The 115343-nt window shown below is 45.8% G+C and carries 98 protein-coding genes, 3 tRNA genes, 1 rRNA gene and 1 pseudogene (1 of these 103 running past the window's edge); 53 read left to right on the forward strand and 50 right to left on the reverse strand.

The features are described 5' to 3' along the window. Positions 1-3: 3 nt before the first annotated feature. From rrf to CWE08_RS08380, 5 genes are all read left to right on the forward strand, one after another. Positions 4-119, forward strand: a 5S ribosomal RNA gene (rrf, locus tag CWE08_RS08360). A gap of 148 nt (positions 120-267) precedes the next feature. Next, positions 268-810 carry a YaeQ family protein gene (locus CWE08_RS08365; protein WP_126767477.1) on the forward strand — a complete coding sequence of 181 codons (543 nt, stop codon included), beginning with the start codon at positions 268-270 and terminating at the stop codon, positions 808-810. Positions 811-939: 129 nt separating this feature from the next. Further along, entirely contained in the window at positions 940-1935 is a 996-nt protein-coding gene (gene murB / locus CWE08_RS08370; protein ID WP_126767478.1) for a UDP-N-acetylmuramate dehydrogenase, read from the forward strand. Continuing rightward, a complete protein-coding gene (gene birA / locus CWE08_RS08375; protein WP_126767480.1) occupies positions 1932-2939 on the forward strand; it encodes a bifunctional biotin--[acetyl-CoA-carboxylase] ligase/biotin operon repressor BirA in 1008 nt (335 codons plus the stop codon). The genes murB and birA overlap by 4 nt, the downstream gene beginning before the upstream one ends. Continuing rightward, the gene (locus CWE08_RS08380; RefSeq protein ID WP_157981243.1) at positions 2917-3714 is read left to right on the forward strand and encodes a type III pantothenate kinase; all 798 of its coding nucleotides are present in this window, start codon (positions 2917-2919) and stop codon (positions 3712-3714) included. The genes birA and CWE08_RS08380 overlap by 23 nt, the downstream gene beginning before the upstream one ends. A gap of 112 nt (positions 3715-3826) precedes the next feature. Here the strand turns inward: CWE08_RS08380 and nspC are convergent, their stop codons facing one another. The 8 genes from nspC to CWE08_RS08420 form a co-directional block, all read right to left on the reverse strand. After that, entirely contained in the window at positions 3827-4963 is a 1137-nt protein-coding gene (gene nspC / locus CWE08_RS08385; RefSeq protein ID WP_126767483.1) for a carboxynorspermidine decarboxylase, read from the reverse strand. 65 nt (positions 4964-5028) lie between these two features. Next, positions 5029-6231 (reverse strand): saccharopine dehydrogenase family protein, encoded by a 1203-nt coding sequence (locus tag CWE08_RS08390; protein WP_126767484.1) that lies wholly within the window; start codon positions 6229-6231, stop codon positions 5029-5031. An 81-nt stretch (positions 6232-6312) separates the two neighbouring features. After that, positions 6313-8478: a prolyl oligopeptidase family serine peptidase gene (locus CWE08_RS08395; protein ID WP_126767486.1), complete on the reverse strand. Its 2166-nt coding sequence runs from the start codon at positions 8476-8478 to the stop codon at positions 6313-6315. Between the two features lie 50 nt (positions 8479-8528). Continuing rightward, positions 8529-10499, reverse strand: a complete 1971-nt coding sequence (locus CWE08_RS08400) for a tRNA(Met) cytidine acetyltransferase TmcA domain-containing protein (RefSeq protein WP_126767488.1) — start codon at positions 10497-10499, stop codon at positions 8529-8531. Positions 10500-10605: 106 nt separating this feature from the next. Next, positions 10606-12024, reverse strand: a complete 1419-nt coding sequence (locus CWE08_RS08405) for a sodium-dependent transporter (protein WP_126767489.1) — start codon at positions 12022-12024, stop codon at positions 10606-10608. 153 nt (positions 12025-12177) lie between these two features. After that, positions 12178-12645, reverse strand: coding sequence for a hotdog fold domain-containing protein (locus CWE08_RS08410; RefSeq protein ID WP_126767491.1), 468 nt, complete (start codon positions 12643-12645; stop codon positions 12178-12180). Between the two features lie 120 nt (positions 12646-12765). Then, positions 12766-14175, reverse strand: a complete 1410-nt coding sequence (locus CWE08_RS08415; protein ID WP_126767492.1) for a flavin-containing monooxygenase — start codon at positions 14173-14175, stop codon at positions 12766-12768. 2 nt (positions 14176-14177) lie between these two features. Next, a complete protein-coding gene (locus CWE08_RS08420) occupies positions 14178-14516 on the reverse strand; it encodes a zinc ribbon domain-containing protein YjdM (protein WP_126767494.1) in 339 nt (112 codons plus the stop codon). 73 nt (positions 14517-14589) lie between these two features. Between CWE08_RS08420 and CWE08_RS08425 the strand changes: the two genes are divergently transcribed. After that, positions 14590-15780, forward strand: a complete 1191-nt coding sequence (locus CWE08_RS08425; protein ID WP_157981244.1) for a multidrug effflux MFS transporter — start codon at positions 14590-14592, stop codon at positions 15778-15780. Between the two features lie 162 nt (positions 15781-15942). After that, positions 15943-18120 (forward strand): M3 family metallopeptidase, encoded by a 2178-nt coding sequence (locus CWE08_RS08430; RefSeq protein WP_126767497.1) that lies wholly within the window; start codon positions 15943-15945, stop codon positions 18118-18120. A gap of 85 nt (positions 18121-18205) precedes the next feature. Here CWE08_RS08430 and CWE08_RS08435 read toward each other — a convergent pair whose 3' ends face one another. Both CWE08_RS08435 and CWE08_RS08440 read right to left on the reverse strand, forming a co-directional pair. Beyond that, the gene (locus tag CWE08_RS08435; RefSeq protein WP_241973866.1) at positions 18206-19504 is read right to left on the reverse strand and encodes a PQQ-dependent sugar dehydrogenase; all 1299 of its coding nucleotides are present in this window, start codon (positions 19502-19504) and stop codon (positions 18206-18208) included. Continuing rightward, positions 19501-20058, reverse strand: coding sequence for a hypothetical protein (locus CWE08_RS08440; RefSeq protein ID WP_126767498.1), 558 nt, complete (start codon positions 20056-20058; stop codon positions 19501-19503). Before CWE08_RS08440 ends, CWE08_RS08435 begins: the two co-directional genes overlap by 4 nt. A 187-nt stretch (positions 20059-20245) precedes the next feature. Here CWE08_RS08440 and CWE08_RS08445 point away from each other — a divergent pair, with 187 nt between their 5' ends. Together CWE08_RS08445 and CWE08_RS08450 are read left to right on the forward strand one after the other, a co-directional pair. Beyond that, positions 20246-22267, forward strand: coding sequence for an NADPH-dependent 2,4-dienoyl-CoA reductase (locus CWE08_RS08445; RefSeq protein ID WP_126767500.1), 2022 nt, complete (start codon positions 20246-20248; stop codon positions 22265-22267). A 48-nt stretch (positions 22268-22315) separates the two neighbouring features. Beyond that, positions 22316-23623, forward strand: a complete 1308-nt coding sequence (locus CWE08_RS08450) for a Glu/Leu/Phe/Val family dehydrogenase (protein WP_126767501.1) — start codon at positions 22316-22318, stop codon at positions 23621-23623. 195 nt (positions 23624-23818) lie between these two features. Here CWE08_RS08450 and CWE08_RS08455 read toward each other — a convergent pair whose 3' ends face one another. Both CWE08_RS08455 and CWE08_RS08460 read right to left on the reverse strand, forming a co-directional pair. Continuing rightward, the gene (locus CWE08_RS08455) at positions 23819-24715 is read right to left on the reverse strand and encodes a nucleotidyl transferase AbiEii/AbiGii toxin family protein (protein WP_126767503.1); all 897 of its coding nucleotides are present in this window, start codon (positions 24713-24715) and stop codon (positions 23819-23821) included. Next, positions 24712-25482 carry a type IV toxin-antitoxin system AbiEi family antitoxin gene (locus CWE08_RS08460; protein ID WP_126767504.1) on the reverse strand — a complete coding sequence of 257 codons (771 nt, stop codon included), beginning with the start codon at positions 25480-25482 and terminating at the stop codon, positions 24712-24714. The genes CWE08_RS08455 and CWE08_RS08460 overlap by 4 nt, the downstream gene beginning before the upstream one ends. Positions 25483-25945: 463 nt before the next feature. On the opposite strand from CWE08_RS08460, the gene CWE08_RS08465 reads away from it, so the two are divergent. After that, positions 25946-26022, forward strand: a tRNA-Arg gene (locus CWE08_RS08465). 190 nt (positions 26023-26212) lie between these two features. Here CWE08_RS08465 and CWE08_RS08470 read toward each other — a convergent pair. Both CWE08_RS08470 and CWE08_RS08475 read right to left on the reverse strand, forming a co-directional pair. Continuing rightward, entirely contained in the window at positions 26213-26722 is a 510-nt protein-coding gene (locus CWE08_RS08470; RefSeq protein WP_126767506.1) for a hypothetical protein, read from the reverse strand. Between the two features lie 426 nt (positions 26723-27148). Continuing rightward, the gene (locus tag CWE08_RS08475; protein ID WP_126767507.1) at positions 27149-28288 is read right to left on the reverse strand and encodes a serine hydrolase domain-containing protein; all 1140 of its coding nucleotides are present in this window, start codon (positions 28286-28288) and stop codon (positions 27149-27151) included. A gap of 356 nt (positions 28289-28644) precedes the next feature. Here CWE08_RS08475 and CWE08_RS08480 point away from each other — a divergent pair. After that, positions 28645-29798, forward strand: a protein-coding gene (locus CWE08_RS08480; RefSeq protein WP_126767509.1) for an IS3 family transposase whose coding sequence is annotated in 2 segments (ribosomal slippage) — positions 28645-28894 and positions 28894-29798 — 1155 coding nt in all. Because the reading frame shifts where the segments join, the coding sequence is not laid out codon by codon here. A 21-nt stretch (positions 29799-29819) separates the two neighbouring features. Here the strand turns inward: CWE08_RS08480 and CWE08_RS08485 are convergent. The 3 genes from CWE08_RS08485 to CWE08_RS08495 form a co-directional block, all read right to left on the reverse strand. After that, positions 29820-30314: a hypothetical protein gene (locus CWE08_RS08485; protein ID WP_126767510.1), complete on the reverse strand. Its 495-nt coding sequence runs from the start codon at positions 30312-30314 to the stop codon at positions 29820-29822. Positions 30315-30369: 55 nt separating this feature from the next. Continuing rightward, positions 30370-30909 (reverse strand): lipocalin family protein, encoded by a 540-nt coding sequence (locus CWE08_RS08490; protein WP_198677136.1) that lies wholly within the window; start codon positions 30907-30909, stop codon positions 30370-30372. 154 nt (positions 30910-31063) lie between these two features. Next, positions 31064-32641 (reverse strand): cryptochrome/photolyase family protein, encoded by a 1578-nt coding sequence (locus CWE08_RS08495; RefSeq protein WP_126767513.1) that lies wholly within the window; start codon positions 32639-32641, stop codon positions 31064-31066. 172 nt (positions 32642-32813) lie between these two features. On the opposite strand from CWE08_RS08495, the gene CWE08_RS08500 reads away from it, so the two are divergent. Continuing rightward, positions 32814-33500, forward strand: a complete 687-nt coding sequence (locus CWE08_RS08500) for a pseudouridine synthase (protein ID WP_126767515.1) — start codon at positions 32814-32816, stop codon at positions 33498-33500. Positions 33501-33672: 172 nt separating this feature from the next. Then, entirely contained in the window at positions 33673-36195 is a 2523-nt protein-coding gene (locus tag CWE08_RS08505) for a DUF305 domain-containing protein (protein WP_126767516.1), read from the forward strand. Between the two features lie 90 nt (positions 36196-36285). Here the strand turns inward: CWE08_RS08505 and CWE08_RS08510 are convergent, their stop codons facing one another. Genes CWE08_RS08510 through CWE08_RS08525 form a run of 4 tightly spaced genes read right to left on the reverse strand, consistent with a single transcriptional unit; the run spans position 36286 to position 39339 of the window. Next, complete coding sequence (locus tag CWE08_RS08510) at positions 36286-37569, reverse strand: anti-phage deoxyguanosine triphosphatase (protein WP_126767518.1); 1284 nt, start codon at positions 37567-37569, stop codon at positions 36286-36288. A 42-nt stretch (positions 37570-37611) separates the two neighbouring features. Then, positions 37612-38079, reverse strand: a complete 468-nt coding sequence (locus tag CWE08_RS08515) for a GNAT family N-acetyltransferase (protein WP_126767520.1) — start codon at positions 38077-38079, stop codon at positions 37612-37614. Positions 38080-38095: 16 nt separating this feature from the next. Continuing rightward, a complete protein-coding gene (locus CWE08_RS08520) occupies positions 38096-38686 on the reverse strand; it encodes a YceI family protein (RefSeq protein ID WP_126767521.1) in 591 nt (196 codons plus the stop codon). A gap of 59 nt (positions 38687-38745) precedes the next feature. Beyond that, a complete protein-coding gene (locus tag CWE08_RS08525) occupies positions 38746-39339 on the reverse strand; it encodes a cytochrome b (RefSeq protein ID WP_126767523.1) in 594 nt (197 codons plus the stop codon). 157 nt (positions 39340-39496) lie between these two features. On the opposite strand from CWE08_RS08525, the gene CWE08_RS08530 reads away from it, so the two are divergent. Together CWE08_RS08530 and CWE08_RS08535 are read left to right on the forward strand one after the other, a co-directional pair. Next, positions 39497-40411, forward strand: a complete 915-nt coding sequence (locus CWE08_RS08530; RefSeq protein ID WP_126767524.1) for a LysR family transcriptional regulator — start codon at positions 39497-39499, stop codon at positions 40409-40411. Positions 40412-40518: 107 nt separating this feature from the next. After that, a complete protein-coding gene (locus tag CWE08_RS08535; RefSeq protein WP_126767526.1) occupies positions 40519-41529 on the forward strand; it encodes a helix-turn-helix transcriptional regulator in 1011 nt (336 codons plus the stop codon). Positions 41530-41693: 164 nt separating this feature from the next. Here the strand turns inward: CWE08_RS08535 and CWE08_RS08540 are convergent, their stop codons facing one another. Both CWE08_RS08540 and CWE08_RS08545 read right to left on the reverse strand, forming a co-directional pair. Beyond that, positions 41694-43424 carry a thiamine pyrophosphate-binding protein gene (locus CWE08_RS08540; protein WP_126767527.1) on the reverse strand — a complete coding sequence of 577 codons (1731 nt, stop codon included), beginning with the start codon at positions 43422-43424 and terminating at the stop codon, positions 41694-41696. Beyond that, positions 43421-45070 carry an FAD-binding dehydrogenase gene (locus tag CWE08_RS08545; protein ID WP_126767529.1) on the reverse strand — a complete coding sequence of 550 codons (1650 nt, stop codon included), beginning with the start codon at positions 45068-45070 and terminating at the stop codon, positions 43421-43423. The genes CWE08_RS08540 and CWE08_RS08545 overlap by 4 nt, the downstream gene beginning before the upstream one ends. Positions 45071-45266: 196 nt before the next feature. Between CWE08_RS08545 and CWE08_RS08550 the strand changes: the two genes are divergently transcribed. Then, complete coding sequence (locus CWE08_RS08550; RefSeq protein WP_126767531.1) at positions 45267-45983, forward strand: SGNH/GDSL hydrolase family protein; 717 nt, start codon at positions 45267-45269, stop codon at positions 45981-45983. Then, positions 45976-46398 (forward strand): VOC family protein, encoded by a 423-nt coding sequence (locus CWE08_RS08555; protein ID WP_126767532.1) that lies wholly within the window; start codon positions 45976-45978, stop codon positions 46396-46398. The genes CWE08_RS08550 and CWE08_RS08555 overlap by 8 nt, the downstream gene beginning before the upstream one ends. 166 nt (positions 46399-46564) lie before the next feature. Here CWE08_RS08555 and CWE08_RS08560 read toward each other — a convergent pair whose 3' ends face one another. Next, a complete protein-coding gene (locus tag CWE08_RS08560; RefSeq protein WP_126767534.1) occupies positions 46565-49030 on the reverse strand; it encodes a heavy metal translocating P-type ATPase in 2466 nt (821 codons plus the stop codon). Between the two features lie 124 nt (positions 49031-49154). Here CWE08_RS08560 and CWE08_RS08565 point away from each other — a divergent pair, with 124 nt between their 5' ends. The 4 genes from CWE08_RS08565 to CWE08_RS08580 all read left to right on the forward strand — a co-directional run bounded on the left by CWE08_RS08565 (position 49155) and on the right by CWE08_RS08580 (position 51063). Further along, positions 49155-49625 (forward strand): methyltransferase family protein, encoded by a 471-nt coding sequence (locus CWE08_RS08565; RefSeq protein ID WP_126767535.1) that lies wholly within the window; start codon positions 49155-49157, stop codon positions 49623-49625. Positions 49626-49645: 20 nt separating this feature from the next. Beyond that, positions 49646-50101, forward strand: coding sequence for a VOC family protein (locus tag CWE08_RS08570; RefSeq protein WP_241973867.1), 456 nt, complete (start codon positions 49646-49648; stop codon positions 50099-50101). 34 nt (positions 50102-50135) lie between these two features. Next, positions 50136-50546 (forward strand): YciI family protein, encoded by a 411-nt coding sequence (locus CWE08_RS08575; protein ID WP_126767537.1) that lies wholly within the window; start codon positions 50136-50138, stop codon positions 50544-50546. Between the two features lie 85 nt (positions 50547-50631). Further along, the gene (locus tag CWE08_RS08580; RefSeq protein WP_126767538.1) at positions 50632-51063 is read left to right on the forward strand and encodes a hypothetical protein; all 432 of its coding nucleotides are present in this window, start codon (positions 50632-50634) and stop codon (positions 51061-51063) included. 497 nt (positions 51064-51560) lie between these two features. Here the strand turns inward: CWE08_RS08580 and CWE08_RS12195 are convergent, their stop codons facing one another. After that, a complete protein-coding gene (locus CWE08_RS12195; protein ID WP_198677137.1) occupies positions 51561-52049 on the reverse strand; it encodes a hypothetical protein in 489 nt (162 codons plus the stop codon). Between the two features lie 199 nt (positions 52050-52248). Here CWE08_RS12195 and CWE08_RS08585 point away from each other — a divergent pair, with 199 nt between their 5' ends. The 4 genes and pseudogenes from CWE08_RS08585 to CWE08_RS12465 all read left to right on the forward strand — a co-directional run. Then, complete coding sequence (locus CWE08_RS08585; protein ID WP_126767540.1) at positions 52249-53055, forward strand: hypothetical protein; 807 nt, start codon at positions 52249-52251, stop codon at positions 53053-53055. Between the two features lie 58 nt (positions 53056-53113). After that, a complete protein-coding gene (locus CWE08_RS08590; protein WP_126767542.1) occupies positions 53114-54373 on the forward strand; it encodes a hypothetical protein in 1260 nt (419 codons plus the stop codon). A 6-nt stretch (positions 54374-54379) separates the two neighbouring features. Then, a complete protein-coding gene (locus CWE08_RS12315; RefSeq protein ID WP_126767543.1) occupies positions 54380-54712 on the forward strand; it encodes a helix-turn-helix domain-containing protein in 333 nt (110 codons plus the stop codon). A gap of 269 nt (positions 54713-54981) precedes the next feature. Continuing rightward, a pseudogene (locus tag CWE08_RS12465) lies at positions 54982-55521 on the forward strand (site-specific integrase); the annotation flags it as partial. A 118-nt stretch (positions 55522-55639) separates the two neighbouring features. Here CWE08_RS12465 and CWE08_RS08605 read toward each other — a convergent pair. From CWE08_RS08605 to mutY, 5 genes are all read right to left on the reverse strand, one after another. Beyond that, positions 55640-55715, reverse strand: a tRNA-Phe gene (locus CWE08_RS08605). A 177-nt stretch (positions 55716-55892) separates the two neighbouring features. Beyond that, positions 55893-57161, reverse strand: coding sequence for a glutamate-5-semialdehyde dehydrogenase (locus CWE08_RS08610; RefSeq protein WP_126767545.1), 1269 nt, complete (start codon positions 57159-57161; stop codon positions 55893-55895). Continuing rightward, positions 57154-58272, reverse strand: coding sequence for a glutamate 5-kinase (gene proB / locus CWE08_RS08615; protein ID WP_126767546.1), 1119 nt, complete (start codon positions 58270-58272; stop codon positions 57154-57156). The genes CWE08_RS08610 and proB overlap by 8 nt, the downstream gene beginning before the upstream one ends. A gap of 280 nt (positions 58273-58552) precedes the next feature. After that, the gene (locus CWE08_RS08620; protein ID WP_126767548.1) at positions 58553-58828 is read right to left on the reverse strand and encodes an oxidative damage protection protein; all 276 of its coding nucleotides are present in this window, start codon (positions 58826-58828) and stop codon (positions 58553-58555) included. Between the two features lie 108 nt (positions 58829-58936). After that, a complete protein-coding gene (mutY, locus tag CWE08_RS08625) occupies positions 58937-60022 on the reverse strand; it encodes an A/G-specific adenine glycosylase (protein ID WP_126767549.1) in 1086 nt (361 codons plus the stop codon). A gap of 205 nt (positions 60023-60227) precedes the next feature. Here mutY and trmB point away from each other — a divergent pair, with 205 nt between their 5' ends. Next, a complete protein-coding gene (gene trmB, locus CWE08_RS08630) occupies positions 60228-60896 on the forward strand; it encodes a tRNA (guanosine(46)-N7)-methyltransferase TrmB (RefSeq protein ID WP_241973875.1) in 669 nt (222 codons plus the stop codon). On the opposite strand, the gene hemW is transcribed toward trmB, so the two are convergent. Then, positions 60893-62056, reverse strand: a complete 1164-nt coding sequence (gene hemW / locus CWE08_RS08635) for a radical SAM family heme chaperone HemW (protein ID WP_126767553.1) — start codon at positions 62054-62056, stop codon at positions 60893-60895. The genes trmB and hemW overlap by 4 nt on opposite strands. Positions 62057-62163: 107 nt before the next feature. Then, positions 62164-62766: an RdgB/HAM1 family non-canonical purine NTP pyrophosphatase gene (gene rdgB, locus CWE08_RS08640; protein WP_126767554.1), complete on the reverse strand. Its 603-nt coding sequence runs from the start codon at positions 62764-62766 to the stop codon at positions 62164-62166. A gap of 125 nt (positions 62767-62891) precedes the next feature. Here rdgB and CWE08_RS08645 point away from each other — a divergent pair, with 125 nt between their 5' ends. After that, positions 62892-64622: a potassium/proton antiporter gene (locus CWE08_RS08645; RefSeq protein ID WP_126767556.1), complete on the forward strand. Its 1731-nt coding sequence runs from the start codon at positions 62892-62894 to the stop codon at positions 64620-64622. A gap of 20 nt (positions 64623-64642) precedes the next feature. Here CWE08_RS08645 and CWE08_RS08650 read toward each other — a convergent pair whose 3' ends face one another. The 4 genes from CWE08_RS08650 to CWE08_RS08665 all read right to left on the reverse strand — a co-directional run bounded on the left by CWE08_RS08650 (position 64643) and on the right by CWE08_RS08665 (position 67351). Then, positions 64643-65131 (reverse strand): DUF4426 domain-containing protein, encoded by a 489-nt coding sequence (locus CWE08_RS08650; protein WP_126767558.1) that lies wholly within the window; start codon positions 65129-65131, stop codon positions 64643-64645. 79 nt (positions 65132-65210) lie between these two features. After that, positions 65211-65741, reverse strand: a complete 531-nt coding sequence (locus tag CWE08_RS08655; protein WP_126767559.1) for a YggT family protein — start codon at positions 65739-65741, stop codon at positions 65211-65213. Between the two features lie 32 nt (positions 65742-65773). Next, positions 65774-66601 (reverse strand): pyrroline-5-carboxylate reductase, encoded by an 828-nt coding sequence (proC, locus tag CWE08_RS08660; RefSeq protein ID WP_126767561.1) that lies wholly within the window; start codon positions 66599-66601, stop codon positions 65774-65776. A gap of 33 nt (positions 66602-66634) precedes the next feature. Beyond that, the gene (locus CWE08_RS08665; RefSeq protein ID WP_420837082.1) at positions 66635-67351 is read right to left on the reverse strand and encodes a YggS family pyridoxal phosphate-dependent enzyme; all 717 of its coding nucleotides are present in this window, start codon (positions 67349-67351) and stop codon (positions 66635-66637) included. Between the two features lie 42 nt (positions 67352-67393). On the opposite strand from CWE08_RS08665, the gene CWE08_RS08670 reads away from it, so the two are divergent. Further along, positions 67394-68422 (forward strand): type IV pilus twitching motility protein PilT, encoded by a 1029-nt coding sequence (locus CWE08_RS08670; RefSeq protein WP_126767564.1) that lies wholly within the window; start codon positions 67394-67396, stop codon positions 68420-68422. A 143-nt stretch (positions 68423-68565) separates the two neighbouring features. Then, entirely contained in the window at positions 68566-69579 is a 1014-nt protein-coding gene (gene tsaD / locus CWE08_RS08675) for a tRNA (adenosine(37)-N6)-threonylcarbamoyltransferase complex transferase subunit TsaD (RefSeq protein ID WP_126767565.1), read from the forward strand. A 13-nt stretch (positions 69580-69592) separates the two neighbouring features. On the opposite strand, the gene plsY is transcribed toward tsaD, so the two are convergent. After that, positions 69593-70219 (reverse strand): glycerol-3-phosphate 1-O-acyltransferase PlsY, encoded by a 627-nt coding sequence (gene plsY / locus CWE08_RS08680; protein ID WP_126767567.1) that lies wholly within the window; start codon positions 70217-70219, stop codon positions 69593-69595. A gap of 184 nt (positions 70220-70403) precedes the next feature. On the opposite strand from plsY, the gene folB reads away from it, so the two are divergent. Next, complete coding sequence (gene folB / locus CWE08_RS08685; RefSeq protein ID WP_126767568.1) at positions 70404-70763, forward strand: dihydroneopterin aldolase; 360 nt, start codon at positions 70404-70406, stop codon at positions 70761-70763. A 77-nt stretch (positions 70764-70840) separates the two neighbouring features. Continuing rightward, entirely contained in the window at positions 70841-71386 is a 546-nt protein-coding gene (gene folK, locus CWE08_RS08690) for a 2-amino-4-hydroxy-6-hydroxymethyldihydropteridine diphosphokinase (protein WP_241973868.1), read from the forward strand. 1 nt (position 71387) lies between these two features. Here folK and CWE08_RS08695 read toward each other — a convergent pair whose 3' ends face one another. After that, positions 71388-72599, reverse strand: a complete 1212-nt coding sequence (locus CWE08_RS08695; protein ID WP_126767570.1) for a tRNA nucleotidyltransferase/poly(A) polymerase-related protein — start codon at positions 72597-72599, stop codon at positions 71388-71390. Positions 72600-72745: 146 nt separating this feature from the next. Between CWE08_RS08695 and CWE08_RS08700 the strand changes: the two genes are divergently transcribed. The 5 genes from CWE08_RS08700 (at position 72746) to CWE08_RS08720 (ending at position 80836) form a co-directional block, all read left to right on the forward strand. After that, positions 72746-75049 (forward strand): AAA family ATPase, encoded by a 2304-nt coding sequence (locus tag CWE08_RS08700; RefSeq protein ID WP_126767572.1) that lies wholly within the window; start codon positions 72746-72748, stop codon positions 75047-75049. Positions 75050-75202: 153 nt separating this feature from the next. Further along, a complete protein-coding gene (locus CWE08_RS08705) occupies positions 75203-76981 on the forward strand; it encodes an acyl-CoA dehydrogenase C-terminal domain-containing protein (protein ID WP_126767573.1) in 1779 nt (592 codons plus the stop codon). A 240-nt stretch (positions 76982-77221) separates the two neighbouring features. Then, positions 77222-78673, forward strand: coding sequence for a sensor domain-containing diguanylate cyclase (locus CWE08_RS08710; protein WP_198677138.1), 1452 nt, complete (start codon positions 77222-77224; stop codon positions 78671-78673). 36 nt (positions 78674-78709) lie between these two features. After that, complete coding sequence (locus CWE08_RS08715; protein ID WP_126767577.1) at positions 78710-80389, forward strand: S1 family peptidase; 1680 nt, start codon at positions 78710-78712, stop codon at positions 80387-80389. Continuing rightward, on the forward strand, positions 80390-80836 hold the full coding sequence (locus CWE08_RS08720) for a YaiI/YqxD family protein (protein ID WP_126767578.1): 447 nt from the start codon (positions 80390-80392) through the stop codon (positions 80834-80836). Positions 80837-80871: 35 nt separating this feature from the next. Here the strand turns inward: CWE08_RS08720 and rlmD are convergent, their stop codons facing one another. After that, positions 80872-82362 carry a 23S rRNA (uracil(1939)-C(5))-methyltransferase RlmD gene (gene rlmD, locus CWE08_RS08725; protein WP_126767580.1) on the reverse strand — a complete coding sequence of 497 codons (1491 nt, stop codon included), beginning with the start codon at positions 82360-82362 and terminating at the stop codon, positions 80872-80874. A 152-nt stretch (positions 82363-82514) separates the two neighbouring features. Here rlmD and CWE08_RS08730 point away from each other — a divergent pair, with 152 nt between their 5' ends. Further along, positions 82515-82682, forward strand: a complete 168-nt coding sequence (locus CWE08_RS08730) for a PLD nuclease N-terminal domain-containing protein (protein ID WP_241973869.1) — start codon at positions 82515-82517, stop codon at positions 82680-82682. A gap of 102 nt (positions 82683-82784) precedes the next feature. Here CWE08_RS08730 and putA read toward each other — a convergent pair whose 3' ends face one another. Then, positions 82785-85949: a bifunctional proline dehydrogenase/L-glutamate gamma-semialdehyde dehydrogenase PutA gene (putA, locus tag CWE08_RS08735; RefSeq protein WP_126767583.1), complete on the reverse strand. Its 3165-nt coding sequence runs from the start codon at positions 85947-85949 to the stop codon at positions 82785-82787. A gap of 229 nt (positions 85950-86178) precedes the next feature. Between putA and CWE08_RS08740 the strand changes: the two genes are divergently transcribed. Together CWE08_RS08740 and glnE are read left to right on the forward strand one after the other, a co-directional pair. Further along, the gene (locus tag CWE08_RS08740; RefSeq protein ID WP_126767584.1) at positions 86179-86817 is read left to right on the forward strand and encodes a CYTH domain-containing protein; all 639 of its coding nucleotides are present in this window, start codon (positions 86179-86181) and stop codon (positions 86815-86817) included. A 34-nt stretch (positions 86818-86851) separates the two neighbouring features. Then, the gene (gene glnE / locus CWE08_RS08745; RefSeq protein ID WP_126767586.1) at positions 86852-89734 is read left to right on the forward strand and encodes a bifunctional [glutamate--ammonia ligase]-adenylyl-L-tyrosine phosphorylase/[glutamate--ammonia-ligase] adenylyltransferase; all 2883 of its coding nucleotides are present in this window, start codon (positions 86852-86854) and stop codon (positions 89732-89734) included. 72 nt (positions 89735-89806) lie between these two features. Here the strand turns inward: glnE and lpxL are convergent, their stop codons facing one another. Next, positions 89807-90775, reverse strand: a complete 969-nt coding sequence (gene lpxL / locus CWE08_RS08750) for an LpxL/LpxP family Kdo(2)-lipid IV(A) lauroyl/palmitoleoyl acyltransferase (RefSeq protein WP_241973870.1) — start codon at positions 90773-90775, stop codon at positions 89807-89809. 163 nt (positions 90776-90938) lie between these two features. Further along, positions 90939-92294: an outer membrane channel protein TolC gene (gene tolC / locus CWE08_RS08755; RefSeq protein ID WP_126767589.1), complete on the reverse strand. Its 1356-nt coding sequence runs from the start codon at positions 92292-92294 to the stop codon at positions 90939-90941. Positions 92295-92533: 239 nt separating this feature from the next. On the opposite strand from tolC, the gene CWE08_RS08760 reads away from it, so the two are divergent. The 6 genes from CWE08_RS08760 (at position 92534) to rraB (ending at position 99458) form a co-directional block, all read left to right on the forward strand. Further along, positions 92534-93163, forward strand: coding sequence for an NUDIX domain-containing protein (locus CWE08_RS08760; protein WP_126767590.1), 630 nt, complete (start codon positions 92534-92536; stop codon positions 93161-93163). Beyond that, complete coding sequence (locus CWE08_RS08765; protein WP_126767592.1) at positions 93160-93615, forward strand: DUF1249 domain-containing protein; 456 nt, start codon at positions 93160-93162, stop codon at positions 93613-93615. The genes CWE08_RS08760 and CWE08_RS08765 overlap by 4 nt, the downstream gene beginning before the upstream one ends. A 270-nt stretch (positions 93616-93885) precedes the next feature. After that, positions 93886-95772: a DNA topoisomerase IV subunit B gene (gene parE, locus CWE08_RS08770; protein WP_126767594.1), complete on the forward strand. Its 1887-nt coding sequence runs from the start codon at positions 93886-93888 to the stop codon at positions 95770-95772. A 50-nt stretch (positions 95773-95822) separates the two neighbouring features. Continuing rightward, on the forward strand, positions 95823-98120 hold the full coding sequence (gene parC / locus CWE08_RS08775) for a DNA topoisomerase IV subunit A (protein WP_126767595.1): 2298 nt from the start codon (positions 95823-95825) through the stop codon (positions 98118-98120). Between the two features lie 121 nt (positions 98121-98241). Then, positions 98242-98967: a 1-acylglycerol-3-phosphate O-acyltransferase gene (locus CWE08_RS08780; RefSeq protein ID WP_126767597.1), complete on the forward strand. Its 726-nt coding sequence runs from the start codon at positions 98242-98244 to the stop codon at positions 98965-98967. Between the two features lie 68 nt (positions 98968-99035). Beyond that, positions 99036-99458, forward strand: a complete 423-nt coding sequence (gene rraB / locus CWE08_RS08785) for a ribonuclease E inhibitor RraB (protein ID WP_126767598.1) — start codon at positions 99036-99038, stop codon at positions 99456-99458. A 100-nt stretch (positions 99459-99558) separates the two neighbouring features. Here rraB and CWE08_RS08790 read toward each other — a convergent pair whose 3' ends face one another. Genes CWE08_RS08790 through pepA form a run of 3 tightly spaced genes read right to left on the reverse strand, consistent with a single transcriptional unit; the run spans position 99559 to position 104391 of the window. Continuing rightward, positions 99559-102429 (reverse strand): valine--tRNA ligase, encoded by a 2871-nt coding sequence (locus CWE08_RS08790; RefSeq protein WP_126767600.1) that lies wholly within the window; start codon positions 102427-102429, stop codon positions 99559-99561. A gap of 12 nt (positions 102430-102441) precedes the next feature. Further along, positions 102442-102882: a DNA polymerase III subunit chi gene (locus CWE08_RS08795; protein ID WP_126767601.1), complete on the reverse strand. Its 441-nt coding sequence runs from the start codon at positions 102880-102882 to the stop codon at positions 102442-102444. Between the two features lie 3 nt (positions 102883-102885). Then, on the reverse strand, positions 102886-104391 hold the full coding sequence (pepA, locus tag CWE08_RS08800) for a leucyl aminopeptidase (RefSeq protein ID WP_126767603.1): 1506 nt from the start codon (positions 104389-104391) through the stop codon (positions 102886-102888). A gap of 247 nt (positions 104392-104638) precedes the next feature. Here pepA and lptF point away from each other — a divergent pair, with 247 nt between their 5' ends. Both lptF and lptG read left to right on the forward strand, forming a co-directional pair. After that, on the forward strand, positions 104639-105751 hold the full coding sequence (lptF, locus tag CWE08_RS08805; protein ID WP_126767607.1) for an LPS export ABC transporter permease LptF: 1113 nt from the start codon (positions 104639-104641) through the stop codon (positions 105749-105751). After that, positions 105751-106818: an LPS export ABC transporter permease LptG gene (lptG, locus tag CWE08_RS08810; RefSeq protein ID WP_126767609.1), complete on the forward strand. Its 1068-nt coding sequence runs from the start codon at positions 105751-105753 to the stop codon at positions 106816-106818. Before lptF ends, lptG begins: the two co-directional genes overlap by 1 nt. Here the strand turns inward: lptG and CWE08_RS08815 are convergent, their stop codons facing one another. Then, positions 106819-107358 (reverse strand): RDD family protein, encoded by a 540-nt coding sequence (locus CWE08_RS08815; protein ID WP_126767610.1) that lies wholly within the window; start codon positions 107356-107358, stop codon positions 106819-106821. A gap of 137 nt (positions 107359-107495) precedes the next feature. Between CWE08_RS08815 and CWE08_RS08820 the strand changes: the two genes are divergently transcribed. Beyond that, a tRNA-Leu gene (locus CWE08_RS08820) sits at positions 107496-107582 on the forward strand. Between the two features lie 170 nt (positions 107583-107752). On the opposite strand, the gene CWE08_RS08825 is transcribed toward CWE08_RS08820, so the two are convergent. Together CWE08_RS08825 and CWE08_RS08830 are read right to left on the reverse strand one after the other, a co-directional pair. Beyond that, the gene (locus CWE08_RS08825; RefSeq protein ID WP_126767612.1) at positions 107753-108586 is read right to left on the reverse strand and encodes a DUF3047 domain-containing protein; all 834 of its coding nucleotides are present in this window, start codon (positions 108584-108586) and stop codon (positions 107753-107755) included. Positions 108587-108663: 77 nt separating this feature from the next. Next, positions 108664-109668, reverse strand: a complete 1005-nt coding sequence (locus CWE08_RS08830) for a branched-chain amino acid aminotransferase (protein ID WP_126767613.1) — start codon at positions 109666-109668, stop codon at positions 108664-108666. 195 nt (positions 109669-109863) lie between these two features. On the opposite strand from CWE08_RS08830, the gene ectA reads away from it, so the two are divergent. From ectA to CWE08_RS08850, 4 genes are all read left to right on the forward strand, one after another. Next, a complete protein-coding gene (gene ectA, locus CWE08_RS08835; RefSeq protein ID WP_126767615.1) occupies positions 109864-110370 on the forward strand; it encodes a diaminobutyrate acetyltransferase in 507 nt (168 codons plus the stop codon). Between the two features lie 46 nt (positions 110371-110416). After that, positions 110417-111691 (forward strand): diaminobutyrate--2-oxoglutarate transaminase, encoded by a 1275-nt coding sequence (gene ectB, locus CWE08_RS08840; protein ID WP_126767616.1) that lies wholly within the window; start codon positions 110417-110419, stop codon positions 111689-111691. A gap of 167 nt (positions 111692-111858) precedes the next feature. Then, complete coding sequence (locus tag CWE08_RS08845; protein WP_126767618.1) at positions 111859-112257, forward strand: ectoine synthase; 399 nt, start codon at positions 111859-111861, stop codon at positions 112255-112257. A gap of 66 nt (positions 112258-112323) precedes the next feature. Then, positions 112324-113763: an aspartate kinase gene (locus tag CWE08_RS08850; RefSeq protein WP_126767620.1), complete on the forward strand. Its 1440-nt coding sequence runs from the start codon at positions 112324-112326 to the stop codon at positions 113761-113763. 31 nt (positions 113764-113794) lie between these two features. Here CWE08_RS08850 and CWE08_RS08855 read toward each other — a convergent pair whose 3' ends face one another. Both CWE08_RS08855 and CWE08_RS12320 read right to left on the reverse strand, forming a co-directional pair. Beyond that, positions 113795-114211 (reverse strand): DUF885 family protein, encoded by a 417-nt coding sequence (locus CWE08_RS08855; RefSeq protein ID WP_241973872.1) that lies wholly within the window; start codon positions 114209-114211, stop codon positions 113795-113797. Next, on the reverse strand, positions 114171-114407 hold the full coding sequence (locus CWE08_RS12320; protein WP_241973873.1) for a DUF885 family protein: 237 nt from the start codon (positions 114405-114407) through the stop codon (positions 114171-114173). The genes CWE08_RS08855 and CWE08_RS12320 overlap by 41 nt, the downstream gene beginning before the upstream one ends. Positions 114408-114610: 203 nt before the next feature. On the opposite strand from CWE08_RS12320, the gene rnr reads away from it, so the two are divergent. Next, positions 114611-115343 carry the start of a ribonuclease R gene (gene rnr / locus CWE08_RS08860; protein WP_126767621.1) on the forward strand. It continues 1640 nt past the right edge of the window, so only the first 733 of its 2373 coding nucleotides appear in the window; it begins with the start codon at positions 114611-114613; the stop codon falls past the right edge of the window.

Raw genomic sequence — 115343 nt, forward strand, 5'->3', positions numbered from 1 at the left:
TTGTCTGGCGGCCATAGCGACGTGGAACCACCTGAATCCTTTCCGAACTCAGAAGTGAAACATGTCAGCGCCGATGGTAGTGTGGGGCCTCCCCATGCGAGAGTAGGACACCGCCAGGCGCCTATTAAATAGAAGAGCCCTTCGCGTAAGCGAGGGGCTTTTTTATTGCCTGGGAATCAATAAAATAGCCTGTAGATCAACAGAGTTTAGCGGAAACATTTAGTGTTTTTGTACAAGCATCACGTAACTGATAGGACAAACATAGCCATGGCTTTGCAATCAACACCTTATAAAATTGCGCTTGATATATCAGATACGGATCGTGGCTGTTATGAACAGGTTAAATTTACGATTGCCCGCCATCCCTCTGAAACTGAGCTTCGATTGGTTGCTCGGATTCTTGCGTTTGGCCTATTTTATCATGAACGGTTAGAGTTTGGCCGTGGCCTATCAGAAACGGAAGAGCCGGCACTATGGCAAAAAGCGTTGCATGGCGATATTGAGCATTGGATTGATGTTGGCCAACCGGATTTGGACCGAATAACAAAGGGAAGCCGAAAAGGGGACCTTTATAGTTTATTAGTTTATGGAAATTCGCGTGTTTGGATTGAAAAGACGTTGCCAACGATAACCAATTTATCGAATGTGAACATTATCCAGTTACCAAGCGAACCCATGGATGAGTTGACTAAAGTAATCGCTAGGAACACTCATTGGGGAATTATGGTAACGGATAATGTTGTTTACGTTAGCCATGGCGATGGGCAAACGGTTATTGAACTCACCAACCTTAAGGCCTTAGAGGCCTAACACTTCGATTTATATAGCAGCTAAGATTAATTTTCTTTAAAAGTTAATCTTAGCGCGCTCCAGCTGTTAGAATTAATTTACGATAAAAAACACGATGCGAATAGCATTGACATGAATGGAATATCTGAATTGACCTCACTACGCCCTTATCATAGTTTTGCGCTTCCAGCGTCTGCTGAGTCAATGCTCTATGTTGATTCCGAGGCGCAGCTTGAAAACATTATCTGGCGTGATGATATGTGGATACTTGGAGCAGGAAGCAACACCATATTTGTTGATGATTATGCAGGTGTGGTGCTCGTTAATCAGCTAAAAGGAATTCAGATAGATGACATTGACGATGGTTGGCTGATCGAAGTAGCCGCCGGTGAAAATTGGCACGCTCTTGTTGTGCATTTGATTGAGCTAGGTATTCCTGGCCTCGAAAACCTTGCATTAATTCCGGGTAGTGTGGGCGCAGCGCCAGTACAAAATATTGGTGCATACGGTGTTGAGGTGAGCAAGTATATAGGGAGCGTTAGAGTTTATGATTTGAAAGCTCACAAAGCATACACGCTGAGCAACGCCGAATGCGAATTTGCGTACCGTGATAGTTTGTTTAAACAGCCTTGCAATGCTCATCTTCTCATTACTTCAGTTCAATTTAAGCTACCAAAAAATTGGCAACCAACACTTACGTATCCGGACTTGAACTCATTACCGCCCTATATTGACGCGAAAACTATTATGGCGCATGTTATTTCGGTTCGTAACGCCAAGCTTCCAGATCCGCAACGTATTCCTAATGCCGGAAGTTTTTTCAAGAACCCTGTGGTTGCAAAAGCACACTACGATCGCTTAATTGAGCGTTTCCCCAATTTACCGGCTTATGTAGTAGATGAAAATCAGGTTAAGCTTGCGGCCGGTTGGCTTATTGATAATGCAGGCTTAAAATCGATGAAGATAGGCGGCGCTGAAGTTCATCAACGTCAGGCCTTAGTGCTCGTGAACAAGGGTAATGCCACAGGCGAGGATTTGTTGAGCCTTGCCCGTGCAATACAAGCGCGTGTAGAAGCCGAATATGGTGTTAAGTTAGAACCGGAAGTTCGCTTATTAGGAAAGCACGGATTGTTAGGGGAATTATGAGTTTAACTAAGCAGCAGAGTGATACGAGCGCGCATGATCTTGATTCGCAATTGGTGCAGCGTTTGGCCGATGGCGGCTTTCATTCTGGTGAACAACTAGGTTTAGAGTTTGGCGTTAGCCGCGCAACGATTCATAATCATATTGAAAAGCTTACTACCTTAGGTTTAGATATCTTCCGTGTAACGGGGAAAGGCTATCGCCTTGCTAAGCCAATACAACTGTTAAGCAGCGATAAAGTTCGTATTAAACTACCACATGAATTGCGCGAGTTGCCCCTATATCTTAATCACGTAACTGGCTCTACAAACGATGATATTCGCTCTATCATTACCAATGGAACAACGCCCGGAACCAGCGTGCTGGCGGAAATGCAAACGCACGGCAGAGGCCGCCGGGGTAAACAATGGCATTCGCCCTTTGGTAGTAATCTTTATCTCTCGATTTATTGGCCATTGTTGCAGGGCTTGAACGCGGCAATGGGTTTGAGTGTAGCCTTAGGTTTGGCGGTTGCGGAATCGCTCACAGCCGCAGGTATTCAAGAAGTGAGTGTGAAGTGGCCCAATGATGTCTATATCCAACGAAAAAAAGTAGCCGGCATATTAGTAGAGCTTGAAGGCCAAGCCGGAGGTGAAGGGCAAGCGATTATCGGGATTGGCCTGAATCTAGCAATGCAAGATACAGAAGCTTCAATAGATCAACCTTACACCTCGGTAATGGCGCACTTAGATAAGCCACTGGATCGCAACTGGTGGGCAAGCGAATTGATAAAGCGCTGCATCGATCGGTTAACCGTTCATGATCAACAAAATCTAAAAGGTTTATTGGATGTTTGGCGTGAATATGATCATTTTTATCAGCAACCTGTGAGGCTCATTCTCGGACAACACGAGCAAATAGGTGTGGGCAAAGGGATTGATGAGTTTGGGGCGCTTTTAGTACAACAAAGTGATGGATTAAAGCGTTATTTTGGAGGGGAAATTAGTGTCCGCAACGCTACTACTTGAAATTGGGAATACAGCTTGGAAGTTAGCGCGTTATCACCAATATCAAACGCCTGAGTTTCTCTCCAAAGGTTATGGTATTGATGATCTCTTTAACGAATTTGAAAAATTGGAATTTGATGAGCTGGCAATGGCGAATGTTGGGCCAGAAGAGCATTTTGAACGCATCAAACTTTACGCTGAAACCGCTAATAAAGTACTTTTTGAAGCTCGTACAAGCTCTGGTTTTGGCATTCAGCATTGCTACTCGCGCGAGGCGAGTTTGGGGGTTGATCGCTGGCTCACCTTATTGCTTGCGAAATCGGAACAAACGGCAGCCATCATTATCGATGCCGGAACGGCTATCACGCTGGATGTGATTGATGAGAAAGGCCAGCACTTGGGGGGTTGGATTGCGCCCGGAATGCATTTGATGCAAGAAGCTTTGGTGCGTAAAAGCACACGGTTAAGGGTTTCCGATGAAACGCCAACAGAATTACTCGGTAGCAGCACCGAAAACGCCATTCATCTTGGTTGCAAAGCTTCGTTGAATGGTTTTGTTGAGCAAGCATTGGTTGCCGCGCAAGTTCGCCTAACGCAAGCGGGTGAGGCTAATACACCGAAGGTATGGTTAACCGGTGGTGATGTTCCCTATCTTGGTAACCCATTATTACCTGACGATAATGATACGAATAGCGCTTTTTTAGAACGCTTGAAAAGCATAGAGCAAAGGCCAAATCTAGTGCTCGAGGGATTGGCAGTTTGGTATCAGCAGGTAAATAAAATAAAAGCGGGCTAACCTTGAGTTAACCCGCCAAATTTGAAAGAAAACTGTTGTACTTGGAAAGCTATTTCGCAAACAACGCGAAATGCAGTGGGCAATTGTGCCGCGTTTTAATTGAGTAACTCACTCAAGAAAGCCGAGCTTTAAAATCGGCGTAAGTAAACTTACGCACCAATTCGAAATCACCGTTACGGCGCAAGATACCAATCGAAGGGTGCTCAACGCCATTGAAGAAGGTTGTTTTTACCATGGTGTAGTGCATCATATCTTCAAAGATCACGCGATCTCCGGCTTTTAATTCATGGTCAAAGCTATAATCGCCGATGACATCGCCGGCCAAACAGCTGTTGCCACCGAGTTTGTAGGTAAAGGCTTTCACATCCGGTAAATCAGCGCCGGTAACGGCAGGGCGGTAGGGCATTTCCAATACATCCGGCATATGGCCAGTTGCGGAAATATCCAAAATTGCAATTTGCCCCTGATTTGCCACAACATCCACAACCTCCGCAACCAGCGGGCCGGTTTGCCAAGCTACTGCGGAGCCGGGTTCCAGAATAATGTCCAAATCATAGGTTTCGCGCAGCCGTTTAAGTTGCGCTATCAAATGATCGGTATCATAGCCTTCGCGCGTCATTAGGTGGCCACCACCAAGATTTAACCACTTCATTTGCGGTAGCCATTTAGCAAAGCGGGTTTCTACCGCTGCAAGCGTGCGCTCAAGGGCAAAGGAATCGCACTCACAAAGGTTGTGAACATGCAGGCCTTCAATACCGGTTAAATCAGCTTGCTCTAAATCAGCCGCAAGAATACCCAAGCGAGAGCCGGGTGCCGATGGATCGTAGAGTTCAGTATCGGCTTCTTGATGCTCGGGGTTGATTCTCAAGCCCATTGAAACGCCTTTTGCGGCCACTTGACCCCGATATTTGTGCCATTGATGAATACTATTGAAAGAAATATGCGTACAGTGGCGCAGAAGCACCTCAATATCATAATCTTTGTAAGCAGGGGAATAGGCGTGCACCTCGGTGCCGAATGTATCCGCGGCCAGTTCGGCCTCCCAAGCAGAACTTGCCGTACAACCTTTGAGATATTGGCGCACAATTGGAAAAGAACTCCACATGGAAAACCCTTTCAATGCCAAAATAATACTCGCGCCGCTTTGTTCTTGAACATGCTTCATCAATTCTAAATTATTGATTAGCTTTTGCTCTTCCAATACATAACAAGGCGATGGAATAGCTGGCGAAAGGAAAGGATTAGTCATGGTTGCTGCATCTCCAAAATAAGCAAAACCGGCTCGCAAGAGCCGGCTATTCAAAGTTTAGTAGCTTAATCCCGCAGAGGATTCTCATCTACTTCAACAACCTGCCATGGCAGGCCATATTTGTTTAAACGTTCCATGAACGGGTCTGGATCGAATTGTTCCATGTTATAAACACCCGGCTTCATCCAAGTGCCCTCTAACATCAAAGAGGCACCAATCATCGCCGGTACACCTGTAGTATAGGAAACCGCCTGAGCGCCTACTTCTATATTACATGCAGCATGATCACAGTTGTTGTAGATGAAAATAGTTTTTTCTTTACCATCTTTCATGCCGGTGATGTAGGTACCAATACAAGTGAGGCCTTCATAACCTTCAGCAAGTGAACCTGGGTTTGGTAAAACTGCTTTTAGAAACTCTAAAGGCGCAATTTGTTGGCCGTTGTAATCAATTGGTTTAATCGAGGTCATGCCAATGCCTTCTAAAACACGTAAGTGATTTAAGTAGGCATCACCGAATGTCATCCAGAAACGAGCACGTTTGATGGTAGGGAAGTGCTTAACAATAGATTCCAATTCTTCATGGAATAACAAATAGGAAGCACGAACGCCTACGTTCGGATAATCGAGGTCTTTGCGAACACTGATTGGATCGGTTTCAATCCATTCGCCGTTCTCCCAGTATTTACCGCGCTGTGTGATTTCGCGGATATTGATTTCCGGGTTGAAGTTGGTTGCAAAAGCTTGGCCATGATCACCACCATTACAATCAACGATATCTAAATAATGGATTTCATCAAAATAGTGTTTTGCCGCATAGGCGGTAAATACGTTGGTTACGCCCGGATCAAAACCAGAGCCGAGAAGTGCCATTAGGCCTGCTTCTTTAAAACGCTCGTGATAAGCCCATTGCCAGCTATATTCAAACTTAGCTTCATCTTTTGGTTCGTAATTTGCGGTGTCAAGGTAATGTACATTAGTTGCCAAGCAGGCATCCATGATCGGCAAATCTTGATAAGGTAAGGCCACATTAATTACTAATGCAGGCTCAACCTTTTCAATCAGAGTTACCAATTCATCAACATTATCGGCGTCAACGGAGTAAACACCCACAACACGATCTTTGCCAACCTCTGCTTGTAACTTTTCACATTTAGAAACTGTGCGCGAAGCCAAGTGAATTTCAGAGAAGTACTCTGGCAACATGGCACATTTTTTTACTACAACACCGCTTACACCGCCGGCGCCAATAATTAATACTCGAGACATTGTATTCATCCCTTTATCTTGATGAAATTCTGCATAGAAAACGGGCGCGATTTTGCCTATGCCCAGTAACAAATGCAATCATTATTCTGCATTTTGGTCCGCTGTATTGCCGCTCTTCATATTTAGATGTTCAATCAGGAATGCCCACTGATCTGCAATTTGTTCGATCGCCATCCAGGTGGGAGTTCCTGCGCCATGGCCGGCGCGCGTTTCCACACGTAACATAACCGGCGCATTGCAACCCTGATCGCGTTGCAACACAGCTGCGAATTTATAACTATGCCATGGTACCACACGGTCGTCGTGATCGCCTGTGGTGATAAGTGTTGGCGGATAACACACCCCAGCCTGAGTATTGTGCACTGGCGAGTATGCATGCAACGCTGTAAATTCTTCGGCGTTTTCACTTAACCCATAATCACTGCTCCAAGCTCGCGCGTTCGCACTAGCAGTGTGATAACGAAGCATATCTAAAACGCCAACGGCGGGAAGAGCCGCACCGAACAGCTCCGGACGTTGTGTTAAAGCTGCCGCTACCAACAATCCGCCATTAGAACCACCTTGAATCGCTATTTTTTCGGCTCTTGAATAATTTTCATCAATCAAGAATTCCGCCGCAGCAATAAAATCATCAAACACATTTTGTTTGTTTAATTTGGTACCAGCTTGGTGCCAAGCATCACCATATTCGCCACCACCCCGAAGGTTTGGTATGGCAACAATACCACCTTGCTCAAGCCACACCATGCGGGCCACGCTGAAACTAGGGGTAAGCGATACATTGAAGCCGCCATAACCGTAGAGGAGCACGGGATTTTCACCGTTTAATTGGGAATCCTTATGGCGCACGATGAACATGGGGATCTCAGTACCATCTTTGCTTTTGTACTTTACTTGCTCAGTTCTGTAATCACTTAATTCTGCATTTACCTGAGTTTGTTGATGAAGATTTATTTCATCGTTAGCGATATCGTAATGATAAATCGCACCGGGCTGGGTAAAGCTGGTGAGGCGAAAAAACGTTTCTAGATGATCGGAATCACCAGTAAAACCAGATACTGAACCGATTTCCGGTAGCTCAAGCTGTTTAATGTGCCGGCCATGTGCTGAGTAAATCTCTACCAGTGATTGCGCATCGCGCAGATAGCTAGCAAAAAACTGCCCGCCCACATAGCTCACATCTTCTAAGGTCTCTGCCTTTTCAGCGATAAGTTCCTGCCAATGCTCGGGTTCTGGGCGATTAATATCAACGGCAATAACACGGCCATTTGGGGCATTGTTGGTGGTATAAAAATAGAAAATATTGCCATCAGCTTCAATCAAACTGTAGCGGGCGTCCCAATTATCAAACAACGGTTGCCATTCAGCGTTTTCGGCTGTTAAATCAAGTACGTGAATCGCGTTCGTGCGAAATCCTTCAGAAAGATTAGCCAGTAAAAAGCGGCCATTGCTCGCTACCTGCGGATAGGGGTTAATAGGGCGCTCATGATCGATTTGGTATACGAGTTCATCACTCGCTTGCTCCTCTCCAAGCACATGCTTATATATACGCACCGTTTGTTGATCATCGGCCTGCCCATTTTCATCTTCTGGATAACGGCTGTAATAAAAGGCAGTTTCATCCGGTAACCAACTTACGTTGGTGAATTTAGTGCCAGTAATTTTATCATTTAAATCGTTGCCGGTTTGCACATCGCGAACACGAAACTCAACCCAATCAGAGCCGCCATCAGAAACACCATAAACGATATAGTTCGCCTCTGGGCTTATGTATGTGCGCGAAAGTGACACTGTGCCATCGAGGCTAAATTGATTGGGGTCGATAAGCGTTCTTGAAGGTTCATTCAAGTTGTTGGTAACGTATAAAACCGCTTGATTTTGTAAGCCATCGTTACGATAAAAAAAGTACCGATCAGCAACTCGCGTTGGTGTGCTTAAACGCTCAAAATTCCAAAGTGTTGTTAGCCGTTCTTTCAACATCTCACGGCTTGATAGGTTGGCGAGGTAGGGTAAAGTGAACTGATTTTGCGCTGCAACCCAATCTTTTACCTCTGTACTATCCATATTTTCTAACCAACGATAAGGATCGCTAACGGTAACACCGTGATAATTATCAACTTGGGAGCCTTGGGGTGATTCAGGATACGCCATATATTCCTCGGGTTCTGGATCAGGAGTAGTAGTGCTGCAAGCGGTTAGTAAGAGCAGGCTAACTGCAGCAAAAGAATGTAAATAATGACGCAACATAAGCAAGTGTTTCCTTTTTTATGAAGCAAAACTTTAATGTTAGCTGATGATTATAGCAGCTGCTTTTGCTTAGATTCCACGAGTAGGCTCGCAAGATAACGTAAATGCTGTGTAAGCGCTTTTTTGCCGTGGAATCCGTGGGATTCTGCAAGCTCTGTTAGTGTATTGCCAGCACTCGCGCAACTTGCTAACAACCCACTCGGTAAAACACCACGGTGAGCTGCTTCTGCTAATACCGGTTGCAGCAGTTCAAAGGGAATAAAACCAGCGGCAAAATCGCTAAGGTAACTACTCAAGAGTGCCGTTTTATCAAAATATTCTTCTGCTTGAGTAAGGCTCCAATCTTGTAACCATCTCAGTTGTTGAGTGCTGGTTGTTGTTAGTTGCTGAAAAGGGAAATAGGTGCAAAAACGTTGAAATAGTTCCTGTAAAAGCGGTGAGTATTGGCCTGGTTCGGGCGTGCGTGCATATAAACCGGAATACATTCCTGAAGCAGCATCAATATGCTGGCCAACGCGCAAAGGTAAAAACTCATTGCGCAGCCAAAATCGATGTAAGCGTTCACTTACGCCAAAGCTTGTGCCGATTAGGTTGTAATTGCCCTTAGCCTGGATAAGCACAAAATCCAGAAGTGCTGAGCCGGCACCCTGCTGCTGCACCTGCGGCGCAATTGCAATTCGCACGATTCGTTGCATGCTTAATTGAGCCGCCGCTTTGCTACGTAAATGAAAACACATACTTTGCGGTAAAAGTTGGCCTGCTGGCCTCCGCTTCCCCTCAAAAATAGGCTGAATCAGTTCCTCAGTAATGGGCCCTTCATCAGCTATCCAACAGACACCCGTTAGGGTATTTCGATGCCATTGTAAAATCAGTTGTTGTTTCCGATCATCAAGCAACAGGCGCAAATCATTTGGGCTCGTTTGGTAATGCGCATTTGTTAGTAAGATAAATGCCTGTTCTAGCACTTCGGGAGATAAACTTGCCGCATGTACTTGCTGGTAATTGGCTTGGCCGCTAATTTGCGCTGTAGGCTCGTTCGGATAAACACAAAAACACCGATTTAATCCAGCCTCTAGCGGATCGCCATCGGCCCAACGAATAGGCTCATGCAAATTAAGAGTGAATACTTGCTGAAAGTAATTCGGTAATGCTTGTTGGAATCGAAGTAAAAAGCCACGGCCGGCGCTTTCATAGCCTTCGGTTGTAGTGGCAATGGCTAAGCGCTGGCAACGCTCCGCGAGCGATTGCAACACATGGCTAGGTAATGAGGCGGCTTCATCGATAAGTAACCACTCATTGTCTGTTTGCTGGTAACTTGGCAATTGGTCTGGGGCTAAAAATTTAAAACTTGTGATTCCCGCACTATTGCTCGCGCTAAAAAAAACACTCTGTGCTTGCCGTTTTGAGGGGGCGCATAGGGTGAACCTAAAGCGTTCTTTTGCTGCAGCTATCCAGAACCCCAGTAAACTTGATTTTCCTCGCCCTCTTGCTGCGTTCAGCAACACAGCCCCAGAATCGATATTACTAAGTTGTGTTAATGCCTTAGCTTGTTCACAAGTAGGCTCCAGCGCTGTGCTTTTGTAGGCCTGAGATTGAAGTGATTTAGTTTCACTGGCAACTTTGGGCTTGCCTGCTAGATTCGCTCCTTGAAAGTTTCGCTTTGCGTGAAGAGTAAGTAGGCGCTGGAGTTCTGAGCTATCGGTTAGGTGAGTATCAAGGCCAGCATTAGCAAGGGTAAAGAGTAAACGTTGGCTACTGGGTGTTAGCTTTTGGGGTAAGCGCAATATGAGTAACCCGCCGCCGGCTAGGGTGCCACTTACGGCAAGTAGCGCATCGGCATGAAATTGCTCACTTAAATCGAAAAAAATACAGCGGTGTTCAGTACCCAAATATTGGCGATACTGATTTACGTTTGTTGCATCCAGTTTTAGTAGTGCAAATTCTACTTTCGGAAGCTTCGTGTCTGCCCCGATGAATAGCACCTTTCGGTATTGCTGGTTCGTTTGTGTGGTTGCCATCATAAATTTGAGTATATCGTGGCGCGCAAATAACACCTAAAAAAATCCCGGCGAGGCCGGGATTTTTAATCTAGTTTTTTTTGAACAATTGAGCAAATGCACAAGCTACTTAGAAAAGAGGCATGGCAAAGAAAATATCCAATACTGTGTTTACAAACACAACCGCAAGAATAATGGGAATAAAGGTTGTAAGCGAAAAGCTTATGTATTTTTGGAACAAACCATCTTTATAACCTACCGCACCAGTATTCAATTCATCATGTAAATTCTTTGTGCGCCAATGCCACACCACAAATAAACAAATGAGCAGGCCATTGAGAGGTAGCACAGTATCGTAGAATACATCATAAATTAAATCGAACACCGAGCGTGAACCACCACCGTAGCTAACAAAATCAGTGAAGAAATTGACCATACCGAACGAAGCTGTGGCGATCAGCGTTAAAATCCCCATGGTACCTGCCAGTACGAGCAGTGCTTTGGAACGAGTAAAGGAATACTTGCGCACAATGGTAGCTGTTGGCACTTCTATGATGGATACCAAAGATGTGATCGCCGCTACAAAAACTAAGAGAAAGAAGATAACCGCCACGATACTGGCACCGAGATAACCAATGTTGGCCGATAGTGCTAAGAATATCTGCGGCAAGAAGGTAAAGATCATAGCCACCGATGATTCACTTAGCTCTGCGGGGTTGGTATCTGGGTTGATCGCGAAAATCGCTGGTAATACCATTAAACCGGCAGTAAAAGCCACCGCAGTATCGGTTAACAGCACCATTTTCCCAGCGCCCACTACATTATCGCGCTGGCGCAAATAAGAACCATAGGTGATCAAAATACCCATACCAAGCGATAACGAGAAAAACGCTTGTGATAATGCACCACTAATTACACTGCCATTAATTTTGCTGAAATCAGGTACCAAATAGAACTGCACCCCCGCAAAAGCATTATCTAAAGTGAGTACAAAGCCCACGAGTACCAGCAACATGATAAATAAGGCTGGCATCATAATTCGCGCGGCTTTCTCAATACCATCGCGTACGCCACTTACCAGTACAAAATAAACAATGGCAGCAACCATTGCGAGGTATAAGAAAACGCTCCAGCTGTTAATAAATAAGCCAAAATACTCTGGGTTCGCAATAGTATCGAGGTTGCCTAATACCGTTTGTATTAAATAACCGAGTATCCAAACCGTAATCACCATATAGAACACGCCAATCATAAAAGGCGTGATTACGGCCAACCAACCGGCAAAACGCCATGGGCTTTTACTGCCAGCAAGCGAAATATAAGCACCATGCGGATCTGATTGGGTTTTGCGGCCTAACCCCATTTCTGCGAGCATAATGGGCAAACACACAAAAACCACAAAAATGGCGTAGATAATAAGAAAAGCACCACCGCCATTTTTGGTGGCGGCAACAGGAAAACCAACCATGTTGCCAATACCAACGGCGGAGCCGGCGGCAGCAAGAATAAAGCCAAGGCGGGAACTAAAATGCTCGCGAGGCGTGTTCATAAGCAAATTCCTATTTTTTGTTATAGTTTTATTAATAGCTAGGCGTTATAGCAGGTTTTACCCCACCACCGCAAACCCCAAGTTACGTTGCTGGCGCTGGTTGGCGCAGCAAACGCGATAAACACCCAACCAAAAACAACGTGATTGGCTATCTCATCGTTTTGGCTTTGCAGAAACGTAAATGGTGATAAAGCCGGTTATCACTTGTGTACCATCGGCTTTATAGCCATTTACAGCAACCGCAATATCACCAATATTCCACGCTTCAGCTGGAATTTCCGCGGTAATGCGAATATCCGAATCAGCTTTGGCAGTATATTCAACTTGCATACCTTTCGGAATCCAACGCAAATGTTTAGGAATAGAGGCCTCAGCTACTGCACCCATGGCCATCTCTAAGCCATTACAAAGCGCAATAGCGTGAACAGTGCCGATATGGTTGGCAACCGCCTTGCGCTTCTTGAACTTGAGTTCGCAGTAGCCTGGCCGCAATTCAGTGATGAGTGGTTTAATGGTTTTGAAATAGGGCGCTTTACTGGCAAACATGCGCGAAAATATTTGGCGGCCAAAGGGTAGTCGCAAAGTTTTATGATACAAAGCTAGTAAATAATTTGAAGCCATTTGCAATTCTCAATGTAAATGATAGAAACCTGTGATCTTAATTTTTATAAGGCGCGTTTATATTTTCAACAGCAGGTTTGCCGGCCTGTTGTTCGCTAGCAACGAGCTTGGGCCAACAGTTTATCTGTTGGCTCTTTTTTTGCCTGCAGTTAAGGGCTCTAAGTACAAAGATGTTCTGCGATTAAACGATTTATAAGCGCCGATTTTTCCGCCTGGAGCCTTACCAATATCTATTCCAGCTTGCTTCAAAGCTGCCTTTAAATCACGCCGGAACTTATGATAATCCACTTGGGTAGAATGCCGCGCGCCACCCTCGAAAGGTAAATGCGGATTATTTATTTCATGCTCTATTGCAGCTGGCATATCTGCAGGCCTTTGATAGCGGCCTAAAATTTCCTGCACGGCCAGTTTCGCTTGATAATCGGCCAAGGGCCAAATACAGCCGAGAGGCTGAAATAGCCCGATGAAGTATAGATTTTGATAATCGGCGTGCATCATTTTTAAAAACAAAGGCACTTTTTCAGCATGTTCAAAATCGATAAAGCTTTTGGCAAAAAAAGGAAAGCTAATACGAAAACCAGTGCAAGCCACAAGAATATCGTAAATTCCACTTTTACCATCGCTGAAAGTGATAGTATTTTCGGCAATAGCGGCAATATCTGTACGTGGGTGAATACGGCCATGGCGAATAAAATCAAGCAAATCAGAATTCACCGTTGGGTGATGGCTGAGTAACAGTGAATTTGGCTCGGGTAAGTTGTATTGTGCCTTGTAATTACCTTGCATGAGCTTCACTAGTTTGGTGAGTACCCATTGCCGAATTCGGTTTGGTACCCAGAGCGGCATGCGGCTACCCAGCACATCCGAAGGTTTACCAAACATAAACTTAGGTAAGAACCATTGTGGGCTGCGCATACTCATATGCACCGTTTCGGCAATACGGGCCGATTCTACTGCTACATCACAGGCCGAGTTGCCAGCACCAATCACCAACACGCGTTGCCCGCGCCAACTATCATCTACGCCTTTAAAATCATGGGAGTGGAGATAACGGCCGGAAAATTCGCCCGGTAATTCTGGGTGCTTTGGATTCCAGTGGTGGCCATTAGCTACCATTAAGTGAGTGAAATGTTTGCTACGTTGGATGCCTTCATTATCGCGCCACGTAATTAAAAACTCACCACTGGTTTGGCGCTCAACTTGCTCTACTGTGGTTTGAAAGCGAATAGTAGGAAATACGCCAAAGTGTTTGGCGTAGTTTTCAAAGTAACTTTGTAGTTGCCGATGGTTTGGGTAATCGGGATACTCGGCCGGCATTGGAAAATCTTCGTATTCCGACCAAGCCTTAGAACTAATAATATGGGTATTCTCATATACACTGGAATGCCCAGTACGTGAATTGAAAACCCAATTGCCGCCCACTTGATTGTTCTTTTCGAACACCTCAACAGCGAGGCCCGCTTCCAGGCAATTTTTAGCTGCCGTTAAACCGCTCGGCCCCGCGCCTATCACCGCAACAGTTGCACGCATGCTTAAACCTTCTTCACAAACTCAGTTTTTAGTTTCATCGGGCCAATGCCATCGATTTTACAATCAATATCGTGATCCCCATCTACTAACCGAATATTTTTTACCTTAGTGCCCACTTTTACCACTAATGAAGAACCTTTTACTTTTAAATCTTTGATAACGGTTACCGTGTCACCATCTTGCAGTTCATTGCCGTTGGCATCACGTTTTATTGATGTGCTTTCAGCCTCATTTTCGGCTATTTGCGACCATTCATGCCCACATTCAGGACACACATACATCATGCCATCTTCATATGTGTACTCTGAACTACATTGTGGGCAGTTGGGTAAATTACTCATGGGTTAACACCTTTTAAACATCGATTTAGCCTATAATGCCTCAATCTAGTTCATCATGCCACGTGGTACCACCATGGATAATGCGAATACAACAACGTACATAAAAGGGTTTGCTTGGCTACTCGCTGGGCTTGTGGCCTTGGGGCCGTTGGCAATTGATGCGTATTTGCCGGCGATGCCTATTATGGCTACGGATTTGGAAACATCGCTGCATAACATTGAAATTACCTTGAGCGTTTTTTTAATCGGCTTTGCAGCGGGCCAATTAATTGGTGGGCCGCTATCCGATCACTTTGGTAGGCGCCTCACTATACTTGTTGGCTTGAGCCTATTTACCTTTGGTAGTGTATTTATTGCGCTTGGTTCTTCTATCGAACTGCTCTGGTTTGGCCGAGTTTTACAAGCGTTCGGTGGGGGCATGGGGGTAGTGAATACCATGGCGGTTGTACGCGATCGCTACTCGGGTAAAGATAGTGCGAAAATACTTTCGCAAATTGTAACCATAATGATGGCCGCACCATTGCTGGCGCCGTTTATCGGCGCGTTCTTTTTGATAATCAGTGATTGGCGGAGTATTTTTTGGTTCCTAGCTGCCTATGCCGTGCTATTGCTCTTTCTGCTGCGGCGTTATCTGCCTGAAACTCGTAAAGTATCCACCGCCCCGAAGCAATCAGCACTCAGGCGTTACCTTTCAGTGTTGCAGCATAAACGTGCTTTAGGTGTTTTATTTGCAGTAGCGTTTAGTAATGCGGGTATGTTCACCTTTATCACCACATCGCCCGGCGTTTATATGGGCCATTATGGTGTAAGTGAGAGCTTGTATCCTATCTTGTTTGCGGTAAATATCATTGCATTAAGCTTGTGTAACCAGATTAATATTCGAGTATTAAAGCATTTTGAACCAGAACAAGTTTTGCGCACTGGGCAAAAGTTACAGCTAGGTATTGGCGTAATGATGGTGCTTACCGTTACCGCTTTTAATTTGCCGATTTGGTTACTGGTGCCGCAGATCATGCTCTTTGTTGGTATGCAGGGTTTCGTCGTGGCGAATGGTATGTCGCGGGTAGCCGATTTCTTTCCGCATAACTCCGCTACGGCTTCGGCTCTAGTGAGCTCCAGTGGTTTCACCATGGGCGCATTAGTAGGTGGCGTAGCCGCACTAATGAGCGATGGCGATCCATTTACCATGGTTGCGGTTATGGCTTCATCACCGTTACTAGGGATAATACTTCGGGTTTTAATGCACCAAAGCGCCCGAGAATGAGGCAAAGAACGTGTTTTCTGGCACCAAACGCCTTATTTTTCATCCTCAATTGATGCATACTGAGGTACAGCCTCGCGCGCGTAATCTGTGAAAAGGCGAGTTGCTCAACACCATCGTGTTTAGCACGCATAAAACTAACATAGGGGAAATCGTGTGATTACCATGAAAAAAACAATTTTAGCATCGTTAATCGGTGCATCCTTAGCCATTACTGGGTGTTCTGAACCTGCACCAACACAAACTTCAGAAACGGCATCAATGAACGAGAGTAGTTCAACCAATGCTGAAGCATCAGTACAGAATCCATTTTTCCAAGCCAGTACTTTACAGTATCAAGCTCCTGATTTCCGTGTAATCAACGATGACCATTTCTTGCCTGCTTTTGAGCGTGGCATGGAAGAGCACATGGCGGAAATTGAAGAAATTGCCAACAATCCAGAAGCACCTACATTTGAAAATACAATTGTTGCCATGGAGCGTAGCGGTGAGTTGTTAACTCGTGTATCGCGTGTTTTCTATAACTTAACCGGTACAGATAGCAACGAGCAACGCCGAGCTATCCAATCTGAACTAGCGCCGAAAAGTGCCGCGCACTCAGACAACATCAACTTGAACGCTGAGTTATTTGAACGTGTTAAAAGCATTTATGATAACCGTGAAAATTTAGGTTTAAACAGTGAACAACAGCGTTTAGTGGAAGTTTATCATCAGCGCTTTGTGCGTGCGGGTGCGCTGTTAACAGAAAGCCAAAAAGAAGCTATTCGCGCTCTTAATGAAGAGCATTCAATGTTAACTACTCAGTTCGCGCAAAACTTGCTAGCGGAAACGCGCAATATTGCGGTTGTGGTTGATAATGTTGAAGAACTAGATGGTTTATCAAATGCTCAAATTCGCTCCGCAGCTGATGCCGCGGCAGCTCGGGGTATGGAAGGCCAATATTTAATTAGCATCACCAATACAACTCGGCAGCCGATTTTAACGTCGCTGAATAATCGTGAGCTTCGCCAGCGTGTTTGGGAGGCCTCTGCTAACCGTGCGCAATCAGGTGAATATGATAATACCGGTATTTCCGCCCGCTTGGCGCAAATTCGAGCTGAGCGCGCAGCTTTGCTTGGCTATGATAGCTGGGCAGATTACAACCTTGAACCGCAAATGGCTGAAAAACCAGAAGCTGTTTTCGAAATGCTTGGTAGCATGTTACCCACAGTAATTGCGAATACCAAACTTGAGCAGGAAGCGATTCAAGATATGATCGAAAAGCGCGGTGGTGATTTTGAGGTTAAGCCTTGGGATTGGGAGTACTACGCAGAATTTGTACGCCAAGAGCTTTATGATCTAGATGAAAGTGAAGTGCGCGAATATTTCGAATTTAATCGTGTTCTGCACGATGGCGCATTTTATTTAATGAACCGGTTCTATGGAATTACGTTTGAGCCACGCCCTGATTTACCAACCTATCACGAAGATGTGGAAGTGTATGAAGTGTTTGATGCCGATGGCACCAGCCTAGCGTTATTCTACGCAGATTACTTTGCCCGTGAAGGTAAGCGCGGTGGTGCCTGGATGAGCTCATTTGTTGGCCAATCACACTTGCTTGATACTAAGCCTGTGGTTGTTAACGTAATGAATATTCCAAAAGGCCCAGAAGGCGAACCAACGCTAGTGAGCTACGATCATGTAACTACCATCTTCCATGAGTTGGGCCATGGTATTCACGGTATGTTCTCGAACGTAACTTATCCTACTTTGGCAGGTACCTCAGTTTCTCGAGATTTCGTTGAGTTCCCATCAACTTTTGAAGAAGATTGGGCTGCCCATCCAGAAGTAATTGGCAACTATGCTAAGCATTATGAAACGGGAGAACCAATTCCAGCTGAGTTGTTGGAAAGAGTAATGCAATCACGTAGCTTTAATCAGGGCTTCGATACCCTTGAATATATCTCTGCTTCATTACTCGATATGGAATGGCACTCACTAACAGCGGATGATGAATTGCAAGATGTGAATGAATTTGAAGCTGCCGCTCTAGCTAAGTATGGTGTTGATTTAGAGGCTGTTCCACCACGTTATAAAACTACTTTCTTCTCCCACTCAATGGGCGGTGGATACTCAGCAAGCTATTACGCCTATATGTGGAGTGAAATTTTAGCTGCTGATGCCTTCGCTTATGTGCAAAGCCAAGGTGGTTTAACGCGGGAAAATGGTAATCATTACCGCCGTAATATTTTAGAAGTGGGTAACTCACGGCCAACGATGGATTCATACATTGAATTCCGTGGCCAAGAGCCAACTACCGATGCACTTCTAATTCGCCGGGGCTTAAAGCTTAACGTTGAGTAAGTAAATTTTGCAGCGTTAGAACTTAAAAACCCGATTCAGTAATGAATCGGGTTTTTTGTGTTTGGTTGAAGTTAGTTAGCGCCTGCTAGTTCCCAGTAGAGCGAGTAACTTTTATCAAACTGCCGTTTGCGCTGTCGGTTAATAAATATAATGCGCCCGTTTGTGGATGTACTCGAATGTCACGAATTCGCGCTTCAAGCTCACTAAACAACACTTCTTCGAGTTCTAGCGGTTTTTGTAGGCTTTCGCCACTCAGTTGCGCTTCGAACTCTGATAGCGAACCAACAGAATTTAAGCTTTCTCGTAAACGCAACCGCGCAACATGTTTGCCCGCAAGTGCGGGAACGAGCAAATCGCCACGCCATTCGTTAAACATATCACCGTAGTAAATGGCTAATCCAGAGGGGGCAATTGATGGTGTCCAACTGAATTCTGCTGCAGTGAGCCCGGGCAATTGTTTATAGGGGCTAATTAATGCACCGGTATAATCGAGCCCTTCAGTAATTAAAGGCCAGCCATAATTTGCACCACTACGTAAGCGATTTATTTCATCACCACCGCGCGGACCATGTTCACTGATAAACATACGCTGCTCTTCGGGATGCCAAGCAATACCCTGAACGTTTCTGTGTCCATAGGTGAAAATCGCCGATTCGGCAGCGCTATTTGCCAACATTGGGTTATCATTCGGGATGCTACCATCTTGCTCAAGCCGAACAACACTGCCAATGTGGTTTGAAACTCGCTGCGCATCCTCACGATAATCAAAGCCATCGCCGAGTGTGAGCAGTAGTGTGTTATCTGGCATAAATGCAATACGGCCGCCGTAATGAGCACTACCTCGCTTTTCCGGTTCGGCTCGGAAAATGAGTTGGCCATCTACCAAGTGCTCACCATCCCAGTTTAACCGTGCTAAGCAGGTGTTGTTTGCGTTTGCGGTGCCGCAAGCATAGCTTAAAAACACAAGGCCATTGCGCGTAAACTCGGGGCTCAGCGCTATTTCAAATAAACCAGCTTGGCCAGATACCCATAGATCATCCAAGGGCGGCGTAAATTGGCTAATTTCGGAACCATCACTGGCAAGATGGCGAATTGTGCCACCGCGCTCAGTAACCAACATTGTGTTGTCAGTGAGAAATGCCAAGCTCCAAGGAAAGGCTAGTTCAGCATTTAAGGTTTCATATACATAAGAAGAGTTAACCGGAGTTGATTGTTCAGGCTCTTCATTCGCATGAGCAAATATAGGCAAGCTGCTCGCGCAAAACATAGCAAGCATAATGCTCGAAATAGCCCACCGCTGATTTTTACATCGTTGGCTTTTTTGCTGCAAAAGCATTGAAGAGCAGGTACCAACGTGCGTTTCTCTTAGTGAGGAGCGGCTCATTCCGATGTACTCTCTGTTTTGTGGTTAGTAGCAGTGGCAGGTTTTTTCTCCGCTTTTGATTCCGCGGCCCGCTGTTGTGCCCGTATCTTTTTGATTAATCGGCGGCGAAAAATTCGGCTTAAAACGGCATACACAAAGCCTCCAGCTAAGCCGCTTAAAATCATAAAGAAAGTGCCCATATTTGTGCGCGTGGCCGCAATTAAGGTTGGCATGGGGGCGAAGTGGTCGGCTGCCAAAAAGGCAACCCATAAGCTAATTGCGCAGGCTGCAGCGCACCATGCTGTAAATTGCCTGCGTTGAATACGAACCACGATATGAGCAACGGGTAACGCAACGATGAACGCAACAGCAACTACGATCATAAAAAATGGCGCAAAGTTTAGTAAATCATGCCATGTTGCAGCCAAACGCTCTTGGTAAGCAAGGCTAGGGCCAATGCTGCTTATGCTGAGTATATTAAATTGGGTTTGAATCACCGAGCCGAGCACACCGGCAACAAATACTGCCGGAAGGAACGCTAATATATAACTAAGCCAATGTGATTTGTGCTTCATGCAACACAACCCTAATTGTTGTTGAGCGAACATTTTGTGTGGGTAGTTAACTTAACGAATTTACAATAAATTAGCCATAGCGGAAACAGCTTTCTTGTGGCTTTCAGCGTACATCTGTGCTTGCTCGATTTTTCAGAAGCAGATAGAGTGGCAGAATTACAGGTTAGACCAGAGGACAAGAAAAAAGATGAGTCAACCATATCCGCACATGTTAGAGCCGCTCGATTTAGGCTTTACCACACTGAAAAATCGCGTTTTGATGGGGTCGATGCACACCAACCTTGAAGAAGAGAAGGGTGGTTTTGCTAAATTAGCTGAATTTTATGCTGCCCGGGCCAGAGGTGGTGTAGGCCTGATAGTGACGGGCGGGATTAGCCCGAATTACAGAGGCAGATTAGCGCCTTTTGCAAGCCAGCTGACCAACCGATGGCAAGTAGCTAAGCACAAGCAAGTAACTTCTGCGGTGCATGCGGCGGGTGGCAAAATAGCGATGCAGATTCTACATGCAGGCCGCTATTCGTATCATCCGTTTAGTGCAGCACCGAGTGCGATCAAAGCGCCTATCACACCATTCAAGCCAAAAGCGCTCAGCGATAGCCAAATTTTGAAAACCATTCAACACTATGCGCGTGCAGCGAAGCTGGCAAAAGCTGCTGGTTATGATGGCGTGGAAGTGATGGGCTCAGAAGGTTATTTGATTAACCAGTTTATCTGTAAACGCACAAATAAACGCAAAGACCGATGGGGCGGTAGTTTCGAAAACCGCGCCCGTTTTCCATTAGAAATCATGAAAGCGGTTCGCGCGGCTGTGGGTGAAGATTTTATTGTTATTTATCGCCTTTCGATGTTGGACCTTGTGGAAGGCGGTAATACCCTGGAAGAGGTGATCGAGCTCGGTAAAGGTGTTGAGCAGGCTGGCGCAACGATTATTAATACGGGTATTGGTTGGCATGAAGCACGTGTGCCAACGATTGTTACTTCAGTTCCGCGTGGCGCGTTTCGTTGGATTACCGCTCGCTTAAAGCAAGAATTGAAGGTGCCGGTAGTTGCCACAAATCGCATTAATACACCGGAAATCGCCGAGGATATCCTCGCCAAAGGCGAAGCGGATATGGTATCGATGGCGCGGCCTTTCTTGGCTGATCCTGATTTTGTAAATAAGGCCGCTGCGAATAAAGCGGACCGCATCAATACCTGTATTGCCTGTAATCAAGCATGTTTAGATCATGTGTTTGAGAATAAGCGTGCGAGTTGCTTGGTGAACCCGCTGGCTGCTTTTGAAACCGAACTAGTGATGAAGCCCGTAGTTGCGAAGAAAAAAGTAGCGGTTGTTGGTGCTGGCCCCGCTGGGCTCTCAGCGGCGTGCTTTGCGGCTGAGCGCGGCCACGAAGTGCATTTATTTGATGCCGCAAAAGAAATTGGTGGTCAGTTTAACTTTGCCAAGCAAATACCGGGGAAAGAAGAGTTTCATGAAACGATTCGATATTTTGCTAATCGGCTCACAGATGCTGGCGTTGTGCAGCATCTAGAAAGCCCGCAAACAGCTGATAGCTTGAAAACTGCTGGCTTCGATGAAGTAATCTTGGCAACTGGAGTTAAACCTCGAGATGTAAACATTCCAGGTATCGAATCAGAAAAGGTGTTGGGTTATTTGGAAGTACTACGAGATCATAAGCCTGTGGGCGATCGCGTAGCGGTGATCGGTGCGGGTGGTATTGGCTTTGATGTTTCTGAATATTTAACAACGGCGCTATCGCCCACATTAAACAGTGATGAATGGCACGGAATTTGGGGTATTGATCAAAGTTATGAGAACCGTGGTGCGCTGATGCAGCCGTTGCCGGACCCTTCAACTCGTAAAGTGTATTTATTGCAGCGCAAAGAGAGCAAAGTAGGTGGTGGATTAGGCAAAACCTCAGGCTGGGTGCATCGCAATACGCTGAAAAATAAAGGTGTAACCATGCTTAATGGGGTTACCTATAAGCGCATAACTGATCAAGGCTTGGAAATTGAACGTAATGGAGCCACAGAAACACTCGAGGTGGATCATATTATAATTTGTGCAGGTCAGGTTCCGTTACGGAGTTTGCAAGAACCCTTGCAACAGGCTGGAATTAACGTGCACTTGATTGGTGGCGCGGATGTGGCGGCAGAGCTTGATGCTAAGCGCGCTATTCGCCAAGGTGCGGAGATCGCCGCAGAGCTCTAATGGTTCAATTGAACGAGCAATATTACAGTAGCGAAAGGAGATGCATAGATGGCAGATACGAAAGCAGCACCGAAAGTATTAGATGATGCTCGGGGACGTTTAGAAGATATTTATGAACGCCTTGATGCGTCGGATGATGCTCGGAATCGCTTGTCTCGGCCTCAGCAGCTAATCGAAGCATCAATACCGGTAAGAATGGATGATGGTTCGCTACAAATTTTCCCGGCGTGGCGCGTGCAGTACGATTTAACACGCGGCCCCGGAAAAGGTGGTATTCGTTTTCATCCTGATGTGAATGCAGATGAAGTAACAGCCTTAAGCTTTTGGATGGCGATAAAATGCGCTGTGGTTGATTTGCCTTATGGCGGCGCTAAAGGTGGCGTGTGTGTTGATCCGAAGAAACTTTCGCGGATGGAACTAGAGCGCTTATCTCGCGGCTATATTCGAGCTATGTTCGATGTAATTGGACCTGATTTAGACATTCCAGCGCCAGATGTGAACACGAATGAAACAATAATGGGCTGGATGGCTGATGAATATTCAAATATAGCGCGAGCGCAAACACCTGCGGTGATCACAGGCAAGCCCTTAGGTTTAGGTGGCTCAGTTGGCCGAGTTGCAGCTACTGGGGAAGGCGCTCTGGAAGTATTGCGGATTTGGATAGAGCAACAGGATAAAAAACCAGAAGATTTATGTGTTGCTGTGCAAGGCTTCGGCAATGCGGGCTATTACTTTGCCAAGGCTGCACTAGAGCTCGGTTTTCGAATCGTAGCGGTATCTGATTCAAAAGGTGCTGTTTATTCGAAGAAAGGCTTAGATGTTGAAGCGATTTGGAAGCACAAAAATGAAACGCGTGAATTAAAAGGTATCATTTACTCAGAATCCTCGGTGGGCGATGAGGAGGGTGTAGAAAAACTCAGCAACGATGAGTTACTAAGCCTTGATGTTGATGTGCTAGCCCTTGCTGCACTAGAAAATGTTATTACCGAGGATAATGCCGATGATGTGCAAGCGGGCATGATTCTAGAGTTAGCTAATGGCCCAGTAACAAGTAAGGCCGACAAAGCCTTAAATAAACGCAATATTCCTGTGCTACCTGATGTGTTAGTGAACACCGGCGGTGTGATTGTGAGCTATTTCGAATGGATTCAAAATCGTACTGGTGATTATTGGACGGCAGATATGGTTCAAGAGCGGATGAATAAGCGTATTGGAGATGAGGCCGAGGCCTGTTTCAAACTTGCCAAAGAAGAAAATATCGATTTGCGCACCGCCGCTTACATGCAAGGTATACGCCGAATCACCAAAGCAATGGATGACAGAGGGAACCAAGGCTACTTCAACGGTGATTGCTAGCCTCCGGAGGCGGAGGTCACAGGTTCGACTCCTGTCGGGCGCGCCAACATAAGAAAACCACCTTCGCGGTGGTTTTTTTATGTTTTTTTGGTCGAAAAGTAATACTACCACATATCCGTAGCTGACCTCCCTTCGACCTATCCTGTAAACATCCCTCGAAATTAAGCCAATATTTTTTTAATCTTAATAGGTCTCTCATCGTAATAAATCCTTGAGCTTATCCATCTGCAGTTGATAAACCTCTGGGCTCTCTTTTTTAAACTTCGCCAAATTCATCAACTTCCATTTTACTGATGGAAATTGATGATAATCATAAACAGACCAGTCCGGCTCTAATTGATCAAAACTGAGCAGAAATTGCTTATCTGCCTCGTTCAAACTCCGACGTATCGTTTCTATCAGCTTGTTTCGTGTTGCTTCAAAATCAGCATAAGTAAATACAACATTACTCATGCCTTCAAACTGGTTTTCAAAAGCAGCCCTTTGGTCAAGTAAGTTGGGGGCAAGCATTTCATTTGTCGGTCGATTGCTACTAATCAGTGCGAATATAAAGCCCCGTTTGATTTCATCAGTAAACCCTATGTTTTCCAACAATAGTTTCGTATCAAAAAGGTCACGCGGGTGCTGTCGATCCAACGCTTCACAGATTTTCCCACCGTAAAGCTGACCCAATGGCACCACTGGCATCGCACAGAACACGTTGTATTGCTCTTGTGCTGCTGAACAAAGTGGCAGCTTTTTTGCAGGACCAATTAAGCCGCGCCCAACCATATTCACTTCAATTTTTATTTGAACGCCATATTCACTCATTTGAAGCTTGCACACATTCGGCTTGTGCTGAATCCTAATCGTTGCTCGCAACTTATCGACACGATCTTCTATTCGCAGTAGCGCAGCATTGATTGCTGCGAGTGCTTCCGCGCGCACTTCTAACCCAACATATGTTAAGTCAATATCTACAGAAAGCCTTGGCATGTTCTGCAAGAATAAATTGATAGCGGTACCGCCATGCATTGCAAAGCAATCTTCTTTCGCGATTTCCGGCAACACATCGAGTAGCAGCTTTACCTGTCTTTTATAAGCTTCGTTCATTCCATTGACTCCAGTCCCTTTGGAACAGTGATTTGATATTTCGGGATGTAAACACCGTTGGCTACTATCGCACGCTTACCCGAGCCTAGGTTTACTCTGTTTAAATCAAGGTATTTCATCCAGTCGTGATTTGCTTTCTTGGCGAGATAAAGAAATAAGCGCTTCACTTTTATTGAGCTGCAGGCTTCTAATAACATTTGTACAGATGCGGGTCGCAAGTTATTTAGGCCCTCCATAAGCTCATAAGCTTCCAGTAACGATTGTGATTTGGGTGCAAGATACAGACATTCCATGATGGCTCTCGCTGGCTCTGATACTTTAACCATAAATTGTTTGTGCGGTATTTCGATTAAACCGATTTCCGCCGGCAGAAAGCTAGAAAGAGTGCACTTGACGTTAACCCTCCAGTCTTGTTTTTTAAACCACAGAGGCACATGCTCGCCATGAGCGCCAAATATCTGCACATGCTTTGGGGAGAGCTCTAAATAATGCGCCTTCCCTTGCAATTCTAAGGCAGTTTTTCCGCCAGGGTGTAACGATAAACCAAGCTGTGTTTGTATGGCGTACACCCCACCGAGATAATCCACCTGGTCGCTATAACGTATTAATGCACCCGCGCCGATGCTCTCAAACCACTGGCTTTTTTTATAGCGTTGCTGCAAATCCAGGCTGTACCCATTATCAACAAGCCAAGATGAACAGAGCACGACGCCTGATGGTTGGGAGCTCAACAGTCGGTTTAATTTTGATGGTATATCCGTACTCATGATACTAGCCTGTTAATAATTTGAAACTACAGGTTAGTTTATATTTTCAACCATGTCATTACTAATGGTGCTAATTTTCATAAAATTTCAAACCCAAAAACCTACCGAGGATTTAAGGAAATTGTCACCCTACTAAATATTTCCTGTTCCTTCTGGCCTAAAATCAAGTTAGAAAGGTGGAATTTTTTCCACATTAAAACTCAGATTTTTCCGGAGATTCAGAATTTTTTGTCGCGAGGCAGAGGTCAAAAATCGTCGATTTTAGGGGTGGTTTTCTTTGACCAATTTTGTCGTTGAATGGTCTCAAAAGTGCGAATATTTTTTAGAAATCGAAAATGGCAACGCCGATTAAACCTTTGTCACGCCTAGCTTTAACGATTTACCACCGAACCCGTGACCTCACTCCGGAGGCAACAGTCATTCGGTAAATAGGCACAGTGGTTAGAAGTCAAAATTTGGAAATGCGCCCGTAGCTCAGCTGGATAGAGCGCCGCCCTCCGAAGGCGGAGGTCAGAGGCTCGAATACTCTCGGGCGCGCCATTTTCTTGGCCTGTAGCGATTTTCAGCCTTACCTAACTACTCTAAATTCTTCTCTTTGCTGTTTTTCCTGCGTGACCGCTAGCTGTTGTGGCTGATTTTTCGGTGGATCAGGGCTGTGTCCATTCTGTGTCCAGATTGTGGCCGCGGATCTTACGCATATTTTCGGGATACTATTATTTGACCTTTAGCTTCAAAACGCTGAAGCGCCATTTCCAGTCGTCTGTCTTTCCGACACCAGACCGCGCCCAACACCATCGCCTTCTGGCCTTCGTTCTCCAGATAGACAGGCACCAGCATTGAGGCACTTATTGGCCTCAGAAAAAGAAAGCCATACTAGCTCCGGCAATCCGTATTCCGGGTAACTGAAGAGCGAAACAGGGTGATGCAACTCGTATTGGAAAGTCCAGTCAGGATCGAAATCAAACTCCCAAAACTTGGCATATATAACTTCTTGGCAGAATTCACACTGGCATAAATAATGAAAATATCGTTCCATTAATCCATAGTCATCGTCTTTTCTAACGACAGCGAGGTGGATGGGGTTGAACTTCGTTCTTGTCTTGCAGTAAGGGCAAAGCAAATAGACCCACTTTATGCCCTTATGATCAGGTAAGTCGTTTCCTATCTGGTCTAGCTCAAACCGAGGTTGATCGTCTTCTTCAGTAGGACCAATCTTCTTATTTATTTGTGTGATCTCCATACTTCACTCTGAAAGCGAGTTAACATTTGTATATTGTGCGTGCTCACTTTGTCACTCGTTGAATAAGTAGTTACCTAGCTTTAAATTACTGAGGTAAAAAAGATTTCAGCCATGAAACGCTCTAAATAAGCCAAATTAATGTGAGCATGCTCAATTAGACTCTAACGAGCGCACGATACCCAACTTTAATCTTCATTATGTAATTGATAGTAAAAGACTTAAATACACAACACAATAACAAAACGCGCAATAACGCAGAGAGAAGTGTGCCGTGCCTAATTTGCCCGCCAAAAAGCTTACGAATGACAGGGAGGCGGGAAACCAATTAAGTTAGGCAAAATTCTAAGGTCCGGTCCTCGCTCAAACCCGCCGTTCTTCAAATCCGCTCTTCAAGGTCTCCAATATCGCCGATTGCGATTATTTATCCTACTCCCAACACTTGTAGCCGCCGCGCGGAATGGAGGAATCGACAGCGCTAGCTGCTTGCCACGCTAGCGAGAGCGGATTCATTGCATTTGGTGTATCTTCACGATTAGTCAGTACGATAACCGACAGTCCAGTGTCGACATCTCTAATATAGGCCGTACCGGAATAACCACCATGATTAAGGATACGGCGCCCATTCACGATCTGAGCTTGCCAGCCACGGGCGTAGCCCCAAGTGTCGCATTGTCGGCCAGTATCGAACGAACGCTGAATCTGCCATGTGGCTTCCAGCGCGTTCCGATTGATGTGCTTCGGGTTCGAAAGTTCCGCTTCCCAACGACTCAAGTCTTCAAGTGAGGACATCACACCAAAATGCGACGTCAGAGAGAACTGCCAAACTCGGCGATTTTTTTGTATCTCGCCATTTTTCCAAGCATAGCCCTGCGCGCGTTGCGGTACAATCTTGCGCTGATCTAAGAGATGTGTCTGTTCCATATCCAGAGGGCGAAAGAAATTAGCCTGCATGTAGTTTGCGTACGATTGCTCAGTCACCTCTTCGATAATGATACCGAGCAAAAAGTATCCCTGGTCAGAATAGTTCCAATCGGTACCTGGCTCAGCGAGCATAGACGTGTTTTTTGCTGACGTCAGCATGTCGTCACGCGAGTACTCGAGTAGGAGTACATCGTTCACCGTCCGTTCGAATCGATGGGTAAGTCCGGCTGTGTGGCTCAAAAGCTGAGCTACGGTAATCTTGTCCCAAGCTGAAGGCGCGTCGTCAATCCACTCGACGAGTCGGTCGTCAAGGCTCAAACGCTCTTCCTCCACCAATGTCATCACCGCTAAGGCAGTCATCTGTTTAGTTAAAGACGCAATCTCGAAAACAGTTTGTGTGGTAACGGGTATTTCATGACTGAGGTTTGCCATGCCGTGGGTGCTTATATGCACAGGCTGACCTGCGCGCATTACGGTGACTGCTACTCCAGGGAAATGTCCCTCTTCCATCAGATTATTGATCCTCGCTGCGACTCGTTCGTCGTAAGGCAACTGGGGAGTGTCTTTAGCATCTACGCCATCAACCAGGCCAATCAGTAAGGTCAAAGCAAAGAAAGAATGCCAAATCGCTACCTTGAATTTCATCGGTGAGTCTCCATAGTCAACAAAACTTAAGATAATGAGCTAGAGATAGTGAGATAGCGAAGCGAATGTTTTTCAAGCTAGTTGCCGCTTTTTTGTCTTGCTAGCTATAGAATCTGCTACCCAGCTTGCTTTTTTAAATACAATGTAGACAGGTTAATTTTGATTAGCCGCTAAAGAATTCATTAAACCATCCCCATCACTTCATTTCCACCCTCTGTAGTGGCATAGTTAATTTGGCCACCTAATTAGAGGTGTTATCATACACCACATAGACAATTAGGTGACGTATGGTAAGGCCTGAGATTTATAGACACCTTTTATGGTAAAAATGTCACTATGACCATAAGAGGAAAATCATGAGTAAAGGTATTCGTTATTCCACCGAGTTTAAACAAGAAGCTGTGAACCAAGTGAAGATTCATGGCTATTCAACCGCTGAAGTGGCTGATCGTCTAGGTGTGAGCACAAAAGCAATCTATCGCTGGATTAAAGAGCTTTCAAAACCAGTGGAAATAAGAGCGGAAGAATCGGATCTTCGCGCTGAGATTGCGCGGTTAAAACGTGAACTCAAACGTACTGAACAAGAACGAAATATATTAAAGGAAGCCGCGGTGTTCTTTGCAGGCGAGTAAAAGAACGGTACCGGTTCATAAAATCTCGTCGTGCCTGGTACCCCATCAGAGTAATGTGTAAAACGCTTGGTGTGCATCCAAGTGGTTTCTACTCTTGGTTGAAAGAGCCCGTGAGTAAACGTGCCGAGGCTGATAAAAAGCTGACCGCTCAGATTAAGCAATGCTGGATTGAAAGCGGTGGTTTTCACGGGTATCGGAATATCTACCTTGATATGCGTGATGCAAACCAGTTTTGTGGCCGTGACCGCGTTTTACGGTTAATGCGCCAAGCGGCCATCAAAGCACAACGGGGATATGACGTACCGCGAGGCTACTATGGTGGTAAGCCCGACAGTGTTGCTGAGAACGAACTAAATCGCGGCTTTGATGTAGAAGCACCAAACACGTGGTGGGTTACCGATATCACGTATATAAAAACACACGAAGGCTTTTTATTTTTGGCCGTTGTAATCGATTTGTTTGCTCGCAATGTCGTGGGCTGGTCGATGAGCGACCGTATGACCGAAAATATCGCCATGCAGGCCCTCACATCGGCGTACTGGCGTCGAAAGCCAACGGGTGAGGTTAAGATACACGCAGACCAAGGCTCTCAATATGCGAGTCTGCAATTCAGAAAGTTACTTGAGAGTTACAATATTAAACCGAGTATGAGCCGCAGAGAAAATTGCCATGACAATGCGGTTGCGGAAAGTTTCTTTAGCAATTTAAAGAAAGATAAAATCCGACGTTGTATTTACGAAACGCGAGCAGAAGCTAAGCAGGCGGTGTTTCATTACATCGAGATGGTTTACAATCCGAAACGGCGACATACGAATAACCAACGTGTGTCACCAAACAACTTTGAACGTGAGTATTTTAAGCAACTAGAAGGTGTCTAGAATACTCAGGCCTTACCAGTCTTAAGCGCCGCCCCTTATCAACCTTCTATTTGTAAGCTGAAATCCATTTAGAACACGTACGTCTAATTGTTTACTTTGCGAACTAAAATCTCGTATTTCTCCTAAATTCTTATCAAAAATATGATGACGCGTGAGCAATGACTCGGATCCATCAAATCTTACGAGTAGCGGCCGATATGCCGTTGTGTTATCACCGAACCCGACAAAGTACATACCTTTCAACACTGAAGAACCCACTTTATTATCTCGAGTTACAGTGCCATTTTCTAAATCAAAAATAATCGTATCGGGTGCTTTCTTGAACTCTAAATAGTCATTAATAAGAATGTAGAATATCGCAATGAAGGCAGTCGTCAGTAAGATAAAAATTTTGGTATCCACATTTCCACTTGATATCAGCCAAGCCGCACTCAAGAAAACCGGCGAAAATGCCAATAATGCTATCGTAATATTCTTAAACAACAGAGAGCGAACTTTTTTTCCTTGTATTTTCATCTTTGCCAAATATCCTTAAGCAAAAGCCTACCAAGAGGCCTAAATTTTCTAAACACTAATCATTCACTGGGCCGTGCGTTACGCGTTGAAACTGCTCGATATCGTAACCCCAAGCATAGGCTCGGGTGGTTACTTCATCTATCAAGCCTTGGCTTGGCCGCGGTGAGCGCGATAATAGCCAGAAATAATCCTTACTATCACTCACAACAACCGCATATTCATAGTTACTGCCGAGTTCAGCAATATAGTAGCCGCCATTAAACGGCCAAAAGAAGGTTACGCGGAAACCCGCTTCCATTCCGGGCACCGGTTCCGCGCTTGCTGTTGCGGTTTGCCATTCACCTTTCTTCCGGTTGTAGCCTTTGTTGGTAACGTGAATGGTGCCATCTTCGTTAAGCCGATATTCAGCGGTTACATTATCCAAATCTTTTTCAAAGCGGTGGGGCAAACGTAAAATCGAATACCATGTGCCCATATATCGCTCGGGATCAAGGTTGGCAATAGGCTTCACTGCAGGATTTGGCTGGCTTGAAAAATTAATGTAGGCCCAACCCGCAAGCGCAAGAACAATAATAAATAGCAGTAATTTTTTCATTTTTTCCATCCTAAAGCCCTTCATGCTTGGCCACAACCTTTGGCCGCAAATTCGCGTTTGCAGAGCAGCTGTTCCAGCGAAGGTTTGTCATCAACTAAAGTATCTTACCTTTAACTGCGAATGTTGAGCAATGATTTAGGCATAGCAAGAAAGTTTATAGTGAATCGATATCGGCCAGATAGTGTTGCGCTTGGGAAAGTATAGCTTCTTGCGCTTCCGTATCTTGTTTATCCCATTGCCGGTACATCATGCCCATACGCGGATTGTTAGCTAATTTACCTCGATGCGTATGTAAAAAATGCCAATACAAGCTATTAAATGGGCAGCTTCGCGCACCTGTTTTTGCACTCACTTTATAGTAGCAATCTTTGCAATAAGTGCTCATTTTATTGATGTAGTTGCCCGATGAAATATAGGGCTTTGTCGCTAATAACCCGCCATCTGCAAACTGACTCATACCACGAGTGTTAGGGAGCTCTACCCACTCAATGGCATCGATATAGATACCCAAATACCAAGCATCCATTTCATCGGGGTGCACGCCAGCGAGTAAACCAAAATTACCGGTAATCATTAAGCGTTGAATGTGGTGAGCATAGGCGGTTTCAAGCGATTGGGAAACCGCGTGTTGCACACAATTCATTTTCGTATCCGCGTTCCAGTAGAATTTGGGTAATGGATTTTTGTGTGCAAAAAAGTTTTTCTCTTTGTAGCTCGGCATTTCTCGCCAATAAATTAATCGTACAAATTCACGCCAACCAATAATCTGGCGAATAAAACCTTCTACTTGTGCAAGCGTAATGTTGTCTGGATCGCGCTCGTAAGCCTCAATAGCGGCTTCAACGACCTCTCTTGGATTCAACATCTTTGTATTTAAGCTAAACGAGAGGCGAGAGTGAAACAGTAAGTAACAACGTTTGCTCATGGCATCTTGATATTGGCCGAATAACGGCAAACGCTCTTGCATAAAGTTGCGTAAAAGCTTTAGCGATTGCTCGCGCGTAATCGGCCAATCGAGTTTATCGGCCGTTGCGGTACCTATCATTTTGATATCGGCTTTAGCTAACATATCGGCGATGCTGCTTGCATCGTTCTCGAAAGCTAGGGGCGCGGGTACGCTCACTTTATCTGGCAACTTGTTGCGATTATCGTGATCATAATTCCATTTACCACCAATCGGTTTTTCATCTGCCATTAGATAACCGGTTTCTTTGCGCACACGGCGGTAAAAGGTTTCCATCAATGGGGCTTTATTGGCGGGAAGATAACTATCGAGATGTTGCAGTGAGATGAGAAAATGCTCGGTGGAGCAACATTCAATAGCGGTGTTTTCGGATACTTCGAATTCTTCCAGTTGTTTTACCAATCGATACTCATCGGGCTCTTGATAGCTAAACTTTTGCGGTTGCGTGAGTTGCAGAACGCTATTCAAGTTTTCGGTGAGCGAATGCTTGTTGTCAGCACAACCAAGTTGGAGGTAGAGAACATCAGCAAGGCTGGCCAGAGCATTAGCAAATTCGCGCATAGTAGCGAAAAATGCCAGAACTTTTTGTTGATGATGGCGAACGTAATTAGTTTCTTGCTGCATTTCAAACATAACATACAGCACAGCATCATTTTGCTTAAACCATGAGTGTTTCGGGTTGAGTTGATCGCCTAAAATTAACCGCACTTCCTTGAATTGTCTGCGCTTTTTCTTAGGGATGTCGCTGAGGCTAGAGAAAATCGCCATGCTGAATCACTCCATTTCTGCAATATGTTATGTGGTTTTTTCGTGCATTGGTTGTGCACTAATTCCGCTTTAGTTACGCTTCAGTTAAACAAAGAGTTGTGTGAGAAGAGATCACATCTCGTTTCGCTGTGGTGTAGAATACGCCCAAATACCTAAACTGGTTTGTAAAACTATGCGATTAGATCGATTTCTATCTGAAACAACCGGGATGAGCCGAAAAGAAGCTACCCGAACATTGCACCGTGCTGAAGTAACGGTAAACGGGGAAGTAGAGAAAAAAGGGGCGAATCATGTACCGGAAGGTGCTGAAGTGCGATTCAATGGTGTGCATTTACAGCTCTTGGGGCCAACTTACATTATGTTCCACAAGCCCGTCGGCTGCATTTGTGCTAACGACGACCCGCACCATATGACGGTATTTTCCTACTTGGATTTGCCGAATCCAGATAAATTTCACACTGTTGGGCGGTTAGATTTAGATACTTCAGGATTATTATTGGTTACTAATGACGGTAAGTGGACACATCGAATTACCTCGCCAAAACACGGCTGTAAGAAAGTTTACCGTGCTTTTGTAGCCGATCCCTTGGAAGAGAAAAATATTGAATCATTCAAGCGTGGTTTGAAATTGCATGATGAGGCAAAATTAACAGAGCCTGCAGAGTTACAAATTGTTGCTGAGCGTGAGGCATTAGTAACTGTATCCGAAGGCCGCTATCACCAAGTAAGGCGAATGTTTGCGGCTATCGGTAATAAGGTAGAGAGCCTGCACCGCGAACAAATTGGGGAGTTGTCGCTCGGTGATCTGGCCGAGGGTGAGTTCCGTGAACTTACCCCTGAAGAGGTTGCCTTATTCTAGTTACTAGCTTAGCTGCAGCCGAGGGTTCGGCTGCAGCCAGATAAACAGTAATTTGATTCATCTCGAACTTTCGGCGCTTGAACGCATGTTTTCTGGTGGAAGAGCGGGTAACCTGTATATTGGTTGTCTACTTTTTTTTAACATGCGCTTTTTCACAAAGGATCAGAGAGTTATGCCTCAAGCCCGACGCCTTTTTCGCCCTTCACGGGTGCTGTTAGCCATCGCTGCCGCATCTTGTTTCTCAGTCGCCATAGCCGACGTGCCAATCATTCAGCCGGGTAAACCGGGTGAGCCTAGCCGGCAAATTAATGCGGAAGAAGCGATTCAATTAGTGAGCGCTCGCTATTCTGCTGCCGATGTTGAGTTTATGCAAGGTATGCTTCCGCACCATCAACAGGCATTGGATATGTCGGCGTTATTGCCTGAGCGTACCAGTAGCAATGAAATGATTGAGCTTGCTAATCGTATTGAACGAACACAAAAAGATGAAATTGTGTTCATGCAACAATGGCTTCGCGAACGTGGCGAACCTGTACCTGAGTTGAGTTGGCAGGGAGGTGAACACGATGAAGCGAGCGCACATGCTGAGCATCATGGTGCTGGCCATGGCCAAAATCATCAGGCAATGCATGGGGCTCATCATGAAATGAAGGGTATGGCTACACCTGAGCAGATGGCAGCGCTTGAGGCTGCGAGTGGGCCAGAGTTCGATCGCATGTTTTTAGAACTCATGATTAAGCACCATGAAGGTGCCCTGAGTATGGTTGATGATTTGCTCAAACAGCGAGGCTCCGCACAAGTACCGGAGATGTTTGAGTTCGTAAACGATATTAATAACGACCAAAAAGCTGAAATTGACCGCATGCTTGCCATGCTTACGAGCTATTCACCGGATCCACGGGCCGGCCTTACTGCTGGTTTCCGCGACGCCGAAGAAGCGATTTGGAATATGGAGCTGTTGGCAGCGCTGCCGAAACCAGCTGGTTTTTACGATGTTGAAAATCCAGCGGGTTTGCCGGCAAGCCGGTTGCGTGAACTTGCTGCCGATGCAGAGGGTTCTGCAAGCGATGAGAGTGCAGAAGATGGTGAGGGCACGAGTTCATCAGAACGGCCAGCACTGCTTGATTTTGCCAATACGGATATGGCTTTTTCTGGCGATACCTTGGTAGTTGGCAGTTATCATGGTTTCAAAATTTTTGATATCAGCACCAAAGGTGAACCAAACCTGATTAGTGCTGTAGTTTGCCCTGGCGGTCAAGGTGATGTGTCTGTCGTTGGTGATCTGCTGATTATGTCGGTAGAACAAGGGCAGGGCCGTTTAGATTGCGGTTTGCAGGGTATTGCAGGCGAGGTGAGCGAAGAGCGTTTTCGTGGTTTGCGGATTTTCGACATTAGTGATTTACGCATGCCAGTTCAGGTAGGAGCGGTACAAACTTGCCGCGGCTCGCATACGCACACAGTAGTTAATGAGCCCGGAGAGGATAATCGTTTAATCGTATACAACTCAGCCACAAGTTTTGTTCGCGAAGATGAAGAACTCGAGGGTTGTTTCGACGAAGACCCATATCGCGATGAACGCACTGCGCGATTCCGTATCGATGTTATCGAGATTCCCATCGATCGACCGCAAGATGCCCGTATCATTCACAGCCCAGCAGTATTTGCAGATCCTGAAAGTGGCAACTTAGCCGGCCTTTGGGAGCGCGGTGATCATGGCCCGGGAACACAAACAACCAATGAAACTAATCATTGCCACGATATAACTGTTTATCCAGAAGCCCAAATTGCGGCAGGCGCCTGTTCAGGAAATGGTATTCTGTTTGATATTTCTGACCCCGAAAACCCAACACGTATGGATGCCGTTGTTGATCCGGGTTTTGCTTATTGGCATTCGGCTACATTCAGCAACGATGGTAGTAAAGTAATCTTCACCGACGAATGGGGTGGGGGCGTGCGCCCTCGTTGCCGTGCTTCGGACCCACTAACTTGGGGCGCGAATGCGATCTACGATATTGTTGATGGCAAGCTTGAGTTCCGCAGTTACTATAAGATGCCAGCACCACAATCAGAAACGGAAAACTGTGTAGCGCACAACGGCTCACTCTTACCAATTCCGGGCCGTGATATTATGGTACAAGCTTGGTATCAAGGTGGTATTTCTGTATTTGATTTCACAGATTCGGCAAACCCGATGGAGGTAGCTTACTTTGATCGTGGCCCCATTGATGAGAAAGAGCTAGTAACCGGTGGTTATTGGTCGGCATATTGGTATAAGGGGCTTCTTTATGGCACTGAAATAGTACGTGGCCTTGATGTACTCCAGCTATTGCCAAGTGAATATTTGAGCGCCAATGAGTTGATGGCGGCAGAACTCGTAGATAAGGGCGAAGCCTTTAATCCGCAGTTGCAGCCATTTGTGAGCTGGCCGCAGGAGCCGGTGGTAGCTCGCGCTTATCGAGATCAGCTAGAACGTGGCAATAACCTCAGTAGTGATCAGCTAAACCAAATGAATCAGCTGTTGGAACAGGCCGATCAAGTTCTGGCTTCAGGCCGGAGTAACAGTGGTTTAGCAAATCGTTTATCGGCTTTAGCTGCTGCGGTAAATGAAGAGGCGGCAGCGCATGAGGGCTTAGATCGCAAGCGTATGAGCGAGCTTAGCAGCACTCTTGATGGTATTGCCGCTCGTGTTCGCTAACGCATAGGTGTTGCTAAATAAAAATCTCGTGCGTTTAATCTGCTGATATAGCGAAGCAGAACGCGCGAGATTTTTTTTATTTCAGCAAAGCTAGATAAATAATCGCTTGTACATGTGTTCAGCGTAATCGTCGGTCATGCCGGCAATATAATCACATAACACCCGATCAGCGGCTATTTGGCCATCTTGCTCATATGCTTGTAACCAGCGCGCGCGAGTATTCCGTGGGAGCAATCGTTGTGGTTCGGCATGAAACGCCGAGAAAAGGTTAAGCAACATATTTTGGCTGCGGTAGCGCAGTTGTTGAATTGCTGGCTGGTTAATAACATGCTCGAAAACCACTGCTTTCAAGCCATCAAGTAGCACCCGCTCATCTTCTGGTAATATGGCATTCATGCGCACCAGAGCTTGTTCAGCCTCTGGTAACACTTCGTCTACCTTTACCGCTGTTACGAAAATATTTACCATGGCGCCAATCGCATTCTTACGCTGATGATGAGTATCCGAAAAAAGCTCTTGTTGGAGTTGTTGCATTAATTTGCGCAACGCTGGATTCAGATTTTCCAATAGGGCCGGAATATGCGCATCCCACTGCTGGCGCGTTAAGTTGCCGGTAACCACGGCATCTTCTAAATCATGCACACCATAGGCGATATCATCCGCAAGCTCCATGAGAGAGGCATCGAATGATTTATGTTTCGAACGCTGCCAAGGCGCCTTTTCCAGTGTATCCACAGCTTGAAAAATATCACGATCGGCAGCGCTTAGGGGTTCAAGCACCCAATCAAGTAAATCCGCATCGGCGCTAAATACCGCTTTTGTAGGTTTCCATGCAGAAAGGCTTTTTGGGTGTTCTTCAAAGGGTTTGGGAGAATCAGGCGTAAGTACTGGATATTTTAATAATCCAAGTAAGGTGCGGCGGGTAAGATCCATACCATGGTCTTGATGATAGGCCTCAAGCCGGCCAACAATACGAAAGGTTTGGCCGTTACCTTCGAAGCCACCAGACCCAAGCATTTTGTAATTCAGTGCGGTTTCGCCACCATGACCAAACGGCGGATGGCCAATATCATGGGCCAAGCACAGGGCTTCCATCAGATTTTCATCAGGCAAAAGCGCTCGCACATTATCAGTGCCCGCATGAGCCAGTTGATTTATCAACGAGGAACCAATTTGTGATGCTTCTAACGAGTGAGTAAGGCGAGTGCGATAAAAATCGTTTTCACCAATGTTCATGATTTGAGTTTTTGATTGCAAGCGCCGAAAAGCTGCGGAGTGAAGAATTCGAGCGCGATCACGTTGCCAAGGGTTTCGAAGATCGCCGGGCCTTGCTGGCGCCGCACCGGAACGTCGTTGCTGCCAAATAGTATCCATGAAAACTCACAAAGTTTTAAATTGAAGCTTTATGTTACGTGGCTATGCAGTACCAGAGCAAGTGTTTAAATCTGGTTTATAGCGCATAATTAACCGATGTTCGCCGGCTCCAAGATAGTTATCTTTCTGCTCGAGCACTACAAAACCAAGTTTTTGATAGAGTTTAAGGGCGCCGGTGTTTGTTGGCGCAACACTTAGATAAATAGTAGAGAACCCTTGGTCTGTAAGATGCGATAGGGCATGCCCCATAAGCGCAGAACCAACACCAAGGCCCCGGTAATCTGCAGCCACCAAAGCTGACATAATCCATGCTTCTGAGCTTCCAGCTCCCGGCGCGCACAGTACATAGCCCGCCACCACCGAATTATCAGAGGCCAGCCACAACATTTGCGGCCATTGGCGATAAGCCTGAAACAAAAAGGCCTCGGGATATCCCTCGGCCTTGTAATGCTGATACTCCAACGCGGTTAGCGCGGGAATATCAGCGGAAGTTACTGAACGAATGTGCATTGAAGCCCTAATCAGTTTATTGGCGTATGCCTTCTACCACTAAATCCATGTATACCGTTTGCGCGGCTGGGCCTAGGTTGAAATCCATACCAAAATCAGAAATATTTAGTGCCACAGTACCGGTAAAGCCTGCACGGTATCCACCCCATGGATCTTCACCTTCACCATATTTTTCAACATCAATTGTAATTTCTTGAGTTTCGCCGAACAAGGTTAAATTACCGGTTACGGCACCTTTGCCATCGCCATGATCGGTGTAGCTTGTGCTCACAAAGGTAGCTTGGCTGTATTTTTCCACATCGAGGAAATCACTACTACGTACGTGGCGATCGCGTTCTGCATGATTCGAATCAACTGAAGCAGTATTAACTGTTACTTCAACTTTGTTGTTGCTCGGGTTCTCATCATCATAAGTAAAGCTTCCAGAAAAATCATTGAAGCGGCCAACAACATAGCTTACGCCCAGATGGTCGATTTTAAAGTTAATGGAAGCATGGGCGCCTTCAGTATCGATAACATAATCAGCTGCGGAAACTGAAAGGCTCATTAAGCTCGTGCCGGCAATAGCCGATGCAAGGGCAATGTTCTTAAGATTAAATAGTTTCATAGTAAATCTCCTTCAAGATTATTTAAATTAAGTGTTCTGTTGTACCGCTAAAATTAGCATTATTCCTGTTGCTGTTTGTGTTCTCTTGATTCGGTTACCACCACACCAAACATGCGCTTCAGTGTGGCGTCTTTATTGATAAAATGGTGCTTCAACGCCGCTAGAATATGAACCGCCGTTAATACCATTAAACTAGTGGCAGCATAAAAGTGAATGTTGCCCCAAAAATCTTCCTGCCGGTTGGCTAGTGCCTCGATGGCAGGTACGGTGAACCACCCAAACACGGATATACCCCTACCATCGGCGGTTGAGATCAAATAACCGCTGCTGAAAACCACAAACAGCAAAATGTATAGCGCAACGTGGCCGGCATGAGCTGCAAATCGCTCTATCTTTCTTTGCCCTAGCATTTGCGGCGAAGTGTTGCTTAGTTTCCAAGTTAATCGAACCGCAACTAGCGCCGCAAGTATCAAGCCGATACTTCGATGAATGTTTGGAAATACTCGATAACCAGGATCGTAATACCCCAAAGATACAATGTATAAACCCAGGGGGTACATCCCAAGTACCGCTAGTGCAACGAGCCAATGCATAATGATGCTCGGCCAACCATATTGCTTTTTACTATTCTTTATCTTACGAGTTAGTGCCATCTAGAATCCCTGCCATACGTTCACACTGAACAACGTTGTAGCTATCATTTATGAAACGTTCATTAATTCTTGTTGCATTATTTGATACAGAGATTAGCTTAGGATACTATATTCATCAAATGCATGATTGAAATAAAAGATATGCGTAAGGTGCATAATGAGAAGCCTAAAATTAAGAGATATTGATTTAAACTTACTTGTTGTTCTGGATGTTTTGTTAGCAGAGCAGCATGTATCGCGGGCTGCTGAGCAGTTAAATATGAGCCAGCCGGCGGTGAGTAGGGCACTAGGAAGGCTGCGAAAAACACTCAACGATCCTATTTTAATTCGAACTGCTGCGGGCTTTACACTGAGCTCACGGGCAGTTTTGTTGCGCGGGGAACTCGATATTGCGCTGCGTGATATAGAGCGTGTAATTGAGCCGCCTAACTTCAATCCGAGTACCGACGATAGCTTGATTCGATTAACCGGCCTTGATATGGAAATTGGCCTGTACTTTCCTGCGTTAATTAAACGGCTACGGCAGTTGGCTCCCTTTCTGCGCTTTGAAATAGTGCGCCAGGAGCATGATAGTTTCCCCATGCTTGAACGTGATGAGGTGCATTTTAGTTTAAGTGGGTTAGCACCCATGAGCGCTGAGCATAGCCTGCATCGAAAAACATTGGAAACGATGAATGTAGTTTGTCTGCTGGCTGAAAACCATCCATTGGCCTCTGTTGAAATGAGTGCTGAAGATTATGCCAACACACCTCATGGTTTGGTTTCGATTACTGGGCGTGGGCCAGGTTCGATGGAACAGGTACTCGCGCAACATGGCCTGGAAAGGAGAGTGGCTTTGCGATTATCGGGTTTTACATCAGTTGCGGATTTCTTGGAGGATAGCGATTTGATTTTTACCTTGCCAAAACGCCTTGCAGAGCGCATCGCCGAGGGGCGAAAACTAGTCATCCGGCCTCTACCCAAGCCCTTACAAGCGAGTTCTGTGCAGTTCTACTTATATTGGCACGAGCGTTATCATAATGATCCAAAAATGATTTGGATACGGGAGCAATTAGCCGATACATTAAAGTAAGTGCTTTATTAGCAATTTCACATTAGCAATTTCACATATTTGATGGTTGCTCATTGCTTAAGGTATGGGTAAAGTGAGTTAGGGATTGCGTTTAAAAAGGAGTTTGCATGACTAGCAATAGCGCTCGTATGACCATCACTCGGCAGTGGGAGGTGTTGAAATTACTTCCTGGACGAGCACCAGGAACAACCTCACGAGAATTAGCTGAAGCACTTGAAGGTGCAGGGTTTGTTGTAAGTAAGCGCACGGTGGAACGTGATCTTTCCGAGTTAAGCCGTTTGTTCCCCATCGTTTGTAACGCAAAGGGCCGCCCTTACGGTTGGTATTGGGCCAAAGATGCAAGTATCGATATGCCGGGAATATCAGTGGCCGAGGCTCTTTCGCTCTCACTCATTGAACAAATCATGAAACCGTTGATTCCGAAATCAGTAATGCAATCGGTTCAACCGCGGTTTCGCCAAGCGAAAAAAACTCTGAATGGTCTAAAATCTGGGCAAAAACTATCAAACTGGACGGAAAAAGTGGCACATGTTCCTGCAAGTTTGCCGCAACACCCGCCTTTAGTTAAGCCAAAGATTCTAGAAACGGTTCAAAATGCGCTGTTGCATGAGAAGGTTCTTGAGGTGACTTATCAATCGATGGGTAAACAAGAAGCTAGCAACCTACGTTTACACCCGTTTGGATTAGTGCAGAGGGCCGCGGTTACCTATTTAGTGGCTTCTGCTGAACCTTATGAACAGCCGCGATTATTTGCTATGCAGCGCATTGAAAAGGCGCAGCAAACGGATACGCAGGCTATTCTGCCAGATGATTTTTTGTTGCAAGATTATCTCGATTCAGGCGCATTGCAGTTTGGGTCGGGAAAAGAAATAAAGCTAAAAGTTCGTTTATTTTCCGACGATGTTGTGCGTTCATTAACGGAAAGCCCGATTAGCGAGGAGCAGGAGATTCACGAAGATGATGAGGGCGCGGTATTAGTTGCCAATGTAAAAGATTCTTGGCAAATCCGTTGGTGGTTGCTTTCCTACGCAGAATTAGTAGAAGTACTGGCGCCCGAAGCTCTGCGCTCAGAAGCAGCTCGGCGTTTATCTTTGGCGGCACAACGGTACGCAGTTTAGATGCCGAATTTGTAAAAAGAAAAGAGCCGGTGCGCACTAAAGAAAAAATAGGGTGCACCCGGCTTTTCTTATGCTTACTAATAAATGCCTACGAATTAATGCCTCCGAATTAATGCCTTCGAATAAATGTCCAATTGAAGCTAGGTTATGGTTTACCCAAAGTATCAGCCCGTTACTTTTCGCAGCAGGGCTCGGCTTATTACGCGCATTTTATCTCGGGTTGAAAACCGCTTTAATGTGCTCTTTACAACACCGCTGGTAAACCGAGTGCGCTTTGAGTAATCAATGCGTACATCAACTAGTACTGTTTCACCTTTATTCGCTGCAGCTATCGCTTGCGCCACTTTACTTGCACATTCTTCATTATTATTAATGGCAATAAATGTGCAGTGCGTAGCGGCCGCTAAGGCTTGAATATTCAAAGGTTTGAGCACGGTGCAGGTTTTTCGATTGTAGGGAATTTGCTGCGCTTGCGATATTTGTGAGAGCTCGCCATCGTTAAATACAAAAATGGGGACGCCTAGGTTTAACTCACTCGCTGTCGCCATCTCTAGCCCTGTCATTCTCAGCGCACCATCGCCTACCACACCAACTACCTGCGTATCAGGCTTCGCAAGCTTTGCGCCGATAACACCGGGAATGCAATAACCCATAGCGTTGAAATCACTGGGTGATATGAACTTTCTTGGTCCATGAATTGGCATCAATTCAGCCATTAAAAAGGTATGATTGCCATCATCGGCAACCAGCACGGCATCATCATCGAGCTCTGCACGAAGGGCATTAAAAAATAGAGCAGGGTTCACGCGATCGCCACTATTGTGGGCTAACCATTCTTCATTATATTTGTGTTTCCAGTTTTTAATTACAGCCGCTAGTTCGGTGGAATCTCGTGGCTCGCATTGTGCTTGTAGATATTGCAATAGCAAAGGCACAGAAAGGGCAGAATCACCAGTAACCGCTATTTTTGCCGGGAAATTGGCGCTAAAAACCTCAGGGTTAATATCCAGATGAATTAAGTTTTCCGGTACCGGCATGCTGTAACTGCCAGTGGGTATCTCGGCAAAGCGAACTCCGATTGCTAGCAAGCAATCACATTCTGAAAATGCGTGTGTAGCTGCTGGAACGGCATATTCACCAAAGCCCATGCCGGTATGTAGAGGGTGATTCCCTGGAAAAACGCTTAACCCTTGTAAAGTTGTACACACGGGAGCGCCAAGGTGTTCGGCAAGTGCAATAAGCTCGGCGCTGGCGGCAAGCGCTCCCCAACCGACAAATAAACCGGGTTTCTTTGCATTTGCGAGCATTTCTGCAGCTTGCTTCAAGAGTGTTTTATCAACTTGTTGGTTGGCCGTGCCTGCTGAAAAAGCTTGCATACCTTCAACTTCACCCAAGAAGTTACCAATATTATACGGCAGCTCTACAAATACCGGGCCAGGTTCGCCAGAGGTAGCAATGCGATAGGCCTCATAGATTGTTGGAATAACTTCTGCATGGGATTCAATGCGAAATGTAGCTTTGGTAATTGGCGAGAGCAGTGTGTGTTGGTCCATATCGTGCAACTGATACTTGTGTCCACTCTCGGTATGGATACCACCGGAGATTACCAACATGGGAATACCATCTAGCCCAGCCTCACCGATACCGCTGGCCGCGTGAGTAACGCCGGCCGCGGGAACAATAACCATGGTACCAATACTTTCACCCATACGGCTCACAGCATCGGCCATAAAAGCACCCGCACCCTCATGGCCTACTAATACTGGTTGAATACTTTCGGAGGCATTGAGTTCATCATACAACTCAGTGTTGTGTACGCCGGGAATGCCAAATGTATGCTTTACGCCAAGTTGCTCAAGCGCATAGCGCGCCAATGCTGCACCAGATTTATTCATTTTGTTTCCTCTTGTCGAGCGATAGCTTGTACTGCTCGGCGGCTATTCAAAATACAATTTGCTAGGAAAGTGCCTTCAAGCGAGCGAATACCGCTAATCCCCCCGCCACCAAAGCCAGCTGCTTCACCAGCGGCAAACAACCCAGGAATAGGCTGTTGTTGTTTATCTAACACCGCCGCATCAAGATTAGTGAGCATGCCACCCATGCTTTTGCGGCTAACAATACGTTCGCGAATCGCAATAAGTGGGCCGGCCTTTTTATCTTCTATCGGCTGAAACTTGCAAGTTCTTAGCTTATCGCTTTTCCACTGCCGAAGTTGTTGGATTTTGCGTAGCTGATCATCATTCCAAAGGCTTGGGCCGCGTTGAATATTGGCATCATAACTACGGATGTCACTGCACATTCTTTCGGCATCTAATAGATCGTCGTTGGCCAAGGCTCGCATTTTCTCTGCGAGCTCAGTTAGGTTATCAGCGCACACAACATCTTCGCATTCATCTACCATCCACCGCACTAAGTTATGATTACCGCGCAAGGTTTGCCAAATCAGCTTTAGCAATTTTTTATCACGAAATAACGGATTTTCATCCGTTCCCGATATGGCCATCTCTTTTGTAGCGATTTTCCAGTTCATGACCTGCCAAGTGTACTGGCCGGGGGCATTGCCTGTGCGCTTGCAAAGATCGTGTGTGTCGAAGCCTGTTACCATTGGGGCTGGGCCTACGCGTTCACCTTTTGCGTTTAGCCAAAGTGCAGATCTCGGTGGAATTAAGCTTAAGCCATGGCGAGAAAATTTAGGCTGAGGATGAGCAATACCTGCCGCGTAATTCCACATTTGGCCCAGATTAACAACCTGGCCACCTACGCGTGATACCTCATCATGCAACGCCCCATCGGCAGCAGGTGAAACACCGTTCAAGATATTTTCCGGAAAGGGGCCATAAATGGGATCCCAATGCTGGCGAACGCGATCGATATTGCCATTAATACCGCCGCTACACACAATGGTATGAGCTGCGGTTACCTTAAAGTTTTTATCAGGGCTATTCTCAGCCGAAATGCTACCGATACAGCCCTGAATAGCGCCTGATTTTGCATCTCGAACTAAGCTATGCACACGGTGTTGATGGCAAATTTGCAACTTATCACGATGTTTATGAGCGCGTAATTTACTAATTAATGTTTGTACAACGCCGCGGCCACACCCCCAAGCAATGTGATAACGGGGAAGGCTGTTACCGTTACCCACATTACCTCGCTCTACCCATTGCACAGCTGGGAAAAACCGAATGCCATGGTGGTGTAACCAATCGTAAACGTCAGGTTTGCATGAATAAGCGTATTCTTTTGCCCAACGTTGCCCCCAAATATCATCGGCAGAAAATTCTGCCGCGCGCAGCCAATCGTTCAGTAGCAGTTCAGGAGAATCTTGAATACCATTCTTCGCTTGTTCCTTTGTATTAATCAGGAGCATGCCACCAAAGGCATCGTTTGCTTGGCCACCAAAATTAGTTTCCGGCTCAGCATCAACAAGGATTACGGACTTATTTAGATCGAGTAACTCAAGTGCGCTTACAATTCCCGCCAAGCCGCCGCCAATCACCAAAGCATCAGCATGGTATGATTTCACTTCTGAGGAATTCATTGAATACACCATGTACAAACTATCGAATAACAGTAAACTTAACAGATATTATTAACTAATTTCATACATTTTTGTTGATAATGAGCAAAACCCACTCAGCATTAGAAAAACAAAAGGTGTAGAAATAGAACCAACATTCCCATACACAATCAGTATTTTATTCATCTGATCATTACGTTAGCTTGCAAAGGGCCTTATGCTTATTTCACTCTATAAATTTATCCTCGCCCCTTGGTTACTTGTGCAAGGTAAGCGAGTACGTTCGCAAACACCGAGATTGCCAGAGCCTAGCGGTGAGCGTAGTGGCGTTATTTGTGGTGAGAAGCCGCCGCTGCGCGTGCTTATCTGCGGCGATTCAGCGGCGGCGGGCGTTGGCGTTGAAACCCAGAGTGAAGCGCTTGCTGGCCAACTTGTGGCTGAATTACAGCAGCGCTTTCCTATGCGCCAAATTGAATGGCAGTTATGGGCAAAAAATGGTGATAGCACTGCGGTAACCCTTACCAAATTACACATGAAACCAGCGCAGTACTTTGATCTTGTGGTTACTTCCTTGGGTGTAAATGATGTAACCGGGCAAACAAGCCCCGCAAAATTTCGGCGCAATCAACAAGCACTTATACAATTACTGCAAGAAAAATTTCACGCTGCCCAGATTCTGTTAACGGCACTTCCACCAATGCATTTATTTCCAGCCTTGCCACAACCTTTGCGTTGGTTTTTAGGCCAGCAGGCGCGGCGTTTAACTCGGGAATTAGATACGGTTGCGGCAGTAAATCATGCTTGCGATGTGCTTGATGTGAGCTTTCCTATGCACGCCAATGTTATTGCCAGCGATGGCTTTCATCCTGGCCCTGTGGGATACAAATTGTGGGCGCAGGCGATAGTTGAAAACATTGAGGATCCCCATGGCTAAATTCTCTAACTCAATAAGCTACATTACCCTTGGTGTTGAATCTCTTGAACGCTCTTTGCGGTTTTATCGCGATGGATTAGGCTTGGCGACTAAGGGGATTCTTGGCGAGGAGCACAAGAATGGCGCTGTTGTATTTTTTGATTTTCAGCCAGGCTTAAAATTGGCTCTGTGGCCGCGTAAAAGCATTAGTGAAGAATGCGGTGTACCACTCATGAATCCTGACCCTGCTGGTTTCATGCTCGCGCATAATGTTGCGAATGCAGATGCGGTTGACAGCATTGTTCAGCAGGTTAGCGATGCTGGGGCAAAGATTGTAAGGCCAGCCAAGCGATTTTCTTGGGGTGGCTACGGAGCTGTATTTCAAGACCCCGATGGCCATCTCTGGGAGGTTGTTTGGAACCCTCACAATAGCTAAATTAAGCACTGTTGTATTTCGGTACTCTGGCTCAGGGCTAAGATCTCAGGGCTGCTCTCTCAACGCTCAGGGCTAAGATCTCAGGGCTGCTTTCTCAACGCTCAGGGCTCATTGTCCAGGGCTCATTGCGCAGCGCTCAGGGCTGCTTTTTCAACGCTCAGGGCTGCTAGGCACGCTTTAAGCGCAAAGCGTTGGTAAGCACAAAAACACTTGAGAGCGCCATGGCTCCAGCGGCCAACATGGGTGAGAGCAAGATACCAAATAGAGGATACAATATGCCCGCCGCTACCGGCAGCAAACTGGCATTATAAGCAAAGGCCCAGAACAAGTTTTGTTTAATATTCCGCAGCGTTTTTCGGCTTATTTCGAAAGCAGCAACTACCGCGCTTAAATCACCGCGCATGAGCACTACGTCGGCTGATTCAATTGCAACATCGGTACCACTGCCCACTGCAATACCGGTGTTGGCCTCGGCAAGTGCCGGTGCATCATTAATACCATCACCAACAAAGGCTACCGGGCCAAATTCCGTGCGTAGTTGCTTTACGGCTTCTACCTTGCCATCGGGCAGTACTTCGGCGATCACTTTATCAATGTCTAATTGTTTTGCGATAGCCTTTGCGGTTGCTTTGTTATCACCGGTTATCATGGCCACTTGTAGGCCAAGTGCGTGAAAGGCCTTAATCGCCTCAGGTGTGCTTTCACGGATGGTATCTGCCACTGCAATTATGACGGCGAGTTTGCCATCGAGTGCCGCGTATAAAGGTGTTTTTCCCTCGCTGCCCAAGCGCTCAGCGATTTCCCTAAATTCGGTTACCGAAATATCTAGTTCGGCCATGTAACGGTCGGCACCGATATGAACCTTAGTATTGTATTCTTGGTTTGTGTTTACTTCGGCAACCACTCCCATACCCGATACTGATTGAAAATCAGTACACTCAGCGATGACGATATTTTTAGCTTTAGCTGCAGCAACGATAGCATTCGCAATCGGATGCTCCGATTGTTGTTCCACAGCAGCTACTAGAGCCAGAACATTATCTTCTGAAAAGCCCTCAGCTACCTCAAAATCAGTAAGTTTGGGTTTCCCTTCGGTAAGGGTTCCGGTTTTATCGAGCGCAATTACTTTACTATCACGCAATGTTTGCAGTGCTTCGCCTTGGCGAAATAACACACCTCGTTCAGCCGCTCGGCCAGTGCCTACCATAATAGATACGGGGGTTGCTAAGCCCATCGCACAGGGGCAAGCAATGATCAGTACAGCTACACCGTTCACTAAGGCGAAGGTAAGGGCAGGGCTTGGCCCGAATAACAGCCAAACAATAACGGTAAGCACAGCAATAGCTATTACAATCGGCACAAAGATGGCGGTTACTTTATCAACTAAAGCTTGCACTGGTAGCCGTGCGCCCTGCGCTTGCTCTACCATTTTTATAATCTGAGCAAGAAGGGTATCAGCACCAATTTTTGTAGCTTTAAACGTAAGTGAGCCATTACTATTAACTGTTCCCGCCGCTACAGTATCGCCAGCTTTTTTGGAAACCGGTATTGGCTCGCCAGTAAGCATGGATTCATCAACATATGACTCACCATCGGTTACCTCACCATCTACCGCAATGCGTTCGCCGGGTTTGGCTTGAATTACATCACCTAGTTCGATTTGATCAATAGCGAGTTCCTGCCATTCGTTCTCTCGTTTCACCCGGGCTGTTTTCGCTTGTAAGCCGAGCAAACGTTTAATGGCATCACCGGTTTGCCCTTTTGCGCGGGCCTCTAGCACACGGCCAAGTAAAATCAAGGTAACAATAACCGCAGCCGCTTCGTAATATACATTCGCGGTGCCCGCGGGTAACACGCTAGGGCTAAAGGTTGCTACTACAGAGAATAACCAGGCAGCGCTGGTACCCATAGCTACTAAGGAATTCATATCTGGCGAACCCTGCAGAAGTGCGGGTATACCTACTTTATAAAAGCGCCAACCCGGCACAGCGAGCACCAATGTGGTGAGAACAAATTGCAGGTGCCAATTCAGGCTTTGCCCTAGGGTTTGCTCAACCCAATGATGAATAGCCGGAATGAAGTGGCTACCCATTTCTAGAATAAATACGGGTAAAGTTAAGAGTGCTGCAAACCAAAAATTGAGTTGTAATGATTTTAATTCTTTTGTTTTGTGCTCACTTGCTGAGCTACTTTGGTTGGCGGAGCTGCCGGCACTCGATTTAATCTCTGCTTGGTAACCTGCGGCTTTCACCGCGTTTTGTAGCTGTTTAGGCTCTAGGCTACCACTGATAAACTCAATAACAGCGGTTTCGTTCGCTAAGTTCACTTGCGCTTTGTAAACGCCGGCAACTTTGAGTAATGCCTTTTCAACCTTGCCCACACAAGATGCACAATGCATGCCCATGAGGTCGAGTTCAATGCGTTCAGTACGGGTGGGGTACCCAGCTTTTTTTAGGTTTGATACTACGCCCGCTAACGCCGCGGTATCTTCGTATTTTATATCTGCTTTTTCATTGGCAAGGTTAACCGAAGCTTCAATAACACCATCGGTTGCTTGTATCGCTTTCGTAGCTCGGCTCACACAGCCGGCGCATGAAAGTTTAGTAATTGGCGCTTGAATTGCTTGGCTCATACCACCCTCTTGGAATCTAAGCTATGATGCTTAAACTATACCCTATTTGCGCAAGTAGCTAAACGTTGAACAGGGGTATGCCGCAAAGCATGTGCGTTTTTATAACGCACCGAAGGTAACAAAAATGAATAGTTTAGAATTAAAGATTCCACCCTTGATATTAGTGCTCATCATTGCTGCCGATATGTGGCTGCTAAGCTGGATATTTGGCACGTGGTTAGGCTTGGGTTGGTTATTCTCAACGTCTCCTGCGTTGCTTTGGCTAGCCATCGGCGTTGGGGTGCTGTTGCCGCTGCTGGGCGCCCTTGAATTTCTAAAACATAAAACCACGGTGAATCCAACGAAACCAGCAGATAGCAGCGCGGTGGTCAAAACAGGTATTTACCGGTTCACCCGAAACCCTATGTATCTTGGCTTCTTCTTTTTGTTATTTGGCTTTGCGCTTTGGTTAGGGAATTTCGCTGCCGCCATTATGCTGCCGGTTTATGTATGGTTTTTAACGCGTTTTCAAATTATCCCAGAAGAACGAATTTTGTTAGATAACTTTGGCAAGCCTTACGCAGATTACCTGCAAACTGTTCGCCGTTGGATATAAATTTAAACAAAGAAGTTATCGTGAAAAATAAGATGATTTTGCTGGTTGTAGCATTTGTTTTAGTTCTTGGTGCACCGTTGCACGCCGAAGAAAAGCAGCGGGTGCTGGGGTTTGGAGGTTTCTTCTTTAAAGCCGAAGATCCCGCGGCACTTGCGCAATGGTATGAGGAACATTTGGGAGTTACTAAAACGCCTACTACTTATGAAGAAGAACCATGGAACCAGGAAGGTGGTAACACAGTGTTCGGTGTTTTTCGCAATACCACATCTTATTTTGGTGATGCGGAACAACAATGGATGCTTAACTTTCGCGTGGCAGATTTAGATGCAATGGTGGCGCAGTTACGTGGGGCCGGCATTGAGGTTGAAGTAGATCCAACGGAATATCCGAATGGCTGGTTTGCGCGTTTAGCGGATCCGGAAGGTAATCCAATTCAGCTCTGGCAGGAAAAAATAGTATCTCCGAGTGATCAATAGAATATAAGTAAACAACAATTAGAGATCTCAAACGATGAACAATCAGCTTATCAAAATATTCCTAATGCTCGTGTTACTTTCGTTTCCAATAGCTGGCAAGGCTGAAAATCAGAAACCTATCGAGCTGCCAACAGAGTGGGATAGCTACTATGTTGTATTGGTAAAACAAGGCCCAAATTTTGCTGAGCTGCAAGGCTCTGAAGGTTTGCGGGCGTTAATGTTTGCGCACATTCAATATCAACTGGGCTTACAAAAAGATGGTATTGCATTATCTGCTGGCGGCTTCGCTGAAGCTAAAGAAGGAATTGCGGGTTTAACCATACTGCGGGCGTCGTCGTTAGAAGAAGCCGAGCAGATCGCGCATGCAGATCCGGCGGTAAAGGCTGGCCGTTTCGCAGTTGTGGTTTATCAGTGGTATGTACCGGGCGGTAGCTTAGGTGAGTGAATAAGTGTTTGAAGTATAGAAAATGGACTGATTTGCGCACCTATATTAAGTTATAGGTGCGATATCAATGAATAAGGATATTTTTATGAGTAAATTTACTTCAGTATTAATAAGCGCAACTTTTCTGATGTTTGCTGGAAACGCCGTAGCTTTTAATTCAGATGGAACTACTAACGAAGATAAAATGGTAGAGCTGTATTCTGCAGCGGGTTCATTGCACGAGTTAAAAACAAGAGGTTCAATTTCTAGTGAGCGTTATGAAGAGCTTCTCGCGGATGGCCTTACACCTGATACTCGAATGGAACTTAAGTACCGGCGCCTAGCGAGCGTGCATGCTCAGAGAAGCGCGGGTTATGATCCGGAAAGTGTTCCGAGTGTAAACGACAAACCTCATGAGCAAGAAGAGCGTTGGCAGCGCATAGAGAACGGTGCAACTTACCAATATGTGGAACGGAAACGCTATTTTGAAGATAGCGGCTGGCAGCAAGTTTATTTTAGCCGCACACTTATCGAGTGAACGCATAAAGCAAAAATAAAAAGGCCAGCTTAGAAGCTGGCCTTTTTATTGCAAATTACTTGTTCAAAGTACTTGCTGAATAATGGTGCCCGGAGGCGGAATCGAACCACCGACACGAGGATTTTCAATTAGTTTTAGCGAGAATTACTAATTTACGGCAGTCAATAATATCAACCAGTTGCGGCGTCTACGATGTTCAGTACTTAGATATACAGCTATCTAAACCATGCGATATTGGTACAATTTTGGTACAATCAGTGGTATCTTATGTCTAATTAGTTTTTTGAGAGTTTTTAAGCATTACGCTTTACTGGTCGGATGAGTTAAAAGCTAAAAGTGTATTATAGTATGTACATCAACACATACCGGAACCACTTAGTGGGGTGTTGTGTCGGGTGAATAAAATCATCTCCTAGCCTGAGAGCAGGATAACCAAAGACTAGACCGATATTTCCATAAAGGAAACGAAAAGCCGCTTTAAAGCGGCTTTTTTGTTGTTAAAATTTGTTCCCGTTGACTTTCCTATATACTACATCTGTCCATTTGTACTTCTTGCCCTTTGGCAAGGTGCTTCTACCCCATTGCTCAACTTCGTACGCTGATACAACTTGGAGTTTCAAACAGTTATCGCGGTTGGCTGGTTTTCGTAGTTCAAAAAAAACCGAGTAATCATTCGAATCTAAATGAAAAAATTGTTCAGCACGGTTTTTTGATAGATATCGGGCTACATAACCATTTTGCAATGATTTCTTCAGCATATTAGGTAAGTCGAAGCTGCTATGGTAACGGCTCAGACTAAAATACCGACTTTCACCTCTAAAGTTCACTTCGTATTCATTTTGTTTTTCATCCGTGAACACATGAAAGCCATATGTAACTAATATCTCTATCCGTTGCTCTGTTGAAAGTTCCGTAAACATCGAGTGAGGATGAAGATGGTTCAAATTATAGTTTATATCATTGAAGTTATATGGCTTCCAACGCATTTGATTCCCTTCTAAATAGATTCTGCGTAGATATTTACATCTAATTCGTTTATTTAATATTAGGGTACATGAATTCCCTAGTGAGTGCTTCTTAGTTTTGCGTTACTGTAAATCATTCTTAAATCGTTTTTAATATGTAAAGAGGGGACCCGCTTGCGGGGAATCGCTTTCGCACAGAAAATAAGGGAATCTTCATCTTATGGACGAGAAAGAAATCAATATTCTTGACCAGCTTCACGACCTATTGAAGGACGGTAAAAAGGAAGAGCGGGAGTTCTTCGATTTATTAGCATTAAACCCCGAGGGAAGGGCCAAGCTCGAATCTAAATTAGAAAGCTGGGCAGAACTCTATTCGCTTACATTTCTTGAATTCATGGCTTTATTTGTCGTGATATCGGGAGCATCCAGCCTCATTGAGCAAGCAAATCAGCACGAATCACGCTCCGATATCCAACTGGCATTTTTAGAACAAATGGAAAGCTTTGATATCTCACTTTCGTCACTAAGTGAAGCGCTCGGGGAAGATGAAGCCACCGCATGCATGATGCAATTTGTGTTCGCGTTGCAACACAATATGAAAGCCATTGCGCGAAGAAACCGTTCCATAAATACGATGCTCGAACAAATTCGCAATAGAGTTGATAACTATGAAGAAATAATCTTTGAGGCTATCGCTATTGATCCAGCAGTTGTGAGTAACTCGGAAATAGCCAATTTTATCGCGTTATGGGTGGTTGAGCAAAACACAGATCGTTTAACCAAGCTTTCCAAGGCTATTATCGGCAAATATCCGATCGGTAAACGAATCGTTGGCCTTGATGACATGCGAATGATGATTGCTGTACAGGAGGAAGTCACGGGCAATTTAGATGCTGAATCAGTCTATGAAATGAGTATATTGTTCAACCTCATTGCGGAAGGTAACGATTTGGAAGCTGCTATTCGCAAACACCTGCAACGGCGCAAGCATGATACAAGGACGTCAAACGGCCAATCGACGTCCTAAACATTCAGATATTCGTGTATAGAGTAGGAAACCTCTTTCAAACTATGAGGTTTCTACCATGTCGAAAAATGAGCCCAACCCAACCACCGTGGACGCCGCCAAGCGGTTTGCTTCGCAGAAGGAAACTGCTTTCGGTGTCGAAAGTCTTTTGCCGCACTTAGAAGGTGCGCCACCTAGTAACACAGCACCCCCAAAATACCAAAACACTGAAATTATAAGAACAGGTATTGATAGCTTGTATCTTTCTTTTCACGGTTCAGCCCGTTTAAACCTGCTTTCTCGCTTACAAGAATTAAAAGAAATAGCCAAAAGCACAAGGTGCAGAGATGAGCGGACGCCGCCAGCGCTGCACCTTGCTGGTATCAAATTTATCGTAAAACCCAAAGGCCAAAGCATATATCCCTTTGTCTTGTTCAATAACCATTTTGTTATTCGCGTAGCGAGTGAAGCAAGCTCCAACGCTCCGCCCGTGTATATGCAAATATCCAGCGAACTACTCACGATGCATGGGTACGATGCTGCGCTTGAAATGTCACGTAGAATTGCAGGCCAAATTGTCGCTGACTGTAATCAAGGCACTATCAGTCGTGTGGATCTGTGTTGTGATTTTACCACTGAGCTGGATTGGCTAAGTGTTGATCCGATAGCGTGGGTATGTCGCTCAAATAAACGCAGTGAATATCGAGAGGCGAATGAATTAACAGGCTATGTGTTTGGGAAAAGTGGCGATGTATTAGCCCGCCTTTATGATAAAACTCGTGAGATAGAAGTGAGCGAAAAGAGCTTCTTTAAAGAGATCTGGAAATTACGCGGGTGGGATGAAGAACAAACGGTATGGCGTCTTGAATATCAGATTCGGCAAGCTTTTTTAAAAGATACCGCATCAACCAACCCCGATACCTTTATCGATAAAATGAACTCGGCTTGGAATTACTTAACGTCTAATTGGCTTTCACTTCGCCTGATTTCTCTCAATGATGGGAATAGCTCACGTTGGCCACTTCACCCTGATTGGAAAGTGTTATGTGATGCGCGGTTTAATCATGTAGGCGTTGACGATATTCGCCGAGCACGATTTGAAGTATTACCGAGTGACTACAGCATTTTTACGGGTGCCCTCGGTTATCTCACCAGCTTTATGGTGAAGCATGAGCATCAGACTATGACGCAAGCCCTTGCCGCTTTTTATGATGCAGCTGAAGAGCACTTTAAAATCGATGATAAGCGGCATGAAACATTTGCGCATTATGTGCAAACAAAACTGGCTGAGAAACGCATCAAGTTTGTGAAGCTGAAACAGATTGGGGAGCTGGAGTAATGCCGTATGAACACATTCAATCTGCAAGAGGCCGCACAATACCTGTGTATGTCCGCATCCCACTTGGCCGAATTAGCCCGTGGGAAGCGCATCAAAGCAGCGAAACCTGGCAAACGTTGGGTGTTCCTCGAAAAAGACCTTGTGGAATACCTGGATGCTTTATATGCTTTTGGTGTGAACACGCCGCAACAAGGTTGTGATGAGGAGGAATCATCATGGCATTGTATAAACGTGGGAACCTCTGGTGGACTCGCTTCACGGCTCCAAACGGAGAGAGAATATCTCGCTCTACTGGCACCGACGAAAAGAAGCAGGCGCAAGAGTACGAAGATAGCCTAAAGAGCGAAGCTTGGCGGGTGTATAAACTGGGTGAACAACCAAGGCGAACGTGGCGGGAAACTGTGGTTCGCTGGTTACAGGAGAAAGCTTACAAGGCGGATGCTAAAAAAGACTTAGGGAAGCTGCGTTGGCTGGATCCATATTTAGGGCACCTTTATCTTGATGAGATTAACCGCGATGTGGTTGATCACATTAAGGCAGTGAGAGCAAAGGAAGCATCGACGACAACGGCCAATCGTTACTTGGCGCTTATACGCTCAATACTGCGTATGGCTCGGGATGAATGGGAGTGGGTCGATCGGATTCCAGCGGTAAAACTGTTTAAGGAGTCAAGAAAACGTATTCGCTGGTTAACCCCCGATGAAGCGGATCGATTGTTAGAGGAATTACCGCGGCACTTGCGTCTTATGGCTCAGTTTTCATTGGCAACGGGTTTGCGCCAATCGAATGTGAGTTATTTGCGTTGGGATCAAGTGGATGTTGAACGCGGGTTTGCGTGGATCCATCCTGATCAATCAAAATCAGGAAAGGCCATTAACGTTCCTTTAAATAACGATGCGGTATCGGTGTTGCGAACGGTGCAAGGTGAACATCCGCAGTATTGTTTTGTGTATCAAGGCAACCCTGTGGAGCGAACATCGACAAAGGCATGGCATGCAGCGTTAACCCGAGCGGGTATTGAAAATTTTCGTTGGCACGATTTACGGCACACGTGGGCGAGTTGGCATGCTCAACGTGGCACTAGCTTACAAGAGCTTCAAGAGCTAGGTGGCTGGGCATCATTTGAAATGGTTTTGCGCTACGCCCATCTTGCAGGGCAACACTTAAAACAGGTTGCGGGCAATGTGGATGGTACATGTGGTACAAAATTGGTACAAAGCCAGAAAACAAAAAGCCCCGCTATTGCTAGCAGGGCCTTTGAAATAATGGTGCCCGGAGGCGGAATCGAACCACCGACACGAGGATTTTCAATCCTCTGCTCTACCAACTGAGCTATCCGGGCAAGCCGCGCAAAGTGATGGCCATATAAAGCAACATCTCAATGCGGCGGGTATTAAACTCGTTTTGTGGTTAGGTGTCAAGGCTGCGCTGGTATTTTATTGAAACTTCTATTCCTAGAAGCCTTTTTTAACACTAGGCAGCGCCTATTAAGCGCACCGTTTGCGAAACGAATTAAACGTTAAGAGCGAACTTGACCATTACCGGTAACTACAAACTTCTCGGTAGTTAGCGATTGCAAGCCCATGGGGCCATACGCATGGAGCTTGGAGGTAGAGATACCAATCTCTGCACCTAAACCTAGCTGCCCGCCATCGGAGAACCGTGATGAAGTGTTCCACATGGTTACTGCTGAATCGATATCGGCAATGAATTTACGTGCAGTTTGCTCGTTTTCAGTGCAAATCACATCGGTGTGGCCGCTAGAAAACTGATGCAAATGTTCAACTGCATGATCGTAATCATTCACCTTACGAACAGCAATTTCCAGCGCTAAATATTCTTCACCGAAAGCATCATCTGCGATATGCTCAGCATCTTCGAAATATTCTAGCGAACCTGAACATGCGTGAATTTTAACGTTCTTTTCCGCTAGTGCTGTTGCAGCCATTGGCAAGAACTTATCAGCTACTTCACTGTGAACTAATAAACCTTCAAGAGCATTACATACGCCCGTACGTTGAGTTTTACCGTTTAGCAATAAGGCCAACGCTTTATCAAGATCCGCATCTTTATCAACATATAAATGGCATACACCTTTGTAATGTTGAATCACTGGGATCTTGCTGTTATCGCTTACATAGTGAATGAGGCCTTCACCACCACGCGGGATCACTAAATCAATGTAATCGCTTTGCTTTAACAGCTCAGCCATTAGATCACGATCTGGCGTTGGCACTACGGTAACCACATCTTTCGGCAAGCCGCTGGCTTCAATGGCACTGTGCATCGCTTCGGCGATTACTTTACTGGTGCCGATCGCTTCGCGGCCACAACGAAGAATTACTGCATTACCTGATTTAAAGCAAAGAGCGCCAGCATCTGCTGTTACATTTGGGCGCGCTTCGTAAATCATGCAAATAACGCCTAGCGGGATACGCATTTTATCGATACGCATGCCATTTGGGCGCTCTTCTAGAAGATAGCTCTCACCAACGGGATCAGGTAAGGCAATGATTTCTTCAATTGCTTTGGCCATATCTTCGATACGATCTGCATCTAGGGCTAAACGATCCATCATGGCAGCATCTAAGCCTTTAGCTTCGCCTTCACGTAAATCTTCGGCGTTGGCTAGTAGAATTTTTTCTTGCTGCGCACGAATGGCATCGGCCATGCGTTGTAAGGCTGCATTTTTATCTTCGGTAGATAAAGTTGCAATTGAACGTGCCGCTTTAGCAGCACGTTTAGAAATTTCTGTAGCTAATTCGCTATTACTAATTTGGTTACTCATGTTTTCTCCATAACATTAAATCGTCGCGATGAATGACTTCGCTGATTGGGCTGTATCCATATGCTTCAGCGATGGCGCTATCCGATTGCCCTTTGATATGAATCAATTCGTGGGAGCTATATCGGCAAATGCCTTTAGCGATCGTTTCCATGTTTTCTGCGCTTCTAACAAGCACTGCATCGCCGCGATCGAAATTACCTTCTATACCGACGATACCCGAAGTCAATAATGATTCGCTGTTATTCCTAATCGCTTTTACTGCGCCTGAATCTACCAGTATCTCGCCTTGGGCGATTAGGGTGTGGCGTAGCCAATGCTTTTTATTGCTTAACGGGTTTTCTTTAGCTTTAAATAAGGTGCCCGGATTTTCGTTTCGCAGAAGCACTTCAAATTTACTTCCTTTCCGGCCATTTAAAATATAAGTGTCTATGCCGTGGGCGGTTGCCTTTTCAGCAGCCTCAACTTTTGTTCGCATTCCGCCGGTACCAACAGCACTAGCAGAACCCCCGGCCAGGGCATAAATACTCTGATCAATTTCTTCAATCACCGGTAACAAGGTAGCGTCTTTATTTTTATTCGGGTCTTTATCAAACAACCCATCAATATCAGAACAAATAAAGAGCGCGTCGGCATCAACAACTGTAGCAACCATTGCGGCTAAGTTATCGTTATCACCTACTTTTAAATCATCGGTGGCTAGCGCATCGTTCTCGTTGGCGATGGGCATGATGTCGTTTTCGAGAAGTGCGTTCACTGTGTTGCGAATGCTGATATAGCGCTCGCGGTCGCGAAGGTCATCGTGAGTCATGAGAACTTGGGCACAAGGGAAATCAAAAAAGCGTGACCAGCTCTCCATAACTTGGGTTTGCCCTACAGCCGCCATGGCTTTCTTTAGAACAACCGGAATTTGGGTACTTTCTACATTAAAATGATGTCGGCCTGCGGCAACGGATCCTGATGACACCAAAACTATCTCTTGTCCGCGCTCACGGCATTCGTTAATGAAGCGAGCGATGGCGAGAAGATATTTTGAGCTGCATCCATTACCATCTGGCGCGATTAGAGCACTGCCGACCTTGATCACTGCTCTTCGCCAGGCTGGGATTTTCATATGAACTCCATACTGAACTAACGAAGCATTTATACTAGCATAATGGCGAATTAAGCTCCACCAAGCCCACGCTCACGGGGCTTGATAGGGCATTCACAGTTTATATGGGAGGTATTCGCAATAGCTATAAAACGAATGATTAGGATGTGTTATGCATAGCTCCGTTATTGCATAAAAATTCACTTTTAGCGTTAAAGAACCTACTTTTTTAGATTGAAAAATAAGCAATTTATTCTTTAAAAACTTGAAGTAATATGTTGGTTTTTTGTTTGGATTTACGTCATTGCTGTTCTGGCGGTGTATAACCTTCAATATCTACTTCTTTTCCTTCAAACAAAAACGCAATCATTTGCTGTTCTAAAAACGCACGGGCTTCGGTGTCCATCATGTTCAAACGTTTTTCGTTGATAAGCATAGTTTGTTTTTTTTGCCACTCAGCCCAGGCTTCTTTTGAGATACTGGCAAATATTTTTTCACCAAGCTCGCCAGGATAGAGTTGAAAATCTAGGCCTTCGGCTTCTTTCTTTAGGTATTCACAATATACGGTACGAGCCATAACTTACTCCAAACTGAACACTTATCGGTAGTTAAGCGGTTTTCGTTTCACCACCATCTAATGGGCTGGCATACTAACACACAGGAATTATTACCAGCTAGCGCAACTCTATTCTGCCTTGGTTTGCCAGTGAGTTTCAATAAATGCCCGAATCGGCGTTGGTAACCCTAGGGAGTTCAATGTTTTGCTATTCTCTAGGTCAGCAACTGCATCGGTAGGTAGTTGATATTCAGGATTCGCTTCTTCAAGGTGATTCATTATTTCAACGTTGGCGCTGGTCATCGCCCACACCTTAGCTTCTAACTTGTAATGGCTAAAAACGTGTTTGAAGCTTCCTTTTAACTCGGCCTCTAATGGTTTTTCCGAAACTTCCGGTAAACTCCAAAGAGATGCCCAAATACCTTTGCTGGGTCGTTTAACCAGGCGCAGGCTATTATTCTCCAAGTTTTCTATCCAGAGGAAGTGGCCAATTTTGGTGGGAATGGCTTTTTTAGCCTTAGGGTTGGGTAATTCTGTTATTCGTTGCTCTTGAAAAGCAACGCAAGAACTTGCGAAGGGGCAATCTTGGCAGCTAGGGTTACGTTTGGTGCATAGCGTGGCGCCTAAATCGAGCAACCCTTGAGCGAACCTGCGGTTATTTTTCTCAGGCGTGAGCGTTTCGGCATACTGCCATAGTTCTTTATTTACTGCGCTGCTCGTGGGCGGGCCTTCAATACCAAAAATTCGGCAAAACAGACGGCGCACATTGCCATCGACAATGGGTCCATAGGTATCATAGGCGAACGAGCGAATTGCCCCTGCGGTATAACGGCCAACACCAGGAATCTTTTGAATACTTTCAAGTTCTTCAGGAAACTTGCCATTCAGCTCATGCACTATGTAATGCGCGGCTTTCTGCAAATTTCGAGCGCGCGAGTAATAACCTAAGCCTTGCCAAAGCGCCATAACCTCATCTTCGTTGGCGCTTGCAAGTGCTTCCAGAGTGGGTAAAGCTTGCATCCAGCGCTGAAAATATGGAATAACGGTGCTAACTTGAGTTTGTTGCAGCATAATTTCACTAACTAGAACACGATAAGGAGTGGCTGGCTGTTGCCATGGCAGATCATGACGACCATGCTGATGTTGCCAAGTAAGTACTTCTTCTGCGAATTTAGCGGCGGTTAGTTGCTTTTTAAGTTTATTTGCTGCTTGCATGCGAGTTTGCTTGTTTTTCCTTCAGGAGCTTGGATAATAACGGCCCGTTGAGTGTAGCAGGTTCGTTTGTGTGCATGCTATCAAGAAAATTGAAGAATTTAGAACCACAGAGGTAGGTATGAACAAAACGCCAGAGCACGGCGCGGCCAACACAGAAACTACAGAAAGCTCAGAAGCGCTAAAGGAAATCGAAAGTGGCCCCTACATGCGCCGGATCAGAAGTTTTGTTCGCCGTGAAGGCCGATTAACGAAAGGCCAAGCTGGTGCGATGGAGCGCCAATGGCCAATCATGGGTATTGAATTCAATGGTGAGCAGCTGAATCTAGCGAGCATATTTGGCAACGCTAACCCTGTGGTTATAGAGATCGGTTTTGGCATGGGAAAATCGTTAGTAACTATGGCAAAGGCCGCCCCACAAATAAACTTTATTGGTATTGAAGTACATACCCCGGGCGTAGGTGCCTGTTTGCTTGAGGCGGAAGCTCAGAATGTAAGTAACTTGCGCGTTATTGAACACGATGCCGTAGAGGTATTGAATGATTGGCTCGCTGATGATTGCCTTGATGGTGTGCAGATATTTTTCCCAGATCCGTGGCATAAAAAACGCCACCATAAACGCCGGTTAATTCAGCCGGAATTTGTGGCTTTATTGCGGAAGAAGTTGAAAGCCGGTGGTGTTTTGCATTTGGCTACCGATTGGGAAAATTATGCCGAGCACATGTTAGAGGTGATGAACGTAGCGCCGGGATATGAGAATCAAGCCACTGATGGTACTTACATTCCGCGGCCAGACGAGCGCCCACTCACTAAATTCGAACAACGTGGGCAACGCCTTGGCCATGGGGTTTGGGATATGAAATACACCGCCGTTTAATTATCTTCGGTAAGTAAATCGCTAAGCACTTGATTTAAGTATAAGCGCCCCGTTGCAGTTGTTTGCCAATGTTCCGCTGTATTCTCGATAAAGCCCTTGCGAATTGAATCAGCAAGGGCTTTATCGGCTTTATCGAGTGGTAAACCGGTAAAGGCCGAAAACTCGCTTTTAGGAACTGGTTCAAGTAACCGTAAGCGATTCATAAAGTACTCGAATACTCGCTCATCCGGCTCCACCTGCCATTGTTTAAAGACAAAGTTTCGGGTTAAATCAAGATAACCGCGTGGATGCTTCACCTTTTCGGTGCGAATAATTTGTTGCTGGTCGGGCAAGGTTATTTTGCCGTGAGCACCACAACCAATGCCCAAGTAATCACCAAAACGCCAGTAATTCAAATTATGCTGACCGCGATGCCTCGGTTTGCCATAAGCACTTACTTCATATTGCTCGTAGCCAGCGGCGGCAAGGCGAATATGGCCTTGTTCATAGATATCCCACAATACATCATCATTGGGCAACACCGGCGGTTTGCTCGCAAACATGGTATTGGGCTCAATCGTAAGTTGATACCACGAAATGTGAGGTGGGTTGAGGGCAATAATACCCTCTAAATCCGCCATGGCTGTAGCTAGCGTTTGCTCGGGTAAACCATGCATTAAATCCAAATTAAAACTGGTGAGCGCTAGGGTGCTGGCATGCTGAGCCGCAATCTGTGCTTGCTCCGAATTATGAATTCGGCCCAGGCGCTGCAGCTGTTGTTGCTGCAAGCTTTGAACGCCAATGGATAATCGCGTTACGCCAGCATCGGCAAAGCCAGCGAAACGTTCAGTTTCAAAGGTACCTGGGTTCGCTTCGAGCGTTATTTCAATATTTGGGTTAAATGGTATAAGTGCCTCAATGCCTTGTAATAAACCTTGTATTCCTGCGGCTGAAAAAAGGCTCGGAGTGCCGCCGCCGATAAAGATAGAGGTAAGCTTGCGGCCTTGAACGTAACGTAAATCAGCCGCTAAATCATCAAGCAAACAAGCAATATATTGGGCTTCAGGAATAATTTCAGGTTGCGCATGAGAATTAAAATCACAATACGGGCACTTTTGCACACACCACGGAATATGCACATATAAACTCAAGGGTGGTAGTTGCATATTAGTGGTTGTCATTAGATGCCTCAAATACTTCATTAACCAGCGAAAATTGGTAGCCTATTGGGGTAAAAAGGGCTTGCGTGAACATCTTTTGGATGAACGTTGGTTCTGTAAACACGGATTTAAGCGAGTTGCTGAACGAGAAGTTGCAGAGCTTTTGCTCGATGACTCAACGCTTGTTTCTCCGGTTTGCTTAGTTCCGCTGATGTGCAATTGAGCTCAGGTATCCAAAAAATTGGGTCATAACCAAAGCCGCCAGAACCCGCTGGTTCTCTGGTAATCATACCTTGCCAACGGCCGTGGCAAACGATGGGCGTAGGATCGCTGGCACTTTGCATGAACACCAACACACAATGAAACTCTGCTTGACGCTCATCAGTAGGAACATTTTCCATGTCTGTAAGCAGCTTGTTCAGATTATCTGTATCGGTTGCATTGCTTCCAGCATACCGCGCTGAATAGATTCCCGGTGAGCCGCCTAAAGCTTTTACGGCTAAACCAGAATCATCGGCCAGAGCTGGAAGGCCGGTACTTTCACAGGCATGCCGCGCTTTAATAATCGCATTTTCAATAAATGTTAAACCGGTTTCATCGGCATCGGAGACATTTAACTCAGCTTGCGGTGTTACCTGCCAACCTAGTGGCGCAAGAAGCTCAGATAATTCAACCACTTTGCCTTTATTGCCAGTGGCGAGCACCAACTGCAACGAATCCTTAGTTTGCATCTATAACCTCGCAGATTGCTAAAATAGTATTTGTTCGGCGGGATTATAGCGCACTTCGAAGGCTGTGTTATTATCAAAACCGGAGCTATCGAAGTAAAGATTACAAAAGGACGCAGAGCACACTAATGGAAGCCGTAAACCTACTCATTCTCATCGCAGGGGCATTGCTGGTTATCAGTATTCTGGCCGTGCAGTTCTCTGTTCGCGTGGGCGCGCCATTACTTTTAGTGTTCTTAAGCGTTGGTATGTTGGCTGGAGAAGAGGGCGTACTTGGGTTGGAGTTTGATAACCCTGATGCGGCTTTGCTGATCGGTTCAGTGGCTTTAGTGATTATTCTCTTCGATGGCGGCCTGCGCACTCATCCAGAACGCTTTCGTGTGGCCCTGAGGCCAGCCGCTACTCTGGCTTCTGTGGGTGTTTTGATTACCTGTTTAATAACTGGTTTAGCTGCATCGTGGTTGTTTGGCTTTTCCTGGATAGAGGGCTTGTTACTCGGCGCTATCTTAGGTTCTACCGATGCGGCTGCGGTATTTTCCATTTTTCAATCACAAAAACTTCGCATCAAAGAGCGTGTAGCTTCAACGTTGGAAATCGAATCGGGTAGTAATGACCCAATGGCGGTGATGCTCACGGTAACCATTGTAGCGGTTCTAGCTAACCCTGAAGTGCCGTTAGACGGATGGATTGTGTTGGTTTTTTTGCAGCAAGCCGTGGTGGGTGCCATTGTTGGCTATCTAAGCGGTAAGGTGTTTGTGTTTGGCTGTAAAAAGCTTGATTTACATGTTTCTTTTTTCCCTTTATTAGCCGTAGCTGGGGCAGTAACCGTTTTCGGCCTTACCGCACAACTTGGCGGTAGTGGCTTTCTGGCTGTATATTTGATGGGTTATCTAGTAGGTAATGCGCGTTTGCCACAGGTTATTCACATACTGCGAGTACACGATGGCTTAGCATGGTTATCGCAGATCGTGATGTTCTTAATGCTCGGATTACTCATGACGCCCTCCTCGATTACAGGTATCTTGGTGCCGGCACTCATTCTGGCTGCTGTACTCATTTTTATCGCTCGGCCGCTCGCGGTTTTCATCAGTTTGGCTCCGTTTAGATTCCCTTGGCGCGATCAAATTTTTATTAGTTGGGTGGGTTTGCGTGGTGCAGTGCCCATCGTATTGGCACTTTTCCCATGGATTGCAGGTTTGGAAAACCAACAACTCTATTTCGAAATAGCCTTTGTTGTGGTTTTAGTTTCATTGGTTGTGCAGGGCTGGAGCATTAGTTGGATAGCGCGCAAGTTAGGCCTTGAAATACCAGCTGAGCCGGAACCTGAATATCGCATGCCTTTAGATAGCATTCATTCCAAGAATGTTTTAGAAATTCTTGTCTATGAAATTACCGATGATTCGGCTGCGGCGGAACATCATTGGGGAGAAATTAATTTACCACGAGATGCAGATTTTATTGGTTTAATTCGCACCGGAGTTTGGGTGCGCAGTTCAGCTGATCCGAAATTACAAGCGGGTGATTCCCTCATGGTAATGGCCGCCTCTGAAGATGTAAGCAAGATTAGTGAGGTTTTGGCCTCTACTGGCACCAACAAACGAATCAACCGGAAATCATTCTTCGGTGATTTCGTATTGAATGCCGATGTAACCCTTGCTGATTTAGCGGGCTTTTATATGCTTCCAGAAGATGGCGGAGAAGATTTAGATACCAAAATTAATGAGATATTTGTTCGCCGTTTTCACCGAAGAGTGGTGGTAGGGGATCATGTTTTATTGGGTAACTTAGTATTTACTGCCCGAGAAATAGACGATGATGGCACTATTTTAAAAGTAGGGGTGAAAGCCGCAACCAGCTAGTTGCGGTTTTCATGCTCTTTCTAGCGGTAAAATGTGTGTGTGAAACGTAATTCTTCCGTTCTATCACCCTGAGTAATAGTAATAAAGAAACGTAGCCGATCATCATCATCGTGGTTTACTTCGCTGATATAATAAATAGCAGGCTCCTCAACAAAGCGGCGAAACTGAAGGTTCACCCTCTGCCCCAAACTATTCAGGGCATACCCTTGCAAAGCAACTCGCTGCGCAGGATTATCTTCTCTATCAGTATCTAAAACAGAGATGTTTATCAGGCCGCGGGCGCTACTCCGGCGAATGTTGTAGCGAGTAGCGATATCGGGCAGCAGCATGGTACTGGGGAAGGCGCTGTAGTGAACCTGCCAATTATCAAAGCTGGCATATTGGCCACCTTGCACTGCGCTTTGCTCTGGTAACTCTTCATTAGCCGCCTGTTGAGCCATAACGGGCGATGATAACCACATTGCTCCCAAACACATGATCGCTAATGCTCGGCTTTTCATGTTCTTCATTTTACTTCTCCGCTGTTTCACTTTCCGTGCTACCACTTGCCACACATAGCCGGCTTTTACCTCACCTTGGCTAAATCGGCTAACTGATACTCACCCGAATAAATTGCACTATGATAATCAACACCAATACGGATAAATCGAGCCCGCCGATCGGTGGAATGATACGGCGAATGGGTGAAAGCATGGGTTCAGTAAGTTGTGCCATTACAAATTCCATCGGGTGCTGGCCTTGGCTGAACCAACTCATAATGGCACGCGCTAACAACACCCAGAAAATAATCGTTAATGTAGTAACGGCAACATTTTGTAGCGCTGCTAGAACAAGATTCAAAACACTGTAAGGGAAACTTCCCATTTGTAGGTGAATCAAGATAAAAATCTTCAACGCGGCTAACGCGCAAGCTAAAAACGCAGCAGCAATATCAAAGCGGCCAATAGTGGGAAACACACGGCGAAGGGGGTTCAATACCGGCCCTGTAATTTTCACAATAAACTGTGATACTGGATTAAAGTAATCAACTTGAGCCAGCTGCATCCAAAGCCGCAAAATAACGGCCATGATGTAGAGGTCAAAAGCCGTAGTAATTAAAAATTGCGCGCCATTACCCATAAATTAATCCTTCTTATTATCCCTTGAGAAGCTTAAAAAAGCTTCGCCATTTCTTGATTGCGGGCTACTGCAGCTGCAACCGCACGCTTCGAAATATCGTTTAACTCAGCTTGTTGGTAAACTTCAACACCTTTTGCGGTAGAGCCACCTTTACTGGTTACTTGTTTACGTAAATCAACCAAAGATAATTCACTCTCACTGGCCATTTTTGCGGCACCCAAGCAGGTTTGTTGTACCATGGCGCGTGCTTGTTCACTGTTAAAGCCGAGATCCTCGGCGGCTCTTTGTAAACTGTGCATGAATTCAAAAAAGTAGGCTGGGCCACTGCCGGCAACTGCTCCGAGTACATCAATGGCATCTTCGTCCTGAAGCCAAATAGTAATTCCTACATAATCGAACACTTGGGTTACGAAATCGCGGTCGGCTTCTGTTGTGTTGCTATCTGCAACCAAGCCAGAAACACCTTCGCCAACAAGTGATGGGGTGTTTGGCATTACTCGCACAAGAGCGATATTTTCGCTGAAATACTCATAATAGCTTTCCATGCGCAAACCAGCCGCAATGGTAATGATAAGTTTTTTATCTAAATCTGGAACGTGCTTTTGTAGATCTTCGCATACATCACGCATAAGCTGCGGCTTTACCGAAAGCACGATAACATCAGATTTTGCGGCGATTTCATGGTTATCTTGGCTGGTAAACAGGCCATATTTTTCTTCCAGCATATCGAGCTTAGGGCGGCTTGGGTTGCTAACAATAATCGAGCTAGCCGGGTAGCCGCCTTTGATCATGCCACCGAGAATGCTTTGTGGCATATTACCAGCACCGATAAACCCAATTGTTCGCGTGTTATTGCTCATAGTAGTTCCTTTTGTTCAAAAAATTATAGCAAATTACTTTTCTCGAGCGCCAAATAAAGCAGTACCAATCCGCACCATAGTGGAGCCATGGGCAATAGCGAGTTGCAAATCATTACTCATGCCCAAGGATAAGGTATCTACATCGGGATGCTGCTCTTGTAATTCTTTGTATGCTTTTTGCAATTCAGCGAAGCTTTGTTTTTGTTGCTCCGCACTGGCATCAGGATTTGGTATCGCCATGATACCACGCAATTTCAATTGCTCTGCGCTCGCTATACTGGCAGCGAGCTCGGGAATTTCAGTTAAATTTACGCCGGCTTTGCTTGCTTCGTCATCGATATTTACTTGTATTAAAACGTTCAACGGCCCCAGAGTTTTAGGCCTCTGGTTGGCTAAGCGACGCACCAATTTTTCCCGATCGATGCTGTGCACCCAAGCGAAATGTTCGGCAACATCTTTCGTTTTATTTGATTGCAAAGGGCCAATAAAGTGCCAAACAATATCATCATGTGCTTGCAATTCTTGGATTTTCTCAATAGCTTCTTGAACATAATTCTCGCCAAATTGGCGTTGCCCAGCACGGTATAGTTCCGCAATTGCGGATGCGGGTTTCGTTTTACTGACCGCAAGAAGTGCGATACTGTCAGGATCCCGGTTGGCGGCCTTGGCAGCATCCTGAATTTGCTGCATTACCGTGGCAAAATGCGCGTGCAATGCAGAGCTTGATAGTTCTGTTGATCTTGGCATCAGCTTTAGTTGTCTTCTTTTAGTTAAACATAAAAAGAGTTTCACATGGACATCAAAGAATTACTTGAATACAGCGTAAAAAATAAGGCGTCCGATTTACATCTATCGGCAAATGCACCCGCAATGTGCCGTATCGATGGTGATATCGCTAAGATTAACACAGACTTGCTCGACTCTCGACAAATCGAAGCCATGGTAACCTCGGTAATGAATGAGCGTCAGCAAGCGCAATTCAAAAAAGACCTAGAGGTTGATTTTTCTTTCGCGGTTGAGGGCTTGGCACGTTTCCGGGCCAACGTTTTCATGCAGCAGTATGGGCCCGCTGCGGTATTTCGAACAATTCCAGATAGAGTATTGAGCCTTGAAGATTTAAACGCGCCTGAAATTTTAGGGCGTATATCTGAGTATCCGCGAGGTTTAGTACTGGTAACCGGGCCAACCGGTTCAGGTAAATCAACAACCTTAGCGGCCATGGTGGACTATATAAACAACCGTTTCCCTCATCATGTTTTAACCATTGAAGATCCCATCGAATTTGTGCATGAGAGTAAGAAGAGCTTGATTAATCAACGTGAGGTTCACCGTGATACCCATAGTTTCAGTAATGCATTGCGGGTGGCTTTGCGGGAAGACCCTGATGTTATTCTGGTGGGGGAGCTTCGTGATTTAGAAACCATTCGCTTAGCACTAACCGCAGCAGAAACTGGCCATTTAGTGTTTGGTACCCTGCACACTACATCGGCGCCAAAAACTATTGATCGGATTATTGATGTGTTTCCTGGTGATGAGAAATCGATGGTGCGTTCGATGCTCTCTGAATCGCTACGGGCGGTGATTTCACAAATTTTGCTTAAGAAACCAAATGGTGGGCGAGTTGCGGCGCACGAAATCATGCTTGCCACCCCGGCGATAAAAAACCTTATTCGCGAAGATAAGGTGGCGCAAATGTACTCATCGATTCAAACCGGTGGTGCAATAGGTATGCAAACTATGGAGCAGGCGCTGAACCGATTATCCGAACGTGGTGAGATTAATGCTGACCAGGTAAAAAGTAAGCTTGGGCAAATCAGCTAGTGCCGGCGATGGGGTTTTTCGCTAGAATACACCGGATTTTGAAGCGGCTTTGGGTTGCTAATGTAGTTAAATAGTTTGCTGCCCGGGCCTGGTATAAGCCCAATTTGGGTGCAGTTTGAGCTGAGTTTGGAGCGAAAAAAGATATGCGCGTTTTGGGAATCGAAACTTCGTGTGATGAAACCGGTATTGCAATCTATGATACTGAGAAAGGTTTGTTATCTCATGCGCTTTACAGCCAAGTGAAGTTGCATGCTGATTATGGCGGCGTAGTTCCGGAGTTAGCTTCCCGAGATCATGTGCGTAAAACCCTCCCTTTGATTCGAAAAGCATTGGTGGATGCAAATCTTACGGCAAAAGATATTGATGGTGTGGCCTACACCTCAGGACCGGGATTAATTGGCGCTTTGTTGGTAGGCGCAACGATTGGTCGAAGTTTAGCGTTTGGTTGGAACGTTCCAGCGGTTGGTGTTCATCATATGGAAGGGCACTTGTTGGCGCCCATGTTAGAGGACAACAAACCTGAGTTTCCTTTTGTTGCGTTGCTAGTTTCTGGCGGCCACACGCAGCTTGTGCAAGTGGATGGAATTGGTGAATACACCTTACTAGGTGAATCAGTGGATGATGCGGCTGGTGAGGCATTTGATAAAACGGCAAAGCTGCTCGGCCTTGATTATCCTGGAGGGCCGCGTTTAGCTGCATTGGCCGATTCTGGTGTGGCGGGGCGGTTTGTATTTCCGCGACCAATGACCGATAAACCGGGCTTAAATTTTTCCTTTAGCGGTTTAAAAACTGCGGCAGCGCAAGCTATTGCAAAGAATGGCAAGGATAAGCAAACACAAGCAGATATCGCCCGTGCGTTTCAAGATGCGGTAGTAGATACGCTTATCATCAAATGCCAACGAGCATTGGAGCAAACCGGTTTTACGCGTTTAGTTGTGGCTGGGGGTGTTAGTGCTAACGTGCGTTTACGCAGCATGTTAGAAGAAACTATGAGAAAACGAGGCGGCGAGGTGTTTTACCCACGTTCCGAGTTTTGCACAGACAACGGGGCGATGATTGCAGTGGCTGGGGCGCAGCGTTTAGCAGCAAAACAAACGGCTGATTTATCAGTAAAAGTAAGGCCGCGCTGGCCTTTAACTGACCTCGCGCCCCTATAAAGCGATGGCAAACTCACTCGTTTGGTTTCTGCGATGTACTCGGTTTCTTTTTGGCTTTTCGTTGGAAGCTTACTTCCGTGCCTCGCCACAAGCGGATGATGTTGGTGCGATGTCGCCAGATGATGAGTGCTGCGAGCATAATAGCTGGCACGGTGTATTGTGGCTTTATGAACCATGCATAAACAGGTGAAAGGGCAACGGTTATTAGCGCTGCTAACGAAGATACGCGACTTACCCAAAACACAATAACCCAAGTAACGATAAGTAATAGAGCCATTTCTGAAGCCACCGGAAACATGGCTCCCAGAGCAGTGGCTACGGCTTTTCCACCTTGAAACTTAAAGTACAGCGGGTAGATGTGCCCTAAGCACGCTGCAATGGCTACCAACCCGAGAATAATGGGACTCAAATCGAGATAATAAGCGGCCCACACTGGAATCATTCCTTTGAGAATATCACCGAGTAAGGTGAGGCCAGCTGGCACTGGGCCGCCTAAGCGGTATACGTTTGTAGTTCCGGGGTTACCCGAGCCTCGTAAGCGTGGGTCATCAAGGCTAAACGCTTTACAAACAATGATTGCACTGCTTACAGAACCAAGCAGGTAAGCAAATACAATCATGAGCAGGGCAAGAGCAGACATTAGCTTTTTTAGGTATTCCTGTTACGTTAATATTAAGTAGTGCAGTGATCACAGAGCTAGGGATAATTCTGTGCAGAATAGAGTTTTTTTAATTTAAAAGCTATTCACCAAGCACAAGATAGCGAGAAAACAGCAAAGATTGAACAACTAAATTGTAACAAGGTATTAACAGTAGGGAAAAAGTGTGCAAGATTTTGTGAGTATAGAAGGCTTAGAAGTGCTAGCAGTTGTGGGTATTTTTGAGTGGGAGCAAGAAATTACGCAGCCATTGGTTATTGATTTGAAAATGGCCTGGGATAACCGCAAGCCGGCTAAAACCGGTGCGATTGAAGATGCGTTAGATTATGATGCAGTTCAAAAAGCGGTAACCAGTTGGATTACAGCAAAAACCTGGGGCTTGATTGAAGATGTTGCAGAAATTATCGCAACTCGCATTATGGCTGAATTCAATGTGAGTGAACTGCAAGTTCGGGTAGCTAAACCAACAGCGGTAAAAGCCGCTAGAACTGTTGCCGTAACTATTCATCGAAAGCGAGAAGCATAGATTGTTGGTGTTCATTAACAGCACAGAATAACAACAACATTTCATAATCGGTTTGCAGACAAATAGTTTTAGGGTTAATGATGCAATTGGAGAGCGAGAAAAAAGAGCACAAAGAGAAGCTGATTAGTATTGGCATCGGAAGTAATATAAACCGTGAGGAAAATATTCGTGGCGCAATTCGCGCCCTTGCAGAGCAGTATCCGCGTTTACAAGTTTCTCCAGTTTACGAATCCGAGGCGTTAGGCTTTACTGGGCCACCTTTTTATAATCTCGTTGTTAGCTTCTACTCTGCGCAAACTTTATTGCAGGTTCAGCAATGCTGTAAAACTATTGAAGAGAACTTTGGCCGCCCTGCAGAAACAGAAAAATACAGTTCCCGAACACTCGATCTCGATATCTTACTCTACGGTGATCGAGTACAAACGGGGGCTGAGAATGGTGAACCAGATTTACCGCGAACCGAGGTGTTAACCAGCGCTTTTGTATTAAAACCATTGGCTGATTTACATCCACTGCATCATCATCCAATTGAACAGCAAAATTATCTCGAGCTATGGAAGCAGTTTTTACACAGTGATGTGGGGCAACAGCAATCGTTAACAGTGGTTTCGTTTCGGTGGTAGATTAGCCGTTTAGCGATTCAGCAAGCATGCGTTCAATCGCCCGCTTTCTCTCAAGATTGAGTTGTTCGCTAATTTCTTGATTTTTAAATCCTGCCGCAACAATTTTTTGCACGTCGATAGCACTAAGCACAGCCAAACCTCGGGTGAGAACTAAGAAATCTCGGCGCTTCGCAATTTCAGAATCGGCAAGAATGATCTGCAAACTATCGAGCACAACATGAAACTGCTCTGGCCGTCGCCAGCTATCATTACGTTGAAAAACCAGTAAAATTTGCTCTGCGTTGAGTTCACCACGGGTTAATTCTCTGAGTACTCTTTCAGTTTCCTCAGCGGCCCGTTGCAGCTTATGGGGAACTTTAAACGCGGTTGCTACATTTAGGTGAGCCAGAAATTGCTGGTGCAAATCTACGCAGAGTAAAACATAACGTTGCAGAACGAGCGTTTCTCTCTTGGCTTTATCTTTAATGGCTTCACGCGCGAAGTTACCGCCGCTTAACTTTATAAGTTGTGGAAATTGAGCCGAAATACTTTGTGTGGTGTTGCTAAGTGAGTTTGTAGTTAAGTGGCTGCCACTTTGAGGTTTGCGAACACCAAGAAGCGCGGCGAGGGCACCGATTTCAGCCAACGTTGCAAAAAACACTTCGGGGTTTGGAGTGAGGAAGGCTTTATGTGTTTCTTGCCACACACGTTCAGCTGTAAGCGCTGCTAATTCGCCGGAACTAACCATTTCTGCCATTAGCTGGAAGGTTTCGTTAGCAATGGTGAAGCCAAGTTCAAAGAAGCGCGCGTAAAACCGCGCCACTCGCAATACCCGAAGTGGATCTTCTTGGAAAGCATTGGAAACATGCCGAAGCTTGCGATTTTGGATGTCGGCGACACCGCCATAGGGATCATAGAGTTTACCATCGCTATCTTTGGCAATCGCATTGATGGTGAGATCACGCCGCAATAGATCATCTTCAAGGGTAACATCGGGCGCTGAATAGCAAATAAACCCTGTGTACCCCGAGCCGGATTTTCTCTCAGTTCTTGCTAGGGCGTATTCGGCTTGAGTTTGCGGATGCAAAAACACTGGGAAATCATTACCCACAGGTGTGTATCCTGCAGCGAGCAATTCTTCAGGTGTGGCACCCACCACAACATAATCGTAATCAGCAACGGGTAAACCGAGCAATTCATCACGAACAGCGCCGCCAACAACATAAACCTTCATAATTTTCCTAAGTAGTGTTCACTCAAAGTTTTTGAGCCGGTATGATTTCGAATCATTGCCAATCTTTATGATGATTGCAAGGATTGTAGCAGGCTGCTACTTTGCTGTTCTTCTGATTGCATTTTTCTGCGTGGGTTCTGAATACTATGTACCATGATTTTTTTGGTTTTACACAAGTGCCGTTTTCGATTGCTCCAGACCCTGATTTTCTTTTTCTAGGGCCTCGGCATAGAGAAGGCCTAGCGCATTTGCGCAATGGGCTCACCGGCAGCGGCGGCTTCTTGTTGTTAACTGGTGAGGTTGGCACAGGTAAAACTACATTATCACGGGCAATTTTAGCTGAACTAGGTACCGGCCTTGATGTTGCCTTTGTGCTCAACCCGATGCTCAGTGAACGTGAATTATTAGCTACCATTTGCGATCAGTTTGGCATTCCCGGCCGGCACGAAAAGGCATCGTTGAAGCGTTTAACCGACCATCTTAGCCGATTTTTACAGGAAGCCGGCGAGCAAGGGCGTAACCCCGTTGTTCTCATTGACGAAGCTCAGCATCTTTTGCCTTCAGTGTTAGAGCAATTGCGTTTACTCACAAATTTGGAAACAGATTCTCGTAAACTCCTCAGTGTTGTGCTGATTGGTCAGCCTGAGTTGCAAGAATTGTTGCAGCGGCGAGAGTTACGGCAGGTGGCGCAACGAATTGTAGCGCGCTATCACTTGCTGCCACTCACCTTGGTAGAAATGAAAGAATATATTCAACATCGGCTACAACGGGTAGGAGGTAGCGAAGATATCTTTTCTAGCCGAGCGTTGAAAAATGTTTGGCAATTTTCTCAAGGTACGCCACGTTTGATCAATTTGGTGTGTGATCGTGCGCTGCAAATTGCCGCCCGTGAAGAAGTAAAGCAAGTAAGTGCAAAGCATGTTAGTGAAGCCATCGCCTCTTTGAGTTTTGCCCCGGCGGCACAAAATCGAAATTCTCGAGAGTTTGGCCAGAGCAGCCGGTTTGCCCAAGCAAGATCGGTAATCATGGCAACCTTTGTTGTGTTTGCAATTGGAGCTTTAGGTTGGGGAGCTTCGCGCTATTTGCCGGAACTATCAGGCGCGGGCACGGGTAATAATGGCGCGAGCACTAACCAGGTTTTAAACGGAAATGCTAGCGCAAGTAACATTGGCGTTGGTATGCCACTTTTGCCGGCGATTGAAGCATTAGCAGGGCAATGGGATGTGGCTAGTTTTGCAGTTGGTGCCGAACCATGCCAACGGTTGTTAGATGTTGATTTGGCTTGTTTGCGTAGCCAGTTTAGCGTACCGGAACTTGTGCAATTCGATCTCCCCTTAGTCATCGAAAGCAAACAGAGTGATAATCGCTATTATCTACTTTTAGGGTATGGAAGCACGGAGCGTGCAGATAATCTTGGTGAGAAACCTTGGGCCCTTTGGGATGGTACTGAAGTTTATAAACTCACTGATGCGGAGTTTAACCAATTATACTCAGGGCAAGCGTTGCTTCTTTATCAAGTGCCAAGTGGGGAAGAGCTTCCAGAAGTGATTGAAAATGGCTTGGCTGCACGAGTACCGTTCACCTTACAGAATCGATCTTTACAGCGACAATTACAATGGCTTCGGCAGAGCCAATCGGCTCGAATTCAAGCTATGAATCCCAACGCTTTCGAAAATCCGGTGAACGCTGGGGTGAGCGCTGGGGTCGGCGATGAGGTGGCGAACAACAGTGAGCCGAGTGAAGGTGCCAATTCCAACTCGGAAGCTATTGAAGCCTCAACAGCAAATTTAGCAGTGAGTTTAGAATCCGTATTGAGCTCAATCGAGATAGCTTTGTTAAGTAGTGCTCACTATGAACAAAGGCCACGTTTGCTCGATGCTGCAGCTCCTGTTAGTAGTTTAACACCAACGACTACCGAGCGCGTTACTTATCCGGGCGCAGCTGAATCTCTTGGTGGGTTAACGATTCCTTACCAAAGTTTAGCCATTCCATCTGAATTTTTAGCCTCTTTAGATTCTAATGGCTCGGTGGACGCGGAGGACACTGAGAACGAGGACGGCGAGCGCATTGCCACCCGGCAAGTGGATATGTCGGCTGATGATGAGTTGGCTAATGTATCGCCACGGATTCGCGCTCTTTTTGACCAAGCGGTGGATGAGGTAGGAATTAATGACACTATGGCCGAACAGGCTTCGGAACAAATTCAATCACTGCGTGAGGTAAATGATTTAACCGCAGCTGAACGCCGCGCTTTACCTCGGTTTGAATATAACTCCCATATGTACAGCGGGCGTACACAAGAGCGCTGGATTCGGTTGAATAATCGGATGCTTCGCGAGGGGGATAGGTTAGGTGAATTGCGAGTAGTGCAAATCGAAGCGGCCCACACCATTTTTGGCTTTCGAGAAATTTTATTTCGTGTTGAAGCACTTGAAGATTTAACTGATTGAAACACTTGCGAACTGGTTGTACCTTTGCGATGATATGGCAAATTAAACAAGCGTTTGAAAATCGCCTGAGTTGAAGCCTCAAGCTTTCGCATAGGCGGAGGAAGCGCAGCTAGCCAACGCCTTGCGAGGCGGGAAAAATCAACGGGAGTTTGTATGAGTGATTATCGCGTGGCATTACAAGATATGAATTTTGTTTTGCATGATGTTTTGAAGATTGGTGATGATTGGGCATCGATGCCCAAAATGAGTGAAGTAATCGACCCGGATACCGCTCGCGCTATTCTAGATGAAGCCGCAAAGCTTACCTCTACCCTAATCGCACCGAACGCACGTGCAGCCGATGAAGAAGGTGTTTCTTTTTCTGACGGCGTAGTAACAACCCCGGAAGGTTATAAAGAGCAGTTTCGGCAACTCGCCGAAGGTGGCTGGGTTGGTGTAACGGCGAATCCTGATTTTGGTGGCATGGGGATGCCGAAGGTGTTATCGGCACAATACGAAGAAATGATGTGTGCCGCCGATATTTCATTTTCTTTATATTCAGGGCTAACCGCTGGCGCGATCATGACGCTCGATTTGCATGCCAACGAAGAATTGAAAAACACCTATTTACCCAATTTAGTGGCTGGTGAATGGACAGGAACTATGTGTTTAACTGAACCACATGCGGGTACTGATTTGGGCATTATTCGCACCAAAGCTGTGCCGAATGATGATGACAGTTATAGCATTACCGGCACAAAAATCTTTATTACCGGCGGTGAGCATGATCTCACTGAAAATATTATTCACTTAGTGCTTGCCAAGTTGCCTGATGCACCGGCCGGTACAAAAGGCATTTCACTTTTCGTAGTACCGAAGTTTTTGGTGAATGCCGATGGTTCAATTGGCGAGCGAAATGCCGCAAAAGCGGGTTCAATTGAGCACAAAATGGGGATTCATGCGAGCGCCACCTGTGTGATGAACTTCGATGGTGCCAAAGGTTGGTTAGTGGGTGAGCCGCATCGTGGCTTAGCTGCAATGTTTACCATGATGAACTACGAACGTTTAGGTGTTGGCATCCAAGGTTTGGGAGCCGCAGCTCGCTCTTATGGCACCGCTCTTGATTACGCACTAGACCGCCGCCAAGGCCGTGGCGCAAAGGCAACACAAGAAACGAACGCGGAAGCCGATCCTCTCATTGTTCACGGTGATGTGCGCCGCATGCTGTTAACCATGAAAGCATTTGTTGAAGGTGGGCGTGCTTTTTCAAGCTATGTTGGGCAACAGCTCGACCGTGCAAAATATGCAGAAAGCGCAGAAGAGCGAGAAGCAGCTGAAGCTCTAGTGCAGTTATTAACACCAGTAGCTAAAGCGTTTATGACCGATACTGGCTTAGAAGCGACCATTGCTGGGCAACAAGTGCTCGGTGGCCACGGCTTTGTTCGCGAATGGGGGCAAGAGCAGTGGGTACGTGATTGCCGAATTGCCCAAATCTATGAGGGTACCAACGGTATTCAAGCGCTCGATTTGTTGGGCCGCAAAATTGTCGGTTCAGGCGGAGCTTTGTTACAGCCTTTAGCTAAAGAAATTCAGGGCTTTTTAGCACAAGATGCAGGCGAATGGAGCCATGAATTTAAGCAACTTGAATCAGCGCTAACAGAGCTTGAGCGAGTATCGAAAGATATCCTCACAAATTTCCGCGGTGATGAAAATTTAATTAACAGCGTAGCGGTTGATTACCTTAATTTGGTGGGTTACGTGGCCTACGGTTACTTGTGGTTACGTATGGCGCAAGTGGCTGAAGCCAAACAAGATTTGGGTGAGTTTGCGACGAGCAAAGTGAAAACGGCTAAATTTTATTTCGCAAAAGTTTTACCGCGAGTGCATGGTATTGTAGCCTCAATTGATGGTGGCTCAGAGAGTTTGTTTAGCTTCAGCGCGAACGAATTCTAACCTTGATATAAGCTCGGTTTAGTTAACTAGAAGGTAACGAAAGCCTGGAGGTGTGAGGAACATGCCTCCGGCTTTTTTTTGCGTTCGAGAAGGTGAATTTGCGATTAATCGGCGAAAATGCGAAATCTGCCGTTTGCCTGCACGAGTTGATTCGAGTATTTTAGTACTATTGCTTTCGCTCAATAAGTTCATCAACCCACATATCTTCTGCTCGAGCACATGAGGTATAGCTTTCCAACCATGAACCATTCTCCTTTTAGTGAGTTGCGTGATGCACATGAACCGCGTTCGCCGGAGCAAAAGCTTAGTTGGTTGCGGGGCGTTGTCATTTGTGTGCTCTGGATAGCTCTTTGGCGGCTATCCTTTGTTCTCGAGTATGCACCCTTCAGTAGTATTTGGTATCCACCTGCCGGTTTGAGCTTTGCGGTTACGTTACTGTATGGCTGGCGAGGTGCTCTACCTGTGATTGCTGCAGGTTATATCACGGCGTTTTGGATTGATGCCATGTATGGCTTTGCCTCCGAACCGCTAGCGCTATTTCTTACGAGCACCTCTTCTACCTTAGCGCACGTATTTTCATATGCCGTTGGCGCCCTTTTTTTGCGGCAGTTTATACGCGTACATGTTATTCGAACCTTACCAGCCATAATTTTAAGCTTTGTTGCACTTGGTTTTATCACTTCCTTATTAGCAGCATTTTTTGGCGTGCAGGTGCAAATAAGTGCAGGCTCACTGTCTATTTTTAATTTGTATGAAAACTGGTTGTTGCGGTGGGTAGGCGATATGGTGGGCGTTTTTGTGCTTACGCCATTGTTCTTTGCCTTGCTTATGTGGAAAACACCAATGTATTCAGCATGGCTAAGGCGATTGCGAATAAGTACACAACCTACGCCACTTTATCAGTACCTGCTCAAAGTAACGGTTAGTCTTACCTTGTTGTTATGTTTAATCGTGCTTTCTTGGTGGTTCGAAAACCCAGATGTTGCCTTTGGCGCATTTTTTCTAGTGCTTCCGCAAATGTGGATTGCCTACACGGAAAATGCGCTTCGTGCGGTAATAAGTTTAGCTATATTTAGTATAGTAGTTGCTTTGGGTGCGGCGATATTTGCGTTAAGTGATAGCGCTATTATTTATCAATTTGCCATTTCCGTGATAGCCGTAACGGTATATTTCAGCTTGGCCGCACCTATAATGTTATCGCAATCACAAAGTTTGCAATATCAGGCAAACAACGATCATTTAACTGGGGTTTCGAATCGGCGTTACTTTCTAGAATCAGCAGAGGATGAGTTCGCACGCAGTTTTAAGAATCAATTTCCGGTGTCATTAGTTACTTTCGATATTCTCGGTTTTCGTGCCATCAACAACAATTATGGCCACAGCGTGGGAGATCAAGTTTTAGTAGAGGTGGCAAAATGTTTGCGCTCGGAACTGCGGCAATCTGATATTATAGGGCGCTTAAGTAGTAATTCGTTTGTTTTGTTAATGCCGGCACTCACCCATGATTCGGCGCAGAGGTTTGCTGAACATATGCGGGTAAAACTTAACTATCTGAGCATTGAAGGCTTGAAGCAACCCTTAGATTTCAAATGTGCAGCTATCGAAATTGAGCAGAACGAGAGTGTTGATGGCGCTATTAAGCGCGTTTCTGAGCTTCTAGAGAGAGCAAAAACGCAAAGTAGGCGCGGCTAATAATAAAAAAGGACTCATTACGTGGTTATCCAAGTTATGCAAAATCACTCTTTTGCACCTTTAAAAACTAAGCGCAGTAAAGTGCAAAGAATAATGTTCCCCCTGATGCTCATTTGTGCGCTTCTCAGTTTATTGGTAACTGGAAGCAAAGATGCCTTAGCCCAAGATTATGATATTGATCGTATTTCCCGCGCTGTAGTGCAAGTGAAGGTGGAAGATGGTGCTGGTTCTGGAAGCCTGCTGATTCGCAACAATGAGCTCTTAGTATTAACGAATAAACATGTTATGGAAGGTTTCCAAGATGCGTTTATTGGTGTGCTATCGGATATCAATTCGCCTTCGGAGTTAAAGTTTAAAGCCGAATTAAAGGGTTTCTCCGATGATTACGATGTGGCAGTACTGCGGATTACTGGCGATTTAGATGGTAATCCCGTTACTGCTGAAAAGCTGAAGCAAGGTGCATATGGTTTTCCTTTCGCTGAATTGAAATTACCGGCTAAGGAAACAGAAGTGCGTCGCGGAGAGCATGTAGGTGTTTTCGGGTATCCGGGCGTGGTAGAGGATGAGCTTGTTTACACTACGGGCATAGTTTCGGCCGTGCAATACGGTGAATACGAAGGTCGGCGTTTGCCTTTGTGGTATCGCACCAACGCTGAAATATCACCAGGAAATAGTGGCGGCACCGTAGTAAATAGCCGCGGCGAATTTATCGGTATTCCTACTTATGTGGCTAACCAAGAAGTAACGGGTAGCCGTTTAGGCTCTCTTTTTGCAGCTGAATTCGCGATTGCGATTATTGATGATGAAGAAGAACTTCTTACTGATTGGGCTGACGCAACCCGCAGCGATGATGAACGTTTAGATTTGAGCAAAGAGCCATCATTTGGTTTAGCTACTCTAACCACAGCGGATTTATCCGCTATTCATCAACAGGAAATTGTTTCTGGTGGCAATATTAACTCCCGCTACCTTGGGAACGAATGTTTAGGTTACGTGGCCTCAGCCCCCGATTACCGTGTGGTTTTAACCGAAACACAGGCGGAGTTGTTTATTAGTTTTGTTAGTCGCGAAGCCGGTGATGATACAGCTTTATTAGTTAATATGCCCAACGGTGAGTGGCGTTGTAACGACGATTACAGTGATACCACATTGGATCCGGGTTTGGTTATCGAAAATGCGGCGCAAGGACAATACGATATATGGGTTGGAAGCTATTCATCTGAAAGTTTTATTACGGGTGATTTAGCTTTATCTAACACACACATTGTTGCTTCAGAAAACCTTGCGGCACAATTGAATTTAAGCGGCGATCCTTACTCGGGTGAACTTTACTTAGCATCTGGGTTCAAGCCTGATCCGCATCGTATTGAAATCATAGCAGGCGGTGCAGTAAATTTAGCATCCTCGGATGTTTCTGGCTGTACTGGCCATGTGGGAATCAATCCTGATATACGTTTACATTGGCAGGGTGAGGCTGGAACTTTGCAGTTTTATTTCCTCGCTGTGGATGGCTCGGCTGATTCAACACTTTTAATCAACGCGCCCAATGGCAGTTGGCATTGCAATGACGATGCCAATGCGGATACGTTAAATCCCGGCTTTACTTTCGAAAGTGCTGAAAGTGGCATTTACGATATTTGGGTGGGTACTTATCGTGAATCAACTTGGATCGATGGCAAGTTGCACATCACCGAACAAGCAGTGCGGGTTGATTAGATGAAGTTATGGATCGACGCTGATGCGTGCCCGGTGCAAATTCGCGAAGTAATGTTCCGAGCCGCCATACGCAAGAAATTAACACTTACCTTAGTGGCAAATCAGCGCATTAAAACACCGCCTTCCCCTTGGATAAAGGTTTTGGTAGTAGCCGCTGGGTTTGATGTGGCAGACAACGAAATTGTGCGCTTGTTGGAGCCGGGTGATTTAGTGATTACTAGCGATATTCCGCTGGCGGCCGATATACTCGGCAAAGGCGGGCAGGCGCTCAGCCCCCGAGGTGAGTTGTTTACCAAGGAAAACATTGGTGGCCGGCTAAACATTCGAGATTTTATGGACACGATGCGCGCCAGCGGCGTACAAAGTGGTGGGCCTCCGCCGCTAAGCCAAGCGGATCGAAAGAACTTCGCGGATCATCTCGATCGAATCCTAGCGCAAAGCCAGTAACATTTTGTGTTGCAGGCTATTGTTCTCTCTACGAATTAGCCCTCTGAATTTTTAGTAAATAGCGCCATGCTCTCCATATGCGCGGTTTGCGGAAACATATCTAAAATACCGTAGCGAATGAGGTGGTAACCCTGTGCTTTTAAAATAGCAGCATCGCGAGCTAATGTGATGGGGTTACAGGATACATAGAGGATCTTTTTCGCACCTAGCTCACTAAGCTGAGCACAAATCTCTTCAGCGCCGGCGCGAGGTGGATCTAACACCACCACATCAAATTGTTGCTTTGCCCAACTGAAGTTGGCAATAGGCTTATTTAAATCAGCGCAAATGAACTTTATGTTGCTGAGCTGATTGTTCCTTGCATTTTCGGTGCCCTGAGTAACTTGGCTGGCTACGGCCTCAATGCCGGTAACATATTTAGCTTTTTGTGCAAGTGGCAGCGTGAAATTGCCAAATCCGCAAAATAGGTCGAGTACTTTCTCAGAGCCCGATAGCGTTAACCAAGCCAGTGCTTGCTCAACCATTTGTGTATTTACGCTTGGATTAACTTGCAGAAAATCCCCAGCGTTAAATGCGATGTGTAAATTTCCCAATGGATAAGAAAAACTCTGCGCTGCCGCCAGCTCTGGATAAATCTGCTGGTAATGCAAAGGTGCGGTTTGCTCACGGGCAGAAGAGGTTATGGTAGCGGTACTTTCCTGCGTTTCTGGCTCTTTAGTTATGGCATTCCGAGCAATAATAACTCGCGCGCCAGTTTGTTCAGCCCAATCGCCCCATGCTTTGCGATCGTTAGCATGCATCGGTTGTGTGATTCGAATAATCACTGCGGGCTGCTTTTCTTCAGCGATGAGTTCAATGTGGCCAATGTGGCCGGGGCCGCGTAAACGGGGCAACAAACTCTGTAATTGGTTAACGAGTGGCTGCAAGCTTGGCACCAGAACAGGACATTGCTGAATGGGCGTTAAACGCTTACTGTTACGCTCCCGAAATCCAAGTACCAACCCCTGAGATTTTGTCCGAGTAACGCCTAATCGCGCTTTGCGGCGATATCCGTAAGCTTGAGCTATTATTGGCTTTGCTACTGTTACCGAATCTTCAAGCACCTTTGCGTGTTCTAGGTATTCTGTTACAACACTTTGTTTGAAAGTGATTTGCGCATCATGGGAAAAATGTTGCAGATTACAGCCTCCGCATTGCTCGTAATGGGCGCAGGTTGGTTCTACCCGATCAACGCTTGCCTTGTGCAGGGTACTGATCACCGCATCATTATATTTACTTCGGCTATGAACAATTTGTGCGGTTACTTCTTCGCCGGGCAATGCGCCACTGATAAACACAGTTTTACCGTTATTATCACGAGCAACACCTCTTCCTTCATGGCTTAAACGAACAATAGTAAGGGCGTTACTTGTTGCTTGCGGGTTCAAAGCCTTAGTTTTAGGCGTAGCGGCTTTGTTTGCTTTAAGGTTTTGCGCATTTTTCTTTAAGCGCTTCTCTTTTTGATAACGATCGAACAATGACGCCATAACTATTGGTAAATTCCGCTTTGGTGAGCAACAAAATGCTAGTTTACCTTAAATTGACTATCTAATCTTGGCGCTTGTGCTACTTTTAACAGTGCGAACTAAGTTATTGAAAAGTAATTTAGTTATTGAAGAAGTAAACGATGGAGGTAGATGTGACAGGACTATTAGGTTTAATCGTACTCATATTAGATATCTACGCAATTGTTGGCACCGTTCAAAGTGGTGCAAGTACTGGCAAAAAGGTGCTTTGGATTGTGATTGTGCTTCTTATGCCTGTGGCTGGCTTTATCTTATGGTTCTTGTTAGGTCCAAAAGGTTAGCAAAGGCTTAATTTGACAAAGAAAAAGGAGGCTCATTAGCCTCCTTGTTCTTTGTGCTGAACTTAACATTCACTCCAGCAACTATGTTCTCCTATTCGATGATTAATCACCTAAAGATAGTAACGTTGCATTACCACCTACCGCAGTGATGTTATCGGTGAAGGTTTTTTCGGTCATAAAGGCATACAAATAGTGTGGCCCGCCAGCTTTTGGCCCGGTACCTGATAATCCGCGGCCGCCGAATGGTTGCACGCCAACTACAGCACCCACTTGGTTACGGTTGATATACACATTACCCGCTTTAATACGCTTAGCAACATCATAGGCAAAGCTTTCGTTGCGGCTATGAATACCGAAGGTTAAGCCAAAGCCGGTGTTGTTAATATCATCAATAACAGCATCTAAGTTTTCGCGTTTGAAGCGGATAATATGCAGAATCGGACCAAAGTTTTCCCGAACCAATTGGCTAATTGAATCAATTTCAATTGCCGTTGGTGCAACGAAAGTACCATTATTCGTGAAATCAGGCATGGGAGCTTCTGCGATTAGCTTGCCAACATGCTGAATATCAATAATGTGCTGCTCTAAGTTCGTTTTCGCGATGCCGTCGATAACGGGGCCAACATCAGTTTTGTATTCAATCGGGTCGCCAACAAGCAATTCTTGCATGGCACCTTTTAGCAATTCAATAATGCGGTCGGCAATATCATCTTGCACATATAAAACCCTTAGTGCCGAACAACGTTGCCCAGCGCTTTTGAAGGCGCTATCGGCAATATCGGTTACCGCTTGCTCCGGCAGCGCGGTAGAATCGATAAGCATTGCGTTTTGGCCGCCAGTTTCTGCAATTAAGGGTACTAATGCACCGGTGCGAGCTGCCAATGCCCGGTTGATCGCCTGTGCCGTGTTTGTTGAGCCAGTGAAGCAAACACCACCAATTTCCTCTTGGCTTACCAAGAATGCGCCGATTTCGGCACCTTTGCCCGGAAGGAAATGCAGTACATCACCCGGAATCCCAGCTTCAAGCGCCAATTGAACTGCACGATAAGCAATTAAACCAGTTTGCTCTGCTGGTTTTGCGATTACGCTATTGCCGGTTGCTAAAGCCGCTGAAATTTGGCCTAAGAAAATCGCTAGAGGAAAGTTCCAAGGGCTGATGCATATAAATGTGCCACGTCCTTGCGTGAACAGCTCGTTGGTTTCACCTGTAGGGCCCGGCATTTTTTCGCCTTTGCCCATGAGCTCTCGCGCTTGAATCGCATAATAACGGCAGAAATCAACTGCCTCGCGCACTTCATCAACACCATCTTGCAGTGTTTTACCTGCTTCTAGGGTGCAAAGTGCGATAAGCTCATGCAGGTTCTCTTCAAGTAAATCAGCTAGTTTTTCGAGTGCCTCAGCACGAACGTTAACGTCGGTATTGCTCCAGCGCACTTGTGCGGCATTGGCGCTAGTTAATGCTTCCGCCGCTAAATCAGCATCGCCCCAACCAATCGTGCCGATTTGATGGGTGCTTTGCTGGGGAGAAGTTACGCCCACGCGCTGCCCGGTTTCAACAAGCTTACCGTTAACAATTGGGCCACCTTGCCATTGGTTGTTTTGGAAACTGCGCACTTTTTCAAAAAATTCAGCGCTTTGTGATTCAATATTCATGTTTAACCCCATAGAATTCTTTCGTGTCCCGAAAATATCTGCCGGCAGAGGAATTTTATCGTTTGCCAAGCATGGCTTTTTCCGCAAGTTAACAAGCGGATGCTCAACTAAGTTCTCAATCGGTACTCTTAGATCGAGTAACTTGTGAACAAACGAACTATTGGCACCGTTTTCCAGTAAACGGCGCACCAAATAAGGCAACAACTCTTTATGTGCGCCAACAGGTGCGTAAATGCGAACGGTTCGCCCGGGGTTATGCACTAAAAATTCGTCGTAGAGATCTTTACCCATGCCGTGTAAGCGCTGAAACTCATATCGGCGATCACCCGCAAGGCTCTGCACTGTCATAATTGTTTGTGCATTATGCGTGGCAAACTGCGGATAAATGTGGCCGTTTGTATCATCGCTTAACATGTAATGAGTACATGCCATATAAGAAACATCGGTACTCGCCTTGCGAGTAAACACAGGGTAACCCGATGTACCAAATTGTTGGCAATGTTTGATTTCAGTATCCCAATAGGCACCTTTAACTAGGCGTACTGGAATTTCATCGCCGCCATCTTTAGCCAATGCATTAATCCAACACAGCACTGGCAAAGCCCGCTTGGAATAAGCTTGAACAACTAAGCCAAAATAGGGCCAATCTTTGCATACTCCGCTGCGATAAACCTTTTCGAAAAGCTCCAGCGAGAGTTCCAAGCGGTCCATTTCTTCGGCATCAATACTGATACCTACATTGGCCTGCTTGGCAAGGGTAATCAAATCTGTAAGCGTTGCGGCCAACTCAGTAAGCACGCGCTCGCGATTTGCGGCTTCGTAACGCGGGTGCAACGCAGATAGTTTAATTGAGATACTTGGCCGCGGCACTTCTGGGTTAACAAAATCTTCTTTGCCTACGCGTTGAATAGAATCAACATAGGCTTGCTTGTAACGCTCAGCATCTTTGCTGGTTAATGCGGCTTCACCGAGCATATCGTATGAGTGGGTGTAACCAATCTCACGTTTATCACGGCTATTTTTTAAGGCTTCTTCAATGTTTCGGCCAAGTACGAACTGCTTGCCCATCAGCTGCATAGCTTGATAGGTTGCTTTACGTACCACAGGTTCGCCTAAACGTTTCACTAAGCGGCGGAATCGAGATACCGCGGTATCCGATTTTCGGCCTTGTGGGTTGATCACATTGTTAGCAAGGTTTAACCCCCAAGTTCCCGTATTTACCAGCAACGATTCACTCTTCTTCATGTAATCGTTCCAAGCACCTTGTCCAAGTTTATCTTGAATCAGAGCATCGGCCGTAAAACTATCGGGGATTCGCAGCAGTGCTTCCGCAAGGCACATCAAGATAATGCCTTCGGCTGTATCTAAACTATATTGTTGTAGAAATGCATCCACACCATCACCGCCTTGGGTTTTTTCCCGCACGCGGTGAACAAGATCGTATGATTGCTTAGTGAGCGCCTCTACCGTTTCTTTATCTTCTGGAACCAGTTTAATCAGTTCTTCAAGATAAGCTTCTTCATCAACTGAATAATTATTCGTGATGGCTTGCTTGAGCTCTTGAAGCTGGTTCGCCTGATAGTGTTGCGATAACACTTCGCTGGCTTTGAACATTGCGTCTCCTGTAACCAAAACTCGGTTCGAAAACCGATACTGCAATCCGAATAGGATATTTGCGCCATTGTAGGGTTATTTTGCGCCGCGTAAAGCCTTGTCGATCGGATTTTTTCATTCATTTGATGATTAAGTAAGCTCATGGATTACTCAATGTTATTCGAGAGTTGACCCCTAAGCCGTTAAGTGCTCAAAATAGGCTTGCTCAAATCATCTCGAGAGGTTTTCCGTGGCCATTACACCTAGCCAAGAAGTTGAACTCAAGTTTCTGATTAAGAACGAAAATATTGATTCTATTACAGCGTACTTAGATACCCGAGGTGAGGTAAAGGATACTCTGCAAATTAAGAATTATTATTTCGACACGGTGAATAAAGATTTTCATCAGCATAAAATAGGTTTGCGTATTCGATGCTGGAATGACCAGTCGGAGCAAACGATAAAAATGGCTGGTTCGCAAATTGGCGCCCTAAGCCAGCGGCCGGAATATAATGTGCCTTATCGAGGCTCATTTCCGCAATTAGATTTATTCCCCGTTGATATTTGGCCGGCCACACTGAATCCCAGTGATCTGCAAGCTCAACTCCGGGAACAATTCCAGATTAGTTTTCAACGCCAACGTTGGTTATTGCCCATAGGTGATAGCAACATTGAAGTAGCTATTGATCAAGGCTATATAAGTGCCGGTACTGGCGAAGAACTTGCGGAATGTGAGCAAGAAACAATTTGTGAATTAGAAGCTGAGTTATTAGCTGGCAAGATCACCGATTTAATGCGCTTTGCCGACCAACTCACGAATAAATTTTCGCTGCAAACTGGTTATCTTAGTAAGGCGCAACGAGGATTTTTACTCGTGGATAAATCTTAGTAATGAATTATTTTTAAATAGACAAGGGCCTTGAATGTTGCAACTGCCGGTGCCGCCGCAAAAACCTGAGGATTATTCACTTCACCCTTTGATTGAAGAAGATAGCCTCGATATTCATCAACAAGTTCAAACTTTGTTGGCAAACCTTGAAAATTTATCATTCACAGCGGAACAAGAAGCTAAGCTCTATTGGCTTGTGCAGGTGAGCCCTTTTGTGGGCAGAGTGGTTTGCCGCTACAAGGAAGCAGCGTTGTTGCGTATTTTCACGCCTATGGCTGCTGATTCGCTAGTTATTCAAGAAAAGTTAGAAAGCGCGGAGAATGAGCAAACAGCAATGGCGGAAGTGCGTAAGTTTCGGAATATAGAAATGGCCCGCATCGCTAGTTTAGATCTTCTGGGCGAATTGGCATTGGGGCGCATGTTGCAGGAAAATTCTGCTTTGGCTGATATGTTGATAACCTCAGGGATTAACTATGTAAGTAAGCAACTTGAGCCTCGCTATGGAATGGCGAGAGGTGTTGATGGGGCAAGCCTTCCGCTGATTGTGTTGGCTATGGGCAAACTTGGCGGTAGCGAGCTTAATTTTTCCTCGGATATTGATTTGATTTTTGCCTATCCGAACGCCGGTGAAACTCAAGGTGGCCGCCAAAATATCGATTACTCAATGTACTACAATAAACTTGGGCAAGGATTGATTAAGCTGTTAGACCAACCCACGATAGATGGCCGAGCCTTTCGCATTGATATGCGATTGCGCCCTTTCGGACAATCTGGTGCTCTTGTTTCTAGCCTTTCGGCGTTAGAAGATTATTATCATGAGCAAGGGCGCATGTGGGAGCGCTATGCCATGATTAAGGCGCGGGTACTCAACACTGACTCCGCCATGGCTCAGCAAGTGCAACAAATGCTAAGGCCTTTCATTTATCGCCGTTACCTGGATTACAGTGCAATTGATGCTCTGCGTAAGATGAAGCTGTTGATTAATCAAGAGGCCCGCCGGCAAGGGGTAGCTGAGAATATTAAACTTGGTTTAGGTGGCATTCGCGAAGTAGAGTTTGTGGCGCAAGTGTTTCAGTTAATTCGTGGTGGCCGGGAACAAGAGTTTCAAACTACTTCTTTACTCAGTGCGCTAACTGCCTGTGCTCGCCACGGCACGCTCTCAGAAAAAGCGATTGAAAACTTGCTAAGTGGATACGCTTATTTACGAAAACTCGAGCATATCATTCAAGAGTTAAACGATGAACAAACGCAGCAGTTACCGCCGGATGAGCTCACCCGAATGCGGGTGTTAGCGGCAGCAGGTTTCGCGCAAAATGAAGCCGGTTGGCAAAAATTTATTGCTCTCACGCAAGAAAAAATGTTGTTAATTCATCAAGAGTTTCTTGAGGTTATTGGTGGTGAAGAAGATATGCTTGCTGGCGATGAGAGCGAGTATGCAATTTTGTGGCAGGATCTATTAGCCGACGATACCGCACTCGATATTCTGCGTGAAGCCAAGGCTGCTGAGCCAGAAGCCTGTTGGCAAGTGATTCAGGATTTTCGAATGCTGCTACGCAAACGCCCAAGCGGCCCGCGAGGAAGAGAATTGCAAGGCCGGCTTATTCCAGCATTGATTGAATCAGCTTTAAAAGAAACCAATAGCCATTTAATTCTGCAACGCACTTTCGAAGTATTGGCGCAAATAAGCTCTCGCACCACATACCTTGAGTTACTCTGCCAAAATGAAGCTGCACGTGAGCAATTGTTATTCCTATGTGGTGCGAGCCCTTGGATTGCGCATTTGATTGCGAAATTCCCATTGTTACTGGATGAGCTCATTGATCCTGTGCAATTGTATGAGTTGCCAGATGTGGAATCCTACCGTTCGCGGGTATCAGAATATTTAATGCGTTTGCCGAACGATGATGCCGAAGCACAAATGGATGCGCTTCGGCAGGTAAAACAAATTTTTCAAATGAAAGTGGCTGCGGCTGATTTAAATGCCGGTGTTCATTTAATGAGGGTGAGTGATCATCTTACTTACCTTGCTGAAGCAATGATTGAGCAAGTTGTAAGTTTAGCTTGGAAGCAGTTGTGCGAGCGCCATGGCGCGCCACCTGGCCGCGATGAGAGTGATACAGGCTTTGCGGTAATCGCTTATGGCAAGTTGGGCGGATATGAATTGGGTTATGGCTCGGATTTAGATTTAGTATTCGTATCGGATGACCAAATTGGTGGTGATACTCAGGGGGCGAAACCCATACCTGTACAGCAGTTTTATTTACGCTTAGCGCAGCGCGTGTTGCATTTATTTACAACACGCACTATGAGTGGCGTGCTATTTGATGTGGATATGCGTTTGCGGCCATCTGGGCAGGCGGGTTTAATGGTTGTAAGAATGAGCACCTACCAAGAATATTTGCAAAAAGATGCGTGGACATGGGAACTGCAGGCTCTGGTGAGAGCACGTATGGTTTATGGCGCTACGTATTTGCGTGACCGCTTTGCCAGTGTTAGAACGGAAACGTTATGCACAGCAAGAGAGGCCGATAAATTACGCAGCGATATTTTGCAAATGCGGAAAAAAATGCGTGATCATTTGTGCCAAACTCACAAACAGAAAATTGATATTAAGCAAGCTCCTGGCGGTATCACAGATATAGAATTTATAACGCAATATTTGGTCTTGAAATATGCGTTGAAACATCCAGATCTGGCTATTTGGACAGACAATATTCGTATCTTAGAGATAGCGACTCGCCTGCAGCTGATAAGCCAAACAGAAGCCGATGCCTTAATTTTTGCTTATCAAGATTATCGGGCTGAAATTCATAGGTTGGCTTTGGCCGAGGCTGGCCGCCTTAGCGAACGAGATTTTTCGCAGCATCTAGGCGCTGTGCAGGAAGTATGGCAGCGCCTATTTGCCGATAATCAATAACCCCTGGGGATATTCATAAACTGGGCCCAATAACTAGGCCCAGTAACTATGCCGAGTAACTAGGCATAGTGACTAGGCATAGTAACTTGGCATCGATTCATCGGGGCGAGTTTTAAAGCGCCGGTGAACCCACATATAGGCTTCTGGGCATTGGCTTACGGCTCGTTCTACTTCTTTATTGATGCGCCTTGCATCTTCAGTTTCATCGCCGCTAGGAATTGGTTGTTGGGGTGGCATGATGGCAAGTTTATAGCCCTTGCCCCCGGGTAATCGCTCAATTGTGGTAATCAATGTTGTACAATTTGCACCTGCGGCGAAAAGGCTAGTACCCGTGGTCGTGGCGGCATCAGGTACTGCAAATAAAGGCACGTAAACAGAGCGATTTCGGCCATAGTCTTGGTCGGGTAGGTAACCGCACACCTCGCCACTATTAAGTGCATTCAGCATGCCTCGCACATCCTTTTTGCGAATCATATATTTGTTGCTGCGGTTTCGGCCTTTAGTTTGTAGATACTCCATTAACGCGTTGTTGTGTGGGCGATATAGGCCCACGGAAGGCTTCACTAAACCAAACATACGAGCATGAACCTCTAAACTTAAAAAGTGGAAAAGAATTAAAAAAACACCTTTCCCCTCTGCTTCAGCCTGATCCAAAAACTCGACACCCTCTACTTTTAATTTTCGTTTCATTCGCCAATCTGGCCACCACCAAGCCATGCCGGTTTCAAAAAGCGCAATACCGTTATTCGCAAAATTTGCTCGTAACATGGTTTCACGTTTTGCAACTGGGTAATCAGGGTAGGCTAGTTCAAGATTTCGTCGAGCCACTTTCACGCGTTTCGGCAATAACTTAAAAAGAAGTTTTCCTAAGCCTTTGCCAAGAAGAATCTGCAGGCGATAGGGCAACCAAGAAATAAGGTAGAGGATGCTGATGAGCAACCAAGTTGGCCAAAACTTAGGATGTAGAAAATAAAGTCGAAAACGTGGCATTTCTACCGAGTGCTCTGCGGCTTTTTTTGTATCTGAAGGAGCTTTGGTCACGAGGTTTACCTGTATTGAGTTTGGCATGATTGTAACTGACAGGAATCAGAAAAAGCAAAGCCGACCACGGGTGGTCGGCTTTACTAAGCATGTTTAAGCGCATGTTTGAGCAAAACTGCTAGCCCAAAAAACTTATGATAGTTGGCTATTCTGTGCTCATTCGCTACTCGGTTTCTAACGATAAACCATCGTTGATGGTTATCAGATCGTTTTCCGAGATGATACCAGCGGCCTGATATAGGGCCAAGATACGATTTACGTAGGTGTAACGTGCCTCGGAAAGGTTACGCCGTGCGTTGAATAAGTTACGCGTACTATCAAGTACATCAACGATAGTACGAGTTCCAACCTCTAAACCAACCTGAGTAGCGTTTAATGCACTCTCAGCAGAAACCACAGCTTGCTCAAATGCACGGATACTTGAAATACTTGCCACTACGTCAAAGTATGAGCTACGCACCGTACGTTCTACTAAACGGCGGTTTTCCTCCAGGGTTTGGCTTACCGCAATGTAATCATTGCGTGCTTCTTCAGTACTCGCGATCGTGCGTCCACCAGAATAAAGCGGTAGCGTTAACTGCAAGCCAATGTTTCGGCTATTAAGGCCGTTCAGGTTGTTTGATGTTGAGCCGCGGGAAGTATCTTGATCACGATTAGAGTAACTTGCGTTCAAACTTACGCGCGGATAATGACCAGCCCTAGCTAAATCAATTCGTTGATCTGCAATTTCTAAACCACTGCGGCTTATTAATAACTGCAAATTACGATCGTGAGCCAGTTGAATCCATTGCTCCACGCCACTTGGATCTGGGCGCACCGGGTCGAAGCGGTCAGTGTTTAGGCGCGCTATGTCCATGTGTTGCCGGCCGGTAATTTCACGTAATCCTTCGAGTGCAATTTCAACAGCATTTTCTGCTTGGATTTCCCGGGCTACTGCATTATCAAATTGCGCCTGCGCTTCATGAACATCAGTAATTGCGGTTAGGCCTACAGAGAAACGATGTTTCGTTTGCTCAAGCTGGCGCTCGATGGCACGCTTTTCAGCTTGCACAAACTCAAGATTATCTTGCGCTTCGAGCACCGTAAAATATGCATCGGTAACCCGCAACATGAGTTCTTGGCGAACAAGAAGATAATTAATTTCCGATTGATAAGCCTGTTTTTCAGTGATCGCGGTAGCTTTCCAAGTACCCAAATTGAATACCGTTTGCGATAAAGAAATTTCTTGGCTAAATGAAGAGGAATCTGTTGTGCCGGTGATGAATCCAGTTTCAGTAGTTGTTACGTTATCACTTCTGCTATCTGAGTAGCTCATACCGAAATTGATTTGTGGAAACCAATCTGCGCGAGATACATCAACGCTAGATTTCGCAGCATCCCGTTCTGCTTCCGCTCGAAGTAAACGCGGATCATTTTCTAGCGCTAAGCGATAGATGTCAGTTAGGTCAGTTGCATGGGCTGGAATGGCGCTCAAGCCTAAACCCATTGAAAGTGCAACGGCCAAAAATTTAATCTTCATGAGTATCATTTTCCTTTATTTTAAAAGGTACAGCTAACTTCGATTTTTTACAGCTGCTATTCTAGCCTGAGAAGCGTTTATAAGTAAGCCCGTAAACGCATTAGTATATGATTCAATTGTAACAGAGTGTTTCAGATAGTTTAGTTTAAGTCGTTAACATGCGGCATTCTTGCGACACGTGTAGAATCAATGAACGTGGATGATTACGTACACTTTGCTCATTTAGAGCATAACGAGGAATGATTTTGTCGGAATTTAAGCAAAAAGACGTTGAAATATTAGACACCGAACGGGTTTACGATGGTTTTTTTACCGTTGATGTTACTACCTTAAGACATCGATTATTTGCCGGAGGGTGGAGTGCGCCGCTGCGCCGAGAAATCATGGACCGAGGCAACGCCGTTGTTGTGATACCCTACGATCCGAAAACAGATAAAATAGTGCTGCTTGAGCAATTTAGAGCGGGCGCTATGGCCTCCGGCCCGACGCCGTGGTTACATGAGTTAGTGGCAGGGATGATTGAAAAAGGTGAAGCAATTGAGGATGTTGCTCATCGGGAACTAGAGGAAGAAGCCGGTTTGCGAGCAGAATCGATGCATTATGCGTTAAACTACCTTTCTAGCCCCGGCGGTATGACCGAGCGGATATATATTTATTTAGCCCGTGTAGATAGTACAACAGCCAGTGATTTTGGTGGTGTGAGTAGTGAAAATGAGGACATTAAAGTTCAAGTTTTAGATCGAAGGGCAGTGATGGATATGCTGGAACAAGGCATTATCGATAATGCAGCCACCGTAATTGGTATGCAGTGGCTTGGTTTACACCTTAATCGGTTTCGCGCTGAATGGGGTTTTGAGAGAATTGAATGAAAAAGCGTTACGTTCCTAATTTACAGGAAATCCATAGCTTAGCAGAACGCAATTACGCTGCTTTCGCGCGTTTGCTCGGTGCTACCAACGCGAAGGAGGCAGCTGCCGCGGAATCGGAAAAGCTCATTCAAGTTGGAGAAGCTCTAGCGTTCTCTGTTGTGCGCAAGGCGGAAGCGCGCTACACCACAGATTTGGTAATTACTCAAGTTGCGCCTGATGTCGCGGAGTATTTGCAAGCTCGGTTTTTAGTGCGCCTTTATCATGATGCAAAAATGGCTGAAATCATTGATTATCAGGGGCAAGAGCGGTTAACAGCGTTACATCCGGCTAATCTTCATCAAGTTCGCCACCAAAAAGACGAAAAGTTTCAGCTCAATCGCCACCTAGCTGAATGGCTACGCCTCTGTTTTCGGCAAGGCCATGTGCCTACGCAGTTTCAATTTGTTAATTAGGTATTTGGAAAATAGAGACGGGAGTTTTAACAAAACACCACACTTCTCGTACACAACAGTTTTACAAAGTAGGGCATTGACGTAGAACCGTTGATTAGGTTCAAAAGGTAATGCCCCGTAACATTGATAAAACCGAGTTTTGCCAATTCCGCCGCACTTTTGTTCCCCCCAGTTAGATATTTCTCGAGAATTCGTTAATCTAGCTTGCGTTTTTACGGGGATCATTTCAGGATAACGAAAAGAAGAAAAACATCGCAGGTAATGCTAGCTATGACAGATTATAAAGCGGATTCGATTGAGGTACTCAATGGCCTAGAGCCGGTGCAACGCCGGCCGGGAATGTACACTGATACCACTCGCCCGAATCATTTAGGCCAAGAAGTAATTGATAACAGCGTTGATGAAGCCCTTGCAGGGCATGCCCGCAGTATCGAAGTCATTCTGCATGCGGATCAATCATTGGAAGTGATTGACGATGGCCGTGGTATGCCAGTAGATATTCACCCCGAAGAAGGTATTCCCGGTGTTGAATTGATCATGACTAAGCTGCACGCTGGTGGTAAATTTTCCAACAAAAATTACCAGTTTTCCGGTGGCTTGCACGGTGTAGGTATCAGCGTGGTTAATGCCTTATCAACTCGTGTTGATGTGAGCGTGAAACGTGATGGCCAAGTGTATGAAATGGCATTTGAGAACGGCGATAAAGTATCTGATATAGAAGTTACCGGCACTGTAGGTAAACGTAATACGGGCACTCGCTTGCGGTTTTGGCCAGATGCAAAATACTTTGATTCTCCGAAATTCTCGGTAACGCGGCTTCGTTATCAACTGCGAGCGAAAGCGGTACTTTGCCCAGGGCTTACAATTACTTTCAAAGATCATGTGAATAACGAGAGTGTTACTTGGCTCTACGAAGGTGGTTTGCGTGATTATTTAGTTGAGGGCTTAAATGATTTACCGCGCCTGCCCGAGGAGCCCTTCACTGGCGAATTTAATGCTACGGAAGAAGCGGCGCAATGGGCGGTAACTTGGTTGCCAGAAGGTGGGGAAGGTATTGGTGAAAGTTATGTAAACCTTATTCCTACCGCTCAAGGTGGTACTCACGTGAATGGCTTGCGCCAAGGTATGCTCGAGGCGCTGCGAGAATTTTGTGAGTTTCGTAACCTGCTTCCGCGTGGAATTCGCTTAACCCCGGAAGATGTTTGGGAGCGTTGCAGTTACATTCTCTCGGTAAAAATGGATGATCCACAATTTTCCGGGCAAACCAAGGAGCGTTTGAGCTCGCGGCAAATGTCGGCGTTTGTGTCGGGGGTGGTGAAGGATGCTTTTAGCCTGTGGTTGAATGAACACACCGATTTGGCTGAACAGATTGCCGATTTGTGCATTTCTAGTGCGCAACGACGCATGAAAGCGGCAAAAAAAGTAATTCGGAAGCGCGTAACTCAAGGCCCTGCTTTACCAGGCAAATTAGCTGATTGCGCAAGCCAAGACCCGGATAGAAGCGAACTCTTTCTCGTTGAGGGGGATTCCGCCGGAGGCTCAGCTAAGCAAGCTCGGGATCGCCAGTTTCAAGCTGTTATGCCGCTGCGGGGAAAAATACTTAATACATGGGAAGTCGATCCTGATCAAATTCTAGGTTCGCAAGAAATTCATGATATTTCAGTGGCGCTGGGTGTTGATCCCGGAGCATTGGATTTAGCGTCTTTGCGCTACGGTAAATTATGTATCTTGGCCGATGCAGATTCCGATGGTTTACACATTGCAACCCTTCTTTGCGCGCTCTTTGTAAAACATTTCCGGCCACTTGTGGAAGCCGGCCATATCTTTGTAGCCATGCCACCGTTGTACCGCATTGATGTTGGCAAAGAAGTATTTTACGCCTTAGATGAGAGTGAGAAACAAGGCATTTTAGACCGCATCGAAGCAGAAAAGCGCAAGGGGAAAGTGAATGTTCAGCGCTTTAAAGGCTTGGGTGAAATGAATCCGTTGCAACTACGAGAAACTACAATGGATCCGAACACCAGAAGATTGGTTCAATTAACAGTTGATGATACCCAAGACACCGAAACTTTGATGGATATGTTGTTGGCGAAGAAACGTTCATCTGATCGCCGCGAATGGCTAGAAAGTAAGGGTAATTTGGTGGAGCTGATTTAAACAGCAACCCATTGAATCGATAAATAAGAAGAAAGAAAACGGGATAGTTCATGAGTGTACCTATCGAGAATATCGAGCAGCAACCCCTGCATAAGTTTACTGAAGATGCGTATTTAAATTATTCCATGTACGTGATCATGGATCGGGCGCTGCCTCATATTGGCGATGGCTTAAAGCCAGTGCAACGCCGCATCATTTATGCCATGTCGGAATTAGGCTTATCAGCCCTCGCGAAATATAAAAAATCAGCTCGCACCGTGGGTGATGTACTAGGTAAGTTTCACCCCCACGGTGATTCAGCCTGTTATGAAGCCATGGTATTGATGGCGCAGCCATTCTCCTATCGTTATCCATTAGTTGATGGCCAGGGTAACTGGGGTTCTGCAGATGATCCAAAATCGTTTGCGGCGATGCGTTACACAGAGGCTCGCTTATCCCGTTTTAGTGAGGTGTTGCTCAGTGAATTAGGGCAGGGCACCTCGGATTGGATACCTAACTTTGATGGCACCATGGAAGAGCCAAAAATTCTACCAGCGCGCCTTCCACATATTCTACTAAATGGTGTAACCGGTATTGCTGTAGGCATGGCCACCGATATTCCTCCACATAATGTTCGGGAAATTACGAACGCCTGTGCCATGCTTCTCGAAACGCCTAGTTCAACGCTGAGTGATGTATTGGCGCACGTAAAGGGGCCGGATTATCCAACTGATGCGGAAATTATTACGCCGGCTGAAGACATTGAAAAAATTTACGCCACTGGCCGTGGCAGTATTCGCATGCGTGCTCGATATACTATTGATGATGGCGAAATCATTATTGATGCGCTACCGCACCAAGCCTCGGGTAATCGTATCTTGGAGCAAATCGCGGCACAAATGCAGGCGAAAAAATTGCCTATGGTATCGGATTTACGAGATGAATCGGACCATGAAAACCCTACCCGTTTAGTAATTGTGCCACGTTCAAATCGAGTTGATACTGAGCAGTTGATGGCGCATTTATTCGCGACAACCGATCTGGAAAAAAGCTATCGGGTGAATTTGAATATGCTAGGCCTAGATGGCCGCCCGCAAGTGAAGCCATTATTGAGTATTCTCAAAGAATGGATTCAATATCGCTTACAAACAGTTACACGGCGGTTGCAATATCGCCTAGATAAGGTTGAGCGGCGGCTGCATATTCTTGATGGCTTGTTAATCGCTTATTTAAATCTCGATGAAGTTATTGAGATTATTCGCCAAGAAGATGAGCCAAAACGTGAGCTTATCAAGCGTTTTAACTTAACCGAAGTGCAAGCTGAAGCCATTCTCGATTTAAAATTACGCCACTTAGCGAAGCTAGAAGAAATGAAGCTGCGTGGCGAGCAAGATGAATTATCCAAAGAGCGCGATGCATTAAACCTCGTGTTAAATTCCGAGCGCCGTTTGAAAACAATGGTGCGTAAAGAGCTCATCGCCGATGCGGAAAAATACGGGGATGATCGCCGTTCGCCATTGATCGAGCGAAAAGAAGCCCGAGCACTCTCGGATCGTGATTTAACGCCATCAGAACCGGTTACTGTGGTGCTATCACAAAAAGGCTGGGTGCGCTGTGCTAAAGGCCATGATGTTGAGGGAGAAAGCTTAAGCTATAAGGCCGGAGATGCGTTTTTAGCGCAAGCCTCGGGGCGGAGTAATCAGCCGGTTGTATTTATTGATAGTTCTGGCCGTAGCTTTAGCTGCGAAGCGCACACCTTACCTTCTGCCAGAACTCACGGAGAACCTCTCACTGGCCGCTTTAGTTTAGTATCGGGTGAGAGCGTTGCTCAGGTATTGATGAGTAAAGAAGAGCAGCTGTGGCTGATGGCTTCAGATGCGGGTTATGGCTTTATTACCAAATTTAGCGATATGCAGAGCCGGGTTAAAAATGGTAAAGCATTGATTAGTTTGCCAAGTTCGGCGAAAGTGTTACCACCTCAACGGGTGAATGATTTTGAGCAAGATTTACTGGTTGCGGTATCGAATGAAGGCCGATTATTGGTATTCCCAGTGAAAGATTTACCGCAATTGGGCAAGGGTAAAGGTAACAAGATTTTAAGTATTCCGGGCAGCCGAGCCAAATTGCGCGAGGAATATGTGCAAGTAGTGGCGGTAATGCCACCTAACAGCTCCCTTACGGTGATAGCGGGTAAACGGAAGCTACAGCTGAAAGCGGCTGATATTGAACATTATCGGGGGGAGCGTGGCCGCCGAGGTAATAAATTACCACGTGGTTTACAACGGGTTGATGCGCTTTTGGTAGAGAATAATTCTGTGGAACAGCAACAGAATCATCAAGGTAGCGTGGCCGACGATAGCGCAAGTTAAGTTTTACATACAGTTGTACGCTCAAAGGCCTTGCTGGTTTTACCAGCGAGGCCTTATTTTTTTGAGAAAATCACTTGCTGGCAGGTTATACTATGCGCACATTTTCAATTTGAGTGAACAGATGTTAGCTGTAATTCGTATTTTTATCCTCGGCGTTTTTGTTGTTGTGGCCGGTGTTTTGGGTTCTTTATTTTGCTTGTTACGCCCCTTTCATCGCAACAACACGGCCCTTGCGGCTCACGTTTTCGGAAGTATGCATCGAGTTTTGGGGGTTAAATTAGAAATAAGAGTTCCTGACACCGTTAAAAGTGGCGGGCCTTTTGTCTATGTAGCCAACCATCAAAATAGTTGGGATATTTTTACCATGAGCGCCTCATTGCTGCCGGGAACGGTAACCATTGGTAAAAAAAGTTTGAAGTGGATACCTTTTTTTGGCCAGTTATATTGGTTGGCAGGAAATATTTTAATTGACCGTAAGAATAGCTCTCGGGCGCACGGCACTATTGGTACTGCGGTATCGGCAATTAAAAAGAATGCATTATCGATTTGGATGTTTCCAGAGGGAACACGAAGCTATGGCCGGGGGCTGTTGCCTTTTAAAACGGGTGCCTTTCATACTGCGGTACAAGCGCAAGTGCCGGTTGTTCCGGTATGTATGAGCTCCACCCATGAAAAGATAAAGCTGAACCGTTGGAATAATGGTAAAATTATTATTGAAATGGCAACGCCGGTAAATACCGATACTTATACCCGAGAGAATGTACGCCCGTTAATTGCTAAGGTTTATGAGCAAATGCTTGAGAAGATAGCGGTGCTGGACGAGGAAGCGAGCCAAAGCTCGGTTTAACTCTACACGCACCAGTAGCATTTTCGCGAGATACTTGCTGGTACCAAAGCTGAAGGAGAGTAATGCGCATGAACGATTTAGAAACCCTGTTAGCACAAAGTGATGAAACTGTTGATGCCATTCTGGAAGCGGGTTTAAGTGCTGAAGATGAAATTGACATTGAGCATCATTTGGTGAGCAGTGATTTTAGCCGCTTAGAGAAGGCTGCTGTTGAGCTCGTTAAGCTTGGCTATCACGTAGACGAAGCGGAAGAATTTGAGCTAGATGATGGAAAGCCTTGTTTTTACTTCGCGGCGGTTGTTGAATGCGCTCTGGATAAAGCCTTATTGGCCGCTCAAACGAAAGAAATCGCGAAGGTAGCTGATGCCGCTGGCGTTGAATATGATGGTTGGGGCACTTACCTTGGTGATGACGACGAAGGTGAGCTAGATGATGAAGAGCTTGAAGAAGTAGATTGGGATGACTACGACGATTCTGATCTGGATGATTAAGAATTTCGCGAAACCATTCTTCAGGTTATTTGCAAGTTAAAATAAAAAACCGATTCCCTTAGAGAATCGGTTTTTTCGTTATAGTTGTCCAGCAGGAATATTAAAGCGAAGCAATACGCTGGCGTTGTTGCTGTAACTGTTTCACCAACTCTTCCGCTTCAGCTTGTTTCTCACGCTCTTTAGCAATAACTTCTGCCGGAGCGTTACTAACAAACTTCTCATTCGATAGTTTGCCCGCCACGCGCAGTAACTCTTTTTCCGCTTTTTCAATGGCTTTATCGAGCCGAGCTAATTCCGCTGCGGTATCAATTAAACCGGCCATTGGGATATGAATTTCCATGCGGCCAACCAACGCCGTAGCGCTCGCTGGTGTTTCCTCATCACTGGCTACAAATTGCAAGGATTCAAGTTTGGCTAGGGCACTTAAGAAACTCGCGTTTTCATTTAAACGGCGAGTTGCGGTGGCATCAGCATTCACAATTAGCACCGGCAATGCTTTGCTCGGTGATAAATCCATTTCACCGCGAATATTTCGTATCGCAACAATTACCTGTTTTAGCCACTCCATATCGGCTTGAGCTTCGGCAAATTGCACCGGTTGCACCTGCGGGTATGCCTGCAGCATGATGGTTTTGCCCTGAGTTCCGGCGACTTGAGTTCCGGCTACTTCAGTTCCCGCTAAAGGCGCAACTCGTTGCCAAATCTCTTCGGTGATAAATGGCAATAGAGGGTGCAGCAAACGCAACAGCTGCTCAAGAACCGCCACTAGCGTGTGTCGCGTAGCCCGTTGCTGAGCATCAGTGCCATTTAACAATACAGGCTTGGTAAGCTCCAAATACCAATCGCAGAATTGATTCCAAGTAAACTCGTAAGCAATTGCTGCGGCTTGATCGAATCGATAGGTATCCAAGGCCTGGCGGAATTGTTTAGTTGTATCGTTGAAGCGTTCAATAATCCATTGATCCGCCAATGAGAGTTGCATATCGCCACCCTGTAACCCACAATCTTGCTCTTCTGTGTTCATCAACACGTAACGGCTAGCATTCCAAAGCTTATTACAGAAGTTACGATAACCTTCCAGGCGTTTCATATCCCAATTGATATCGCGCCCGGTAGATGCCAAAGCTGCTAACGTAAAGCGCAGAGCGTCGGTGCCGTGTGCGGTTATCCCTTCCGGAAACTCTTTTTTTGTACGCTTGGCAATTTGCGTTGCAAGCTTTTCTTGCATCAAGTTACTTGTTCGCTTCTCAAGCAAAGAATCAAGGCTGATACCATCTATCATGTCCAAAGGATCGATTACATTCCCCTTTGATTTCGACATTTTATCGCCCTGTTCATCGCGAATGAGGCCAGTAACATAAACAGTTTTGAATGGCACTTGCGGTTTGCCATTTTCATCTTTTAGGAAATGCATGGTCATCATGATCATGCGAGCTACCCAAAAGAAGATAATATCGAAACCGGTAACTAATACATTGGTAGGGTGAAAGGTTTTGAGAGCTTCGGTATCTTCCGGCCAACCTAAGGTTGAGAAGGTCCATAACGCTGAAGAAAACCAGGTATCTAAAACATCGTTATCTTGCTCTAATACGCGATCGCCCAATCCATGTTTTTCACGAACCTCAGTTTCACTGCGGCCCACATATACATTGCCATCGGCATCGTACCAAGCAGGAATGCGGTGGCCCCACCAAAGTTGGCGTGAAATACACCAATCTTGAATATCCCGCATCCAGCTAAAATACATGTTTTCATATTGCTTGGGTACAAACTCGATTTCACCGTTTTCTACGGCTTTTGTTGCGGTTTCGGCAAGTGGCGCAACACGAACATACCATTGATCGGTAAGGAATGGTTCGATTACAACTCCTGAGCGGTCACCGTAAGGCACTTTGTTATCGTGCTCAGCAACTTTCTCGAGGAGCCCGAGGGCATCCATGGCAGCAACAACGGCTTTGCGCGCGGCGAAACGTTCAAGACCTGCAAATTCCGTAGGTAACTGGGTATCTACATCATCACGGGGCAGGCCTTTAATATTGAATACTTCAGCTTCTGCAAGTAAATGTGCTGAATCGCTTAAGATATTAATTAAAGGCAGGTTATGGCGTTTACCAATTTCATAATCATTAAAATCATGAGCAGGCGTTATTTTAACGCAGCCTGAACCGAACTCTTGATCTACATAATCGTCCGCGATAATAGGAATGCGGCGGCCGGTTAATGGCAATTCAATAAACTTACCCACCAATGCTTGGTAACGATCATCTTCTGGATGTACGGCAACACAGGCATCACCGAGCATGGTTTCTGGCCGGGTTGTTGCTACAATCAGATGATCTTTACCATCAGCGGTTTTCACACCATCGGCTAGTGGGTATCGCAAATGCCAAAGCTTGCCTTTGGTATCTTTGTTCTCAACTTCTAAATCAGAAATCGCTGTTTTTAATTTCGGATCCCAGTTTACCAAACGCTTACCGCGGTAAATAAGGTTATCCTCATGAAGGCGAACAAACACTTCCTGCACAGCCTTCGATAAACCTTCATCCATAGTGAAACGCTCACGATCCCAATCTACTGAATCGCCTAAACGCCGCATTTGCCGGGTAATGGTGCCACCTGATTCCGCTTTCCAATCCCAAACTTTATCAATAAACGCTTCACGGCCAAGGCTATGGCGATCGATATTTTCAGCGGCTAATTTACGCTCCACTACCATTTGCGTGGCGATACCCGCGTGGTCGGATCCCACTTGCCATAGTGTATTGTACCCATCCATCCGTTTGTAGCGGGTAAGGGTATCCATTAACGTATGTTGAAAAGCATGCCCCATGTGCAAGCTACCGGTAACATTTGGCGGAGGAATCATAATGCAATAGGATTCGCCTTGCCCTGAAGGCCGGAAGTAGCCTGCCTGTTCCCAGTTTTCGTACAGGCGTTGCTCGATATTCTGTGGGGAGTAGGTTTTATCCATGGTATCCTTCAATTATTCCGGAGCAGGTAGAGTAGCCAGTTGCATACCTAACTGCCGATAATGACGATAGCGCTCACGCGCAAGCTCCTTGCCGTTTTCATCGGCCGGAACGAAATCAATAATTTCTTGAATTTGGCGAGTTAATTCGGGCACTTGTTGGCGCAAATTAAACACCACATTTCGTTGTTTGCTCAATTCAGCTGCTGGTTGATCCCAACCTAATAGCACGGGTGTGCCAGCTAAGGGGCCTTCACCTATCAAGTTGTGCGGAATGAAACGTTCCGCTGGAATTTGCCAAAGTAATTCATCAATGGCTTCAGCCTGAGTTTGATCTTGATTGAAAACCACAATGCGGCGGCGCTGATTAAATTGCTGCGCAATTAACTGGCATGCCGCTGTTAGCAAAGCGGCAGGAGCCGCATTACTAACAACGTAAAAGGTTACCCTAGCCACTATTTACTCGCTCTGAGCAGCGCCGGAGCGCGCTAATAAGAACTGAGTTAGCATAGGCACAGGCCGCCCTGTGGCGCCCTTATCTTTGCCGCCTTTCCAAGCAGTTCCAGCGATATCCAGATGCGCCCAATGGTATTTCTTAGTGAAGCGGGATAAGAAACACGCGGCGGTAATAGTTCCAGCAGGCCGGCCACCTAAGTTTGTCATGTCTGCGAACGGGCTATCGAGCATATCTTGGTACTCATCCCACAACGGCAGTTGCCATGCTCTATCACCGCTTTGTTTGGAAACGCCGAGCAATTCATGAGCAAGCGGATTGTGGTTACTCATCATGCCGGTAGCATGGGCTCCTAACGCGATTACACAAGCGCCCGTTAAAGTAGCGATGTCCACAACGGTTTCTGGATTAAAGCGTTCTACATAGGTAAGGGCATCACAGAGAACTAAACGACCTTCGGCATCGGTATTCAATACCTCTACAGTTTGGCCCGACATCGTTTTAATGATATCGCCTGGCCGATAAGCTCGGCCATCAGGCATATTTTCACAGCCTGCCAAAACGCCAATCACGTTGATAGGCAACTGCAATTCAGCCAACGCTTGCATCGTACCGAGCACACCTGCGGCACCGCCCATATCGTATTTCATTTCATCCATAGCTTCCGAAGGCTTGATGGATATACCACCGGAGTCAAAGGTTAAGCCCTTGCCCACGAGTACAATAGGGGCGCGGTCATCGTTGGCACCTTGATATCGCATTAACGTCATTACCGCTGGGTTATCGGAACCACGGCTCACAGCGAGGTAAGCATTCATACCCAACTCGGCCATATCGGTTTCGGTAACACGCTCAACATTTAAGTTGCTATAGTTCTCTGCTACTGCTTCAGCTTGTTCTGCTAGCCAAATCGGCGTGCAAATGTTCGGTGGCATGTTAGCTGCATCGCGGCAAAGTTTTACCCCTTTAGCAACAGCTAAGCCATGGCTCACTGCACGTTCGCCCACAGGCAGCTCACGCCGCGATGGCACGTTAAAAATCAGTTTACGTAGAGGCCGGCGAGGCTCTTCGCGATGTGTTTTGAGCTGATCGAACACATATAGGCTGCTTTGTGCGGCTTCAATAGCGTGGCGCACTTTCCAATAGGTATCCCGGCCTTTCACGTGCAATTCACTCAAAAAGCATACGGCTTCCATGGCACCTGTTTCATTTAGAGTTGCGATTGTTTTACTGATAATTTGCCGATATTGGCGCTCATCGAGCTCACGTTCTTTACCACAACCAACTAGGAGTATGCGTTCACTTAAAAGATTGGGCACGTTATGCAACAGCAATACTTGCCCCGGCTTTCCTTCGATATCGCCCCGGCGCAGAATATTGCTGAGGTAGCCATCACTGATTTTATCAATTTGCTCGGCCGCAGGAGATAAACGGCGCGGCTCAAAAACACCTACTACAATGCATGCAGAACGCTGTTTTTCTGGGCTACCGCTTTTTACGCTGAATTCCATAGGTACTCCCGTTTCTGGTTTATTGATGCCGATCATGGCATTATGAGCGTTAATCTAAGGCACAGAGCCAAAACTCAGGTTTTTACTCACAGTTTTGTGCTCGCTAGCAAATATCGAAATTTGTTCCGAAAAAAAGAAGCAAATTCGATAATATGGCCTTAGAATCGCAGATTAAAGTTGTTAAAACACAAAGTTTACTGAAATCTTCAGTGATTTCCAGTAAAAAGCGAAGTTAAGGGTTGGGCCTGTGCTCATATTTCGTTACATCATTCGTGAAACATTCAAAGCACAAATGGCTATTTTTGTGGTTTTGCTAACCATTTTTGTAAGCCAACAATTCGTTCAGATTCTCACGGAAGCATCGGAAGGGCAAATCCCTGCTCAACTGATTATGTTAGTTTTAGGGTTACAGTTGCCAAGTTTGGCTTCATTGCTGCTTCCTATAAGCCTTTTCCTTGGTGTTTTGATGGCCCAAGGCCGGCTATATGCCGATCATGAAATGGCGGTATTTCATGCCTGTGGCGTAAGTGAGTGGTATATCACTCGTGTTTCTCTAGTTTTTGCTGGTGTGTTAGCGCTGGTTACCGCTTTGCTCACTTTGTGGCTGAGCCCTTGGGCACTTGCCCAAGAGCAATCAATTGCAGATAGATTGCGAGCCGAAGCTGGTGTTTCCGTTCTACAAGCGGGCCGTTTTCAGCAAGCGGCACAGCAGCGTGCGGTAATTTTCATTGAAAGCCAATCTGAAAACGGCGAATTATCTGAAGTATTCGTAGCGCAGTTGCCCGCACGTGGGGAAACTGCCGCGGAGGATGTGCGTGCTAGTGTGGTTATGGCTGCAAGGGGGCGGGTGGAAACGCTAGCGAACGGCGCTCAGCAAATGGTGCTTGATGAAGGAAGGCGTTATTCGCAATCACTGGTGAACCTTGATCACCAAGTAATGGAATTCGATCAATACCAAATTCAAATTCGAGAGCAGGAAGTGGCTAGCACAGGCCAGCGCGAGGAGGCCATTCCTACTCGCGAGCTATTAGGTGATTCCAGCCCCGCGGCCGCAGCCGAGTTGCAGTGGCGTATCGCAATTCCATTGGCGATGCCATTACTTATTTTAATTGCTGTGCCCTTGAGCCGAGTGAACCCACGGCAAGGTAAATTCGCCCGAATGGGGCCAGCACTCCTCATTTATCTAGGATACTTTATGGTGTTAATGGCCACTAAACGCGCTTTAGCCGATGGCTCTTTACCCATAGAACTCGGCTTGTGGTGGATTCACATTAGCTTGGGGATTATTGGGATTTCCTTGTTGCTCAAAGAACGCCCTTCTGGATATCGAGTGCGTGCCGCGATTAAGGGGCGCAGATAATGTTTAGTATTCTTGATAAGTATATCGGCAAAACCGTTTTATTTACTTCTCTCATGAGCCTTTTGGTACTCACAGGCTTGAGTAGTTTAATTCGATTTGTAGAGCAAATACGCGCTATTGGCCGCGGCACTTACGAAATGTCGGATGTACTCGTTTTTGTGCTCTTGAGTATTCCTCGTGATGTGGAAGTGTTTTTTCCAATGGCTGCTCTATTAGGCGGCTTAATCGGTATGGGCCTGTTGGCAAGTAGCAGCGAATTAACGGTTATGATGGGGGCAGGGCTATCGCGATTAAACATTATAGGGTCGGTTATGAAATCGGCAGTGATTATGATGTTTGCTGTTTTAGCCATAGGTGAGTGGGTTGCTCCAACTACCGAAGCGAATGCGCGCCAATTGCGTGCGCAGGCCGTATCTGGCGGTAGTTTAATCTCGGGGGAACAGGGTATTTGGGCAAAAGATGGTGAGCGATTTATTCACATTGGTGAAGTTTTAGATACTGGAACGCTAGAAAATGTAACCATTTATGAGTTCAATGACCGCGAACTTGAGAAAGTTGTGCATGGTGGGCGAGCCACCTATGTGGGGCCTGATTGGTTTGTGAATGATGCCCAATATACCGAGGTTAGCGCCGAGCGTGTAGTGAATTATCAACTGGCGAGCTGGTCGTGGCGTTCCACACTCACGCCCGATAAATTAGGCGCGGTAACGGTGCGGCCAGAATCACTATCCATTAGTGGTTTGAATGATTATGTGAATTACTTAAAATCGAATCGGCAAGATGCTAGCCGGTATGAACTCGCATTTTGGCGCAAAGTGGTAGTGCCCTTTACGGTAGCGGTAATGTTGTTAGTAGCCTTATCTTTTGTATTTGGGCCATTACGTTCAACCACCATGGGCGCTAGGGTATTACTGGGTGTTATTACTGGGTTTACTTTCCATGTGTTTAATGAAATCTTTGCCCCAGTATCCCAAGTTTATAATTTACCACCTTTGCTAGGTGCTTTATTGCCGGGGATGTTATTTGCCTCCGTGGCCTTGTATATTTTGAGTCGCGACCGAATCTAATTATTTCCAATTGATAAATTGATTCGCTTCTTTGCTAAGTACGACAACCTCGCACTTGGCCAAACGGTCTTGCAAGGCTAATTTTTCTTTACCAAACAGCACCCAAAGATTACCAAACCCAAATAGAGCAGTGAGCGCGCGAATCAATGCCTGTTTTTTTGTAATGCGCGAATTATCTGTGTTGCGGACCCGCAAGCGCCAAGTTCGCATGCCTAAAGTTTGCCCGCCACGCACCCAAAAACCCACATAAAACCACAAGAGAACGGCAATCAAATAGATAGTAGTAATCGGGTTGCCTTGCAACAGCGCCGCGTGGTCTTCTCCTTCGGCAAGGGTAACAACGCCGGTTTTCGTGAGTAACCCGAGCAAAGCCAAGAGCATGGCAAAGGCAAACATGATTACAGCGGCAACAACCAGCGAATCGTAAACAATGGCTAGCACTCTGCGGCCGAGGCCAGCTCGCGATACCGGGACATATTCCACATTTTCATCAGTGTCTTTTGGGCTTACTGGCGTAGCCGAGGAGGGGTTTTTAGCCATTTTTGTATAAATCCTGTTCGAACGGTAGCAAGATCATATCATGAAGTATTCTTTTTTATCATACATGCTTGCAAGAAGCGCCGGCACGGGTATAATGCGCTGCGTCTGATTAATTCAGATACAGCCTCCTAAGATATGCCCGGGTGGCGAAATTGGTAGACGCAGCGGATTCAAAATCCGCCGCCAGAAATGGTGTGCCGGTTCGAGTCCGGCCCCGGGCACCACTTAAAGTTATACTATCTGTGCAAGTTAAATCAGAAAAATCTGTTAATCCCAGCTTCCCCTGCAAGTCAACTTCGAAAAACCTGTTTAACTTAGGTAACCTGTTTAACTTAGAGAACCTGTTTAACTCAGAAAACCTGTTAACGCCAGCTTCACGGGCTTCAGCGCTTAATTAATTTTCCTCACGGGCGTGTAACCGGATTCGACGATACGAGGCCGATGCCGATGAATTGCTATTATCGCAATCTGTCATGATGGCGATGGCATTAATCATATCTGGCGCTTGGCCATGAAAACTCTCGAAGTCGGCTTGCAGATCGCGAGTTTCAGTTTGCCATTGATTACTGCCCGCTTCGCCGTAACCCATGGCTATCATGTGCGCTTGTGTCGCAAATGGATTCGACCAGTTTGTACCGATTTCGCTTTGTTGGCTCCAAACATAGTTCAACGCGCGAGTTCGCCAACGCAAGATTGAGTGTTCGCGCACTACATAGATCCGCGCAGCAAAATCATCACCACTTTTTTCGCGCTCGTTACCTACTTGTGGGAATTCGTTTACTCGCCATTCCCAGCTCAGCATGGGTGTTTTAGTGAGATCAATTTCTTCGCGATAAAACATTCCGGAGGCTTGGCCATCCTCACAGCTTGCGAGAATGTATGATTTTGATTCTTCACTGTTCTCAGTTGCTGCAACAAGCTGATAATCGGTAGAGCCTACAAATGAATGGGCTTCCCAATCAATCATGTTTTCGGCTTTCCAATCGGTGCCTGGGCCGGTGCTCGGTTCGGTGCTTGGGGCGGCGTTTGGGCCGGTGCTAGGATCGGCGCTCGGTTCGGTGCTTGGGCCGGCGCTCGGATTAATCATAGTTGCCGAGGCTGTATTCGTAAGGCCAAGACCAAGAAAGAATAGACTAACGCCGAGAAGGCTAATGGGGAGTAAACCCATTTTCAGGGGGGTGAAACAATGGGCGAGCGGCAGCCTACGAAAGGAATAAGCGTTACGCATATATTGCTCCTTTATTACTTGTCGATTCGAAAATGCAACGCGCCCAATGATACACACCAAAGGTACAGCCTCTAAGCTTATGTCTTATTCACTTTTCGTAACCAGCCGTGACGATCTTCGCGTTTACCCCATTGAATTTCGTTTAATGTTTTTCGAAGTTTCAATGTTGTTGGCCCAGGCTCACCATTACCAATGTGATGTTCTTTACCTTCATGGATAAGTGTACCTACTGGTGCTAGAACTGCTGCTGTGCCGGATAATGCCGCTTCGCAACCGGGCTTTCCGGCGCGTTCCAATAACTCTTCTACGCTCAGGGTACGTTCTTGCACATCCATACCGAAATCACGGGCTATGGTAAGAATGGAATCACGGGTAACGCCATGCAGAAACGATGAATCAAGTGCTTTAGTAATAATTTCGTTACCATCAATTAAGATAAAGTTAGCTGCGCCGGTTTCTTGTACATCGCCTTGTGGGCAAAAGAGTACTTGGTCGGCTTGATATTGCTCTTTTGCCCGCAAAATCGGCCCCATCGCACTGGCGTAGTTGCCGCCACTTTTAACCATACCCATGTGTGCGGCACAGCGCATGGCGTCTTCTTCGATTAACAACCGAAGTGCTACATCACCGCCAGAAAAGTAAGCACCCACTTGCGAGAAAAGAACGTAAAGCATTGAGCTATTAGAGGGCGAGGCGGCTTTGCCAATCGCGGCTTCGGTACCAATATGCGTGGGCCGGATATACATTGAACTAGGCGGAGCAGGAATATCATCGAGCACCTCCGCCAAGCCAGATAGAATCATTTTTTCTAGTAGCTCAGCGGGGAAATTGGGTAAATGCAGTAAGCTGCTACTTTGTTGCATGCGCGCAATGTTTCTATCCATGCGAAAAACATAGACAGAACCATCGTCATGTTTAAACGCCTTTAAGCCCTCGAAACATGTGCTGGCATAATGCAACACATGAGCGCCAGGGTGTAGTGATACACTATCACTACTCACCAACTTAGGTTTACTCCATGCGTTCTCTGCGAAAGTGGTATGCACCATGTTTGGCATGAACTGAGTACCGAATGCGGCCATTAGTTGTCCCTTCTCTATTACTAAAAATATGCCCGACCATACACTAAGTTTCTCTACGGCTGAACACCGAATATTGTTTTTAAATTCTAAAAAAATTCTCTTTATTCAGTTTTCGCCTTGAATTATCAGCAATTTCACCTAAGGTTTATTGGGTAACAAAATTTAGTATCTCATTTATTTACTTATCGGATTTCAATGTTAGAAGACGAGGAAGTAATGAAAATAGAACTAAGCGAACCCAAGCCTGAAGATGGGCTTGCGGTGAACCAGCTCGTTGCAGAAAACCCTCCTTTAGATCCAAACTCACTTTACTGCAATCTTTTGCAAACTACCCATTTTGCAAAAACTGGGATTGCTGCATGGCACGAAAATAGATTGGTAGGTTTTGTTTCCGGTTATATAAAACCGGAACAACCCGATACCTATTTTTTGTGGCAAGTTGTTGTGGGTGAAGCAGCTCGTGGGCAAGGATTAGCCAAACGCATGATCCAAGCTATTTTTGAGCGCACCACCCTTGCCAACGTAAAGTGGCTTGAAACCACAATTACCCCCGACAACCAAGCTTCACAGCGGTTGTTTCTATCATTGGCCCAAGCTTGGGAGGCAGAGGTGAATACTTCTGTTCTGTTTGACAAGCAAAAGCATTTTGGTGGCCAACATAACAGCGAAGAGCTCTATCGTATTGGGCCAATCGCTCTCTAATCTTTTTAATATCTATTTTTATGCTACTTATTTTATGGAGTATCAGATGAATATTTTTGAAGAGCTAGAATCGGAAGTTCGTTCATATTCACGCTCATTTCCAACTGTATTTACCAGCGCAAAAAATGCGCGTTTACATAGCCGAGATGGCAACTCTTACATTGATTTTCTGGCGGGCGCCGGAACGCTCAATTATGGCCACAACAATGATCATTTTAAGCAACCTCTTATTGATTACATTGAAAGCGATGGAATAACTCACGGTTTAGATATGTATACCGAGGCCAAAGAAGGTTTTCTCAATGCTTTAAACGAAATCATTTTAAAACCGAGAGACCTCGACTATAAGGTGCAATTTACCGGGCCTACAGGTACCAACGCAGTAGAAGTGGCTTTAAAAATAGCCCGTAAACACAAAGGCCGCACCGGTATTGTATCCTTCACCAATGGGTATCATGGCTGCACCTTAGGCTCACAAGCGGTAACGGGTAATAAAGGCCAGCGGGCAGGCGCGGTGGTGTCGCTAGGCGATGTTACGCGCATTCCTTACGATGATTACGGTGATCAAAGTGAAGATTTCATGGGTTTGAAGCTGCTGGATCAAATGTTGAGTGACCCAGGCAGTGGCGTGGAAGTGCCGGCTGGCGTAATTGCAGAAACAGTGCAAGGTGAAGGTGGCCTGAATGCGGCACGGATAGAGTGGTTAAAAGAATTAGAGGCGTTGTGCCGCAAGCACGATATGTTGTTAATTATCGATGATATTCAAGCCGGTTGCGGCCGCACGGGTAGTTTCTTTAGTTTCGAACCGGCCGGAATCAAACCTGACATTGTTACCTTATCGAAATCTCTGAGTGGTTATGGCTTGCCGTTCGCTATTACCTTGCTGCGTCCGGATTTAGATGATTGGCAGCCGGCTGAACACAACGGCACTTTCCGTGGTAATAATTTGGCCTTCATTACCGCCCGTGTAGCTTTAGAAAAGTACTGGCAAGATGATGAATTAATGCGGGATGTAAAACAAAAAGGTGAATTCATTGGCCAACGCTTTAACGATATGGCAAAGCGCTTTTCTGGTGAACTGAAAGTTAAGGGCCGTGGCATGATGCGCGGTATTGAAGTTGAGAGCGGCGAAATTGCTGGGCAAATTTGCAAAGAAGCCTTTAGTAATGGTTTAGCGGTAGAAACCAGTGGCTCTTGGGGGCAGGTTGTAAAGTGCTTGTGTCCACTCACGATACCGATGGCGGATTTAAAAGAAGGTTTAGATATTTTAGAAAAAGCCTTCGCGAAAGTGTTGCCAGAGGCGAACGCACAAGCGAGCTGAGTTAATAGGCGAGTTAAAGCACTCTAAGTGACGAATTGATTTTATAAATTAGCTTCCTTTTTTGGTACCTTTAGTTGGGAAATTCTGATTACCCTAAGGCTTTATGAATTCCCTGCGAGAAAGAATTAGATAGAGGATTTGCAAAGAGGAATTGAGGAGAAAAATAAATGATTGTAAGAACACTTGAAGAATGCCGTAATTCGAATCGCAAAGTAGATGGCGAAACATGGAACAGTGTGCGGATGTCGTTAAAAGACGACAACATGGGCTACTCTTTTCATATCACTACTATTTATGCGAATACGGAAACGCCAATTCACTATAAGAATCATCTAGAAACAGTTTACTGCATTTCTGGTGAGGGCTCTATTCTCGATAAAGCTACGGGTATTGAACATCCTATTCACCCCGGCACGGTATATATGCTCAACAATAATGATGATCACATATTAAAAGCAAAATCAGAGTTGCAAATGGCGTGTGTTTTTAATCCACCTTTAAACGGCAAAGAAACTCACGGGCCAGACGGTGCTTACCCCTTAGAAGCTGAGGCGGTAAACGATTAACGGGAGCTGACGAACGCTGACCTAACCATCACTCTGTAGTTTCAACACAGAATTGGAGGATACGGTATGCAAGCCCATACAGTAGAAAAGATAGGTGGTACATCGATGAGCGATTATGCCGCTGTGCGCGATAATATTATTGGTGTGCAGCGTTCGCATGATGAGCTCTATAACCGAGTGTTTGTAGTTTCTGCATACTCAGGCATGACCAACTTGCTATTAGAGAATCAAAGCACGAATAAGCCCGGGGTGTACGCGCTATTTGCGAATGATGACTCGGATTGGGAATGGAATGAAAGATTAAGTGATGTAGCACGTGCCATGCATGAACATAATGAGAAGTTGTTCGAGCAAGAACATTTACGCAAGCAAGCTGATCAGCTAGTGACGGAGCGAGTGGAAGGGATTCGTACTTGCTTGTTAGATTTGCAGCGTGTTTGTTCCTATGGCCATTTTCAGATTGATGAGTATCTCTCAACAGTTCGAGAGATGTTAGCTGGCTTAGGCGAGGCAAACAGTGCCTTTAATACAGTACTGCTTCTACAAGCCGAGGGTGTAAATGCTCGCTTTGTCGATCTCACCGGTTGGCGTGAAGCTGAAAATATGTCACTCAACGAGAAAATCGAAACGGTTTTAGGAAAGTATGATTTCAGTAAGGAAATGCTTATCGTCACCGGCTATGCCCAGTGTAAAGAGGCTTTGTTGAGTACTTTCGGCCGTGGCTATAGTGAAATTACTTTTAGTAAAATTGCTGAGCTTACTGGTGCGAGAGAAGCGGTGATTCACAAGGAATACCACCTATCCTCTGCGGATCCTAAAGTAGTTGGTGCGGAAGCAGTGCAGCCCATAGGGCGCACCAACTATGATGTGGCTGATCAATTATCGCTGATTGGTATGGAAGCGATTCATCCGAAATCGGCACGAGGGTTGAGGCAGAAAGATATTCCGCTGCGGGTAAAGAATACCTTTCAACCTGATCATGATGGCACGCTTATTACCAATGATTACAAGAGTGAGAGCCCTTGTGTAGAAATTGTGGCGGGTAAGCGTCGAATATTTGCGCTCGATATTTTCGATCAAGATATGGCCGGTGAACAAACTCACTTTCTAAATATTCAACAGTTGGTAGCTGATTGTGATGTACCTTTATTAGCCCGAGAGCACAATGCCAACACGGTTACATTGTACATTCCAAGTGGTTTAGATGCCGTGAACCGGCTCAAGAAATATCTGAAGAAGCACTACCCCGAGGCAGATATTACGAGCCGCAAGGTGGCTATTATTTCGGTTATTGGTAGTGATATGAATGTACCGGGTATTCTAGCGGATGTGAGCAACTCACTGGCCGATAGCGAAATTATAATATTAGCCATGCAACAAGGGATGCGGCAAGTAGATATTCGTGTAGTGGTGAATGACGAGGACTATGAACCGGCTCTTTGCGCATTGCATCAACGGTTCTTTGGCGTCAACGATAACGCTAAGCGAGCGGCTGAACTCGCTTAGCGTTTTTCAGTTTATAAAGTTGATTATTGAGTTATTCACCGAGGCCGTCATTTACGGCCTCGATCCATTGATTAATCCGCTGCTCAAGGATGGGTAAGGGTAAAGAACCACCGCCTAATACAGTATCGTGAAAGGCTCGGATATCGAAGCGGTCACCAAGCTCAGCTTCTGCTTGGGCACGTAATTCTTGGATTCTCAGCATACCTATTTTATAAGCCGTAGCTTGCCCTGGCATTACTAAATAGCGTTGCACTTCTGCCCGCACAGAGCCCTCCGTAATGGGCGTGTTTTCAAGGAAGTAGGCTACAGCTTCATCTTCATTCCAACCGAGTGCAAGCATGCCGGTATCGACAACCAAACGCACCGCGCGCCAAATTTCCGCAGTTAAGCGGCAAAAATCAGAATAATCATCCCGATGTATTCGGGTATAGGAATTGTTCGTCGGCACGAACAAAATCAAAAAATTCCTGAAGGCTACCGGTAAAACCAACGCGCTCTTGAATAGCGCGCATTTCTTCTTGAATCCGTGCTACCTCATCGATGCCGATGCGATGAATTTCTTCGGCACTAAAGTCGTTCAGGCGGTCGTACTGGTCTTTTCGGCCAAGCATGGTTAATTGCATGGGCGGCAGTTCAGGCAGCATCAAGGCAGCTATTGCAAAGGCGAAATATCGCTATTATCTAAAAAGTCAACACAGTGATATACTGGTAAGCAAAGTTATACTGAAACTTAAAGCGCTATTTCGAAGAAAAAAACGACCTCGAATAGGTGCTATCAAGAGCTGTACTCAATTTAAGAGTTATCAGTGATACAACATTAAAAAGAAGAGAACATATTATTAGCAAAATGAATGAAAACACCCCAGAGCAACCACAACATGATGTTGAAATTCCTTCTCGGGATGAAATGTTAGAAGTGGTTAAAAATGCGCTTAAGCCGGTAGCCTACCAGGATATGTTAAGCCATTTTAAATTAACCGATGAGCGGCAGCACATTGGGGTGAAAAGGCGGCTGCGGGCAATGGAACGCGATGGCCAACTCGTATATACCCGCAACGATTCTTATGGTTTACCTGAGCGCATGGATTTGCAGAAAGGCGAAGTTATTGGGCATCGTGATGGTTTTGGCTTTGTGCGTTTAGATGAAGGTGGGCCAGATTTGTTTCTACCATTTCATCAGATGCAAACCGTGATGCACGGTGACCGGGTGTTAGTTAAAGCTGGCACTGCTGATGCGAAAGGGCGCAAAGAAGGTAGGATAGTAAGAACACTAAACGACGAAGTTCGGCAAATTGTTGGTCGTTATTTCTTTGAAAATGGTATTGCGCTTGTGGTGCCCGATGATACGCGGGTTAGCCAAGATTTAATTATTCAGCCAGAGCACACTAATGGTGCTCGGCATGGTCAGATTGTGGTTGCGGAGATTATTTCTCGGCCAAGCCGACGTTCATCGCCCCTAGCGAAAATAGTAGAAATTATCGGCGACCACATGGCGCCTGGTATGGAGATCGAAGTGGCGATTCGCGAGCACAATATTCCTCACGAATGGCCAGCAGCGGTAGAGCAAGAGGCAAAATCAA

Origin of the sequence: Aliidiomarina iranensis (assembly GCF_003987135.1) — a bacterium.
GTDB lineage: Bacteria > Pseudomonadota > Gammaproteobacteria > Enterobacterales > Alteromonadaceae > Aliidiomarina > Aliidiomarina iranensis.

Bases quoted from the DNA above. Each gene is read 5' to 3' on its own strand.
- CWE08_RS08365 (WP_126767477.1), top strand. From the start codon at position 268: ATGGCTTTGCAATCAACACCTTATAAAATTGCGCTTGATATATCAGAT.
- birA (WP_126767480.1), top strand. From the start codon at position 1,932: ATGAGTTTAACTAAGCAGCAGAGTGATACGAGCGCGCATGATCTTGAT.
- nspC (WP_126767483.1), bottom strand. From the start codon at position 4,963: ATGACTAATCCTTTCCTTTCGCCAGCTATTCCATCGCCTTGTTATGTA.
- CWE08_RS08390 (WP_126767484.1), bottom strand. From the start codon at position 6,231: ATGTCTCGAGTATTAATTATTGGCGCCGGCGGTGTAAGCGGTGTTGTA.
- CWE08_RS08395 (WP_126767486.1), bottom strand. From the start codon at position 8,478: ATGTTGCGTCATTATTTACATTCTTTTGCTGCAGTTAGCCTGCTCTTA.
- CWE08_RS08400 (WP_126767488.1), bottom strand. From the start codon at position 10,499: ATGATGGCAACCACACAAACGAACCAGCAATACCGAAAGGTGCTATTC.
- CWE08_RS08405 (WP_126767489.1), bottom strand. From the start codon at position 12,024: ATGAACACGCCTCGCGAGCATTTTAGTTCCCGCCTTGGCTTTATTCTT.
- CWE08_RS08410 (WP_126767491.1), bottom strand. From the start codon at position 12,645: ATGGCTTCAAATTATTTACTAGCTTTGTATCATAAAACTTTGCGACTA.
- CWE08_RS08415 (WP_126767492.1), bottom strand. From the start codon at position 14,175: ATGCGTGCAACTGTTGCGGTGATAGGCGCGGGGCCGAGCGGTTTAACG.
- CWE08_RS08420 (WP_126767494.1), bottom strand. From the start codon at position 14,516: ATGAGTAATTTACCCAACTGCCCACAATGTAGTTCAGAGTACACATAT.
- CWE08_RS08425 (WP_157981244.1), top strand. From the start codon at position 14,590: ATGGATAATGCGAATACAACAACGTACATAAAAGGGTTTGCTTGGCTA.
- CWE08_RS08430 (WP_126767497.1), top strand. From the start codon at position 15,943: ATGAAAAAAACAATTTTAGCATCGTTAATCGGTGCATCCTTAGCCATT.
- CWE08_RS08435 (WP_241973866.1), bottom strand. From the start codon at position 19,504: ATGAGCCGCTCCTCACTAAGAGAAACGCACGTTGGTACCTGCTCTTCA.
- CWE08_RS08440 (WP_126767498.1), bottom strand. From the start codon at position 20,058: ATGAAGCACAAATCACATTGGCTTAGTTATATATTAGCGTTCCTTCCG.
- CWE08_RS08445 (WP_126767500.1), top strand. From the start codon at position 20,246: ATGAGTCAACCATATCCGCACATGTTAGAGCCGCTCGATTTAGGCTTT.
- CWE08_RS08450 (WP_126767501.1), top strand. From the start codon at position 22,316: ATGGCAGATACGAAAGCAGCACCGAAAGTATTAGATGATGCTCGGGGA.
- CWE08_RS08455 (WP_126767503.1), bottom strand. From the start codon at position 24,715: ATGAACGAAGCTTATAAAAGACAGGTAAAGCTGCTACTCGATGTGTTG.
- CWE08_RS08460 (WP_126767504.1), bottom strand. From the start codon at position 25,482: ATGAGTACGGATATACCATCAAAATTAAACCGACTGTTGAGCTCCCAA.
- CWE08_RS08470 (WP_126767506.1), bottom strand. From the start codon at position 26,722: ATGGAGATCACACAAATAAATAAGAAGATTGGTCCTACTGAAGAAGAC.
- CWE08_RS08475 (WP_126767507.1), bottom strand. From the start codon at position 28,288: ATGAAATTCAAGGTAGCGATTTGGCATTCTTTCTTTGCTTTGACCTTA.
- CWE08_RS08485 (WP_126767510.1), bottom strand. From the start codon at position 30,314: ATGAAAATACAAGGAAAAAAAGTTCGCTCTCTGTTGTTTAAGAATATT.
- CWE08_RS08490 (WP_198677136.1), bottom strand. From the start codon at position 30,909: ATGAAAAAATTACTGCTATTTATTATTGTTCTTGCGCTTGCGGGTTGG.
- CWE08_RS08495 (WP_126767513.1), bottom strand. From the start codon at position 32,641: ATGGCGATTTTCTCTAGCCTCAGCGACATCCCTAAGAAAAAGCGCAGA.
- CWE08_RS08500 (WP_126767515.1), top strand. From the start codon at position 32,814: ATGCGATTAGATCGATTTCTATCTGAAACAACCGGGATGAGCCGAAAA.
- CWE08_RS08505 (WP_126767516.1), top strand. From the start codon at position 33,673: ATGCCTCAAGCCCGACGCCTTTTTCGCCCTTCACGGGTGCTGTTAGCC.
- CWE08_RS08510 (WP_126767518.1), bottom strand. From the start codon at position 37,569: ATGGATACTATTTGGCAGCAACGACGTTCCGGTGCGGCGCCAGCAAGG.
- CWE08_RS08515 (WP_126767520.1), bottom strand. From the start codon at position 38,079: ATGCACATTCGTTCAGTAACTTCCGCTGATATTCCCGCGCTAACCGCG.
- CWE08_RS08520 (WP_126767521.1), bottom strand. From the start codon at position 38,686: ATGAAACTATTTAATCTTAAGAACATTGCCCTTGCATCGGCTATTGCC.
- CWE08_RS08525 (WP_126767523.1), bottom strand. From the start codon at position 39,339: ATGGCACTAACTCGTAAGATAAAGAATAGTAAAAAGCAATATGGTTGG.
- CWE08_RS08530 (WP_126767524.1), top strand. From the start codon at position 39,497: ATGAGAAGCCTAAAATTAAGAGATATTGATTTAAACTTACTTGTTGTT.
- CWE08_RS08535 (WP_126767526.1), top strand. From the start codon at position 40,519: ATGACTAGCAATAGCGCTCGTATGACCATCACTCGGCAGTGGGAGGTG.
- CWE08_RS08540 (WP_126767527.1), bottom strand. From the start codon at position 43,424: ATGAATAAATCTGGTGCAGCATTGGCGCGCTATGCGCTTGAGCAACTT.
- CWE08_RS08545 (WP_126767529.1), bottom strand. From the start codon at position 45,070: ATGAATTCCTCAGAAGTGAAATCATACCATGCTGATGCTTTGGTGATT.
- CWE08_RS08550 (WP_126767531.1), top strand. From the start codon at position 45,267: ATGCTTATTTCACTCTATAAATTTATCCTCGCCCCTTGGTTACTTGTG.
- CWE08_RS08555 (WP_126767532.1), top strand. From the start codon at position 45,976: ATGGCTAAATTCTCTAACTCAATAAGCTACATTACCCTTGGTGTTGAA.
- CWE08_RS08560 (WP_126767534.1), bottom strand. From the start codon at position 49,030: ATGAGCCAAGCAATTCAAGCGCCAATTACTAAACTTTCATGCGCCGGC.
- CWE08_RS08565 (WP_126767535.1), top strand. From the start codon at position 49,155: ATGAATAGTTTAGAATTAAAGATTCCACCCTTGATATTAGTGCTCATC.
- CWE08_RS08575 (WP_126767537.1), top strand. From the start codon at position 50,136: ATGAACAATCAGCTTATCAAAATATTCCTAATGCTCGTGTTACTTTCG.
- CWE08_RS08580 (WP_126767538.1), top strand. From the start codon at position 50,632: ATGAGTAAATTTACTTCAGTATTAATAAGCGCAACTTTTCTGATGTTT.
- CWE08_RS12195 (WP_198677137.1), bottom strand. From the start codon at position 52,049: ATGCGTTGGAAGCCATATAACTTCAATGATATAAACTATAATTTGAAC.
- CWE08_RS08585 (WP_126767540.1), top strand. From the start codon at position 52,249: ATGGACGAGAAAGAAATCAATATTCTTGACCAGCTTCACGACCTATTG.
- CWE08_RS08590 (WP_126767542.1), top strand. From the start codon at position 53,114: ATGTCGAAAAATGAGCCCAACCCAACCACCGTGGACGCCGCCAAGCGG.
- CWE08_RS12315 (WP_126767543.1), top strand. From the start codon at position 54,380: ATGAACACATTCAATCTGCAAGAGGCCGCACAATACCTGTGTATGTCC.
- CWE08_RS08610 (WP_126767545.1), bottom strand. From the start codon at position 57,161: ATGAGTAACCAAATTAGTAATAGCGAATTAGCTACAGAAATTTCTAAA.
- proB (WP_126767546.1), bottom strand. From the start codon at position 58,272: ATGAAAATCCCAGCCTGGCGAAGAGCAGTGATCAAGGTCGGCAGTGCT.
- CWE08_RS08620 (WP_126767548.1), bottom strand. From the start codon at position 58,828: ATGGCTCGTACCGTATATTGTGAATACCTAAAGAAAGAAGCCGAAGGC.
- mutY (WP_126767549.1), bottom strand. From the start codon at position 60,022: ATGCAAGCAGCAAATAAACTTAAAAAGCAACTAACCGCCGCTAAATTC.
- trmB (WP_241973875.1), top strand. From the start codon at position 60,228: ATGCGCCGGATCAGAAGTTTTGTTCGCCGTGAAGGCCGATTAACGAAA.
- hemW (WP_126767553.1), bottom strand. From the start codon at position 62,056: ATGACAACCACTAATATGCAACTACCACCCTTGAGTTTATATGTGCAT.
- rdgB (WP_126767554.1), bottom strand. From the start codon at position 62,766: ATGCAAACTAAGGATTCGTTGCAGTTGGTGCTCGCCACTGGCAATAAA.
- CWE08_RS08645 (WP_126767556.1), top strand. From the start codon at position 62,892: ATGGAAGCCGTAAACCTACTCATTCTCATCGCAGGGGCATTGCTGGTT.
- CWE08_RS08650 (WP_126767558.1), bottom strand. From the start codon at position 65,131: ATGAAGAACATGAAAAGCCGAGCATTAGCGATCATGTGTTTGGGAGCA.
- CWE08_RS08655 (WP_126767559.1), bottom strand. From the start codon at position 65,741: ATGGGTAATGGCGCGCAATTTTTAATTACTACGGCTTTTGACCTCTAC.
- proC (WP_126767561.1), bottom strand. From the start codon at position 66,601: ATGAGCAATAACACGCGAACAATTGGGTTTATCGGTGCTGGTAATATG.
- CWE08_RS08670 (WP_126767564.1), top strand. From the start codon at position 67,394: ATGGACATCAAAGAATTACTTGAATACAGCGTAAAAAATAAGGCGTCC.
- tsaD (WP_126767565.1), top strand. From the start codon at position 68,566: ATGCGCGTTTTGGGAATCGAAACTTCGTGTGATGAAACCGGTATTGCA.
- plsY (WP_126767567.1), bottom strand. From the start codon at position 70,219: ATGTCTGCTCTTGCCCTGCTCATGATTGTATTTGCTTACCTGCTTGGT.
- folK (WP_241973868.1), top strand. From the start codon at position 70,841: ATGATGCAATTGGAGAGCGAGAAAAAAGAGCACAAAGAGAAGCTGATT.
- CWE08_RS08695 (WP_126767570.1), bottom strand. From the start codon at position 72,599: ATGAAGGTTTATGTTGTTGGCGGCGCTGTTCGTGATGAATTGCTCGGT.
- CWE08_RS08700 (WP_126767572.1), top strand. From the start codon at position 72,746: ATGTACCATGATTTTTTTGGTTTTACACAAGTGCCGTTTTCGATTGCT.
- CWE08_RS08705 (WP_126767573.1), top strand. From the start codon at position 75,203: ATGAGTGATTATCGCGTGGCATTACAAGATATGAATTTTGTTTTGCAT.
- CWE08_RS08710 (WP_198677138.1), top strand. From the start codon at position 77,222: ATGAACCATTCTCCTTTTAGTGAGTTGCGTGATGCACATGAACCGCGT.
- CWE08_RS08715 (WP_126767577.1), top strand. From the start codon at position 78,710: ATGCAAAATCACTCTTTTGCACCTTTAAAAACTAAGCGCAGTAAAGTG.
- CWE08_RS08720 (WP_126767578.1), top strand. From the start codon at position 80,390: ATGAAGTTATGGATCGACGCTGATGCGTGCCCGGTGCAAATTCGCGAA.
- rlmD (WP_126767580.1), bottom strand. From the start codon at position 82,362: ATGGCGTCATTGTTCGATCGTTATCAAAAAGAGAAGCGCTTAAAGAAA.
- putA (WP_126767583.1), bottom strand. From the start codon at position 85,949: ATGTTCAAAGCCAGCGAAGTGTTATCGCAACACTATCAGGCGAACCAG.
- glnE (WP_126767586.1), top strand. From the start codon at position 86,852: ATGTTGCAACTGCCGGTGCCGCCGCAAAAACCTGAGGATTATTCACTT.
- tolC (WP_126767589.1), bottom strand. From the start codon at position 92,294: ATGAAGATTAAATTTTTGGCCGTTGCACTTTCAATGGGTTTAGGCTTG.
- CWE08_RS08760 (WP_126767590.1), top strand. From the start codon at position 92,534: ATGATTTTGTCGGAATTTAAGCAAAAAGACGTTGAAATATTAGACACC.
- CWE08_RS08765 (WP_126767592.1), top strand. From the start codon at position 93,160: ATGAAAAAGCGTTACGTTCCTAATTTACAGGAAATCCATAGCTTAGCA.
- parE (WP_126767594.1), top strand. From the start codon at position 93,886: ATGACAGATTATAAAGCGGATTCGATTGAGGTACTCAATGGCCTAGAG.
- parC (WP_126767595.1), top strand. From the start codon at position 95,823: ATGAGTGTACCTATCGAGAATATCGAGCAGCAACCCCTGCATAAGTTT.
- CWE08_RS08780 (WP_126767597.1), top strand. From the start codon at position 98,242: ATGTTAGCTGTAATTCGTATTTTTATCCTCGGCGTTTTTGTTGTTGTG.
- rraB (WP_126767598.1), top strand. From the start codon at position 99,036: ATGAACGATTTAGAAACCCTGTTAGCACAAAGTGATGAAACTGTTGAT.
- CWE08_RS08790 (WP_126767600.1), bottom strand. From the start codon at position 102,429: ATGGATAAAACCTACTCCCCACAGAATATCGAGCAACGCCTGTACGAA.
- pepA (WP_126767603.1), bottom strand. From the start codon at position 104,391: ATGGAATTCAGCGTAAAAAGCGGTAGCCCAGAAAAACAGCGTTCTGCA.
- lptG (WP_126767609.1), top strand. From the start codon at position 105,751: ATGTTTAGTATTCTTGATAAGTATATCGGCAAAACCGTTTTATTTACT.
- CWE08_RS08815 (WP_126767610.1), bottom strand. From the start codon at position 107,358: ATGGCTAAAAACCCCTCCTCGGCTACGCCAGTAAGCCCAAAAGACACT.
- CWE08_RS08825 (WP_126767612.1), bottom strand. From the start codon at position 108,586: ATGCGTAACGCTTATTCCTTTCGTAGGCTGCCGCTCGCCCATTGTTTC.
- CWE08_RS08830 (WP_126767613.1), bottom strand. From the start codon at position 109,668: ATGGCCGCATTCGGTACTCAGTTCATGCCAAACATGGTGCATACCACT.
- ectA (WP_126767615.1), top strand. From the start codon at position 109,864: ATGTTAGAAGACGAGGAAGTAATGAAAATAGAACTAAGCGAACCCAAG.
- ectB (WP_126767616.1), top strand. From the start codon at position 110,417: ATGAATATTTTTGAAGAGCTAGAATCGGAAGTTCGTTCATATTCACGC.
- CWE08_RS08845 (WP_126767618.1), top strand. From the start codon at position 111,859: ATGATTGTAAGAACACTTGAAGAATGCCGTAATTCGAATCGCAAAGTA.
- CWE08_RS08850 (WP_126767620.1), top strand. From the start codon at position 112,324: ATGCAAGCCCATACAGTAGAAAAGATAGGTGGTACATCGATGAGCGAT.
- CWE08_RS12320 (WP_241973873.1), bottom strand. From the start codon at position 114,407: ATGCTGCCTGAACTGCCGCCCATGCAATTAACCATGCTTGGCCGAAAA.